Annotated in this window: 106 protein-coding genes, 7 tRNA genes, 5 pseudogenes and 1 riboswitch (2 of these 119 running past the window's edge); of the genes and pseudogenes, 38 read left to right on the top strand and 80 right to left on the bottom strand. The window is 42.9% G+C overall.

Annotated elements, in window-relative coordinates:
* The 4 genes from allD (JNUCC1_RS09770) to allC all read right to left on the bottom strand — a co-directional run.
* Positions 1-520, bottom strand: the beginning of a protein-coding gene (gene allD, locus JNUCC1_RS09770; protein ID WP_331713737.1) for an ureidoglycolate dehydrogenase. It extends 530 nt beyond the left edge of the window; 520 of the gene's 1,050 nt are visible here — the first part of the coding sequence; the start codon lies at positions 518-520; its stop codon lies off the left edge, out of view.
* A gap of 24 nt (positions 521-544) precedes the next feature.
* Positions 545-1,594 carry an ureidoglycolate dehydrogenase gene (allD, locus tag JNUCC1_RS09765; RefSeq protein ID WP_156645228.1) on the bottom strand — a complete coding sequence of 350 codons (1,050 nt, stop codon included), beginning with the start codon at positions 1,592-1,594 and terminating at the stop codon, positions 545-547.
* Between the two features lie 78 nt (positions 1,595-1,672).
* A complete protein-coding gene (gene allE / locus JNUCC1_RS09760; RefSeq protein WP_156645227.1) occupies positions 1,673-2,437 on the bottom strand; it encodes a (S)-ureidoglycine aminohydrolase in 765 nt (254 codons plus the stop codon).
* Positions 2,438-2,465: 28 nt separating this feature from the next.
* Positions 2,466-3,713 carry an allantoate deiminase gene (allC, locus tag JNUCC1_RS09755; protein ID WP_156645226.1) on the bottom strand — a complete coding sequence of 416 codons (1,248 nt, stop codon included), beginning with the start codon at positions 3,711-3,713 and terminating at the stop codon, positions 2,466-2,468.
* Positions 3,714-4,191: 478 nt separating this feature from the next.
* Here allC and JNUCC1_RS09750 point away from each other — a divergent pair, with 478 nt between their 5' ends.
* A complete protein-coding gene (locus JNUCC1_RS09750; protein WP_331713695.1) occupies positions 4,192-4,944 on the top strand; it encodes an alpha/beta hydrolase in 753 nt (250 codons plus the stop codon).
* 53 nt (positions 4,945-4,997) lie between these two features.
* On the opposite strand, the gene JNUCC1_RS09745 is transcribed toward JNUCC1_RS09750, so the two are convergent.
* A tRNA-Ser gene (locus JNUCC1_RS09745) sits at positions 4,998-5,090 on the bottom strand.
* 148 nt (positions 5,091-5,238) lie between these two features.
* On the opposite strand from JNUCC1_RS09745, the pseudogene JNUCC1_RS09740 reads away from it, so the two are divergent.
* A pseudogene (locus JNUCC1_RS09740) lies at positions 5,239-7,298 on the top strand (catalase).
* A gap of 61 nt (positions 7,299-7,359) precedes the next feature.
* Here the strand turns inward: JNUCC1_RS09740 and JNUCC1_RS09735 are convergent.
* Positions 7,360-7,432, bottom strand: a tRNA-Thr gene (locus JNUCC1_RS09735).
* Between the two features lie 147 nt (positions 7,433-7,579).
* On the opposite strand from JNUCC1_RS09735, the gene JNUCC1_RS09730 reads away from it, so the two are divergent.
* Positions 7,580-7,783, top strand: coding sequence for a CDGSH iron-sulfur domain-containing protein (locus tag JNUCC1_RS09730; RefSeq protein WP_156645225.1), 204 nt, complete (start codon positions 7,580-7,582; stop codon positions 7,781-7,783).
* 402 nt (positions 7,784-8,185) lie between these two features.
* Here the strand turns inward: JNUCC1_RS09730 and JNUCC1_RS09725 are convergent, their stop codons facing one another.
* From JNUCC1_RS09725 to JNUCC1_RS09695, 7 genes are all read right to left on the bottom strand, one after another.
* On the bottom strand, positions 8,186-9,088 hold the full coding sequence (locus JNUCC1_RS09725; RefSeq protein WP_197431688.1) for a nuclease-related domain-containing protein: 903 nt from the start codon (positions 9,086-9,088) through the stop codon (positions 8,186-8,188).
* A gap of 179 nt (positions 9,089-9,267) precedes the next feature.
* Positions 9,268-10,650, bottom strand: a complete 1,383-nt coding sequence (locus JNUCC1_RS09720) for a leucyl aminopeptidase family protein (RefSeq protein WP_156645223.1) — start codon at positions 10,648-10,650, stop codon at positions 9,268-9,270.
* 72 nt (positions 10,651-10,722) lie between these two features.
* Positions 10,723-11,394 (bottom strand): RluA family pseudouridine synthase, encoded by a 672-nt coding sequence (locus tag JNUCC1_RS09715; RefSeq protein ID WP_156645222.1) that lies wholly within the window; start codon positions 11,392-11,394, stop codon positions 10,723-10,725.
* Positions 11,395-11,415: 21 nt separating this feature from the next.
* Positions 11,416-11,931 (bottom strand): hypothetical protein, encoded by a 516-nt coding sequence (locus JNUCC1_RS09710; RefSeq protein WP_156645221.1) that lies wholly within the window; start codon positions 11,929-11,931, stop codon positions 11,416-11,418.
* 90 nt (positions 11,932-12,021) lie between these two features.
* Positions 12,022-13,086: an NAD(P)H-dependent flavin oxidoreductase gene (locus JNUCC1_RS09705; protein WP_331713694.1), complete on the bottom strand. Its 1,065-nt coding sequence runs from the start codon at positions 13,084-13,086 to the stop codon at positions 12,022-12,024.
* A gap of 722 nt (positions 13,087-13,808) precedes the next feature.
* The gene (locus tag JNUCC1_RS09700) at positions 13,809-14,216 is read right to left on the bottom strand and encodes a secondary thiamine-phosphate synthase enzyme YjbQ (protein ID WP_156645219.1); all 408 of its coding nucleotides are present in this window, start codon (positions 14,214-14,216) and stop codon (positions 13,809-13,811) included.
* 15 nt (positions 14,217-14,231) lie between these two features.
* On the bottom strand, positions 14,232-14,762 hold the full coding sequence (locus JNUCC1_RS09695) for a GrpB family protein (RefSeq protein WP_156645218.1): 531 nt from the start codon (positions 14,760-14,762) through the stop codon (positions 14,232-14,234).
* 216 nt (positions 14,763-14,978) lie between these two features.
* On the opposite strand from JNUCC1_RS09695, the gene pdxK reads away from it, so the two are divergent.
* Positions 14,979-15,788: a pyridoxine/pyridoxal/pyridoxamine kinase gene (gene pdxK / locus JNUCC1_RS09690; protein ID WP_156645217.1), complete on the top strand. Its 810-nt coding sequence runs from the start codon at positions 14,979-14,981 to the stop codon at positions 15,786-15,788.
* A 621-nt stretch (positions 15,789-16,409) separates the two neighbouring features.
* Here pdxK and JNUCC1_RS09685 read toward each other — a convergent pair.
* Together JNUCC1_RS09685 and JNUCC1_RS09680 are read right to left on the bottom strand one after the other, a co-directional pair.
* On the bottom strand, positions 16,410-17,180 hold the full coding sequence (locus JNUCC1_RS09685) for an alpha/beta fold hydrolase (protein WP_156645216.1): 771 nt from the start codon (positions 17,178-17,180) through the stop codon (positions 16,410-16,412).
* A 123-nt stretch (positions 17,181-17,303) separates the two neighbouring features.
* Positions 17,304-20,072, bottom strand: a complete 2,769-nt coding sequence (locus JNUCC1_RS09680) for a UPF0182 family membrane protein (RefSeq protein ID WP_331713693.1) — start codon at positions 20,070-20,072, stop codon at positions 17,304-17,306.
* Positions 20,073-20,249: 177 nt separating this feature from the next.
* Here JNUCC1_RS09680 and JNUCC1_RS09675 point away from each other — a divergent pair, with 177 nt between their 5' ends.
* Both JNUCC1_RS09675 and JNUCC1_RS09670 read left to right on the top strand, forming a co-directional pair.
* Positions 20,250-20,678, top strand: coding sequence for a YugN family protein (locus tag JNUCC1_RS09675; RefSeq protein WP_156645215.1), 429 nt, complete (start codon positions 20,250-20,252; stop codon positions 20,676-20,678).
* A 69-nt stretch (positions 20,679-20,747) separates the two neighbouring features.
* Positions 20,748-21,173 (top strand): hypothetical protein, encoded by a 426-nt coding sequence (locus JNUCC1_RS09670; RefSeq protein WP_156645214.1) that lies wholly within the window; start codon positions 20,748-20,750, stop codon positions 21,171-21,173.
* Here JNUCC1_RS09670 and JNUCC1_RS09665 read toward each other — a convergent pair.
* Positions 21,170-21,979 carry a helix-turn-helix domain-containing protein gene (locus JNUCC1_RS09665; RefSeq protein WP_156645213.1) on the bottom strand — a complete coding sequence of 270 codons (810 nt, stop codon included), beginning with the start codon at positions 21,977-21,979 and terminating at the stop codon, positions 21,170-21,172. The genes JNUCC1_RS09670 and JNUCC1_RS09665 overlap by 4 nt on opposite strands.
* A gap of 145 nt (positions 21,980-22,124) precedes the next feature.
* Positions 22,125-22,721, bottom strand: a complete 597-nt coding sequence (locus JNUCC1_RS09660) for a TetR/AcrR family transcriptional regulator (protein WP_156645212.1) — start codon at positions 22,719-22,721, stop codon at positions 22,125-22,127.
* Between the two features lie 137 nt (positions 22,722-22,858).
* On the opposite strand from JNUCC1_RS09660, the gene JNUCC1_RS09655 reads away from it, so the two are divergent.
* Both JNUCC1_RS09655 and JNUCC1_RS09650 read left to right on the top strand, forming a co-directional pair.
* Positions 22,859-23,746, top strand: coding sequence for an ABC transporter ATP-binding protein (locus JNUCC1_RS09655; protein WP_156645471.1), 888 nt, complete (start codon positions 22,859-22,861; stop codon positions 23,744-23,746).
* Entirely contained in the window at positions 23,743-24,552 is an 810-nt protein-coding gene (locus JNUCC1_RS09650; RefSeq protein WP_156645211.1) for an ABC transporter permease subunit, read from the top strand. The genes JNUCC1_RS09655 and JNUCC1_RS09650 overlap by 4 nt, the downstream gene beginning before the upstream one ends.
* A gap of 58 nt (positions 24,553-24,610) precedes the next feature.
* Here the strand turns inward: JNUCC1_RS09650 and JNUCC1_RS09645 are convergent, their stop codons facing one another.
* From JNUCC1_RS09645 to JNUCC1_RS09605, 9 genes are all read right to left on the bottom strand, one after another.
* Entirely contained in the window at positions 24,611-25,495 is an 885-nt protein-coding gene (locus tag JNUCC1_RS09645; protein WP_197431687.1) for a hypothetical protein, read from the bottom strand.
* Positions 25,465-25,791: a hypothetical protein gene (locus JNUCC1_RS09640; RefSeq protein WP_156645209.1), complete on the bottom strand. Its 327-nt coding sequence runs from the start codon at positions 25,789-25,791 to the stop codon at positions 25,465-25,467. Before JNUCC1_RS09640 ends, JNUCC1_RS09645 begins: the two co-directional genes overlap by 31 nt.
* Positions 25,781-26,329: an RNA polymerase sigma factor gene (locus tag JNUCC1_RS09635; protein WP_231784107.1), complete on the bottom strand. Its 549-nt coding sequence runs from the start codon at positions 26,327-26,329 to the stop codon at positions 25,781-25,783. The genes JNUCC1_RS09640 and JNUCC1_RS09635 overlap by 11 nt, the downstream gene beginning before the upstream one ends.
* 353 nt (positions 26,330-26,682) lie before the next feature.
* Positions 26,683-27,696: an NADP-dependent oxidoreductase gene (locus JNUCC1_RS09630; RefSeq protein WP_156645207.1), complete on the bottom strand. Its 1,014-nt coding sequence runs from the start codon at positions 27,694-27,696 to the stop codon at positions 26,683-26,685.
* 37 nt (positions 27,697-27,733) lie between these two features.
* Positions 27,734-28,384, bottom strand: coding sequence for an SDR family oxidoreductase (locus JNUCC1_RS09625; RefSeq protein WP_156645206.1), 651 nt, complete (start codon positions 28,382-28,384; stop codon positions 27,734-27,736).
* A gap of 365 nt (positions 28,385-28,749) precedes the next feature.
* Positions 28,750-29,982: an ISL3 family transposase gene (locus JNUCC1_RS09620; protein ID WP_156645205.1), complete on the bottom strand. Its 1,233-nt coding sequence runs from the start codon at positions 29,980-29,982 to the stop codon at positions 28,750-28,752.
* Positions 29,983-30,620: 638 nt separating this feature from the next.
* Positions 30,621-32,084 (bottom strand): IS1182 family transposase, encoded by a 1,464-nt coding sequence (locus tag JNUCC1_RS09615; RefSeq protein ID WP_156643992.1) that lies wholly within the window; start codon positions 32,082-32,084, stop codon positions 30,621-30,623.
* Positions 32,085-32,379: 295 nt separating this feature from the next.
* The gene (locus JNUCC1_RS09610; protein WP_156645204.1) at positions 32,380-33,645 is read right to left on the bottom strand and encodes a hypothetical protein; all 1,266 of its coding nucleotides are present in this window, start codon (positions 33,643-33,645) and stop codon (positions 32,380-32,382) included.
* A gap of 169 nt (positions 33,646-33,814) precedes the next feature.
* Positions 33,815-34,570, bottom strand: a complete 756-nt coding sequence (locus tag JNUCC1_RS09605; RefSeq protein ID WP_231784106.1) for a sulfite exporter TauE/SafE family protein — start codon at positions 34,568-34,570, stop codon at positions 33,815-33,817.
* 164 nt (positions 34,571-34,734) lie between these two features.
* On the opposite strand from JNUCC1_RS09605, the gene JNUCC1_RS09600 reads away from it, so the two are divergent.
* Positions 34,735-35,508 carry an SDR family NAD(P)-dependent oxidoreductase gene (locus tag JNUCC1_RS09600; RefSeq protein WP_331713692.1) on the top strand — a complete coding sequence of 258 codons (774 nt, stop codon included), beginning with the start codon at positions 34,735-34,737 and terminating at the stop codon, positions 35,506-35,508.
* Positions 35,509-35,585: 77 nt separating this feature from the next.
* Here JNUCC1_RS09600 and JNUCC1_RS09595 read toward each other — a convergent pair whose 3' ends face one another.
* The 7 genes and pseudogenes from JNUCC1_RS09595 to JNUCC1_RS09565 all read right to left on the bottom strand — a co-directional run bounded on the left by JNUCC1_RS09595 (position 35,586) and on the right by JNUCC1_RS09565 (position 42,685).
* Positions 35,586-36,089, bottom strand: coding sequence for a cupin domain-containing protein (locus JNUCC1_RS09595; protein WP_156645203.1), 504 nt, complete (start codon positions 36,087-36,089; stop codon positions 35,586-35,588).
* 65 nt (positions 36,090-36,154) lie between these two features.
* Positions 36,155-37,018: pseudogene (locus tag JNUCC1_RS19500) on the bottom strand (phosphotransferase family protein).
* 83 nt (positions 37,019-37,101) lie between these two features.
* Positions 37,102-37,509: a type VII toxin-antitoxin system HepT family RNase toxin gene (gene hepT / locus JNUCC1_RS09585; protein WP_156645202.1), complete on the bottom strand. Its 408-nt coding sequence runs from the start codon at positions 37,507-37,509 to the stop codon at positions 37,102-37,104.
* Entirely contained in the window at positions 37,502-37,906 is a 405-nt protein-coding gene (gene mntA / locus JNUCC1_RS09580) for a type VII toxin-antitoxin system MntA family adenylyltransferase antitoxin (protein WP_156645201.1), read from the bottom strand. The genes hepT and mntA overlap by 8 nt, the downstream gene beginning before the upstream one ends.
* 172 nt (positions 37,907-38,078) lie before the next feature.
* The gene (locus JNUCC1_RS09575) at positions 38,079-40,334 is read right to left on the bottom strand and encodes an ATP-binding cassette domain-containing protein (protein ID WP_331713691.1); all 2,256 of its coding nucleotides are present in this window, start codon (positions 40,332-40,334) and stop codon (positions 38,079-38,081) included.
* Positions 40,335-40,689: 355 nt separating this feature from the next.
* Positions 40,690-41,178 carry a large conductance mechanosensitive channel protein MscL gene (gene mscL / locus JNUCC1_RS09570; RefSeq protein WP_156645200.1) on the bottom strand — a complete coding sequence of 163 codons (489 nt, stop codon included), beginning with the start codon at positions 41,176-41,178 and terminating at the stop codon, positions 40,690-40,692.
* A 67-nt stretch (positions 41,179-41,245) separates the two neighbouring features.
* Complete coding sequence (locus JNUCC1_RS09565; RefSeq protein ID WP_156645199.1) at positions 41,246-42,685, bottom strand: DHA2 family efflux MFS transporter permease subunit; 1,440 nt, start codon at positions 42,683-42,685, stop codon at positions 41,246-41,248.
* A gap of 205 nt (positions 42,686-42,890) precedes the next feature.
* On the opposite strand from JNUCC1_RS09565, the gene exaC reads away from it, so the two are divergent.
* Both exaC and JNUCC1_RS09555 read left to right on the top strand, forming a co-directional pair.
* Complete coding sequence (exaC, locus tag JNUCC1_RS09560; protein ID WP_156645198.1) at positions 42,891-44,411, top strand: acetaldehyde dehydrogenase ExaC; 1,521 nt, start codon at positions 42,891-42,893, stop codon at positions 44,409-44,411.
* A 30-nt stretch (positions 44,412-44,441) separates the two neighbouring features.
* Entirely contained in the window at positions 44,442-44,798 is a 357-nt protein-coding gene (locus JNUCC1_RS09555; protein WP_156645197.1) for a DUF779 domain-containing protein, read from the top strand.
* 108 nt (positions 44,799-44,906) lie between these two features.
* Here the strand turns inward: JNUCC1_RS09555 and JNUCC1_RS09550 are convergent, their stop codons facing one another.
* The 3 genes from JNUCC1_RS09550 to JNUCC1_RS09540 form a co-directional block, all read right to left on the bottom strand.
* Positions 44,907-45,596, bottom strand: coding sequence for a Crp/Fnr family transcriptional regulator (locus JNUCC1_RS09550; RefSeq protein WP_231784103.1), 690 nt, complete (start codon positions 45,594-45,596; stop codon positions 44,907-44,909).
* Between the two features lie 592 nt (positions 45,597-46,188).
* The gene (locus JNUCC1_RS09545; RefSeq protein ID WP_156645195.1) at positions 46,189-46,704 is read right to left on the bottom strand and encodes a GrpB family protein; all 516 of its coding nucleotides are present in this window, start codon (positions 46,702-46,704) and stop codon (positions 46,189-46,191) included.
* A 23-nt stretch (positions 46,705-46,727) separates the two neighbouring features.
* Complete coding sequence (locus JNUCC1_RS09540; RefSeq protein ID WP_156645194.1) at positions 46,728-47,183, bottom strand: GNAT family N-acetyltransferase; 456 nt, start codon at positions 47,181-47,183, stop codon at positions 46,728-46,730.
* 160 nt (positions 47,184-47,343) lie between these two features.
* Between JNUCC1_RS09540 and JNUCC1_RS09535 the strand changes: the two genes are divergently transcribed.
* Positions 47,344-47,787: a hypothetical protein gene (locus tag JNUCC1_RS09535; RefSeq protein WP_197431686.1), complete on the top strand. Its 444-nt coding sequence runs from the start codon at positions 47,344-47,346 to the stop codon at positions 47,785-47,787.
* Here the strand turns inward: JNUCC1_RS09535 and JNUCC1_RS09530 are convergent.
* Together JNUCC1_RS09530 and JNUCC1_RS09525 are read right to left on the bottom strand one after the other, a co-directional pair.
* On the bottom strand, positions 47,780-48,346 hold the full coding sequence (locus tag JNUCC1_RS09530; protein WP_156645192.1) for an STM3941 family protein: 567 nt from the start codon (positions 48,344-48,346) through the stop codon (positions 47,780-47,782). The two genes, JNUCC1_RS09535 and JNUCC1_RS09530, sit on opposite strands and share 8 nt — an antisense overlap.
* A 156-nt stretch (positions 48,347-48,502) precedes the next feature.
* The gene (locus JNUCC1_RS09525; RefSeq protein WP_331713690.1) at positions 48,503-49,060 is read right to left on the bottom strand and encodes a DUF488 domain-containing protein; all 558 of its coding nucleotides are present in this window, start codon (positions 49,058-49,060) and stop codon (positions 48,503-48,505) included.
* 105 nt (positions 49,061-49,165) lie between these two features.
* Between JNUCC1_RS09525 and JNUCC1_RS19035 the strand changes: the two genes are divergently transcribed.
* From JNUCC1_RS19035 to JNUCC1_RS09515, 3 genes are read left to right on the top strand one after another with little or no spacing between them, the layout of a single operon-like run.
* Positions 49,166-49,294, top strand: a complete 129-nt coding sequence (locus JNUCC1_RS19035) for a hypothetical protein (RefSeq protein ID WP_269448148.1) — start codon at positions 49,166-49,168, stop codon at positions 49,292-49,294.
* Positions 49,288-50,016, top strand: a complete 729-nt coding sequence (locus JNUCC1_RS09520; RefSeq protein ID WP_231784102.1) for a gluconate 2-dehydrogenase subunit 3 family protein — start codon at positions 49,288-49,290, stop codon at positions 50,014-50,016. The genes JNUCC1_RS19035 and JNUCC1_RS09520 overlap by 7 nt, the downstream gene beginning before the upstream one ends.
* A gap of 21 nt (positions 50,017-50,037) precedes the next feature.
* Positions 50,038-51,780 (top strand): GMC family oxidoreductase, encoded by a 1,743-nt coding sequence (locus tag JNUCC1_RS09515; RefSeq protein WP_156645191.1) that lies wholly within the window; start codon positions 50,038-50,040, stop codon positions 51,778-51,780.
* 41 nt (positions 51,781-51,821) lie between these two features.
* Here JNUCC1_RS09515 and JNUCC1_RS09510 read toward each other — a convergent pair whose 3' ends face one another.
* Complete coding sequence (locus JNUCC1_RS09510) at positions 51,822-52,343, bottom strand: DUF3231 family protein (protein ID WP_156645190.1); 522 nt, start codon at positions 52,341-52,343, stop codon at positions 51,822-51,824.
* A gap of 154 nt (positions 52,344-52,497) precedes the next feature.
* Here JNUCC1_RS09510 and JNUCC1_RS09505 point away from each other — a divergent pair, with 154 nt between their 5' ends.
* From JNUCC1_RS09505 to JNUCC1_RS09495, 3 genes are read left to right on the top strand one after another with little or no spacing between them, the layout of a single operon-like run.
* On the top strand, positions 52,498-53,022 hold the full coding sequence (locus JNUCC1_RS09505; protein WP_156645189.1) for an RNA polymerase sigma factor: 525 nt from the start codon (positions 52,498-52,500) through the stop codon (positions 53,020-53,022).
* Complete coding sequence (locus JNUCC1_RS09500; RefSeq protein ID WP_156645188.1) at positions 53,009-54,091, top strand: hypothetical protein; 1,083 nt, start codon at positions 53,009-53,011, stop codon at positions 54,089-54,091. Before JNUCC1_RS09505 ends, JNUCC1_RS09500 begins: the two co-directional genes overlap by 14 nt.
* A 24-nt stretch (positions 54,092-54,115) precedes the next feature.
* Positions 54,116-54,733, top strand: a complete 618-nt coding sequence (locus JNUCC1_RS09495) for a lysozyme inhibitor LprI family protein (RefSeq protein ID WP_156645187.1) — start codon at positions 54,116-54,118, stop codon at positions 54,731-54,733.
* Positions 54,734-54,792: 59 nt separating this feature from the next.
* Here JNUCC1_RS09495 and JNUCC1_RS09490 read toward each other — a convergent pair whose 3' ends face one another.
* A complete protein-coding gene (locus JNUCC1_RS09490; RefSeq protein WP_156645186.1) occupies positions 54,793-55,170 on the bottom strand; it encodes a hypothetical protein in 378 nt (125 codons plus the stop codon).
* A 183-nt stretch (positions 55,171-55,353) separates the two neighbouring features.
* Positions 55,354-57,156: a glutamine--fructose-6-phosphate transaminase (isomerizing) gene (glmS, locus tag JNUCC1_RS09485; protein ID WP_156645185.1), complete on the bottom strand. Its 1,803-nt coding sequence runs from the start codon at positions 57,154-57,156 to the stop codon at positions 55,354-55,356.
* A gap of 583 nt (positions 57,157-57,739) precedes the next feature.
* On the opposite strand from glmS, the gene JNUCC1_RS09480 reads away from it, so the two are divergent.
* Entirely contained in the window at positions 57,740-57,988 is a 249-nt protein-coding gene (locus JNUCC1_RS09480) for a hexameric tyrosine-coordinated heme protein (protein ID WP_156645184.1), read from the top strand.
* A 128-nt stretch (positions 57,989-58,116) separates the two neighbouring features.
* Here JNUCC1_RS09480 and JNUCC1_RS09475 read toward each other — a convergent pair whose 3' ends face one another.
* The 18 genes from JNUCC1_RS09475 to sigW form a co-directional block, all read right to left on the bottom strand.
* Positions 58,117-59,907 carry a S9 family peptidase gene (locus JNUCC1_RS09475; protein WP_156645183.1) on the bottom strand — a complete coding sequence of 597 codons (1,791 nt, stop codon included), beginning with the start codon at positions 59,905-59,907 and terminating at the stop codon, positions 58,117-58,119.
* 805 nt (positions 59,908-60,712) lie between these two features.
* Complete coding sequence (locus JNUCC1_RS09470) at positions 60,713-62,095, bottom strand: sensor histidine kinase (protein WP_156645182.1); 1,383 nt, start codon at positions 62,093-62,095, stop codon at positions 60,713-60,715.
* Positions 62,095-62,775, bottom strand: coding sequence for a response regulator transcription factor (locus JNUCC1_RS09465; RefSeq protein WP_331713689.1), 681 nt, complete (start codon positions 62,773-62,775; stop codon positions 62,095-62,097). Before JNUCC1_RS09465 ends, JNUCC1_RS09470 begins: the two co-directional genes overlap by 1 nt.
* A gap of 27 nt (positions 62,776-62,802) precedes the next feature.
* On the bottom strand, positions 62,803-63,546 hold the full coding sequence (locus JNUCC1_RS09460; RefSeq protein ID WP_156645180.1) for a LytR/AlgR family response regulator transcription factor: 744 nt from the start codon (positions 63,544-63,546) through the stop codon (positions 62,803-62,805).
* A 21-nt stretch (positions 63,547-63,567) separates the two neighbouring features.
* Positions 63,568-64,884, bottom strand: coding sequence for a sensor histidine kinase (locus JNUCC1_RS09455; protein WP_156645179.1), 1,317 nt, complete (start codon positions 64,882-64,884; stop codon positions 63,568-63,570).
* Positions 64,885-64,914: 30 nt separating this feature from the next.
* Positions 64,915-65,043 carry a hypothetical protein gene (locus tag JNUCC1_RS19030; protein WP_269448147.1) on the bottom strand — a complete coding sequence of 43 codons (129 nt, stop codon included), beginning with the start codon at positions 65,041-65,043 and terminating at the stop codon, positions 64,915-64,917.
* A 77-nt stretch (positions 65,044-65,120) separates the two neighbouring features.
* Positions 65,121-66,410 carry an EF-P 5-aminopentanol modification-associated protein YfmH gene (yfmH, locus tag JNUCC1_RS09450; RefSeq protein ID WP_156645178.1) on the bottom strand — a complete coding sequence of 430 codons (1,290 nt, stop codon included), beginning with the start codon at positions 66,408-66,410 and terminating at the stop codon, positions 65,121-65,123.
* The gene (yfmF, locus tag JNUCC1_RS09445; protein WP_197431685.1) at positions 66,403-67,698 is read right to left on the bottom strand and encodes an EF-P 5-aminopentanol modification-associated protein YfmF; all 1,296 of its coding nucleotides are present in this window, start codon (positions 67,696-67,698) and stop codon (positions 66,403-66,405) included. The genes yfmH and yfmF overlap by 8 nt, the downstream gene beginning before the upstream one ends.
* Positions 67,699-67,803: 105 nt before the next feature.
* Positions 67,804-68,349 (bottom strand): LptM family lipoprotein, encoded by a 546-nt coding sequence (locus JNUCC1_RS09440; protein WP_156645176.1) that lies wholly within the window; start codon positions 68,347-68,349, stop codon positions 67,804-67,806.
* A gap of 57 nt (positions 68,350-68,406) precedes the next feature.
* On the bottom strand, positions 68,407-70,173 hold the full coding sequence (locus tag JNUCC1_RS09435; protein WP_156645175.1) for an ABC transporter ATP-binding protein: 1,767 nt from the start codon (positions 70,171-70,173) through the stop codon (positions 68,407-68,409).
* 30 nt (positions 70,174-70,203) lie between these two features.
* On the bottom strand, positions 70,204-71,679 hold the full coding sequence (locus tag JNUCC1_RS09430; protein ID WP_156645174.1) for an ABC transporter ATP-binding protein: 1,476 nt from the start codon (positions 71,677-71,679) through the stop codon (positions 70,204-70,206).
* 20 nt (positions 71,680-71,699) lie between these two features.
* Positions 71,700-71,969, bottom strand: a complete 270-nt coding sequence (locus tag JNUCC1_RS09425) for a hypothetical protein (RefSeq protein WP_156645173.1) — start codon at positions 71,967-71,969, stop codon at positions 71,700-71,702.
* A gap of 107 nt (positions 71,970-72,076) precedes the next feature.
* Positions 72,077-72,418 (bottom strand): thioredoxin family protein, encoded by a 342-nt coding sequence (locus tag JNUCC1_RS09420; RefSeq protein WP_156645172.1) that lies wholly within the window; start codon positions 72,416-72,418, stop codon positions 72,077-72,079.
* 226 nt (positions 72,419-72,644) lie between these two features.
* The gene (glmM, locus tag JNUCC1_RS09415) at positions 72,645-73,994 is read right to left on the bottom strand and encodes a phosphoglucosamine mutase (RefSeq protein WP_156645171.1); all 1,350 of its coding nucleotides are present in this window, start codon (positions 73,992-73,994) and stop codon (positions 72,645-72,647) included.
* A gap of 66 nt (positions 73,995-74,060) precedes the next feature.
* Positions 74,061-75,296 carry a CdaR family protein gene (locus JNUCC1_RS09410; protein WP_156645170.1) on the bottom strand — a complete coding sequence of 412 codons (1,236 nt, stop codon included), beginning with the start codon at positions 75,294-75,296 and terminating at the stop codon, positions 74,061-74,063.
* Positions 75,289-76,104 carry a diadenylate cyclase CdaA gene (gene cdaA, locus JNUCC1_RS09405; protein ID WP_156645169.1) on the bottom strand — a complete coding sequence of 272 codons (816 nt, stop codon included), beginning with the start codon at positions 76,102-76,104 and terminating at the stop codon, positions 75,289-75,291. The genes JNUCC1_RS09410 and cdaA overlap by 8 nt, the downstream gene beginning before the upstream one ends.
* Positions 76,105-76,230: 126 nt before the next feature.
* Positions 76,231-76,926 (bottom strand): zf-HC2 domain-containing protein, encoded by a 696-nt coding sequence (locus JNUCC1_RS09400; protein WP_156645168.1) that lies wholly within the window; start codon positions 76,924-76,926, stop codon positions 76,231-76,233.
* 15 nt (positions 76,927-76,941) lie between these two features.
* Positions 76,942-77,505, bottom strand: a complete 564-nt coding sequence (gene sigW, locus JNUCC1_RS09395) for an RNA polymerase sigma factor SigW (RefSeq protein WP_156645167.1) — start codon at positions 77,503-77,505, stop codon at positions 76,942-76,944.
* A 162-nt stretch (positions 77,506-77,667) separates the two neighbouring features.
* On the opposite strand from sigW, the gene JNUCC1_RS09390 reads away from it, so the two are divergent.
* Complete coding sequence (locus tag JNUCC1_RS09390; protein WP_156645166.1) at positions 77,668-77,856, top strand: aspartyl-phosphate phosphatase Spo0E family protein; 189 nt, start codon at positions 77,668-77,670, stop codon at positions 77,854-77,856.
* Positions 77,857-77,931: 75 nt separating this feature from the next.
* Here JNUCC1_RS09390 and rocF read toward each other — a convergent pair whose 3' ends face one another.
* The 10 genes from rocF to JNUCC1_RS09340 form a co-directional block, all read right to left on the bottom strand.
* Positions 77,932-78,834 (bottom strand): arginase, encoded by a 903-nt coding sequence (gene rocF / locus JNUCC1_RS09385; RefSeq protein WP_156645165.1) that lies wholly within the window; start codon positions 78,832-78,834, stop codon positions 77,932-77,934.
* A 40-nt stretch (positions 78,835-78,874) separates the two neighbouring features.
* Complete coding sequence (locus JNUCC1_RS09380) at positions 78,875-79,984, bottom strand: phosphomevalonate kinase (protein ID WP_331713736.1); 1,110 nt, start codon at positions 79,982-79,984, stop codon at positions 78,875-78,877.
* A gap of 12 nt (positions 79,985-79,996) precedes the next feature.
* A complete protein-coding gene (mvaD, locus tag JNUCC1_RS09375; RefSeq protein WP_156645164.1) occupies positions 79,997-80,977 on the bottom strand; it encodes a diphosphomevalonate decarboxylase in 981 nt (326 codons plus the stop codon).
* Between the two features lie 19 nt (positions 80,978-80,996).
* Positions 80,997-81,986 carry a mevalonate kinase gene (mvk, locus tag JNUCC1_RS09370; protein WP_156645163.1) on the bottom strand — a complete coding sequence of 330 codons (990 nt, stop codon included), beginning with the start codon at positions 81,984-81,986 and terminating at the stop codon, positions 80,997-80,999.
* Positions 81,983-83,272: a hydroxymethylglutaryl-CoA reductase, degradative gene (locus JNUCC1_RS09365; RefSeq protein ID WP_156645162.1), complete on the bottom strand. Its 1,290-nt coding sequence runs from the start codon at positions 83,270-83,272 to the stop codon at positions 81,983-81,985. The genes mvk and JNUCC1_RS09365 overlap by 4 nt, the downstream gene beginning before the upstream one ends.
* 249 nt (positions 83,273-83,521) lie before the next feature.
* Positions 83,522-83,594 (bottom strand) — tRNA-Lys (locus JNUCC1_RS09360).
* 186 nt (positions 83,595-83,780) lie between these two features.
* Positions 83,781-83,855: transfer RNA gene (locus tag JNUCC1_RS09355), tRNA-Gln, on the bottom strand.
* Positions 83,856-83,915: 60 nt separating this feature from the next.
* Positions 83,916-84,000, bottom strand: a tRNA-Tyr gene (locus JNUCC1_RS09350).
* Between the two features lie 20 nt (positions 84,001-84,020).
* A tRNA-Thr gene (locus tag JNUCC1_RS09345) sits at positions 84,021-84,095 on the bottom strand.
* Between the two features lie 4 nt (positions 84,096-84,099).
* Positions 84,100-84,174, bottom strand: a tRNA-Glu gene (locus JNUCC1_RS09340).
* 164 nt (positions 84,175-84,338) lie between these two features.
* Between JNUCC1_RS09340 and fabI the strand changes: the two genes are divergently transcribed.
* Both fabI and JNUCC1_RS09330 read left to right on the top strand, forming a co-directional pair.
* The gene (gene fabI / locus JNUCC1_RS09335) at positions 84,339-85,115 is read left to right on the top strand and encodes an enoyl-ACP reductase FabI (RefSeq protein ID WP_156645161.1); all 777 of its coding nucleotides are present in this window, start codon (positions 84,339-84,341) and stop codon (positions 85,113-85,115) included.
* 67 nt (positions 85,116-85,182) lie between these two features.
* A complete protein-coding gene (locus tag JNUCC1_RS09330) occupies positions 85,183-85,896 on the top strand; it encodes a YwaF family protein (RefSeq protein ID WP_156645160.1) in 714 nt (237 codons plus the stop codon).
* A gap of 44 nt (positions 85,897-85,940) precedes the next feature.
* Here JNUCC1_RS09330 and JNUCC1_RS09325 read toward each other — a convergent pair whose 3' ends face one another.
* Together JNUCC1_RS09325 and JNUCC1_RS09320 are read right to left on the bottom strand one after the other, a co-directional pair.
* Positions 85,941-86,360, bottom strand: coding sequence for a universal stress protein (locus JNUCC1_RS09325; RefSeq protein ID WP_156645159.1), 420 nt, complete (start codon positions 86,358-86,360; stop codon positions 85,941-85,943).
* A gap of 17 nt (positions 86,361-86,377) precedes the next feature.
* Positions 86,378-87,393, bottom strand: a pseudogene (locus JNUCC1_RS09320) (YeiH family protein).
* A 126-nt stretch (positions 87,394-87,519) separates the two neighbouring features.
* Here JNUCC1_RS09320 and JNUCC1_RS09315 point away from each other — a divergent pair.
* Positions 87,520-88,413 (top strand): LysR family transcriptional regulator, encoded by an 894-nt coding sequence (locus JNUCC1_RS09315; protein WP_156645158.1) that lies wholly within the window; start codon positions 87,520-87,522, stop codon positions 88,411-88,413.
* A 144-nt stretch (positions 88,414-88,557) separates the two neighbouring features.
* Here JNUCC1_RS09315 and JNUCC1_RS09310 read toward each other — a convergent pair whose 3' ends face one another.
* Positions 88,558-89,481, bottom strand: coding sequence for an NADP-dependent oxidoreductase (locus JNUCC1_RS09310; protein ID WP_197431707.1), 924 nt, complete (start codon positions 89,479-89,481; stop codon positions 88,558-88,560).
* Positions 89,482-90,161: 680 nt separating this feature from the next.
* On the opposite strand from JNUCC1_RS09310, the gene JNUCC1_RS09305 reads away from it, so the two are divergent.
* The 4 genes from JNUCC1_RS09305 to JNUCC1_RS09295 all read left to right on the top strand — a co-directional run bounded on the left by JNUCC1_RS09305 (position 90,162) and on the right by JNUCC1_RS09295 (position 92,582).
* Positions 90,162-91,298: a YibE/F family protein gene (locus tag JNUCC1_RS09305; RefSeq protein ID WP_156645157.1), complete on the top strand. Its 1,137-nt coding sequence runs from the start codon at positions 90,162-90,164 to the stop codon at positions 91,296-91,298.
* Positions 91,295-92,083, top strand: a complete 789-nt coding sequence (locus JNUCC1_RS09300; protein WP_331713688.1) for a YibE/F family protein — start codon at positions 91,295-91,297, stop codon at positions 92,081-92,083. The genes JNUCC1_RS09305 and JNUCC1_RS09300 overlap by 4 nt, the downstream gene beginning before the upstream one ends.
* Positions 92,084-92,157: 74 nt before the next feature.
* On the top strand, positions 92,158-92,283 hold the full coding sequence (locus JNUCC1_RS19025) for a hypothetical protein (protein WP_269448146.1): 126 nt from the start codon (positions 92,158-92,160) through the stop codon (positions 92,281-92,283).
* A 44-nt stretch (positions 92,284-92,327) separates the two neighbouring features.
* The gene (locus JNUCC1_RS09295; protein WP_156645156.1) at positions 92,328-92,582 is read left to right on the top strand and encodes a hypothetical protein; all 255 of its coding nucleotides are present in this window, start codon (positions 92,328-92,330) and stop codon (positions 92,580-92,582) included.
* 100 nt (positions 92,583-92,682) lie between these two features.
* On the opposite strand, the gene JNUCC1_RS09290 is transcribed toward JNUCC1_RS09295, so the two are convergent.
* Positions 92,683-93,315, bottom strand: coding sequence for a superoxide dismutase family protein (locus JNUCC1_RS09290; RefSeq protein ID WP_156645155.1), 633 nt, complete (start codon positions 93,313-93,315; stop codon positions 92,683-92,685).
* A 274-nt stretch (positions 93,316-93,589) separates the two neighbouring features.
* Between JNUCC1_RS09290 and JNUCC1_RS09285 the strand changes: the two are divergent.
* The 6 genes and pseudogenes from JNUCC1_RS09285 to JNUCC1_RS09260 all read left to right on the top strand — a co-directional run.
* A pseudogene (locus JNUCC1_RS09285) lies at positions 93,590-94,071 on the top strand (7TMR-DISMED2 domain-containing protein); the annotation flags it as partial.
* A 9-nt stretch (positions 94,072-94,080) separates the two neighbouring features.
* Positions 94,081-94,917, top strand: coding sequence for a 7TM diverse intracellular signaling domain-containing protein (locus JNUCC1_RS09280; protein WP_442915451.1), 837 nt, complete (start codon positions 94,081-94,083; stop codon positions 94,915-94,917).
* Positions 94,914-96,833, top strand: coding sequence for an ATP-binding protein (locus JNUCC1_RS09275; protein ID WP_156645152.1), 1,920 nt, complete (start codon positions 94,914-94,916; stop codon positions 96,831-96,833). The genes JNUCC1_RS09280 and JNUCC1_RS09275 overlap by 4 nt, the downstream gene beginning before the upstream one ends.
* A gap of 25 nt (positions 96,834-96,858) precedes the next feature.
* Positions 96,859-97,554, top strand: coding sequence for a response regulator transcription factor (locus JNUCC1_RS19495; protein WP_442915439.1), 696 nt, complete (start codon positions 96,859-96,861; stop codon positions 97,552-97,554).
* Between the two features lie 119 nt (positions 97,555-97,673).
* Positions 97,674-98,102 (top strand): DUF4870 domain-containing protein, encoded by a 429-nt coding sequence (locus JNUCC1_RS09265; RefSeq protein ID WP_156645151.1) that lies wholly within the window; start codon positions 97,674-97,676, stop codon positions 98,100-98,102.
* Between the two features lie 67 nt (positions 98,103-98,169).
* Positions 98,170-98,261, top strand: a riboswitch (cyclic di-GMP riboswitch).
* A 25-nt stretch (positions 98,262-98,286) separates the two neighbouring features.
* Complete coding sequence (locus tag JNUCC1_RS09260) at positions 98,287-98,409, top strand: anti-repressor SinI family protein (RefSeq protein WP_156645465.1); 123 nt, start codon at positions 98,287-98,289, stop codon at positions 98,407-98,409.
* Positions 98,410-99,104: 695 nt separating this feature from the next.
* Here JNUCC1_RS09260 and JNUCC1_RS09255 read toward each other — a convergent pair.
* Together JNUCC1_RS09255 and JNUCC1_RS09250 are read right to left on the bottom strand one after the other, a co-directional pair.
* Positions 99,105-100,076 carry a DUF6612 family protein gene (locus tag JNUCC1_RS09255; protein WP_156645150.1) on the bottom strand — a complete coding sequence of 324 codons (972 nt, stop codon included), beginning with the start codon at positions 100,074-100,076 and terminating at the stop codon, positions 99,105-99,107.
* Between the two features lie 47 nt (positions 100,077-100,123).
* A complete protein-coding gene (locus JNUCC1_RS09250) occupies positions 100,124-100,708 on the bottom strand; it encodes a hypothetical protein (protein ID WP_156645149.1) in 585 nt (194 codons plus the stop codon).
* 390 nt (positions 100,709-101,098) lie between these two features.
* On the opposite strand from JNUCC1_RS09250, the gene JNUCC1_RS09245 reads away from it, so the two are divergent.
* Positions 101,099-102,657 (top strand): IS3 family transposase gene (locus JNUCC1_RS09245; RefSeq protein WP_156645148.1). Its coding sequence is split into 2 segments (ribosomal slippage): positions 101,099-101,567 and positions 101,567-102,657, totalling 1,560 coding nucleotides; the frame shifts between segments, so codons are not numbered across the junction.
* Positions 102,658-103,044: 387 nt separating this feature from the next.
* On the opposite strand, the gene JNUCC1_RS09240 is transcribed toward JNUCC1_RS09245, so the two are convergent.
* The 5 genes and pseudogenes from JNUCC1_RS09240 to JNUCC1_RS09220 form a co-directional block, all read right to left on the bottom strand.
* Positions 103,045-104,817: a UvrD-helicase domain-containing protein gene (locus JNUCC1_RS09240; RefSeq protein WP_156645147.1), complete on the bottom strand. Its 1,773-nt coding sequence runs from the start codon at positions 104,815-104,817 to the stop codon at positions 103,045-103,047.
* Complete coding sequence (locus JNUCC1_RS09235; protein WP_331713734.1) at positions 104,810-106,525, bottom strand: ATP-dependent nuclease; 1,716 nt, start codon at positions 106,523-106,525, stop codon at positions 104,810-104,812. The genes JNUCC1_RS09240 and JNUCC1_RS09235 overlap by 8 nt, the downstream gene beginning before the upstream one ends.
* A gap of 186 nt (positions 106,526-106,711) precedes the next feature.
* Positions 106,712-109,871: pseudogene (locus JNUCC1_RS09230) on the bottom strand (type I restriction endonuclease subunit R).
* 22 nt (positions 109,872-109,893) lie between these two features.
* A complete protein-coding gene (locus tag JNUCC1_RS09225; RefSeq protein WP_156645145.1) occupies positions 109,894-110,808 on the bottom strand; it encodes a restriction endonuclease subunit S in 915 nt (304 codons plus the stop codon).
* 108 nt (positions 110,809-110,916) lie between these two features.
* Positions 110,917-112,477, bottom strand: a protein-coding gene (locus tag JNUCC1_RS09220) for an IS3 family transposase (RefSeq protein ID WP_442915437.1) whose coding sequence is annotated in 2 segments (ribosomal slippage) — positions 110,917-111,999 and positions 112,001-112,477 — 1,560 coding nt in all. Because the reading frame shifts where the segments join, the coding sequence is not laid out codon by codon here.
* A gap of 39 nt (positions 112,478-112,516) precedes the next feature.
* On the opposite strand from JNUCC1_RS09220, the gene JNUCC1_RS09215 reads away from it, so the two are divergent.
* The 4 genes from JNUCC1_RS09215 to JNUCC1_RS09200 form a co-directional block, all read left to right on the top strand.
* Positions 112,517-112,771: a hypothetical protein gene (locus JNUCC1_RS09215; RefSeq protein WP_156645144.1), complete on the top strand. Its 255-nt coding sequence runs from the start codon at positions 112,517-112,519 to the stop codon at positions 112,769-112,771.
* 260 nt (positions 112,772-113,031) lie between these two features.
* Entirely contained in the window at positions 113,032-114,150 is a 1,119-nt protein-coding gene (gene pdhA / locus JNUCC1_RS09210) for a pyruvate dehydrogenase (acetyl-transferring) E1 component subunit alpha (RefSeq protein WP_156645143.1), read from the top strand.
* Entirely contained in the window at positions 114,143-115,117 is a 975-nt protein-coding gene (locus JNUCC1_RS09205; RefSeq protein WP_156645142.1) for an alpha-ketoacid dehydrogenase subunit beta, read from the top strand. The genes pdhA and JNUCC1_RS09205 overlap by 8 nt, the downstream gene beginning before the upstream one ends.
* 27 nt (positions 115,118-115,144) lie before the next feature.
* A protein-coding gene (locus tag JNUCC1_RS09200) for a dihydrolipoamide acetyltransferase family protein (protein ID WP_156645141.1) crosses the window boundary here: on the top strand, positions 115,145-115,343 show its start. The gene runs 1,154 nt beyond the window's last position; only the first 199 of its 1,353 coding nucleotides appear in the window; its start codon is at positions 115,145-115,147; the stop codon falls past the right edge of the window.

Below are 115,343 nucleotides of genomic sequence, written 5' to 3'. Positions count from 1 at the left end.
CAAAAGTGATCAGGTCATCGTTTTCACCTGGAGCAGAGAATGCGATCGGATTGGTGCCATAATACGGCTCCGCTCCCCCAAATGGTACAACCATGGGGTCGGATTGACAAACAGAAATACCAATCATATCAGCTTGAGAGGCTTGTTTAACAAAATAAGAGAGAGATCCACTATGACTCATGTGTTTGATCCCAACAACCCCAACACCGCTGTCTTTAGCCATTTGAATAGCTTTATCCATGGCTTCTTTAGCTGCTACATGACCTGCACCATTATCTGCGTTGAACGTTGCACTTGCTGGCCCTGTCTGGTTAAAGTGAAATTGCGGGTCAGTGTTTATGCCGCCTTTTGCAATACGTTCAGCGTAGTATTCTACCCGCATAGCACCATGTGAATGAATTCCACGTGCATCTGCATGTACAAGCACTTCTGCAACACCGTCTGCATGTTCCAAGGTTAATCCTGCCTTATGCAATTTGCTTTGTATTAATTCATGTAGCTTCTCTTTCGAAACATGCACCAAGATTAAACCCTCCAAAATGTTTTAATCAGCAAATGGATCCTGATGATCATATGCATCATTATGAACGACGTCGCTTACCAAATAATCATAAATATCATCAACGATCTCAATACCGTTTTCTTCATAATCCTTTTCCGTGGCCTCGTAATTCTGACCAGGATAATAGACCTGATCAAAGCCCTTCGCAGGTTTAACAGCATTCAAATCCTGCATGGTTTGAGTGATATTGTCTTTAAAGGTTTGGACACTCGTAAAGGCGTTCGGATTAATCACAATATGAAGCTGTCCCAAATCACGGCCTTCACTCAGATCATGATACATGGAAGAAACCTTTTTCCCAAATGGCAGGCCGAGCAAGACGCCTGACAGAACATCAATCATCATTCCAAGACCGTACCCTTTAGGACCTGAGATAGGGAGCAGCGCCTTAACCTTATGTGGGTCTGTTGTCGCCTCACCATGTTCATCTACCGCCCATGTATCAGGAATTTCTTCGTTCTTTGAGCGGGCATGAAGGATCTTACCCCACGCCTGCACGGTGGTCGCCATATCAAAACTAATCATCTTTCCATCGTTACCTGGCGCTGCAAATGCCAGCGGATTCGTCCCATAATAAGGCTCAGCCCCACCAAATGGAACGACCATCGGATCTGACTGGCAAACCGCAAAACCAACCAGGTCTTCTCGAGCAGCCATTTCTGTAAAGTATGATAAAGCGCCACTATGGCTCATTTTCTTGACTCCAACAACCGCTACCCCGTTTTCTTTTGCCATTTGAATCGCTTCTTCCATGGCAAATTTACATGCCACATGGCCGCTTCCATTGTCGGCATGATAGATGGCTGAACTTGGGCCGGTTTTTTCAAGACGAAATTCCGGATTATGTGTGATGCCATTTTTAGCAATCCGCTCTGCGTAATACTCAACACGCATGGCACCGTGAGAATGAATGCCTTTCGCATCCGCAAAAACCAAAACATCAGCGACAACTCCAGCATGTTCCTCCGTCAAGCCTGCCTGTTCCAATTTAGTTTGGATAAGATTCTTCAGCTTATCTTTTGTTACTCTCATCGTACTATCCCCTTTTGACCAATTTTTAAATACTGTTCTTTATTCAGTATGGGCTCTTGAGCAAGGGGAATGTGCCGCTTATAGCGGCACATCCCGGTTACAGTCTTTAGAGTAAACGTAGGAGAGCTTTTCCCGTCCAACAGCATAGGCAGCCTGAAGGCAATAAGGTCCCATGAAGATGTAGTCGTCTTTTTTGACCGGAATCCACTCATTGTCGAGGTTGTACATGCCTTCACCAGAAAGAAGATAAGCACCGTGCTGCTGATAATGTGTTTCAACAAATGGATGGCTTGCAGCCGGGTCAAATGTCAAAATGTGAAAGTTCATGTCAAATGCAATATCTGTCGGAAGCAAGTCCTGGATATGAACATTTTCCATATCGTCATAGATCACCTGGTCAATATCGTTGGAGTTTCCTGCATATACCCATGGTTTATGACCTTCAAGCGGTGTATGCTTTTGCTTATAAAGAAACACTTTGGAATCGCCGTCAGCTAGATTTTTAAGGTACATCGTCACAGATGGCGGGCAATACAAGTAGCCCCCTTCTTCAAGAACATGCTCTTCATCATCCGCAGCGGCTTCCATCTTACCTTCGAGCACGTAAACAAATGTCTCGATATCATCTTGACCGCCGAAACCTTTTTCGTTTTTGCCGCCTTCATGGAAGGTAGCAATGTAATCCACAAATTTAGCGCCGATGCTTGGGGAAGATAAAATACTCATAGATACATTTTCAAAGCCCGGAATAACGTTGTTGACGAGACCTTCCGGTGGAATAATCGCATATAGTCCGTGCTTAACCACTGCTCTTGATTGTAAAATATCGTTTGGATAACCCATATTTAAACATCCTCCTAAAATTTATAAATTATTCTTTATAACCCAGATTGTATAAAGCACTGATCAACGCATCTACCCCTGCCGCCAGATCATGCGGAGTTGTATATTCATGGGGTGAATGACTGATGCCATCTTTGCTCGGTACAAAGATCATAGCTGTCGGAATAACAGGTGCCATAATTTGCGAATCATGTCCTGCCCCACTATGCATCAGTTTATAGTCCAGCCCATCTTCATCACATTGTGCTTTAATCGCATTCACAACGCCCTCGTCCATTGGCACAGGCGGTGCGTCCATCCAGCGATCAATGTCGATTTCCACGTCAATTTCTTTTGCAACTCTACGAAGCATATCCTCTACAGATTCTGTAAAGCTGTGAAGTTTTGCCTTTTCCGTATGACGAATGTCAATGGTGAAAGTTGCTTTACCAGGCACCACGTTCACTGTATTTGGTTCAAGCATGATCTTGCCCACGGTGGCCACAAGTGGGTCGCCTTCTTCCAGCGCCATGTCGTTAAGGGTTGTAATCATACGGGCTGCAGCGTTCATCGTGTCTTTCCGGTAGCCCATGGGTGTGGTCCCAGCATGGTTAGCTTGTCCATCCAATGTAATGGTATAGCGGCGTTGACCGGCAATATGACTGACAATACCAACAGACTTTTGCTCTTTTTCAAGCACATTGCCTTGCTCAACGTGGATTTCCACAAACGCTTTCAAGTCTTTCCGTACATTTTCAGGGTCTTGCTTGAAATCAAAACCTGCCTTATGCATGGCTTCTTCGAAAGGAATTCCGTCGAAATCTTTCATATTAACGACTTCTTTGGTGCTTGGATCACCAACTATGTTTTTAGAACCCCAGAAAGAAAACGGAAAGCGACTGCCTTCTTCTTCTGCCATTGAAACAACTTCAATATTTCGAAGAGGTTCCCCATACGTTTCCTTCAAGTATTTTAGCGCCAGAAATCCCGCGATGATGCCATATTGACCATCATATAAACCGCCATTTTTCACTGTATCAACGTGTGAGCCGGTCAGTATGGTTTCATCCGGATAAGTGGAGCCCTTTAATTGACCGAACAAGTTGCCGATATCATCAAAGTGCGTCGTTAGTCCGGCGTCTTCAAACAATGCTTTTAGTGCATTCTGAGCTTCGACCCATTCTTCAGAGTACAGCACTCTGGAAACGCCTCCATTTGGATCTTTACCAAAAGCTCCCAGCCAGTCCAGTTTCTCTTGGACATGTTCACCTGAATAGGCATTCGTTCCTTTTTTCATATAAACCCGCCTTTCTTTAAGACCAGATTTCCCAATGCTGCTTGCTTCAAAGGGATATACATATGACACCGGATGTCTAATATGCATAAAGGTCATCCACGTGTCACATATTCCTCTGCTTCAATTATAGCGCATTAGATTCAGAAAGTAATTGTTCCATTTAGACAAATAAATAATTCATGTATAGCCACTTTAAATAATTTTATGATGGTGTTAATGGAACATCGGCTCCTTAATATGTTTTCCCCGGAAAATAGGATGATAATCATGCATTCTTTAGAAAGCAACACATGTTATTTGTCTTTTTCCCTTTTCATGCGTTATTATGCTTACATTGTAATCATCAAGCAAATTGGAGGATGACATTCATGACAACCTTTGTTTATAAAGAAGTTGACTCATGTGCCATAAAAGCAGAATTATTTCCAGCAGGCACTTCGGAAGCACCGTTGATCGTTTATATTCATGGGGAGGTCTTGTGTGGGGAACACGCAATGACATTAACAAGGACCAGGTCGCCCTTTATCAGGAAGCTGGGTACAATGTGTTATCCCTTGCATACCGGCTGGCTCCAGAAACAAAGCTCCCGGGCATTGTTGCGGATATTCAAGATGCGCTCGAATGGGTTTATACAGAAGGACTTAAACAAATGAATTTTGATCAGCAAAAGGTTGCAGTCGTCGGCAGCTCAGCGGGGGCTTATCTGGCATTGATGACAGGTACTTTCCCCGTTAAGCCTGCTGCGATCGTTTCTTTCTATGGGTATGGCGATATTCTCGGAGATTGGTACAAGGAGCCAAGCGCACACTTTAATACAATGACTTCAGTACCAGAAGTTCTCGCAAAACAGCTCATTCAACCGGAAACCATAGCTGAGTCTCCAATTGAGCGGCGTTATGCAATCTACTTATACTGCCGTCAGCAAGGTAAGTGGCTGGATTATGTCGCTGAACTGAACGAGGGAATGAGCGAAGACGATCTGAAAGCCTATTGTCCTGTCCACCTTGCAGAAACAGATTTTCCGCCCACCTTGCTTCTGCACGGTGATGCGGATCAAGATGTTCCATATTCTGAATCGCTCAAGATGAAAGAAAAACTGACACAGCTTGGTGTGGACAATCAACTCATTACCATCCCCGGCGGTGAACACTCTTTTGACCAGAAGATGGAAGATCCGAATGTTCAGGACGTTTTTAAACAAGTGTTGGCTTTTCTGAACAAACAGCTTTAGAATCTAAAAAAACCTGCCACGCGCTATGACGTTGGCAGGTTTTTTATTATGTATGGCGGAGAAGGTGGGATTCGAACCCACGCGGCGCTTGCACGCCCTAACGCATTTCGAGTGCATCCCCTTCAGCCGGGCTTGGGTACTTCTCCACTTGATTTTCCGACACAGGAAATTATATAACAGTTTTTTTTCTATGTAAATGGGATTGATTGGTTTTTTACTAATCAGTTGATGAATATTGCTAGACGCCCTGCATATACATAAAAAGGTTTAAAAAATTATGGAATGGGTGATTGCATGGATGAGAAGTCATCAAGACACCACAAGCCTGTTGATAAAAACCTGAAAAATGAGCAGCTCGATCAATTCCGAGTAGAAAATACCAGAAACCCAATGACGACCAATCAATCGAGAAAAATTTCAAACGATCAGCAGACTTTGAAAGCAGGCGAGCACGGCCCTTCGCTACATGAGGATTGGCATTTTTTCGAGAAGATGACACATTTTGTACGGGAGCGCATACCGTCGAGGGTGGTTCACGCAAGAGGGTATGGGGCCCACGGAGAATTTGAGTGTTATCAATCTATGAAACAGTTTACTAAAGCTGGTTTTTTGCAGGAAGCGGGCAAAAAAACATCTGTATTTGTCCGGTTCTCCACGGTTCAGGGTGACAGAGGATCTAAAGACACAGCCAGAGATCTACGCTGTAAAGGGGTTAAATTTTATACAGACGAAGGAAATTACGACCTCACCACAATCGGTATGCCAGTATTAATTAATCAGGATCCGATGAAATTCCCCGATGCCATGCATGCCTACCAGCCCGAGCCGCGAACTGGAATGCCAACCGCTGCCGGCGCCCATGACACATTCTGGGATTATGTGGCCAATAATCAGGAAGCTCTGCATATGGTGTTGTGGATCATGTCAGATCGTGGGCTGGTGAAAAATTACCGTATGATGGAGTCATGGTCGATTAACACGTATCTGTTTGTCAATGACGAGGGGTAGCTACCTTCGTGCGTTTTGTCTGGAAGCCTGTGCTTGGTGTGCATTCACTGCTTCAGGACGAAGCTCAGAAAATCGGAGGAATTGACCCCGATTATCACCGTCGTGACCTGCGTGAAGCCATTGACCGCGGCGCTTATCCAGAGTATGAGCTGGGCGTCCAGATGATCCCATTGGAAGATGAATTTAAATTTGATTTTGACGTTCTTGATCCTGCCAAGTTTTGGCCAGAAGAGTTGGTTCCTGTTCATCTTATTGGAAAAATGACCTTGAACAGGAACGTTGACAATGAATTTGCAGAGTTAGAACAGGTCGCTTTTAACCCAGCCAATGTCGTTCCGGGAATTGATTTTTCCAACGACCCTGTTCTGCAGGGAAGGTTAATCGCTTATCAAAGTGCACAATACCATCGACTCGGAAGTGGCAACTTCCAAGACTTGCCGATTAACCGCCCGATCTGCCCATTTCACAACAATCAAAGGCAGGGTGTGATGAGGTATCGCATTGATGTTGATGAAGTGAGCTATCACAAGAATTCGTTGGCAAATAACACCCCTTACACGACACCCCCGGAAAAAGGCGGTTATGAGCATTATCCGAAAAAAGTAGACGGCCGCGTCGTCCGGGGCAGAAGTGAATCCTTCAACGATTTCTTCACGCAACCGAGGATCTTTTGGAACAGTTTAACGACAGTAGAAAAGCAACATACGCTGGAGGCACTTAACTATCAGCTTGGAAGTGTGAACAACAGGTCGGTCCGTCAGCAAAACGTGGATATGCTGGTCAATGTAGATCGAGAGCTGGCCTGTATCGTAGCAGATCATATTGGTGTTGACCGCCCAAGCGGTTCTCAGGTTCCCGTTTCTACAAAGTATCCATCCTTAAGCCAGGCTTTTACGCCGAGTTATGCTTATACACAAAAAGTTGGGGTCTTAATCGGGGATGGTTTTGACAGTAGTGAAGTCAGCCAGGTCCTTAGCACATTAAAGCAGTATGGCGTTTTTGTTGTCATCGTAAGCGACACACTTGGGAGCGTAACCGGGGCTGATGGGACCAGGATCGAAGTTGATGAGACATTTCTCACTACAAGTCCTTACTTGCTCGACTCTTTTTATGTGGTGGGAGGGCGTTGCAGCAGACAGGGCCATTTCGATTCTAGTATCAAAGAATACGTGCAGGTGGGCTACAAACACTACAAGCCGATTGGTGTCGCCTCAACAGGACAGCAATATATACACACATCAGAGCAAAACAATTTAGCTGGCGTCGTATTCGCAGCAAATAATCCAGATTTCGCAAAAGATTTTGTGGCTGCTGTAGCGCAACAGCGTTTTTGGAACAGGAAATGATTAGAGCAATGTGCGAAAAAAGCGTCTCCCCCTCTAGTGAGGGTGAGACGCTTTTTTATAGTGCTGGTGAGAGGAATTGAACCCCCGACCTATTCATTACGAGTGAATCGCTCTACCGACTGAGCTACACCAGCATATTTTAAGCACAAGAAAAATAATAATACCATCGGGAGAATTTTTCAACCCACCTGCTTCAGATCTGGTGAAATTTTGCTTCCAAAAGTTCCTCATTTTGTCGAAACTGGAAAAGCATGATATAACATATATACAGGGGTGAAAGCATGTCAGAAGCAAAGATAAAAGTGAACGACAACGGATCCCTATTGCTGACAGGGTCCTTTGAAGTGGTTGATGCAAAAGGCAACGTGTTCGAAACAAAAAAAGCCGTGTCCCTATGCCGCTGCGGCGAATCATCCAACAAACCATTTTGTGACGGTACACATAAAAAAATCGGATTTGAAAGTTCTCCACGAGCTCCAAAGTAAGTGTAGATTAACCACAGCCCCGCCTTGAAGGGTGGGTGGCTGTGGTTTTTGGATTTTTGGGGAGGGAGGGGGTTCTAGTGATATATGCATTTCCCCCTTCCTACTGTGTTCAAGCGAGTTTTTGGAGTTCTAACTGATATATCAAGCGCTCAGCTTCGTTTATAGAGCGCTCATACTCTTATTTGACGCGCTTGCCATGGTTTTCGTTGCGCTCGTGCTCTTATTCGACGCGCTCACCTTCGTTTTCGTTGCGCTCATGCTCTTATTCGACGCGTTCGCCTTCGTTTTCGATGCGCTCAGGCTCTTATTCGACACGCTCGCCTTCGTTTTCGATGCGCTCATGCTCTTATTCGACACGCTCGCCTTCGTTTTCGACGCGCTCAGACCCTTATTCGAGGAAATCTACTTCCTTCCAGATTCATACATATACTTCGCCCCTTTACTTTTTCCAATTTTAGTGAAGGGACCTCCTACTAACAATCGCCTCATTACATCTTTTGAATTAATCCTCAAAAACTCGCGCATTTCCAGATTAGTAAACTCCGGTCCGAAAATAGTGCAGTATTCGTGTATTGCTGTCATATGTGCGTTTGGATCTTTTAAACCACATGTTCCGCAAAGCCAATTCCTTTCTATACGGTCCATCATATTCCGTTTGCAGCGTGGGCACCACACACCTTTTCTAACCTGGGAAGCATGAATGTCAAACTTATCCACGAGGCGTTTCTCATTTGGTTCATGCGCAGCTACAAGCATTCGGGCAATTTGCTCCAGCTCACCATATGAAAAATGCTCATTCTGGTACTGTTTTCGCAGTTCAGGAACGCGTTTTAATAGATTTTGAGCCAATAAAAGGTCGGGAATTACCTCGTGGCCAGGATGTTTTAAAATGACATTCGGGTTTGAGAAGACAGTTAGTGTATGAATGGGTATGGGGGCAATGTTGTGTACTTGCAGAAAGTTGTGGAGATGGTGTCGCTGCACACTTGCTTGCATCATAGGATCTTGGAAGCGTTCGAGACGTCCGTCTAATTTTTCTCGATACATGAGGCCTGTTTCCAGTTGATAATGAACAACGCCGGTCAAGTTTTTCGTTTCGATGATCAGGATGAATTGTGGGAATAGAACGAGGGTATCGATTTGAAAGTATTTCCGTCCTGTTTTTATGCGCAGCCCATGTAACACAGGGAAGGCGGCCAAATCCAGTAATTGATAATAATAGTCCATTGATTTTTCACCTATGTAGCCCGACAGTTCGCGTTGGAATTGATCATTTAATATGGTGTAAAGCTCATCCGTCTGCATACGAGGAAGCAAGCTTTCTGATTGGAGCAATGATGAGGGTTTGACGAGGGGAAGAAAAATCAAGTTCAAAAACTCCTTTATTTAATTATTTTCAGATATTATACCCCATCCCTATTCTAAACACAACAAAGCCCCGCCCGCATTTTTAAAAAGCGAACGAGGCCTTCCAGACAACCCTTCTATTCTCCTGATACATAAACAGCGTAATCTGCAAGTAACCGCGCACCGAATCCCGTTGCTGTCTTCGGATAATACCCCTTGCCGTCCCCTTGCATACGGCCGGCCATATCAACGTGAAGCCATTTGCATGATTCAGGCACGAATCGTCTTAAAAATAACGCTGCCGTTATCGCACCAGCTTCACCTTTGGAACTGATATTACAGAAATCTGCGTAATCACTTCTCAAATAATCGTCATACGCGTCAACCAGCGGCATCGGCCATACAGCATCCCCGTTATCAGCACCTAATCTTTTCATCGCAACTGAAAGCTCATCATCGCCAAAAACGCCGGCCATTTTTGAGCCGAGGGCATTGCCGATCGCGCCTGTGAGCGTCGCAATATCAACCACATACTCAGCACCGTGTTCGCCCGCGTGAATCAGTGCGTCAGCGAGGATCAATCTACCTTCAGCATCCGTGTTGCCAATCTGCACGGTTTGCCCATCTTTATAACGAATAATATCACCCGGCAGAACCGCTCTCCGGTCAATCGCATTTTCAACAATCGGAATGAGCGCAATTACATTCACTTGAGCACCGGAATCAGCTAGCTGCTTCATCGCACCTGAAACCGCTGCAGCACCGCCCATATCCATCCGCATGTCACTCAGATCCCGGCCGCGCTTCAGGCTGACGCCGCCCGTATCGAAAGTAACACCTTTTCCGACAAGTGCCACGAGTGGTTTCGAAGCATCACCCACATACCTGAGCTCAACAAAAGCCGGCTCATATTGACTCCCTTGATTAACTGTCAGGACGCCGTTCATCTCGCGCCTCTCAATTTCAGCTTTATCAAACACAGACACATCGACTGGGCTGCTAGCAAAAGCGTCTTTTAACTTTTCTGGAAAAGTTTCCGGGTTTAATGCGCTTGGTATGTCATTCATCAAATCACGGGAAAAGCTCATCGCTGCGGCACGGATCTCGCCAGCAGTGACCGCTGCTTCACTAAAATCGCCTTCGATTACAAGATTTGTTTTGTGTTCAGACGCATCAGACCGATAATTGATAAAGGCATAAGTACCCAAATGCCAGCCTTCCACGAATGCTGTTAACACCTCATCTTCACTCAGGGAACCATACATCTGAGATAAAACATCTGTATGCAACGTGGCTTGTGAAACCTTTTGCTGTGAAAGCTCACGAGCGATCGCTCCTGCTGTCATGCGGACTTGTTCAGCCGTGTACACACCTTCTTTTTCTTTTAAAACAACGAGCGAATCTTCTCCTGAAAAAGCAATACAAAACGATCCTGCTTGTTGGCTAACAAACATTTTTAAACCGATATTTCCAGTAACCACATGATCCTGTTCAAATACAATATGTACATGATGACCCATTAGCAAAATTCCCCCTTTTTATTTATCATACCACATACTTCGGCACACGAATTGTTTAATCCTGCTTTTCTGTCAAAAAAATTGTTGCCACGGCCCAGTGTCTGGCGGTGTCGACTCCACTGTGATCATATCTTTTTTTGTCGGATGTTCAAACGACAGTTTATGCGCCCACAAAGCAATCTGCTGACCAGGCTTGTTGACGTTGAAACCATATTTCTGATCACCATAAAGCGGCATACCTGCATGTGAGAGTTGAACCCTGATCTGATGCGGTCTCCCTGTTTCCAATTGTACAGACAAAAGACTTAACGCTTCCCGCGCAGCAAGCATTTCATATGTAAGACGGGCACGTTTTCCTTTTCCATGTCCGCTTGAGACAACATGAACCTTGTTTTCAGCATGATCTTTTAACAAAGTGTTCTCCAGTTGTGCTTGTTTATGGACTGGCTTTCCACGAACAACAGCCAGATATGTCCGCTCAAATGCACCGCGTCTGATGGCATCTGACAACCGTGAAGCCGCTTTGGACGTTTTGGCAAAAACCATGACGCCGCCTACAGGACGATCAAGGCGATGCACAAGTCCGAGAAACACATTGCCAGGCTTTTGATAGCGTTCTTTCAGATCCGCCTTTAAAAGGGTAAGCATATCCGCGTCTCCTGACTGGTCCTCTTGAACAGGTATATTTACAGGCTTTTCCACAACAAGCACATGGTTATCTTCAAATAAAACAGGTATGTTCAAAATACGTCCTCCTCACTGGAACTATGAGTCTGCATTCTTTTTCTGTTTGCTTTTTAAATAAAGGACTTCAAGCATTACAACAATTGCCGCAACACCCACAGCAATCACGAGGCTTGGGTATAAGGCAATCCCCACAAGTTCACCAATTCCATAGAAAATCACAGCACGGCTCAAAAACATAAAAATACCCGGCCACACAATCCGTTCTTTGCCGAAAAGGTGTTCAGCCAGAACTTCAACGATACTATCAATGGTAAATAAATAAATCAAAAAGGCGACAGAAAGAATCATCAACCTGCCAGCACTGATTTCAAAATCAAACACGGTCGTCACCAAATTGGTTGATCCGAGTATGGCAAATAGAAACAAACCAATCACAATGGTTGGAATTAGAGCTAAAAGGGCGGCAGTGAGTATCACCCGTCCTAAACTGAACGATCCATCTGTCGGATCTTTTTTCTCCCCTCGATACACGAATAATAAAAATGCAATAAATGTCATGATATACATGATTCCTAAAATGACCAATAACGTCATATGTTGTACCCCCTGAATAAGAACATCTACTATCATACTTGAGGAGGTCCTAATTTTAAAGTGAAGAGGTGACTTTTATACCATATGTTTTTACAAATCCCGGGTCTGTTTAATTAACTTTTCAAAGAGAGAAGCAACTGTCTGGGACCGGGCTAGTCTAGGCGTTTGTCCTGACCAGAGAGACATGAAATCAGACTTTCCTTGCTGAGCCGATGCTTTTCTGAGAGGTTTTGTCAACGCATTTTGCACTGGAAATTCCGGCAGACAGGCTTGCTGGTCAGCCATTTTCTCAATAAATACATTGTGAATGCCTCGTGCCCATTTTCCTGAAAAAGCACGCGTTAAAACGGTCTGATCTTCCTGTGCTTGGAGAATCGCTTCTTTATGCAATGGTTTAGCACCGCTTTCCGCACATGTCAAAAAGGCCGTCCCCATTTGCACAGCTTGCGCACCGAGGCACATGGATGCCGTTAATCCTCTTCCGTCCATAACACCACCCGCTGCAATGACTGGAATGGTTACATGATCCACAACTTGCGGAATGAGCGACATTAGACCAATCTGACTCTTTTCATGTCCTTCTAAAAAATGGCCGCGATGGCCGCCAGCCTCACTGCCCTGAACGACGACTGCATCCATTCCGCTGTTTTCAATGGCAATCGCTTCATTGACAGTAGTGGCCGTGCCCATCGTTATGATTCCGTGTTCTTTCAGTTCAGCAATTATCTTTTCTGCCGGTATTCCGAATGTAAAGGAACACACAGGCACCTTTTCCTCAATCGTGACCTTCAGTTGCTCGAGAAACGTGTGTGTTGCTGATTCATAATCTGGTATAGTCACTTGGTTGTCAGCAGGCATATTTAGCTCATCATAAAATGGCTGTAGCGTATCTCGCGCGATGTCGATTACTTCACCGGAAATAGTGAATTCGTTTGGGACAAAAAGGTTAATTCCAAACCCGCCTGATACAACTGACTTAATGTCTTTAATCTGATTGCGTATCTGTTCCGGTGCCATGTAACCCGCTCCGATCATCCCAAGCCCGCCAGATCTTACAACCTCAGTGATTAATTCTGTCGTAGTGACCCCGCCAGCCATAGGAGCCTGGATCACAGGATATTGAATGTGCAAACGTTCAGTCAAACCATTACTCAACAAAATCCCCACCTCATTTCCAAAACTATTATAAACAGCTCATCATCCAATTTATTAAGACACATTTTAAGTAGAGTGCGAACTAACTAGGCGATTTTATGACTGCCACTAAGCACTCCATATGTTTAAACGAGCACCGTGATTTCCGCTGCGGGAAGTCGCTTTCCGCGGGCACGGTCTCAGCCTCCTCGCTCGCAAGGACCGCTCGCTGTGGGGTCTTCGGACTCGTGCTGTTCCCGCAGGAGTCGACTTCCCTCCGCTCCAATCACTTCATGTTAATTAGGTGCTTGGATGTTTTGCTCAAGAAATTAAGAGTGAACGTAAACTTTTCTTGAGCAGCTAATGCTAACTCAACTTTGAGGTGATTTCAGATTGATGCTCAGTCCATTTAACTTTCAATCCCTCTGCTTATAAAATCAAGAAAGAAGGTAAACACACCTCTCCAAGCTCGGGGAAAACACGGAGACTCCTGTGGGAGGAAAAGCCTCGGTGAGACCCCGGAGGTCGATATAGGGGAAGGAAGGCTAAAACCGCGACGTCCTGTCGCAACGCCTTCATGACCCACATCCTGTGGGCCCGAGGCTCAGCAGCGCCCACTGGACGCGGAGTGTTTTCCCCGAGCGGTTGCCAGAAGCAGTCATTCAAGTTTTCATTAGTTCGCAGTTTGTGTCGACTGTTCATAAGGAAGTTATCTGCATAAACGTGTAGTGAATAGGCGATATTTAGCCTTCTATTACTTTCACGTGTACTTTTCGTGTTCTTGGGCCGTCAAATTCACAAAAATAGACACTTTGCCATGTGCCGAAGATGAGTTGTCCATCGGATATGATTAGGGTTTCACTCGCGCCTATTACGGATGATTTCATGTGCCCGTCGGAATTGCCTTCCATATGGATGTACTCAGGTTTGTTTGGGAACGTTTCATCTAGCCCAAGTTTCAGGTCCGTTTTGACGTCGGGGTCAGCATTTTCATTGATCGTAATGCCACCCGTTGTATGCGGGCAAAATACGACCATAATGCCCTCCGTTACGCCGCTTTTAGAGAGCGCATCCTCAACATATCCGTCAATATTAACAAGAGCTTGTTTCTTATCTGTAGAAACAGTGTACTGAAATAAGGTTTGTGTCATATGATCAAGCTCCTTTCACTTTTCCCTTTTAGCAAAAATGTTCTTCACAAATGCTTCTTTATGGTCGGTATAATCTTTAATTCCGGTGTTAGAAGTGTGCGTATAATCTGCTTTGAGTTGAGCATATTCTGTTCTAACTTTTTCATAATGATTAAGGTAGTCCTTAAAGAAAATCAAATTTTTCCAAAGCTCTCCCTGATAATCCACAAGGTGAATGAAATGGGTTTTGGATTCATACGTACTGTCGGTGAACTTGGCGCAAACGATTTCTTGCGGTCTTTCCACACGCAATCTTAAAAATCCCGCTTTCTTCAAACCTTGAAAGAGCGATTGATTTACGTCTTCTATATCATTTACCCCAATGAGGATATCAATAATCGGCTTAGCTTTCATACCTTTGATCGCCGTGCTGCCTATATGAGCAATGCGCTCACCAGCAATTTGTGTATAATGCTCAATTTCTTGTTTGACACGCTCAAATTCGCCCTGCCATTCCGGATGAAAATCCTCGAGCCGCACTTCATTTCTTTTCAATCCTAATTTCATTCACAAAGACCTCCCACATATACAGCGTAACCCCATTCTATATGAACTTGGCACACCATAGTAGTCTGCAAATTGGAATTACACTATGGTATAATAGAATAGAAAAAATCAAGCCTGTTACTAAAAACTTCGTAAAACATCTCACTTTTATTTTCCCGCCACCTGTTATATTCTAAAAAAGTTACTTACATTCCGAATCAATCTAGGGGGATTACCATGAGCATGAAGAAAGCATTAACGCTCGCAGGCTCCGATTCAAGTGGCGGTGCGGGAATACAGGCAGATTTAAAAACATTTCAAGAACACGGGGTTTACGGCATGAATGCGCTGACGTCAATTGTCGCGATGAACCCGAAACAAAATTGGAAGCATGAGGTCTTCCCAATTGATGTTGAGGTCGTCGAAAAACAGCTCGATACGATACTTTCAGTCGGAGTGGACGCTATGAAAACCGGCATGCTTGGTTCAGTCGACATTATTGAGCTTGGTGCAAAAAAGATAGATGACTATAAGCTCGGGCAATTTGTGCTTGATCCAGTCATGGTATGTAAAGGTGAGGATGAGGCCCTGCAGCCGGAAAACACCGACGCCATGCGTGAGCTGCTTCTGCCGCACGCAACCATTGCTACACCCAATTTATTCGAAGCAGGCCAGCTTGCCCAAATTGGCACAGTTAAAACTGTTGAAGGTATGAAAGAAGCGGCTCGCCTCATCCATGAAATCGGCGCAAAAAATGTTGTCATAAAAGGCGGAAAAGGTCTGAATCATGATAAAGCGATGGATCTATTTTACGATGGTGAAGCATTTGAACTGCTTGAACAGGAGAAAATAGATACCGGCTATAACCATGGAGCAGGGTGCACATTTGCTGCTGCCATTACCGCAAACCTCGCGAAAGGCTCAACTGTTAAAGACGCTGTGATTTCCGCAAAAGCCTTCGTGACGGCTGCCATCAAGCACGGTTGGAAACTTAATGACTATGTTGGACCTGTTATGCACGGCGCTTATAACACATTAGAAAAGTAAATTGAATAAAAGCACGAAGGAAGTCATCATCACAGTAGACTTTCATCGTGCTTTTTCTTTCCGTTTATTTCTATTATAAAAGATAGTTTACTTTATAGATAAATCACAAACGAATAGTAAACACAAACTGCGAACCAGTGAAAATTTAATAAGCCTTCTTAGCACGATCTTAGGAAGTTTTAAATTACGGTTTACTTGGCAATTTCATGTTATTTTCCGATATATGAGTTGAAAACACCGATATACACTTCAAAATTTCCGATATAACTCTCAGAATTTCCGATAGCGCATGCGAAATTTCCGATATATCTAAGAGAACGTCGTGATTTCCGCCGGGGGCTTCGGACTGGTGCTTTTTCCAGCTGGAGTCGACTTCCCCTCACCTAAGAGTTAGAGATGTATTCTTTGGAACCCAGCTCGGGGACAACATGGAGACTCCAGTGGGAGGACAAGCCTCGATGAGACACCGCAAGTGCGAGAAACCGAGGCTCAGCAGCGCCCACTGGACGCGGAGTGTTTCCCCCGTGCGGCCGCATGAGGCAGTTATAATTTCTGCCCAGTTAGTTCCCAGTTTACGAATAAAGTGTCCTTATCAATATCAGCAACTTGTGCGAAAACACTTCATCCATTTTTCAAAAAGTCATCCACCAGTTGAAAATAGGCTTCTGGCTCCTCGACGTTCGGGGCATGGCCTGAGTTTTCGAATACGACGAATTTCGCATTTGGTATGTGATCGGCAATTTCTTTTCCTTGTCCAGGCGGATTCAGTCCATCGTGTCTTCCGCTGATCACCAATACAGGGACTGTGACTGTAGCCAAGTCGGGCCTAAAATCATATTTCGATAGGGCTGCAGCAGCCGCTTCCTGCTGTTTTGCCGTCAAGCCGCTTGGCATATCGGCAAGCCATGCCCCAACAGCATCCAAATCATGAAAGATATGTGGGGCCATTTCCCCCATCTGCTCTTCAAACGTTAGTCCTTCAAGTTCATCGGCATGGCGGGCCATGAGACCTTCTGTAGAAGATGTATCCCCGTGTGCCGCTCCTGAGACAAGGATGATTTTATCGACTTTTTCAGGTGCTTGAATCGCCACACCTTGTGCGACATACGTCCCCATCGACATGCCAAGCAGGACGACATTGTCCAATTTGAGATAATTGATTAAGGCCAGCACATCTTCAATATGATCGTTTAGTGTATAGGATTCGGGCTTGTCCGATTTCCCGTGACCCCTTGCATCCAGTGCAACCACTCGATATTCTGATTGAAAGCGGGCTTGTTCTGCACGCAGCATGAGATGGCTTCCAGTCAGACCGTGCAGCAGAACAATTGGTTGTCCCTGACCTTCATCTTCATAGTATAAATCTATCCCGTTAAGTTTTGCTTTAGGCATAGGATTGTTCTCCTTTCAATAGGTATTAACACCAGTATACCAGCTTCACCGCACATTTTAAAAAACTGCAAGTGTCCAGGCTGAGCCCGAACACTTGCAGGAGTGTTTTATATAGTACCTATTTTATTCAATCTCTTTTAGCTTCTCTTGCAGCTCTGTCATAATCTTGGCAGCCTCTTCCCAGTTGCCTTCAGACAGTGCTTTCTGATAAGCATCGAACTGCTCAGCGAATTCACGCAGCTGTTCTTCCGCTCCAGTAATAGGCGGTGCTGCATCACCTTCGTCTTCTCCAGCTTCTTCACCAGTATCTTCATCTTCAGGCGGCGCTTCTTCACTTTCACCTTCATCCTCAGTACCTTCAGGATCGGCTTTTGCCAGAATCGCATCGAGCGCCTGGTCGAACGACGGTTCCATCACAATGTAATCATCATACGCCATAATCACCTGTTTCACTTCAGGCAGAGATGTCTCATTTGAGGATTCAATGTAAACCGGCTCGACATAGAAGACGGTATCCTCGATTGGAATCGCAAGCAGGTTACCGCGAATTACTTTAGATCCGCCCTGGGACCACAGATTCAACTCTTTAGAGATCGTGCTGTCCTGGTTGATCCTATTTTCAATCTGTTGCGGCCCATAAATATTCTTCTGCTTTGGAAAACGGTAGACAAATTTTTCACCATAATGCTCACCATCGTTCCGGACACCCATCCAAGCAATCATATTCTGACGCTTTTTAGGCGTGTATGGCATCATGAGTATAAATTCTTCCTCGTCCGCTTCCGGCATTTGCATTGTTATATAGTATGGTTCCATTTCGATGTCTTCGTTGAAGTACTTCTCAGTCGGGAACTGCCAGAAGTCTTCACGGTTATAGAATACCTCAAGATTGGACATATGGTACGTGCCATACATCGCGGATTGAATTTTGAACAAACGTTCCGGATAACGGAAATGCGCCCGAACATCTTCAGGAATATCTTTTGTGAAAAGCTCTGGGAACATGTTGTCATAAGCCTTCATTAGCGGCTCATCCGTATCCACGGCGTAAAAATCCACTTCTCCTGTGTATGCATCAATCGTCACTTTAACCGAGTTGCGGATATAATTCTCACCGCGTTTATAAGGTTCAGCGTATGGATAACGTTCACCTGTCAAATAGGCATCCATCATCCATGCCAAAGTCCCGTCATCTCTGACAAATATATACGGATCTTCGTCATACTCGAAGAACGGCGCAATTCGATTGACCCGATCGACGATGTTACGTGTATCAAGAAGCTCACTTTCATCCGTAATCTGATCGGAAACCATCATTCGGAATGAGCCTTCGTTTAAAGCAAACAAATAACGGTTGAGCCCTTTCAGCGGGATACCTGAATCAGCTTCGAAACGATTGGACTTGTTGTCTCCACCGGATGGATAGTCAAATTCATCGACCTTACTTTTTACAATCACGTTTGGATACTCTTCTTCACCAAAATAAATCTGCGGGCGCTCAATATCGATCACCCCAGTAGGTGGAATGTCGTCTACCATATACTTCGGCTGACCCTGTGGTGTCACTTCATTCACATGACTCATCGCCACACCGTAACCATGTGTATAACGCAAGTAGCGGTTCACCCACGTTTGGGCCTGATCGGGTAAGTCTTTCATGCTTAGTTCTCTAGCGCCAATAAATACCTGTTCATAATGGCCATCAATTTCATACCGATCAATGTCAACATCATGGAAATTGTAGTATGTTCTAATGGTCTGGAGTTGATTATACACTTCGAGAAGTGGCCGCACGTCATTTACTCGGATGTTCTCAATCGTGTCATCATTTCGCTCCACCATCTCGTGATTCAGAGTTGATTCACTAGGATGTTCGACTTCATTAATGTCCGCCAGTTGGTACGCCTCACGTGTATATTCGAGGTTTTCTTCCAGATAAGGCGTTTCCTTGGAAAATTCGTTCGGCGATACAACGAAATTCTGAACGACTACTGAAGCACCCTGTCCAACGATAACGAGGGCGATATAAATACCGATAGGAACAATTGCTGATTGAATTTTGCCCCTGATGAGCAGCACAATCAGCCAGATCGTTCCGAGAAGAGCCGCTCCTGCCAGCACATAGGCTTTCGGGATGTTAACAATGTCATCTGTGTAACTGAGCCCGTAGACTGCACTTTCTTGAAACAAACTGACCTGATTTGTCAGGAGCGTTTCATAAGGTGCGAGTGCGTGTGTCGCTGCTAACAGCACACCAATGACACCTAGAGTTACACCTAAGTGGAGTTGTGCTGAACGGTTCAAACGCCACATGTTGAATACGGAGTACGCCCCAATTTCCACTATTAAGAAGAACACAGCCAAACCCATCAAAAGATAGACTGCAAAGTTTAAAAGCGGCAGTACAAACATATAAAATGATATGTCTAGATTGAAATGAGGATCGGTCACACCGAACTGCTCATAGTTCATGAACTTCAGAACACGTTCCCAGCCGATGCCTTGTGCAATGCTGCTTCCGACAAGACCAACAACGACTGACGCCAGAAGAAGCACAGCCGTTACCAACTTACGTTTTAAGAGCAAAGGATGGAGTTGTACACGGTCAAAATGACTCATATATGTACGATAGATCCAAAATAAGGTCAAATAAGTTGTCAAACCGTAAATCACAAATCCGGACAAACCAAGAATCACTTTGCTGCTAAGCACTGTTTTAAACACGCCCGCAAACCCAATCGTGTCCATCCAAATATAATCGACAAATAGATTCATCGACATCATGCCTACGATTACAATAAACAACAGGATGGCAACAGCTATACCAATGCGCTTCAGGCGCTTGGTCCACTTTTCCATTTCCTGTTTACTAAAAGATTGATTAAAATCCACAACGTCTCCCCCAATTTATCTTTCTTGTTAACATACTTTCCTAATGTGAAAACACCTTACTCCAGTCTAACATACGATTGACCCCATGCCTAAGTTTCAGGTTTCTCTAAAAAATGTATGTTAACACTTTCTAACGACCATACTAAGTACAGCACCTTTTGAGAAGGAGGTTTAAATATGCTGGAACTCAACACAGACCTGGAAGGCAAGCAAGCCTTTTTTGGTCCCGCTTTTTCCATGTTTAAAGCCAATGGTTATTCTCTTTGCGGCAACTGGGAATACGATCGCGCTTATTTTGACGGGATGCTTTGGCGTGAGGGCGGCGAAACCATTTACATAAGACTGCCGTTTCACGTTGTCTCAGGGCTCTTGGATGATGGTGGAGCGCTTATTCAGTTTAATAAGCCCTACGTTATTAAGCATGTGGTCAATACAGGGCTTGACCGTGATGGCAATGCGCTTTTGACCGCCGCTGGAGGCCTCAGCCAATTCCAGGAACCGCTCGATCGCGACGGTCAAATCAGAGACAAGAGCCGATGGGAAACAGAAGGCGAGCAAGCGATTGACTATATTGTTGACCGTATTAACGATCTGTTCGTTTCATAGGAAGACCTGATCCGCCTGAATGTTTACAGCAAGCAGGCGGATTCTGTTTGTGAAAGGAGAGGACCTACCTTGTTTACTTTTCGCGGGGATGCCCATAAAGTCTATTTACAATTAAAAAAGGAAACTGATCCTGCTAAACATCATGATCTTAAAGAAACGGCATCGATAAAGGCCTTTTATGAATCAATCGACTCAGAAACCCTTCGTCTCATCCATTATCGTATGATTAAAGAGCAAAACGGGCTCGGTATCATCCCGATCTACGTGACTTCAATCCCATGGCTGCTGTTTTTATTTTCCAATAAGATAGAGGAAGTTTTATTTACAAACGGCAACATTTTATGGCTTATCTTTGTCATCATTTATCTCGTTCTTTTGACAGCGTTCGCCTTTTTCCATTTTAAAGAAAAAGCATGGGCCGCCTTTCATATTGAAATGATAAAAGACGTGCTGGCATCAAGAGAAGACAGGGCTCAAACTAAACCAGAGCGCTAAAATTTGTCTACTCTTTTCTTGACGCCTCTCATAAACTTAAAGCTTAATTTGTTGGTATGGTCAGCATTATGAACCAGCAATTTATAGGCTTCAAGAACTGTGGATGCCCGCGTCAAAATATAACCGCCAATGGCTATTAAGGCAACAAAGACAGGATAATAATCTTGAAATATCTTCGGATTAATATCTTTCCGTTGCAGGAAAAAAGCGATCATGCCAATTAAAACAAGGCCAATCCCCACTGCCATAATCGGGTGATATTTTTTCTTCAGATCGCTATATCTTGCCTGTAATTCTTTATGATAATTCTCATCCAGCAGCAAAACTTCTTGCTTCAGTACCTTGTATTGATCTTCACGGAAGAATTCACTGGTCGCAAGGAGGCCAATCCCCAAGGCGCCAAAGATAATAATTAAAAATGAGTATATTTCCATACTCTGGGCATCTTCCGTTATAGCTTTGTAAGGTACTCTTGCAAAAAAGGCAAATAGGATGAACAAGCTGACCCCAAAAGGCATGAATCTGGCCAACTTTTTCTGGTTCATTAAATATCCCTCCGCCATCTCTTTACTCACATAATAGCCTTTGTCATGCGCCTGCGTTTTCTCGGTCGTGTCCTTCAGTAAATAATCAGTCGACACTTCAAAGATATAACTCATTTTTAGCAGCTTTTCTGTCTCTGGGAATCCTTGTCCATTTTCCCACTTACTAATCGCTTGTCTTGTTGTATTAAGGTCTTCTGCCAACGCTTCCTGGGACAAGCCTTTTTCCTTTCTAAGCTTAAACAATTTCTCTCCAAATCTCATGGAACTCAACCCCTTGCTTTTTGATAACTCTATCCTACGAAAACATAAGGGCATTTTCTATATCTGCAGCGTTACAATGTGTCAACCTGAAGTTGCATCCTTGTTATAACAAGGGGTTTGAAGCTTTTTGACACTCATCATGCCTCTACCGCTTCCCTGCAATACCATAAAAGAACAGTTGCATCATATCTTCTATAAAGGCTTCCTCGTTATCGTATGTTTGTGCATATGCTGTGAGATCTTCCGCTTTTTCCATAAAGATATTCAAATAAAATATAATAAGAGATGAAGGAAATGAATAGTGGATGGCACCTTCTTTCCTTCCCTGTTCAATCAGGTCCATCATAAGCGGCAGTGAATGATCTTGATAGATTTTTTCCACAAACGTCTTCATCTCAGAATCCTGCCAGATTAGCTTCTCCAATTTGCTGATGCTGAGCTTCTGCAAATAAGCTTTTTTATTAAAAATAGTGAAAGCCACTTTATCTTGAAAACTTTTCGTATCATCCTGCAAATACTGACGCGTTTCTTGGACAATCTCCATATACCAATCTTGAAGGGCTTCACGGATCAGATTGTCTTTGCTGCCGAAATGATTATAGATTGTAACCTGTGAAACGTTCGCTTGCTCGACAATATCGGCTATTCTAATGGCACGTGGTTCCATGGTTGTTAGCAACTCTAGCGTTGCATCTTTAATGCGTTGTTTTATTTTTTCAGTTCTTTTTTTAAAGCCGTTCATATCATCCGCACCTCAAGTATAAATTATGAAATTTTTACATATATTTATTTCATTATACCATTGACTTCCATTTTCTTAAAGCATAGAATTAATGTAATGAAACATGTAACAGATTTCAAAAATAAGGGGGAGAGATGATGATCGAAATCGATAAATTGACCCAGCAGTTTCCAAATGGTCGGGGTATTTTCGACGTTTCTTTTCAGGTGGAAAAAGGGGAAGTGTTCGGATTCCTCGGGCCAAATGGCAGTGGAAAATCAACGACAATCCGTCATTTAATGGGCTATATGAAACCACAGAAAGGCGGCGCTACTATTAAAGGGCTTGATGCATGGACCGAGCAGGCACGTGCACGAAGTCATATTGGATATCTGCCTGGTGAGATTGCTTTTCTCGATGGGTTAACTGGGAGCGACTTTCTGAATATGCTTGCTGGCATGCAAGGCATTAACAGCAAAAACAGACGTAACGAGTTGATCGAGAAGCTGCAATTCAACCCAAAAACACCGATCCGCAAGATGTCCAAAGGCATGAAGCAAAAGGTGGGCATTGTGGCAACCTTCATGCATGATCCAGACATCTATATACTCGATGAACCAACGTCAGGACTTGACCCACTCATGCAAAAAGTCTTTATCGATCTTGTGCTTGAGGAGAAAGAAAAAGGCAAGACCTTTCTCATGTCTTCCCACAGCTTTTCTGAAATTGAACGGACGTGTGATAGGGCAGCGATCATTCGCGAAGGTGAGATCGTGACAGTCAGAAACATTCATGAACTTCAGACCATGCAGCGGAAAGCATTCGATGTGACGCTTACGGAAAAAGCTGCCGTCGACGCGCTGATGGCTTCCGACCTTAACCTCGAAAAAATTGACGACTACGTGCTGCGTATTGAAGTTCAAGGGAATTATGATGCCTTCATCAATACCTTATCCGATTATCACGTCAAAAACATCAGTGCAGCTGATCAAAGTCTAGAACAGATTTTCATGGATTACTACCATGTGAAGGAGGCGACATCATGAATGGGTCTCTTTATAGCCAAATGATGAAAACACATCTGAAGTTGTTTCTCGGCTTTGGTGTTGTTTCTGCTGCATATGTGACACTTATGACGTCTCTTTATCCCATGATGGATGAAAACATGGAACAAATTGAAAACCTGATTGATTTATTTCCCGACGCCTTGCTTCGTGCCATCGGATTGGAATCATTCAGCAGCTACGGACAATTTATCTCAGCGGAATATTACGGTTTGTTTTACTTACTGATTCTAGGCGTATTTTCGGTCATTATCGCTGTGCAGCTCATCGCTCGGTTAGTCGACCGCGGTTCCATGGCTTATTTGCTTTCCACCCATGTCTCACGCGTTCAAGTTGCCACCACTCAAGTCATGGTCTTGCTCAGCGGTTTGATCATTATTCATGCGTTGACATTCGGCGGCGGATTCCTTGCAGCTGAATTTTTAATTGAAACGGATAGCACCATCGCTTTTAATGAATTTTTCCAAATTAACTTTGTCGGATTGCTGCTTTTCTTTGCTGTTGGAGGATATTCCTTGCTCTTTTCTTCTCTAATGAATGATGAGAAGAACGCTTTTGCCCTAGCTGGTGGGTTAACATTTGTGTTCTACGGAATGGACATGATGGGGAAAATCGTCACCGAAATCGACTGGATCCGTCATTTTACCCCTTTTTCTTTGTACGAACCGGGGAAAATTGCCAGCAACGATGCAGACGTATGGACCTCATCAGTGATTTTGGCTGCTATTGGGGTGGTCACGTGTATTGCTGCGGTGTTGATTTTTAGGAAGCGGAACTTACCTTTGTAGGGAAAAGCAGAAAACACCCTCACCTGTCTGTGACTGTGAGGGTGTTGTTTTATTTATATTAGTCTTGGGGCGGGTCATCAAACCCCAATGCCTTCAGCATCATATCTTGCGTAACGGCGATATCCACTCGTTTCCAGTTATTCGCTTCATACTGACTAATTGCGTCTTCAATCACGCTTACAAAACCTGATTCAGGATAGTTATCAACAAAAGCGGTCAGTTCATTTTGAGCTTTTTTCGGAAGCTTTTCCTCCACTTCAACACCTCCAGAGACATAATCTCTAAGATAGATCGCTGCGTATTGAGCCAGTTCATATGCAACATATTCTAGTCGAGGATCATCCTCATACTCCTGGAAATATCCTTCTGTCATCGTCAAAACAATGTCAAAATCATACCAAGGAATTCCATAATCATTACCAATCCCAGGGCGATCTGGATCAATCGCGGACCCCAAAAGTGTTAAATAATCTGAATGGATCCCGAACAGTTCGACATCCATATCGTTAAAGAGCGACATATAATCCGTTACAATCACAAGTTTATCACTCTGATCACGGCCAATGTCTAATCCCTGTTTGTTTAACCCCCGCAATACATCCTTGATTGTTTCAGGTCCATCATAAACTTCTATATGATCTTGATAATCAATGATGTCTTGCTGTCCATCAGGGTATAGCTCCTGTTCTTTCATACGTTTAATTAGCACACTTTGAAAGTCCGCCTGAAAGCCTCTCAACACGCCCCTTAATTCACGCATCACAAAAAAACGCGGGAACTCCTCCGAGAAATTCCGAGACTCATATTCTTCTTTAGCCATATCCGGCGTCTTCAGAAGTTCATTGATGGCTTCTTTTCCTGTCGCAATGTCACCTTCAGACTCATAGTACTCAATCACATCCTCAGCTTCTTTCACTCTTGGAAAGTCATCCACATTCTCCATACCCAAAGATTGTTTGAATGCTGCTTTTCTATCCAGAAAATACGTTTGTAATTCACTGGGGCCTTTTCTTGTTCATCATCCGCCGGCTGCTCAGAATCCGTAACAGAAAAAACCATGATCATAAATATGGCCAGACCAGCGAGTGCCGCTGCAGTTGGAGCAAATTTCTTCCATCTATTATGCTTTTTTCCTAGAAAGACTTTCGCCATAATAGATTGCTGATCGATGGATTCAGGCATGTTTTTGTAATCCTGCTTCACGTCCTCGAGCAGTTCGTCAAAATCTTTATTGGCCATGGGATTCCACCTCCCCGTTTAAATCGGTATATAAATGTCTAAGCTGCCCCTTCCCGCGATGCAGTCTTGTCTTAACAACGCTCAACTTAATTTTTAATATGAATGCAATATCCTCATACGATTGATCGTGAAAATAATAAAGAATAAGCGGCGTTTTATATTTCTCATCCAGTTGTTGCAGACACTCATGAAGCCGAACATGTTCCGCTTTTTCAAAAAAGGTTGTGCTTGTCTTCTGCGGGTAATTCTTTTTGACTCTTTCCCATAATCGCTGCTGTCTTTTATTCTTGCGGTGATGATCACGCGCCACGTTCAATGTTATTTTGTAAACCCAAGTTGAGAACTTTCCTTTTTTAAACCGATGGATATGCCGGTGGATTTTGATAAAAGTTTCCTGAACGACATCAGCAACAGATCCAAAATCAATACCGAATTGAAATGCAAACCGCTCGATCACAGGTTTATATTCATCGACCAACTGAGCAAAAGCGTGTTCATCGTCACCCTTAACCCTGGAAATGATTTCTTCCTCATCCAAGTACCTTCCCCCTAAAGCATCCTTCATTTATGTAACGATAGGTTCCTTATCATTTGTTTCATATTTTACAAATTTATAGCAATGATTTCAGATAAGAAAGCACATTACGGAAAATTTTACTATGACGCATAGTTGTTTATCCAGATTTCCAACACATTTATCCAGAAAAAAGGTGCGTTATCCAGGTTTTTTATAGGCTTATCCAAAAAAATATTACCATATATCCAGGTTTTCTAAGTACTTATCCATAAAATGCTTCCTTTTATCCAGATTTTTGTCAAAAGCGTGCTCCACGCAAAAAACTCAGCTGCTTATGGCGCTCCATAAACAGCTGAGTGTTTAACATTTTTCGCTTAGGAAGGATCGGCGACTTTAACGAGCTGTTTACCGATGTTTTCCCCGGTAAATAATCCCAGAAAAGCATTCGGTATATTGTCGAATCCTTCTTTAATGGTTTCTTCATACTTCAGCTCACCATTAGCAACGGCTTTGGCGAGGTGGGTGTATGCTTCACTGAATCGGTCACTGAAATCGCCGACTAGCAGACCTTGCATCTTTACCCGAGATTTGATTAGGAACGGCTGAACACGCAGACCGATGTCTTTTTCATCGTCTTTCAGATTGTAAGACGAGATGGCACCGCAGACCGGGACCCTGGCAAATGTGTTCAGCAGAGGTAGAACAGCATCCCCGATGTCACCGCCGACATTTTCGTAATAGACGTCTATGCCATCTGGGCAAGCGTCTTTCAGTTGTTGCTGCACATTGCCTTTTTTATATTCCACAGCAGAATCATAGCCGAGTTCGTTCGTGATATAAGCAGCTTTTTCCTCTGAACCAACGATGCCGACAACGCGGGCACCGGCTTGTTTTGCGAGCTGCCCTGCAACCTGACCGACAGCACCAGCCGCACCGGACACAACCACTGTTTCGCCTGCTTTTGGTTCACCGATATGCATCATGCCAAAGTAAGCCGTTAAGCCCGGCATACCAAGAACACTCAACGCGGCACTCGGGCTAAGTCCGTTTGTCTCGACTTTACTCACCTCGTCCGCTTTGCATACATTGTATTCCTGAAAAGGCAAATTTCCTCTCACAATATCTCCTGTTGCAAGCTGGTCACTTTTTGACTCGACGACTTCTGCAACTACTCCGCCAGCCAGAGGTTCACCGACTTGAAAGGGTGCGACATATGAGTCTCTGTCAGACATCCGTCCACGCATATAGGGATCGACTGACACGTAAAGTGTTTTCAACAAAACCTCATTGGCTGCCGGATTCCCAACATCTACTTGTTTGAATTGAAAGGTATTGTCATCCGGCATTCCGTTTGGCCGCTCATTCAAAATTAATTGTTGTTGTGTCATGATTAGCCTCCTTACAACTTTCCTCTAAAAATAGCGTTTAAAGATTTCCCAAAGCTTCTTGGATCGGTGTCTGACCGTTAATCACTTTGAATTCCTTGCCAATTGTTGCATCATTTTTTAGCGACTCAAAAATGACATTGGCGATATCTTCACGGGCCACGTTATCTGCTTTAACAGATGGTCCCACATCTACTTTTCCAGTGCCGGCATCGTTTGTTAGCAAACCAGGGTGGATCATCGTGTAGTCAAGACCTGCACCCCTTAACCATTCATCAGCATAATGCTTAGCCACTACATACGGTGCCATGGATTCGCCTGCATTCTGAATGGCCTCACGGGTGGTGTCGTATGAGCTAATAATGACAAACCGTTTCACACCAGCTTTTTTCGTCGCTTCAATCGTTTTAACTGCACCGTCTAGGTCAACCATGATTGTCTTATCTTTTCCAGTTTTCGGTCCGGATCCAGCTGTAAATACAACCGCATCCACACCATCCGCTGCTTTTGCAATCTCTTCTATTTCGCCTTCTAAATCGACAACTGCTGTCTCAGCACCCAATTCTTTAAAATGAGACACTTGCTCTTCTTTACGCACCATTGCCCTGGCAACGTGCTCTCCACTATTTTGAATGGACTGAACCAAATGCCTTCCAATCTGTCCGTTCGCTCCAACAACTAGGATCTTCATGCTCTCATCCTTTCTATTAATAAAGCATTTCTTGTTTAAAAACCCACCTTTACACTCTACCCTGAAAACGAGTTATTCAATCTGGACGACCAATGAACCCGTAGAAACATCACATAGAATCATAACTCTATGCGAACAGTAGACACAAACTGCGAACCAGTGAAAACTTTATAAACCTACATAAAAATTCGGCTCTTCGCTATTTAGTATTGAAAAAACAAAATAGTAGTAATACTGCTAACCTATCATTCCTTGTTTGCGGCTTGCATTGTCTTGTATGCATTAGAGCTAGTCAAGGAACCCACTTGACAAGCTCTAATGCATACAAGGTAGTGGTCGTCAAGCAAACAAAGGAATAACTGCAGTCATGATTGTTTGATCAAATCCAGCTTATTGACTGTCGCATATGCCATGGCAATAAAATTCTCGGCTGTACGATAACCTCGGGCTTTTCTTTTGACCGCTTGAATCAGACTGTTAGTCCCTTCAATCAGACCGTTGGTCATCTTACTTTCGAACCACCTTAAGATACCATCCTGGTGCCTCTTTAAAGATTTGGCGGCATCAATCATTGGTTTAAGTTGGGAACGTGTTGCCCAATTGTACCATTCGTTAAAGTAGAGTTTGGAAATAATGTAAGACCGTGTCCACATGTTTTGAAGCGATAACTTCATGCGGTATGCGCGTCCTGTTTTTAAGTCCATGTCCTTGAGTTTTTGAAATTGAGCTTCCTGCTTTTTAGTTAGATTTCCCTGGTTTTTCAACCATACGTAGCGTGAATTTTTGAGTTCCGGTTGTGTTGCTTGTTCTTCTCTACGTACTTGATCCAACGCTTCATTGACCAATTTCATTACATGAAATTTATCGAAAGTAATTGAAGCATTTGAGAAGTTCTTTTCAATACCTGATATAAATGATGGAGACATATCACAACAGATATCCTCAATTTGGGAGCGTGAGACCCCTTTATGATCAAGATGGAGGCAGAAATCCTGTAGAACGTCCGCGCCTTTTCCTTTGGTGGCAAATATCAAGCGTTTTGTATCCATATCAATAAAAAGCGTGATATATTTATGCCCTTTGGCGCGAGACGTTTCATCCATGGCAACGCGTTTTAATTCCGATATATCCATGTCTTCCATTGCTTTATTGACATAATAATTAAACACACGCCAAAGGCGAGTATCATGTTCACCAACTTTACGAGCGACTGCGGCAACAGGCATCTCAATCATTAACGATAAAAGATGTTGTTCAAAAAGAAAGGAAAATCCCGCACCAGAGCGTGCCCATTCAATGTGCACTGTCCGTATTTTACCACAAGCATCGCACTTTACTCGTGGCATTCTTGCCCGAAGCAGGGTTTGATACTGCCAGAAATCAAGGTGTCTCCATGTCCGATCTTGATCCAGGGTATCATGAACTTTACATCCAGATTTACCGCAGTTGGGGCAGGAAAATTCGGCCCCTGACCTATATTCAATATAAATGTGCAACGTGTTTTCTTCTTTGGCCAGTTCATGATGAAATACGTACCATGGTTCAGGTATTTCCAGTGCTGACTGAAACACATCATACCGCTCTTGAAAATCTTGCATAACGAATCATCTCCTGGGTAATTTTATAGTTTTTACCCAGTATAGACAGTGTTATGAAACTTTAGACTCAACATTAAATAGCGAGGAAGCAAAAATTCTCGGGGAAGTTTTAAGTTACGACTTATATGGCAATTTCATGTGATTTTCCGATATATGAGTTGAAAACGCCGATATACACTTCAAAAATTCCGATATAACCCTCAGAATTTCCGATATCGCATGCAAAATTTCCGATATATCCAAATTGAACCATATATGTTTGTTAGAGTATCGTGATTTCCGCTGCGGGAAGTCGCTTTAACTTTATCACAGCTCAAGTGCGACATCTGTTCAAGAAGAACACTTTCACAGTGTCTTCTAGCCGCGGGCACGGCCTTAGCCTCCTTGCCCCGGCAAGGGGTATGTCGACGTTGCCCGCAAAGGACGGTTTTACTCACATAAGAGTTAGAGAATAACCTCTCATATCTAGCTCGGGGGAAACGCGGAGACTCCTGCGGGATGCAAAGCCTCGGTGAGACCCCGGAGGTCGTTAGGAGGCCACTGAAAATCACCCTCTTTTTTTAGGAAGAGCGAAACAAGAAAAATAAAACAAAAAAACGGAGCTTTTTTTCGCAGTAAAAAGAAAAAAAGCTCCTCTATTACTCAGAAGCTTGCTCTTTTTTGTCTATCAGCTTCATTATTCTTTTTAAATTAACTACAAATATCGTCGCCGCACTTTGCAATTCCATGCCAAATAAACCCGAATATGCGGCTCTGTCGTATCCGTGCCTATTTTTCAATTCACTATTCTTAGCCTCAATCATGTATCGATCTTTTGCTATTTCTTTAAAAGCTTCACTTTGCTGGAAAGCCTCCTGATCTTTATGTTCCGTTGACTTCACTGAAACAGAATACGTTTTGGTTTTGGCTCCATCTTTATAGCATCCGTCCCGTAAAGGACAAGTTTTACACTTATCCACATCAAAGTAAAACTTTAATTGGGCATTTCGATTTTTTCTATTCTTGTATAACTTTTTTGTTGCTAAATGTCCTGCCGGACATACAAACATATCTGCATCCTTATTAAATTCAAACCCAGTATCGTGTCTTTTTCCATTTGTAATAACCGGATGCAGTTTGGACACTAATTGAAACGATTCTTCTTTTGCTAACTTTAAGTTATTCGTTCCAGAGTATGCAGTATCTCCAATAACTGTATCTACTTTCATGCCAGCATCTTTGCTTTTTTGTACGAGTTCTTTTAAATACTTACCATCACTTTTCTCTCCTGTAGTAACTGATGCAGCTGTAATAATTCTCTCCCTTGAAATAGCCAAATGTGTTTTGTAACCAAAAAATGAACTATCTGATGTCTTGTGCCCTGTGCGGGCATCCTGGTCATCCGAAAGAACTGTTTGATGTTCGCAGTCATCCAAGACTTCTTTTAATAGATTTATTCTTTCCTTCACAGTCGGCATGTTGCTGATTTCCGGTTCTTGTTCAATCGTCTTGATTAGAGACTCACAATACTCAGTTGTTTCATTAATATCATCGTAAGAAGGTTTGACTGGAAATTTTTCTTTCATAGATTCATCAAACCCATATACAGCTTTACGCACCAGCTTCGCTTTCTCTTTTAAAAAGTCATTGGCTGATTTAGAATTGTGTCGAGAAGCGGTATGTGTGGCATCCACAATTAATATATTACTCTCGAGTACACCTTGTTCTATCCCGATTTCAACGGTTTTATTAATAAGTAAATCTAACATATTTTTATCCTCGAGACGCAATTTGCGAAACTTTGTTAAGGAACTCGAATCAATGACTGGGTCCTCAGGAGCCATTTCCAAAAAATATTTAAAGGACATATCATATCTTGAGCGTTCTACAACGTCACTATCTGATAGATCATAAATACGTTTCAACAGTAGGTATTTGAACATTCGAATAGGGGAGACCGCATTTCGTCCATTATTATGAGAATACTTATTTTTTAATTCCTCTATAATAAAACTAAAATCAACTAGCTCATTGATGCGACGGAGAAAATTATCATTAGGAATAATGATCTCGTAGAGATCCGTATAGGAGCTAATGTTTAAGGATTGTTGACTTGCTAACATTTACGATCTCCCACTTTCTTTTTTATTATTTTCATTATAAGCAATCGCAGATTATAAATCACCTCCTACCTAGATATTTAGAGGACTTTTTCAGTGGCCTCGGTCGTTAGACCGAGGAGGCTCATCAGCGCCCGCTGGACGCGGAGTGTTTTCCCCGAGCGGTTGCCAGCGGCAGTCCTAAGTTAGTTCGCAGTTTACTTAAATTGCGTCACTAAAATAAATACATTCTTTTACAATCTAAATAAAAAACACCCTCGAAAACATTTGCTTGTTTTCGAGGGTGTTTGATTTATTCTTATTTTACGACGCCGTTAAAGACAAGACCGCCGCGAAGGTTGATGATTTTAAGTCTGTTTGTGTCTTTTACAAAGATGCTTTTGTAAAGTGGCTGACCATAGTCACCTTTAAGAACAATCACACGTTTATGCACATTGTTTTCGACAACTTGTGCATTAAAGTCATCTACATCAACATAAGAATTAAGTGTTTCATATTCTGTTAGGCCTTCTAATTCAGTACCTTGTTCTGAGGAATCACTGTTCTGATCTTCCTCTACTGCTTCATTGTCACTGTCTTCAGAAGCGTTATCGTCTGCGTCTGCATCTTCTTCGCTTTCACCTAGGATCTGGTTGAATACGAGGCCACCTTGGAAATCAATCACTTTTAGTCTATTGGTATCTTTTACATAGATGCTTTTGAATTGTGGCTGACCATTGTCATCTTTCAACAAGATCACACGCTTGTGGGCATTGTTTTCGACAACTTGTGCATTGAAGTCATCTGCGTCAACAACATCGTCAAGTGTGTCGTATTCTGGCAGTTCATCAATCTCTGCACCTTCTTCTACTGCTTCATTGTCACTGTCTTCAGAAGTGTTATCGTCTGCGTCTGTATCTTCTTCGCTTTCACCAAGGATCTGGTTGAATACAAGGCCACCTTGGAAATCAATCACTTTTAGTCTATTGGTGTCTTTTACATAGATGCTTTTGAATTGTGGCTGACCATTTTCGTCTTTTAGCAAGATCACACGCTTGTGGGCATTGTTTTCAACAACTTGTGCATTGAAGTCATCTGCGTCAACAACATCGTCAAGTGTGTCGTATTCTGGCAGTTCATCAATCTCTGCACCTTCTTCTACTGCTTCATTGTCACTGTCTTCAGAAGTGTTATCATCTGCGTCTCCATCTTCTTCTGTTTCACCTAGGATCTGGTTGAACACGAGACCACCTTGAAAATCAATCACTTTTAATCTGTTTGTATCTTTTACAAGGATGCTCTTGAATTGTGGCTGACCATTGTCATCAGACAGGAGAATCACACGTTTGTGTGCGTTGTTCTCAACGACTTCTGCATTGAAGTCATCTGCATCGACGGCATCGTCAAGTGTGTCATATTCAAGGAGATCCTCAATGTCTTCTGCTTCAACTTGAACTTTTTGATGGTGAGAAGCTGAGCTGTGGTTAACAACTGGTGTTGTATCTGCATTTGCGTGTACCGCGTAGCCCAAACCTCCGCTGGTTAATAGTAGTGTACCTGCTGTTGTGAGTACGAGTGTTTTCATGTGTAATCTCTCCTTTGTTTTAAGTTACTCTTATCATAGCCCCCTCAAATTAAATACCAATGTGAACAAGATTAGAATTCGATTAGAAAAAAGTGGCATGTCTATGAGTATACAAAAAACCCCTGAAAACAAACTGTCACAGAAGTCTTCAGGGGTATTAGTGTGAATTTTAAAACCATAGGCCCATGATTAACAGATTTAATCCACCCAGACCTGCTAGAAGCAAGATCACCATGCGAAATATTTTCCGCGGTATAATCGGAAGCAATTTGACACCGAGGACCGCACCAACAAAAACAGCCGGTACCAGCATCAGGTCTGTCAGAAGGTTTTCCGAAGTAACCATGTCCAAATGAATGAACAGAGGCATTTTAATGATATTGACCGTAAAGAAGAACCAGGCTACAGTCCCAATAAAGTTCCTCTTGGCCAAACCTTTCACGAGCATATAGATACTAATCACTTCTCCAGCTGCATTCCCGACCATGGTGGTAAACCCTCCCAGAACGCCCATTGAAGATGAAAACAGCATCGAATCAGGAAGAACACGATTAAATTGATCGCCCATTCTGCCGCGCAGCACATCTAAAGCAATTAACCCAAGTACAATAACCCCGATCATCACTCGAAGAAAATCATTATCAATGAATCTGAGTATCACATATCCTCCACCCAATCCAAGAAGCACCCATGGCATAAGCGAGAGCAAGATGCGTTTATTCGCATCTCGCCGATAATAAATAACGGCAAATATATCAGCTGTCAAAAGTAACGGCAGCATAATCCCCACGGCTTCTTTGGCTGGAAAAATCATCGTCATGATCGCGATAATCAGGATGCCTGTGGTCGGCACGCCTGTCTTATTAAATCCAGTCAGTACTGCGGCGACAACTAACAGGACCCACTGTAGAATGGATAGATCCAATATAATCCCTTCTTATAAGTATATTCTCAAGCATCGTCTACTAAGTTTACCCCATAAAAAGTGACTATTAACAGAAAAACGGTTCTCACAAGTATTTTCGGTTGATAATGGCACACTAAGGCGTACAATTAAATTAAGGCTAAATTTATAAAGGAGTGTTTTTCGTGACACAATTATTAGAAGGCAAGGCTGGTTTGGTAACAGCATCAGGTTCTGGTATTGGCAGAGCAAGTGCTGTAGCGCTGGCAAAAGCCGGTGCTAAAGTGATGATTTCCGATGTGAATGAAGAGGCTGGTCATGAGACCGTGAAAATTATAACGGATAATGGCGGAGAGGCAAGATTTTTCAAATGTGATGTGAGTGATGAAGAACAGGTGAAAGCTCTTGTAGATGAAACTGTTTCTGCTTTTGGCAAATTGGATTTTGCCCATAATAATGCTGGGATCAATGTCGGTCAGAAGAAGATTGGTGAACTGGATTCCAGCGATTGGGACAAAACAGTGAAAGTAACACTGTATGGCACGTTCTATAGCATTAAACACGAGGTCAATGCGATGATTAAAACGGGCGGAGGTGCCATTGTGAACACAGCATCTGGTGCTGGTGTGGAAGGTTCACCGAATATGACACCTTATACGGCCTCAAAGCATGGTATTGTCGGCCTGACAAAATCTGTAGCATTGGAATACGGGAAGCAAGGCATTCGGATTAATTCAATTGCACCCGGTGCAACCATCACCCCAGCGATTGAAGGCTGGGCCAAAAAAGCTCCTGAACAATATCAAGGTGTTTTGGATTCTCTTCCTGCCGGAGAAATGTCCACACCCGAAGATCAAGGTAATGCAGTCATGTTCCTATGCTCTGATCTTGCTAGACAGATCAGCGGTGTCACCATTCCTGTTGATGGCGGGTATGTGGCAGGAAAACTGCAGCAATAATATTGCTCGCTGACTCAGTTATAAAAGAATGAAGAAAAAGAGAGCCATGACGCTCTCTTTTTTTGTATATAGCTTTATTAATTAGGTTTTTTCGCGTAAGCCAGCTTCCGGATAATTGCTTCGTGCTGGGGATATAGGTCCAAGAGCTCTGCTTGATCAAATAACTCAAAATCCTTGAAGTCGAATCCTGGTGAGACCATGCATCCAACCAAAGAAAATGGGGCATTCTCCTCAGCCACTGAGCCAAAAATGGTATGCTTTGGCACCATCAGCTGCGGCACCTCTCCGTTATCCAGATTCACCCCTAATTTCACACATTGATAGGAACCATCCTGATGAATCATATGTATCTCCAAAGGACTTCCCGCATGGTAATACCACAATTCGTCAGACTTTAGGCGGTGGAAGTGTGAAAGATCCCCTTCTCGCAACAGAAAATAAATACTTGTATACAAATGGCGTTTTTCATTTGTCTCTGTCGTTATTAATGTATCAGATTGGAATGTGCTCCGGTAATAACCGCCTTCCGGGTGGGGTTCAAGTTTAAGTTTTTCAATCCAATATGCTGCATCGTTGTCCATGCGAGTTCCTCCTTGATTTTTTCTAGAATGATAATAATGAGTTTATAACATTTTCTGAGAAACCCCTAATGCAAAAGCTTTCTTAGAATCGCTAAACTCTCTTCAAAGAACCCAGCGTTCTTCTCAATTCCACGACGTTGGCACCATCCGATACTATTAAAGGCATCTGTGAATTGATAAAAAGGCAATACAGCCTCTAAATTAACCAATGGTCTTATACTATTATAGCCGTCTTGAAAAGCCTGATACAGATTGTTATCGAACCTTAGAAAATCCCGATACAGTTTGGTGAAATCAACATCTGTTGAGCCGAACCGTACACTTTCAAAGTCGATCACACCTGAAACTTTATGATCATCGACTATAATATTAGCTGGCCGAAAATCCATATGTACAAAGCTCGGCCCGTCTGGTCGAGGTAGTTGTTGCTTCATATGCTCAAATTTTTCAATGGCTTAGGTGTACAATCGTTCATCCAAAACCTCTATGACATCTTCAGCAAAACTATAGAATTGGCGTTCAACAAAATGAGACCAGCTCGGAAATTCATTTTTTATGCCCGTTAAATCATGGGTGTAAGGAAGGTGGATGTCGTGCATTGTGGCTTGTAGGACTCCAACTTCATACGCCACTTTGGGTGAAACATTAGTTGTTAATGGGATTCCTTTTAATTCTGACAACAAAAAAGCCCCCGAACTTGCTTCATCGTCAGACCAATAATCCAACATTTCAGGAGTGGAAACATGTCCTTTTAAAATTTGGTAGGCTTCGAGCTCTCGCTGCCACTTTAATCTTGTATATGGGATTTTCAGGAAAACACTTTCACCTTTATGCAAATGGCATTTATAGACTGTGGAACTGTGGGAGTCTTCAACCTCATCGATTGATAATACATGCAGATTAAAGTATTGAATGAGATGTTCTAGCATAACCTACCTCCCCAGTTTATTTGATTACTTTTCCGTCTTTCGAGAGCTTTTGTAAGACCATTCTACACTTTCTTACAAAAATTTTACAATCGCTTTAAAACAGCCTCTGTAAATTGTTCAAAATCTTGTAGGTGCTCTGCTATAATCTTTTGAAGAATGTCGATATCAATTTCTTGATAATCGTGGATGGCAATATTTCGAAAACCGACCATTGCTTTCATTCTTGATGCCAGCGTATTATCAATAATCGCCTCTTTGAACAAAATTTCAAAAGCTTCCCTGCTTGTCTGAGGCACCCCCGCTCCCCTTGTTCCAACCAAATGCATGGTCAAATCTATGGAGGCTTCACACGCTCGTTGAAAATTAAGGATTATGCTATCCTGTTTTGTCATGTCTTCCAAATTTGCATCCTCCCCGCCGTGCACCTCCCGAATACGATCTAAGCAACGTTCAATCACTTCAATTTTATTAACTATTACGTCCTTATTCATAGATTCTCCCCCGCTCGCGAATCGCATCAAAGACAACTTGACGTTCTTCGTTTAATTTGACATACATGCTCAAGGCAGTCATGTGCTGTCGATCCCTTTCTATATCATTTCTAGAATAAATGGTCTGGCCATAGCCAAATATCTGCGCGCGGAATACCGTGCTGGCCTCTTTCAAGTCAATCAAATCAACATCTCTGTTAATCAACTCAGCCAGTTTTTGCGATATCATGAACCGTTCATATTTAGACAAAGATTCTCCCTCTCGGTAAAATGCTATATCTAGATCGCTTTTTAATGTTTCACTGCCACTTGCAAAAGAACCGAACACAATCATAAACTCAGGATTTAGCAAGGGTACTAAACATTCATTAATCGTGTCTATTAATTTAGAATCCATTGCCATTCCTCCTACTTTTACTTCTATTATAGCAGTTGTTATAGGGTTTTAATACAATACGGAAACACAATAATAAGAGGCTGTATCCCTCAAAAAACATTCGACAAAAACCAACAAAAACCGGGAAGTGACAGGCACCTTTTGGGGATAAAGGTGCCTGTCACTTGAATTGTTACTTGAGCCATTTGGCGGTTGGGGTGTTGGTGTTGTGCATTTGGTTTGGTGTGCCTTGGAATAGGATGTGCCCGCCTTTTTTGCCGCCTTCTGGTCCGAGTTCGATAACCCAGTCACTTGCTGCGATGAAGTCGAGATTATGTTCGATGATCACAACTGAATTGCCTTTGTTGACAAGATTTTGGAACACATCCAGTAGCTTTGCGTTATCATCCATGTGCAAACCACGAGATGGCTCGTCCAATAGATAGATTTGACCTTCTTTTTTCAAATGGCTTGCTAATTTGAGACGCTGGACTTCCCCTCCACTCAATGAGCTTGTCGTCTGACCTAACGTTAAGTAGCCTAAACCGACATCTTTCAGGGTGTTTACTTTCTTAATGATCTTTGGCATTGTAAAATATTGCACAGCTTCATCGATGGTCAAATCGAGAATCTCAACGATATTTTTACCCTCATAGCGATAGGACAACGCCTCATCTGAATACTTGGTGCCGCCACAAGCTTCACAACGAATGGTCACCGGATCAGCAAATGCCACGTCTGGCGTGGTAACGCCCTTCCCCTTACACACAGGGCAAGCACCTATAGAGTTAAAGCTGAATAATCCAGGTGGCTGACCTGTCGCCTTGGAAAATATCGCCCGAACATCATCCATAATTCCCATGTAGGTCGCCAGCGTTGATCGGCTGGAAACCCCTATACTGCTTTGCCCGACTGCAATTGTCTCAGGATACTTTTCCGTAAATGCGTCCAGCATTAACGAGCTTTTTCCAGATCCTGACACACCACATACAGAGACTAGAACATTTTTAGGAATATCGAGGCTGACATTTTTAAGATTGTTCGTATTGGCGTTTTCTATCGTCAACCAATGCTTAATGTCCCTTGGATGTTGATTGATTTCCAGTTGATGGTTGAGGTTTGTAGCGGCGGAAGAGCTTTCTAACCCGGTTGAGTATCCTTGATAGATGATTTCTCCTCCACCAGCACCGGCTCCAGGTCCCATCTCGACGATCTCATCAGCTGCTTTTATGACAGACAGATCGTGTTCGATCACAATGACCGTATTATGCTGGTTTTTTATACTGTTGAGCATCTGTATGAGCAGATGGACCTCTTCTGGGTGCAGCCCTGCGCTTGGCTCATCAAAAATATAGGTCATATTGTTGAGACTGCTGCCCAAATGACGCGCGATCTTAACCCTTTGAGCTTCACCACCGGACAAGGTTCCCATTTTTCTGGACAGGCTCAGATATCCCAATCCCATGTCGATCAGTTGCTTAATATGCGGAATGGCCTGGCGTGCGATGGACGCGCCAAGGGAATCTTTTATTTTAATCAGTTCCTCTAGTATGTCTGTCATCTCCAGTTGTTCGTACTCCAGGATATTGAAGCCATTGATCCGGCATTCCAGAACTTTTGGATTAAGTCCTGAACCCTCACAGGTTGGACATTGAGAATGTGTGGAAACTGCTAAGACATCATCTTGAGATATTTGTTTGAGCTTAGAGACATCTCTATTAATATACAAGCGGATAAATCTAGGCAAAAGCCCGTCCCACTGTGCATTTTGCGGACCATACTTGGTATGAAATGGCGCATAGACAGTTCCGCCGCCTGGAGGGCCATACAGCAAAAGCTCGCGGTCCTTTTTTGAGTAATCTTTGATCGGTTTATCCGGATCAAACAGTCCGCAAGTCATCATCCATTGTCCTTGCCAGCCTGCAGGGGATAAAGGCTTAAATTGTACTGCATATTCTCGGAGCGATTTGTCGAAATCGACCATTTTATTGACATCCGGTGCGACGACTTCTCCAAACCCGTCGCACTGGGGGCATCTGCCAAAGGTACTCTGAGTGGTAAAGTCAGTGGCAGTGCCTATAGGTGGAGTTCCTATTCTTGAAAATAACAGCCTGATCAATGGATCGATATCCATATATGTCCCAACTGTTGAACGCGAGTTTCCCCCCGCAGTACGTTGCTCTACCACTACTACTGGGCTCAGGTTTTGCATGAGATCAGCTTGAGGCCTTTCGTATCTTGGCATTTGATTTCTGACATAAAGCGGATAGTTCAATGTCATCTGTCTCCTGCTCTCTGTCGCCAACGTATCGAAAATAACAGAGCTCTTCCCTGATCCAGAAAGCCCTGTAAATACAGTGATTTCCCCCTTACCTATATTTAAATCTATATTTTTTAGGTTATTTTCTTTGAGTCCTCTTAATATGATTTCGTCCCTTGTTTCTGGCACGGTCTCATCCTTTCTAAGCCGGCTATATCAATTGAAGCTTATTTTCCTTTTATTAAATCATTATAAACATATCACTTTCATTTTAAATTTGCTGTAAATAGGGTATCCCAAATATGTAAAGCCATATAAATAAAAGGACCATCCATCAGTGAACATGAACGGTCTAACGTGATAGCCCTTAAAGAGCGGGAAGCTCGCATTTCAGCTGAAAATAATCACCCTATTTGCTTACCAGGCTCAGGGGTGGTTATTTTCGTTCTGAGGGAATGTTATGACCAACGCTTCAAAAACTGTCATAAGACATCACCATTTCCTTTAACTAGAAAGAAAAAAATGAGCCATCTCTATTATTATTCTATTTAATCCGCCACTTTGGCGCTGAATTATATCGAGGCTCTTCTTTTTGCAGTTCAGATGAACAGTTTGGGCATATGACAGCTTTTGAAGGGATCGGTGTACAACAATAGGGACATTGTTTTTTTGTCATAGAATCTATCGGTGTTTGATGTGGATTTTTCCAACGGTTGATCTGCCGGACGACGACGAAAACCGCGAAAAGGATGATGATAAACCGGACCGCCGCCATCATGAATAACCCATAATTAATGGTGACCGCACCTGCTTCCTTGGCTTTTTCGAGTGAAGGAAACACGCCACCGCTCAGGCTGATGTACATATCCTGCACATTTATTTTTGAATATAAGAGACCAAGCGGCGGCAACAGGAGATCTCTGACCAGAGAATCAATTAATCCGCTGAATGCCGCTCCTAAGACGATCCCGACCCCCATATCCACCGCGCTGCCTCTTATGGCAAATTGGCGAAATTCCTTAAACAGGCCCATATAATCATCCTCCCCATCATTAGGTTATGAGAAGAATGGACGAGCTAGAACTAGAGACCAGTACACCTTAAACCCTGATCCTTTTAATGAATAGTGACGTGATTAATCCGAGAATGGATATGATCATAGCGAACGTGAAGGCATTCTGCACACCAGAGATCAGCGCCTCAGCTTTGACTTGAGTGTCGGCAGGATTAGCAGCTTCAGCTAAAAGAGAACGCTGGGTCATGTTAAGGATACTCACAGCAAGTGCCGTACCGATTGCGCCGGATGTTTGGATCATTGAGTTTACAACGGCGGTTCCATCAGGGTAAAGTTCCGGCTCCAGCTGATTGATCCCGTTTGTTTGGGAGGGTGTGGTCACCATCGACATACTGACCATAAGCAACATGAAGAAGATGATAATCAGATAAGGGCTTGTTGAAGACGTGACCTTTGAGAAGAACCAGACGGTCACTGTACTAAGCGCAAAACCCCCAATCACCAATGCTTTAGGGCCATGTTTGTCGAAAATCCGCCCGTTTACCATCGACATAATGCCATTGACAATCCCTCCAGGAAGCAAGAGCAGTCCGGCAGCTGAAGCAGTTAGCCCAAGCCCGGCGCGCATAAATAAAGGCAGTAGAATGTTCCCTGAAAAAATAATGATATTGGCGAAAAGCGTCGCCACAATCCCCAGTATAAACATGGGATGTCTGAACACCTTTAAATAAAGAACAGGCTCATCAATAGAAAGCTGTCTGAACACGTAGAGAACCAGTGCTACAGTGCCTGTGATCAGCGCAGAGATGACGATCGGACTGCTCCACCCCTCACTCTCTCCTGCGAAACTAAATCCGAATACGATTCCACCAAAGCCAACTGTCGAAAGGATAATGGACAAGAGGTCGATTTTGTGTTTTTGCACTTTGGTTAAATTGGGTAAAAAAATGATACCAAACACAAGAGCGAAAATAAGAAACGGGGTAATGATCCAAAAAATCATATGCCAGTTAAAGTATTCGATGATAAGACCGGCTGAGATAGGCCCAGTTGCCGGTGCAAACATCATAACGAGGCCTACAATCCCCATTGCCGTTCCTCTTTTCCATGGAGGAAAGATAATCAGCACTGTATGAAATAACAGTGGCAACAATAAGCCCGTTCCGATAGCCTGGATGATCCGTCCGCTTAATAGAATCCAGAAATTCGGGGAAATACCTGCAACAAGCACACCAAGAATTGAAAAGCTCAAACTGGTCACGAATAACTTCCTTGTGGGAAATCGCTTAATCAACAATCCAGAAACAGGAATCACAATCCCAAGCACAAGAAGATAGCCCGTTGTTAACCATTGAGCTGTCGAAGGTGAGATGGAAAATGCCTTGATTAAATCATTAATCGCCATATTTAAAGCTGTTTCGCTGAACATCCCCATGAAACCGCTGATGAGGAGCGCAGCCATAATGGGAGCAGCTTTTACTTGAGGATTATGTGTTTGAGCCTGAGATGTTTTCTCCATAAACAAAACGCTACCTTCTATTGTCATTACCTCACATTATATCAAAAAGAAACAACTAACAGCCAAGAAATAAAATTCGACACAAACCGGGAAGTGACAGGCACCATTAGGGTTGGAATTTTACAAATTTATTGATATACTGATGTTTAAGGTTTTTGGATGATTTTAAAACCTTTTTGGAAGCGATTACAAAATAGGGGAGGAATATTGTATGAGATATGCTGATCCGAACACAGCTGATGCACTGGTGAATTTTAAGGAGAAATATGACAATTACATTGGTGGGGAATACCGTGCCCCTGCAAAAGGCAAGTATTTTGAAAACATAAGTCCCGTGACTGGCAAAGTTTTTTGCGAGGTGGCCAGATCTACGAAAGAAGATGTGGAGGCTGCGCTTGATGCGGCTGAATCTGCTAAAGAATCGTGGGGAAAAACATCCGTTGCTGAACGGGCCAATATTTTAAACAAGATTGCTGATCGTATTGAAGACAATCTAGAGATGCTCGCGGTGGCAGAAACATGGGATAATGGCAAGTCTGTTCGTGAAACATTGGCTGCGGATCTTCCTCTCGCAGTTGATCACTACCGTTATTTCGCAGGCGCCATTCGTGCTCAGGAAGGTGGCATCAGCCAAATTGATGATGACACTGTCGCCTATCATTTTCATGAACCACTGGGCGTTGTTGGGCAGATTATACCGTGGAACTTCCCGATCTTGATGGCAACATGGAAATTGGCTCCGGCCCTTGCAACCGGAAACTGTGTCATTTTGAAGCCAGCTGAGCAAACACCAGCATCCATCCATGTGCTACTGGAACTCATTTCTGATTTGCTTCCAGCTGGTGTACTGAATATTGTAAACGGTTTCGGGGTTGAAGCTGGGAAACCACTCGCTTCAAGCAGCCGGATTTCCAAAATTGCCTTTACCGGTGAAACCACAACCGGCCGTTTAATTATGCAATACGCTTCAGAGAATATCATACCCAGCACGGTCGAACTCGGCGGCAAGTCACCAAATATCTTCTTTAAAGATGTCATGGATGAGGATGACAGTTTCCTCGACAAGGCTGTAGAAGGCTTGGTCATGTTCGCCCTTAACCAGGGTGAAGTGTGTACATGCCCATCACGTGCGTTGGTTCACGAAGACATTTATGACAAGTTCATGGAACGCGCAATCAAGCGTGTCAAAGAAATTAAAATGGGACATCCACTGGATACGGAAACTATGATGGGGGCTCAGGCGTCCAAGGAACAAATGGAAAAGATTGAATCTTACCTAGATATCGGTAAACAGGAAGATGCAGAAGTCCTTGTAGGCGGTAACGTGAAGAAGCTTGATGGAGAACTGGAAAGTGGCTACTATGTGGAGCCGACTATTTTTAAAGGGCAAAACGATATGCGGATTTTCCAGGAAGAAATATTCGGTCCTGTTCTCTCTGTCACGACATTTAAAGATGATGAAGAAGCCATGAAAGTCGCCAATGATACCTTATACGGACTTGGCGCAGGTATCTGGACAAGAAATATTAACAAGGCCTATCGCTTTGGACGCGGCATTCAGGCAGGACGTGTCTGGACAAACTGCTACCACCAGTATCCGGCACACGCTGCTTTTGGCGGATATAAGAAATCCGGTATCGGCCGTGAAAACCATCTCATGATGCTTGGCCACTATCAGCAAACGAAGAACCTGCTCGTTAGTTATAGCGATGATCCAGCTGGCTTGTTCTAAATCAGAATTCTGGCAGAAAGGATGAGTACTATGGTCGAACGTGTCGTTGCTACAGAAGAAGCGCTGTCGTTAATCAACACGTTAAAAGACACGCATGGCCCACTTATGTTTCATCAATCTGGAGGCTGCTGTGACGGAAGCTCACCTATGTGTTATGAGAGGGATGAGTTCCGGACAGGCGACTCGGATGTGCTGCTCGGTGAAATAGGAGATACGCCTTTCTATATGTCTAGGGATCAGTATGAGTACTGGAAGCACACGCAACTCATTATTGACGTGGTGGATGGACGGGGAGGTATGTTTTCTCTGGAAGGGCCTGAAGGAAAACGTTTCTTAACCCGATCACGCGTTTTTACAGAACAAGAACGCGCGGCGTTAAACGTTTAGGGAGATAGGAACGCAAAGCCGCTGCTGCTTATAAAAAATTAAAAATCACCATCCTTTGCGCTGCTGGCACAAGGGGTGGTGATTTTCGTTTGTAACAGGTTATATGCTTCAGTCCACTAATCGCTCAAGCGCATCAAGTTGCAGAATCTTAATCTTTCGCTGTCCCGTCTGCTCAATTAATTGTCGGGCTTCAAATGAGGCAAGGCGCCTGCTGATGGTTTCGCTGGTGCTGCCGAGGTAGGATGCCAGATCTTTTTTGCTCATTGGAAGCGTAATAATGCTACTTTTTGAAACGGCGGGTTGTTCATCTGCAAGCTCAATAAGATAAGAAGCCAGACGTTTCTCAACATCCTGGGAGCCAAACTGCTCGATCGTTCGTTCAGCTTGCATCAGCCGTTTGCTGTTTTCTGCAAGAAGTTTGAATGAAATAGCAGGATTTGCTTCCAACAACTTTTTCAAGTCAGCTTTGTGAATCGAGCAAATCTCTGTTTTTTCCATTGTTTCGGCATAGCTTGTTAGCCATTCATCTGTAAAAATAGCCAACTCTCCCATGAAGTCACCCGGCTCTAAAATACGAATCAGATGCTCTTTTCCATCTTCTGATAGGTTATAAATTTTCACCTTGCCACGGTGGACAATATACAAATGTTCAGAAGGATCTCCTGCTCTAAAAACCAGTTCTTTTGAGTTGAACGTCCTGCTTTTGCTGGCGCCAGCAATTTTCTCCTGTTCTCCATAATCTAGATGATTAAAAATCGGCACCAATGACACACAAAGCTTTTTCTCCGTCTTTTCCATACATATCACTCCGCTCATGTTTTTCTTCAAAACGGCAACTGACTATTCTGGCTTTCGAGGTAGCAATTGACATTACACAAAGTGGGTTCATATAGTTATTGCTATTTCGTAGTATCTGTAAACTGCGAACTAATTAGTTAGATTTAATTTGGGATTTTATGACTGCCACTGGCAACCGCTCGGGGAAAACACTCCGCGTCCAGTGGGCGCTGATGAGCCTCCTCGCGCTGCGCGCTCCGGGGTCTCATCTAGGCTTTTGCTCCCACAGGAGTCTCCGTGTTTTCCCCGAGCTAGATATGAGAGGTTATTCTCTAATTCTTATGTGAGTAAAACCGTTCATGCCACTTAATAACATAGAGTGATTGGAGCGGAGGGAAGTCGACTCCTGCGGGAACAGCACGAGTCCGAAGACCCCGCAGAGGTGGTCTTCCTCGAGGAGGCTGAGGCCGTGCCCGCGGAAAGCAACTTCCCGCAGCGCAAATCACGATACTCTCATTATGGTCAGTTGCCAGAAGCAGTCATTCCAAGTTTTCACTGGTTCGCAGTTTGTGTCGACTATTCATTAACGTTTTAACTTTATGTGCGTCATTTTTTAAAATAGGGCTTGCCCAAAAGCCTTATATTCTGGTGAAGAGAAGATGTTTTCGATAAATGCACTTTTGGCTTCTCGGTATTTTTCCATGGATTGCCTGTTATGTTTCTCTTTTATGGCGTTATATGCCTTTATGTAGTCGGGGTGCTCTTTGAAAAAATATGTGAGTTTCCAAAAATGGTCCAGGTCTGATCCAATCGCGGTCAGTTGGATCCCGAGTGGCAGGACTTCATCTGGCTGTTCAAACGCACAAAAATAGTGAGATTGATAACTGCCTTTGTTAACAGAATACCACTGCTTCAAAACTTCTTTCGCCCCTTCGAATTTGTTTTGAGGAACACGCACTTGCAGATCAACGTCACCTTTCGTCAATGCCCCTGCAACAGCTGTGCTCCCGACGTGCAGGACTTCTGCATATGGCATATTGTCCTTAATATTACTCCGATGCTTTAGAACCACCATCGCTGCATCCTCTCTGAAGCATGACTCATGTCTAAAATACACCTTGTCATTCACATCATCACCCCCGCCACCGGAAATTAAAAATGATCTCTGGAAAGTCGGATCATATCCCTGCACCAGATTCCGTTTTCAAAAATTTTACCATCGTAATGTCTTGTGAAGAAGTCTGGGTCGATGCCGGTTATCCTGAAACCATATTTTTGATACAATGCTAGCTGTCCTATACTCGAGTTACCCGTACCGACTTCAATCGTTTGGTAGCCTTTTGTCTTTGATCTTTGTATAGCATCTAAAAGCAGTTGTTTCCCGATTCCTTTACCCTGTTCACTTTCGGCAACGGCTATATTGACGAGCTCCACTGTCGCTGGCCTCGTGGGAAGCAGGACATAGACCCCGATTAGCTTATGATTATTTTCGGCGACAAAACATTTGCCACGATTTAAGTACTCATCTATCAGTTTACGAGAAGGATCGGCCAACAGCAATAAATCTAATGGCGCCTCCTCATTCATATATAGTTCTCTGATATCCATTATATCCCCCTATGTTCAACCCATTTAAAATACGACAAAAAATGACAAAAACCGGGAAGTGACAGGCACCCTTCTAGGTGAATATTTTCACTTTGGGGATGCATAATACTTTTATAGCCTTACAGTTTGGAGTGTTGTTTTTATGTGGACTAAGGTGCTTATGTTTTCTCTACTTATTTTGCCGTGGTTTACTTTATTGCTCTCTGATTCCAAAACCCGAAAAACGTATATGCCAGTCACGGTGTTTACGACGCTGCTTATGACCATCATTTTTCAAATTGCATATACCTACAAATGGTGGGTGATTCATAAGCAGATTGTGCCTTGGGGCTACATGATTGATGCAAGTTTTGTATATGGACTTTTTTTAATTGGAACTTTTTGGATATTCGCCTTAACCTCTCATAGGTTTCTTTTATATACAATCGTTAACCTTGCTATGGATGCTGTAATGGCTTTTGGGGTACTCCCTTTGTTAGGTGTTTTAGGGATTGCTGAATATAGAAACATATCAGCATGGCAATATTTCTTAGTCATATACGCCCTCTCATTTGTGATCTATGCCTATCATAGATGGCAGCAATCAGAGCCTGCTTCTAAATAACATCATATGTCCACCCAGTATTCTCAGTGATGTTCTCTCTATTAAATCTCCCTTTGCTGTACTTTTCAAATTGGCTGATGAGGTCTTCTTCGCTTATTGCAAGGCGTGAAACATCAATTTGTATTTGCTCTGAAGAAAGCGTCTCCGTAAGAGAAAAGTACAAGCGTTTGGTTGGATTGGCTTTTTCCCTGAATACATCTGAATGATATAATTCCACTGTTAGAAAAGTTACTTCATGACGACAACCGATTGTCATTCTTTCAATTTCGTTCCACTTAACAAGGCCCGAGCTATACAGTTGAGTTTTATCCGTAATACCTTCTTCTGAAATGATGAAAGCAGCTCTTCTCAAAACCCAAGCGAAGAACAAGAAAATCAGCAATGGGATGAAGAATAGCAGCCCCAGCGCTCCGATCAACTGAAATATAATTACACCCCCGCCGTCTTCAACAAAACCTATGGAAAAAAGAATCGTACAGACGACAGTGAGCATGCTCCCATACCAAAATATTTTTAACATCTGTGTAAATTTAAATCGCACCTTAAAAGGCTCCATCATGCACCCTCCCCCTATCTATTCATCCTATACAATCCAAAGAAAGAACTCAAGAGCATTCGACATAATTCGGGAAGTGACAGGCACTTGTCGACTGGCACTTGTCAATTTACTTGTTGGAAGGGGGGGTTTTGGGGTAGACGACGGTTTGGTCGTTTTCTATGATGGGCAGGGCGCCCCATTTGCCGAGTTTGTGGGGACCAGTTCGCCGGTACCTTTCTCGTGAGGGATAATATGTTTGACGACCCAGTCGTGGGCCACAAGCCAGTTGCTGATAATTAAGCGATGACAGCGGGCCGGATGGCGTTCAGCACAACACATCACTGTTGGATGCTCTCCGGCGATCTTCATTAATTGTGCAACTCCCCGCTGGAAGTCAGCAGAGAGCGTATAGTCAGCGTAATTATGAAAGGACTGATTATTCCAGCCGGCATTTAAAACAGGCGAAACGGGCTCAGTGGTCTTTCTCCTACCGCCAAGCTCTGGTATATGCATGTACCCAACTCCAGACTCAGCAAGCCAATCACCCATCACGTCCTTTGAAAATTGGGGGAACTTCCTACTTCCCGGGAAAGCTCTTATGTCCACTACCATCTTAATCTGCGCTAATTCCAATAGATTCATAAATTGTGCTTCCGAGTGCGAATAATGACCAATCGTGTAGATCTCCATGTTTATCAACTCACTTTCTCTTAACTCTTTACCTTCATTATTCACTAACAAAACGCCAAACCTGATGTATTTGTGAACCTTCTGTAATACCCTTCACCCTTTTTGGAAAGGATAGTGACAAGGCATGAGATCATCAAGGAGGTCATAAATGTGGCAGACGATAAAAATAAACCAACAAATGAAAAAGATGGTGTTGATAAAGGGCGCCGGCAATTTATCAAAAATACTGGGATGGTAGCTGGTGGAGTTGTCGGGGTTCTCTGCTTGGCAGTTTGCTGACAAACCAATTCACAACAGATAATGCAGATGAGAAGCAGACAGATACTGAAAAAGCAGCTGATTTCCAAGAAGCACGGCAATTTTTCACACGTAATGAGGACTTTAATGCATTAAGCGCAGCAACTGAGTGCATTTACCCGAAAGATGACAATGGACCCGGAGCCGTTGAGCTCGGAGTTCCCTATTTTATTGATAAACAGATGGCAGGCTCATGGGGCACGAACGCACGAGATTACCGTCATGCGCCCTTTATAAAATTTCAACAGGTTGAAAGTATGAAAGGAAAATCAGAAGAACAAAGCCCGACCAACCCGCCTTATGTTGTTAAACATTCTGAAACAGAGCTGCAACGGCATCAGGCAAGGCTGACCAGAGGAGAAATATTTATTGAAGGGCTTAGAAAGCTCAATCAAGAGAGCCAAAAAAGGTTTAGCGCGCCTTTTTATGAAGCCGAAGAAGAACAGCAGATTGAGATATTAAAAGACATGGAGAGCGGAAACATCAAATTAAAGGGTGTCGCTGCAGAGAATTTCTTTATTCTGCTCAGGCGCATGACTTTGGAAGGCGCTTTTTCTGACCCATTATATGGCGGTAATCGAAATCTGGCGGGTTGGAAAATGAAAGAGTTTCCGGGGGCACAGGCATCCTACGCCAATATTATCGAAAAAGATGAATTTGTAAAGATGAAACCGGTCAGTCTGACGAATTACCAGGGACACTAATAAAAAGGAGGCACACTCAAAATGGCAACAAAACTCGACAAGGTCGATGCGGTTATTGTAGGTTCAGGGTGGGCCGGCGGCATTGTGGCAGCCGAGCTTTCTAAAAAAGGATATAAGGTGGTTGGGTTGGAACGCGGGGCAGATAAGAAAAGCGAAGATTACATAGGCACCAAGGATGAGCTTCGTTTTTCAATGCGGTACGAAATGATGCAGGACCTAACAAAAGAAACGATCACCTCAAGAAACGGGGCTGATCAAACAGCACTGCCTGTCAGAACGAACGAGAATGCCTTTCTCGGAACAGACACTGGCGGGGCCGGCGTTCACTGGAATGGTCACAATTTCCGTTACCTGCCGTATGACTTTGAGATTTACAGTAAAACGGTTGAGCGTTACGGGAAAAATAAGATCCCAAAAGGTATGACGCTGCAGGACTGGGGTGTCACCTATGATGATATGGAGAAATACTATGATAAATATGAAAAAATGGCAGGCATATCAGGAGAGGAAAATCCGATTGGGCCATACCGTTCTGACAAGTTCCCTAATCCGCCAATGAAAGACACACCATCGATAAAACTATTCAAACAAGCAGCAAAAGAGCTGGGTTATCACCCCTACCAGATTCCATCCGCCAACGTCACACAGCAATATGAGAACCCAGACGGCGAAACCATAAATGCCTGTGTTTACTGTGCATTTTGTGAAACGTACGGCTGTGACTTCGGTGCCAAAGCAGACCCTATTATCACGGTGCTTGCCACCGCTAAAAAAACCGGAAACTATGAACTGCGTAACGACGCATATGCCACAAAAGTGATTCATGATGGTGAAAAAGCGACTGGGGTTTTATATATGGACATTCGAACCGGTGAGGAATTTGAACAACCGGCAGACATCGTCGTTCTGGCAGGGTTTGTGTTTACAAATACCAAGTTATTGCTGACATCAAAAATCGGCAAGCCTTATGATCCCAAAACAGGAACAGGTGTGATTGGAAAAAACTTCACCGGGCACTTCAGTAATGTGACTTACCTGGGTGCAAGAGGATATTTTAAGGACAAGAAGTTCAATAGTTTCGCCGGTGCTGGGGCCCTTGCCTCGACCTTAGACGACTTCAGCGGCGATAACATCGATCATTCGGACCTCGATTTCCTGCATGGCTTTGAGCCGCACATTCGGGTTATGGGAGACAGGCCCATTGGAAATAATCATGTTCCTAAAGGGACCCCGTCATGGGGCAGAGAGTTTAAAGAGAAATCTCTTTATTATACAAACCGTAATTTATACGTCGACGCCCAGGCAGCAGCTTTACCTTGGGCTCATAACTATCTGGACCTAGACCCGACCTATAAAGATTTCGCCGGTAACCCTCTTCTGCGTGTCACGTATAAATACTCCAAGCAGGACATTAAACTGGGGCAGTATGCGATTAAAAGGGCGGCCGAAATAATGGAGAAAATGGGTGCTGATATTGTAGACGAGGATGAATTACCTGATGATACACAGTTCAATAACTCCTATCCCAATTCCCATAACGGTGGTGGTGCCATTATGGGGACAGATCCCAAAACGTCAGCTGTAAACACCTATTCACAAATGTGGGATATGGACAATCTCTTTGTAGTAGGATCGTCCTCCTTCCCTCACTTCAGCAATTATAACCCTACTGAAACCATTGGGGCATTTGCTTACCGGGCTTCAGAAGGAATGGACCAATATCTCAAAAACGGCAGCGGTCTGATCGAAAAACCGAGCGTTTAAACCAAAAATCAAGCTCCCCTAAAACAGGAGAGCTTGATTTTTTATTCATACTGATTTGTTTTGCTTTGCTTATGAAGTGGTGGCGGAATCAACCAACCTTTTTCCTTGTTCATTTTCAACAGCTTTGCACCCATCTGAGCTTTCTTCATGTGAAACTCACCGTACATCATGGCAATATCCTCTCTGATGCACTGTCCCATAAGCATACTATCTGCCACTAACCCTTGGGAAATATCTTTTGAAATGGTGGCTGAAATCTCGGGATCCATTACCCTTGCACCAACCGGAATATCCTCTCGGTTGGCTTCAGAACGTTCGGGCGGGGCTGCAGGCAAACCCACACTATTTCGTTTAAGTAAGTCTTCGTTCTCCTTTATACCAGGCTTGATGACATTATCCACCATGTCTTGGATGAACTTTTTCAAATCTTCATCACCCGCATGGTTGTAATATACTTGATAAGCGGCCAGTTGACCTTTTGCAACTGACAATGCTGACCAGACACCGAATACCTCACCATAATGCATCGGCTCTTCTTTTGGATTACTGCTAAACATACCCATTTGAACATCCTCCTGAAATTGTGTCTTATTCATTGCATAGGATAACCAACCTGCATCATTTTATTTATTCCGCAACCAAATTTTTATTTGACCGTCTATACAACAGCGCTAAAATAAAGAGAGAGTATGTTCATTTTTACAGGGGCTTAAGCAATTGGGGGAGAATGCCAAACACCAAATTACTGAGTGGTATGACGATTACAGCTTATCACTGTTCAAATACATATTGAAAATGATTCATGATGCCCAACAGGCTGAGGATTTGACGCACGATACATTCATTAAAGCCTATACATATGTGATGAAAGGTAAAGAAGTCACGTATCCAAAGACGTTTTTATATCGGACTGCCCATAACTTGACCATTGATCACATCCGCAAACACAAGCCCATCCAGATGATTAAGGACTTCTTCAGCAACAGAGAAGATCCTGGACCATCTGTGGAAAAACTGGTGGAAATACGGGAATCATCTCAAGAACTTTTCTCAGCCTTATCGAGACTGAAGCCAAACTACCGCCAAGTTATTATTTTACGCCGTATTGAGGTGTTTTCAGTTAAGGAAACTGCGGAGATTCTGGACTGGTCAGAAAGCAAAGTGAAATCAACACTATTTCGCGGCCTGCAAAAATTAGAAGAAGAACTCCAAAAAGGGGGTGTCATGAATGAAACGCAATAACAACCTCGATGAGAAACTGCAGCAACTGAATGAAGATATTCAGTGGAGTCCCAGAAGGCAGCAACGCATCAGGCGCAAAGTTATTAACAAGATGAATAGGGACAACAAAATATTTCCGCTGGTTTTAAAACGATGGATGCTCCCGGCTTTTTCACTGTTTCTGCTCGTTGGTATTGTAACGACACTGGCGTTGAGCGAGTTTAGCAGTCAGGAAGTCGCTGATGAAGGGCGTGTGATCAACAGCCATGGAAATCACTCTGCACCTTCCACAGCAGAAGATGAAGATACCGTCGAAAGCGACACTGAACAAACAGATCGCCCAAAACAGGCTCAACAAGACCAGGATCAAGCCGAAAACAGCACCGAAAACAGCTCCCCAACAAACGAACCGAATGACACCGGGCCGATTGAGGCAGAAGCTAATGAAAAACAAGAAGTCACCTTAACACAAGAAGAAATCATGCAAGTCATCAAAGGGCAGATGAATACGAATTTGAATATTCTTCTTCCTACAGAAATGCCTTTGCAAGATGGCTATCATTTAACAGCAACGACGAGCACTGACGCCACAAGCTATACGGTTACTTTTTTCGAACATACAGAGCCCATCCCCATTAATAATAAGTTATTGTACAGTGATGATAATCCTGCCAAGGTAATTGCCCGCTTAAATGTGCAGCAATATGCTACACAAGCAGAGTCCGATGAGGAAATTGGCTATGAAGATTTCACCGAATCCGGCGGCAAGGCAATTGAACTTGGTTCGGAAACAACAGGATATCAGGATGGCGCTGCCGGCAGTGTCTTCACAAGCTGGAACGTCGGACGCTGGTCACTGGCCGTGAAGGCTCGCAGTCAGGAGGCCGATACCGGCTTGAGATATGCTAAAGATACCGTAGATTATCTTACTAAAAAAGCACTGCCCATACCAAAACAACATGGCTATGCGCACCTTGACCTGGGTAATAATAACACGCAAATCAAATGGCAAAAGGAAGATACAGTATATACAATCGATCAAACAACCGAACCAAACATTGCTTTAATGATTGCCGTTCAATTTAACTAGATTAATTTAAAGGAGTTCAGGAAAATGATCAACAAACGCCTCATATTGATAATTATAATAACCGCTGCATGTGCTATTTCGGCAGCTTGCCAGAACAAGGCTGAAGACTCAGGAGCACAAGATAAGCAGACAAATACAGCGGAAGCTTCTTCTGTTGAAAACACAGTCGAAAGTGCCCCTGCACACGAAGATAATGAAACGGCTGAAGAAGATGCAAATTCTAATAAAGCGTCCACTGACAACAACGTCACTCATGAAAGTTCCGTCAATGACAGCTCTCAAGCAAGTCAAAAAGATGTGTATCTCAAAAAATTAGATAACCTCAAAAGAGACATGACAACTATGCAGGAGAATGAAGACAGTTCCACGACATATGCCTTGAAAAAAGTGCAAGGCGATCGATACGATGAGTGGGACGCCATGCTTAATGAGATTTATAGCGTACTGAAAGAACAGCTGTCGGAAAAAGATATGGAGCAGCTTAAAATTGAACAGCGTAAATGGATCACACATAGAGATGATGCCGCTAAAGAGGCCTCTCTAAAATACAAAGGTGGCACACAAGAACACTTGGAATACGTTATCGTTCTGGCAAATGTCACAGAAGAGCGATGCTATGAATTGGTTAAGACGTATATGTAGTAAGAACCGCGGCTTAAGGGCTTAGCAGATTGCTAAGTCCTTTTTCATACGGCATTACACTACACTTTTATTTCTCTTCTGCAAGTTGTTTTCAAAGTGATCACAACACTCACGATACTGAGCAAAGTCCCTATGACCGCAACAGCTGTCATCCCTATAGAGCTAACTAAAAGAAAACTGATAGGGATCGTTCCCATAAATGAAATCACTATGAAAAACTGATATACCGCTGAAATAATCCGTACGACACGATGACCGAACAAAGACAAGATCAGCGGCGGTAAAAAAAGCACCACGATCATACCGATAGACAGCGATAAACCAATAGGCTCATCATACGATACTGAGTTAGGCCCTGTTGGGTGCTTTGCTGCCAGCAATACCGATCCAACTGCCGCAATCAAGGTTAACACAACCATCAAAAAACGCTTAAACATTGTTATCCCCTCTTCACTATCTGTACTTTACTCCATCGTACTGTAGAAGGGTAATTCTGGCAATGTACCTAAGTTGTATTCCAGTCTAAGCCCCGAGACTTACCATAAATTCACAAAAAACCCTTGGGGAGATAAGATCCCAAGGGTTTAAGTTACGTACTGCTAAACGACGTAATCATTTAGCTATTCCACAGTAACCGACTTAGCCAAATTTCGTGGTTTATCAACGTCACATCCACGATAAAGGGCTGCATAGTAGGCGATAAGCTGCATCGTCACAACAGAAACGAGCGGTGTCAACAGTTCATGAACTTCAGGGAGGACAAATGCATCTGTTTCTTCATCAAGGCCTTTCGTGGAAATCACCATCGTATTGGCTCCGCGAGCCGCAACTTCCTGGACGTTCCCACGTATGGCGTAATTCACATGCTTCTGGGTTGAGAGCGCGATGACAGGCGTGCCTTCCTCTATTAACGCAATCGTGCCATGTTTTAATTCTCCTCCAGCAAAGCCTCCTGCCTGAATATAGGAGATCTCCTTCAGCTTTAATGCTGCCTCAAGTGCGACATAGTAGTCTGTACCCCGGCCGATGAAGAATGCATTGCGGCTGACGTCTAGATACGCTTCAGCCAGATCTTCAAATACCGCTTTTTGATCTGTCAGCATTTCCATGGCATTGGCGGCAATAGCCAGTTCTTGAAGCGGATTAAAACCGAGTGTGATATCTTTTTTGGTCGCTGTATCAACTGCCAAGATGGCCAAAACAGCTATCTGTGCCGTGTATGCTTTCGTCGAAGCCACGGCAATCTCCGGTCCTGCATGCAGGTGGAGGGTATAATCTGCCTCACGAGAAAGGGTAGAACCCGAGACGTTGGTTATCGTCAAGGCCTGATGTCCCATTTCTTTCACCTTGACCAGAACTGCTCTGCTGTCGGCTGTTTCGCCGCTCTGAGAGATGAATATGAATAATGGCTTCTCGGATAGCAAAGGCATATTGTAGGAAAATTCACTGGCCACATGAACTTCTATCGGGATTCGGGCCAGTTTTTCCAAAAATGTCTTTCCAACCAAGCCGGCATGGTAGCTTGTGCCGCACGCAATGATATAAATGCGGTCACATTGCGTCATGGCCTCACGAATTTCTGGCTCAAGACGCAGTTCATCATGCTCATTTTGATAGGCATTGATAATATTACGCATCACAATCGGCTGCTCGTCGATCTCCTTCAGCATAAAGTGAGGATAAGTCCCTTTTTCAATGTCAGTCATATCAATTTCAGCTGTATAGGGGATGCGATTAACCAGCGTTCCATCAAGCTTTTCGATCGTAACATGATGCCGCTGCACAAACACAATCTCTTGGTCCTCGATCTCAACATATTGATCCGTTTCCTTAAGCGTCGCCATGGCATCACTCGCGACCACGTTAAATCCATCACCGATTCCGATCAAGAGTGGACTTTTGTTTTTGGCCACGTATAGCGTACCCGAGTCTTCCTGATCAATCATCGCGATTGCATAGGATCCTTCTAAAATGCTGATAGCTTCCCGAAAAGCCGCTGCCGTTTGCTCATGCTTTTTGCTTATTTGCTCTACAAGCTGCACAATAATTTCCGTATCTGTACTACTCACTAAATCCACATCTTGCAAATAATCTTCCTTGAGTGCCTGATAATTTTCAATAACACCATTGTGAACGAGCGTAAACCGGCCTGACTCACTCTGATGCGGGTGCGCATTTGTCTCATTGGGCGCCCCGTGCGTTGCCCATCGCGTATGTCCAATACCCATTGTGGATTGAGATTGGCCATCGACGCGCTGCCGTAGCGCATCAATCCGCCCTTTCACTTTGAACTGTTCGGTGCCCCGCCCAGTAACAAGGGCAATCCCAGCCGAATCATATCCTCTGTACTCCAACTTTTCCAGCCCGTTCAGTAACACATCTGTCGCTTGATGCTCTCCAATATAGCCTACAATTCCGCACATAACTTTTGCCTCCTCGGAAAAAGGACAGCCAAACGCCCTGCTGATTGTTGTTAGCGGGGCGCTCGCAGCTGCCCCTTCTCGTGTGAATTAGTCTGCATCCTGACCTGCTCCTTTGGCCAATGAGTCGCCTCACTGTTTTAAGAACAAGCCCTTCAATTGGGATGCGGCAATTGGGAGGTACCCGCCGATCACTCGATCAACCTCCACCTCGTCGACTATTTTCCGTATCGTCTCTGAAAATAGTTCTGGCGCTTTAGGGTGTTGCTCGTCGTCAATGCTCCTTTCTGTATTTGAGTATGCCGTTTTTGGGAATGCGGCAGGGTTTTATTTTAAAGCACGAATAATGCTGCGGTCAATTGTTTTTTTGAGAGTGTTTGATCATAGTGAGGGAAATGGCTGATAAAGGATTATATTCTTTTGGAAGGTAAGAGGTGAATGAACCAGGCGATACATCGCTCGCCTGCCTGGCATCCCTCTACAATTAACCACCGTTAAAAAGAATACGGAGACAGATTGGTTTTAATGAACGTCCTTTTTATCTAGGCATATATTATATGAGATTAGTATAAAGGAGATGAAGCCGATGGAAAAATGGCTCAAGAGCTTAAAAACCAAAACGCCACAAGAGGGGTTTGAGCTGGCTATAACACTTTCGCAACAAGGCATAAAATATACACAGCCATCTGAAGCAATCAGAAAAAAACTGCGTCCGAAATACGCAAAGGATCCAGATAGTCTTATAGCAGCTTCCCATGTTATCGCTGTTAATTACCAAACAGTCGCAGCTGCTAATAACTATTGGAGAGAAAACCTAAGTTATTCTCTTAAATAACACTAAAGAGAGAGACCCTCTCCGTCACTTTCTCAAATCGACATCATACGACAAAATTCGGGAAGTGACAGGCACTTCTCTTACAAAAATCCCCTGCACGGTGTTTCATGCAGGGGGTTTTGTGGTTTCTATCCTTGATGCTCTCCTAAAAACTCGAGCATTCTTTTGTATACTTTTATCTCATTTTCTTTCTTGGAAAACCCGTGGCCTTCATCGTCAAGGACAAGGTATTCAACGTCACGGCCTTCATCTTTTAGCTTTGCAACAATCTGATCAGATTCTTCTTTGACAACACGGGGATCTTTAGCGCCCTGAATGACGAGCATTGGTTTTGTCATGCCTTCAAGATAAGTTACCGGTGAGTCTTTCTCGAACCGCTCTTTATCCCGTTCTGGATCACCGAGCCAACGTTCCATGATTGGCTTCCAATGTGGAGGAACTGAGTTCACAAATGTGAATAAATCAGACGGGCCGAAGATGTCGACAACGGCTTTGAAGTATTCGGAATGACGTCCATGCAGAAGCAGTGCCATATAGCCACCATAACTGCCCCCAACGAGGAACAGTTTCTCACGATCGGTAATACCTTGTTCAAACAGCCATTCAATGCCTGCAATACAGTCAAGGCGTGGTCCATGCCCCCAATCCTGTTCGACCAATTTCACGAAAGTCGAGCCGTACCCGGTACTGCCGCGGAAATTCGGTGCGAATATCGTATATCCTCTATTCAGGAAGCATTGGAACATGGAACGGAACATTTTCCGTTCAGCTGCCTGTGGTCCACCATGTGGCCAGAAAATCGTGTGACCATTGTCATTCTCCGGCTTGGCGCGGAATAGAAGTGCTTCCATTTCCATACCGTCAAAAGACGCATATGACACAACTTCCGGTTCAACCATATGTGACGAATCCAGTCCGAGTACGCGGTTATTCGTCAACGCCACCCAGTCTTTCCCATCTTTCAACTGATAAATATTAGGTGGTTGTGTAGCGCCGCGCCCCAAGACATACACTGTGCCGGATTTGGCGACATGAAACTGGTCGACAACATCTACGGGCATTTCCACCACGTCAACATCTCCACTGTCCAGGTTATAACGGTAGAGACCATCTGTTACGCCGTGTTCTGTGACAAGATGTAAGGTGTTGTGATCTTTATTCCATTTCATCTCTTGGATGCTTTCGTCCTCTATTTCAAGTTCAATTGTGTATGTTTTCGTGTTCAGATCAAACTTAGCAAGGTAACTGTGTTCAGAGTCATAGTCGGTCAAAAAGTAGATTGTTTGGTCGTCGGTGAAAATCGGGTTACCGGCTACATGGACAACCTCCTGGTCAGGTGTCAGGTTGAAAGTGCCTTCTTCTGTCTTCACAAAAGCCGTTACATATGTATTGGCAAATTGCTGATTGAAAACAAATGCTTTTTCATCACTGGAGACGGCAGCCAGTATTGTCGGAGCTGTTTCACCTTCATGCAGCAACTCATCCGCGCCGTCCTGCAATTTCCGGACACGTGTATTCAGAAATGACGAATTGCCTTCTGATGTGCAGTAATAAACGCGTTCGCCATCTTCTGACAATTCCGCGAAAAAATATTTCTCTTCCGAAGACCCTGTTACAAGCGCCTCAGGCAGTCCACCATCATATGGCAAGGCATAAATTTGATAATTTTCGTCCCCGTCATTGTCAAAGCCCGCTAAAACATAACGATCTTTCGGATCAAATTTAATGAAGTTACAGGATTCGTCTTTTTGGGCAAATTGATATGGAAACGTATCCGGCAAATCCATCGCCCACAAATTCATCTTCCCATTTAAATTCGTATTAAAAACCAGTCGCTCTTCATCACGACTCAACGCAAAATTTGTAATCGCATACGTCCGGAAAAACTGCTCCACCCTCGGCTTCGGAAATTCAATCATACATCATCCTCCTCAAATTAGATCTAATTTTAATGATAATATAACATTAGAGTTTTTTCTAATATTTCTCTAAAAAATTATATTTTTCATTTATAAACCATAATGAACAATCGACACAAACTACGATCCGAGAAAACTTGAAAGACTGGTTCTAACCATAATGAGAGTATCGTGATTTGCGCTCCGGGAAGTCGCTTTAACTTTATCACAGCTCAAGTGCGACATCTGTTCAAGAAAACCACTTTCACAGTGCCTTCTAGCCAAGGGGCCTGCAGGACGCAGGTCGTTCGATGTTGACGCAGGACGCGCCGGTTTTAATCGAACATCCCCTAACGCCTCCTTGCCCCGGCAAGGGGTATGTCGACGTTGTCCGCAAAGGACGGTCTTAGTCGACCATCCTTAATGTACTCGCTGTGGGGTCTTCGGACTCGTGCTGTTCCCACAGGAGTCGACTTCCCTCCGCTCCAATCACTCTATGTAATTCAAGGGCTTGGACGGCCCTGCACAAGAAATTAAGTGTGAACGTGAACACTTCTTGGGCTACCCACGAAAGCAAGAAGGAAGGTGAACACTTCTCACCAAGCTCGGGGAAAACACGGAGACTCCAGTGGGAGGATAAGCCTCGGTGAGACCCCGGAGGTCGATAGACCGAGGAGGCTCAGCAGCGCCCACTGGACGCGGAGTGTTTTCCCCGAGCGGTTGCCAGTGGCAGTCATAAAATCCCAAATTAAATCTAACTAGTTAGTTCGCAGTCTACTTATAAAGGGTAAATGGATCACACCAAAAGTCATGTCCCTGCGCTATCTTAAGGCTGTGATTTTGGCAAGGTTACATGGAAGGTGGAGCCTTTTCCAAGCTCACTTGTGACTGTAATAGTGCCATCGTGCACTTCAATAATCTTTTTCACAATCGACAGACCGAGCCCGGTTGAGTTCTCTGTCCGCGTCCGAGCCTTATCCACTTTATAAAACCGCTCAAACACATGTGTCAGTTCTTCATCACGAATCCCGATGCCTGTATCTTCAACAGTCACATACACCAGCGTCCGGTCCTCACTTGTCCTGACCTTGATGCTGCCCCCTTTATCGGTGTACCGAATGGCATTGGTCAACAAGTTCGTCCACACTTGCTGCAGCATCTCCGGATCGCCCGTCATCATCGCAGGAGCCAGATCCACCTCAACTGATAATTCCTTTTCACGCCACTGCCACTCAGTTACTGAAACAACGTCACGCAGCTGCTTTGCCAAATCAAACTGCTTCATGTTCCCTGTCGTATTATCCCGATCTAGAAATGACAATGTCAGAAGTTGCCGGCTCAAATTCGACAACCGTTTGCTTTCTTTTTCAATAATACCCAGATAATGCGCCCGCTCTTCATCTGTCATATCCTCTTCACGGATTGCTCTTGAAAAGCCTTGGATGGATGTCAAGGGGGACTGGATTTCATGTGATACGTTTGAGACAAATGTCTGGCGCTGTGCCTCTGTCTGCTGCAGACTGTCACTCATCCGTGAAAAGTCACGGGCCAGCCTCCCGATCTCATCACGCCGCTTTTCATCAAGCTTAATATGATAATTTCCGGCCGCGATTTTCTTTGTTGCAGCCGTCAGTTTCTTTATCGGATGAACGATGAACGTGGTACTCGTCAAGATAAACAAGAAACTGAGCAATAAAGTCGCAACCAGGATAACAGCTAGGAAAAAGCGCATTTCTCCAAACTGACGGGCAGCATTGGGCCTGACAAATAATGCCCGCTTTTCGCCCTCAAGTTCTACAAGGACCCCAATCGTATTTCTTAACTCATTATCAAAAAACCCCGTAACAAATAGTTGCCATGGGTAGTTTGCTACGCCGTGATATGTTTTCCCTGCAAGGACCTCTTCAATAATCCCGTCTTCCAACTCATATGACCTAAAGCGATCCCCAAACATTTTGCTGTCGCCATCGGGCTTCACAAGATAAAATTGATATCCCAGATGTGACAAGTCACGCAGATAATTGTTTTCATCAACGGCATCGCTTTCAATCATTCCTGCAACCCGTTCAGCAATACCGGTGATTTTTTCATCGTTCTGAGGTTTGAGTTCATAGTGGTAATACACGTTGGTCACCACAAAAGCAATAATCGCACTTGTGATCATAATGACCATAGTCGTGACAATAATTCGGATATAGAGTGTTTTCATTATGACCTCCCGTGCATGGTCAGTTTATAGCCGAGCCCTCTCACCGTCTCAATTTCAAAACCGCTGCCTTCATTTGCAAACCTCTCACGAAGCCTTTTAATGTGTACATCAATTGTTCGGTCACTGCCTTCATAATCCCTGCCCCACACAAGCTCGAGCAGTTGCTCTCGGGAGAAGATTTGCTCCGGATAACTGGCAAGCTGCGCCAAAAGTTCAAATTCCTTTAGTGGCAAAATCAGTGTCTTGCCATTTGATTCCACTTCATAGCTTTTTCGATTAATCGTCGTCTGGCCAACGTGAATGGCCTGTTCGTTCACCATTTGATACCGCCTGAGCAGAGCCTGGACTCGAAACAGGACTTCTTTTGGTTCAAAAGGCTTCACGACATAATCATCCGTTCCAGCTATAAAGCCTTTTTCTTTATCGGCCATTTCCCCTTTAGCCGTCAGCATGAGCACAGGGATATCATAATCTGTCCTGATTTCTTTGCAAAGCTCATATCCGTCAACATGGGGCATCATGACGTCAACGATAGCCAAGTGGCACTGTGTCTCCTCGAGCACGTCGAGCGCCTCTTGACCATCACCCGCTTCTACCGTCCTATAACCTTCTTTATGCAGATAAAATCTTAACAGCTCTCTAATATGAGGATCATCGTCCACGATTAATATGCTCAGCACGTTGCATCTCCTCTCCATTATCAAAGGCTAATATATGGTGATCCCTCTTTCGCTCAGCAAGCTTGTGAGCTCATGGTACTTATTCCGACTCAAAGGCAACTCAGTATTGTCTTTCAGCTGAATTGCATGTGAGCGGGTGTAGGCATCCGGCATAATGGCCTTAATTTGATGTATGGGCACAATAAATGACTGATGACATCTATAAAATCCATACGGCGCAAAGATATTCTCAAGATTCTTCATGGAGTCACTGGATTGAAAAGAGTCCTCTTTTTTACAGTTAATGTGAATCTTTCGGCCTTTTTTTTCAATAAAAACAATGTCTTTCACATTCACGATCCGGATTCCACCGGCGACTTTCATGCCAATTTTCTGATTTGGTTCTGATGGATTTTCGTGTTTGGTTTTCTGTTTTTCGACAAGCTGCATCGATTTTTCCAGACGAAAAAAGTCGACTGGCTTCGTTAGAAAATCCAAAGGGTGATGCTCATATCCCTCAAGAGCAAATCCGGCATGCCCTGTCACAAAAATAATCATAATGGCCGGGTTCAGTGATTGAATATGCCCAGCGAGTTGCAGACCATCGATGTCATCCATTTCAATATCCAGGAATATCAAATCAATCTGTTCAGTTCTCAGAAAACGCATCGCGGATTTCCCGTCGTTTACATCCCCTTCCACATGAATGAACGGAAAAGATGTAAGATGCATTATTAACGTGTTAATTGCATTTTGATCATCGTCGACAATTAGTGTTCTGATTTCCAACATCCATCACCTTCTCCATTCGAGTTATGTTTGTGTCAGTGGAATTCTTACAATCATTGTGAGTACACGATCGGTCAATTCAGGGAAAATGATACCGTTATATCGTGTTACAATTTTCTCAATGCCAACAAGACCAATGCCCTCATGTGTATTTTTTGTCGAAAAACCAGACGTGAACATTTGGCCCAGTTGATGTTCCTCTAATGTCGTAGGATTGGCTATTTTAAGGGAGATCTGACCATACTCCTGAGTAATCTCAACGTCGACCCAGCGCCCCTCTTTAATATGTTCGTCCACTTCTTCAATTGCTTTTTGAATCAGATTGCCCAGCACTTTATTCATGTCATAAACCGTGCAGGGCATGTCTTTTAAGTCATCCATAATTCGGAAATGCATCTTAATCCCTTTACCTTCTGCATTTCCACTTTGCGTATTCAACATGGCACTGATGGCGGGGTGCTTCAGCGGCAGAAGTTCATTCACCTGTTGGGCTGTCGAAACAACCTCATCAATATAGTCTAAACATGCGCCATATTCCTGACGGGTAATTAACCCATAAATCGAATTCAAATGAAAATTGAAGTCGTGGCGCTGTGAGCGGATTATAGCAAAAAAGGACAGCATATCCTGCTGATACTGTTTGTCCATATACAGCTGCACCTGTTCCATCTTGTGTTGAATCATCGCACGCAAGAAGAATAAAATCAGCCCGCACATGAACAAGCTCCAGAATGTGACGAATACACGATAAATCGGCGGAAACATGTCCCGTTCAACATTTGAAAAATATAAAAAGACATTAATTGACACCAGAATCACAATACTGAATACAAAGTGAAGCCGATAGGCGGTTATTTGACTTTCTTCATCTTTTTCCAGATAAAACAAATCACCCTGAATTAAGCGGGGCTCATTCTGATAAACGATATAAGAAACAAATATATTGTTCAGCATGACGAACAATGTCAAAACAAGCTGAATCATTCCGTCTTCTTCAATCCCGCTTACAGACAAGATCAGATCAAACAGGTTGTATTGCAGCAGCTCCACAAAACCCAGGTCATATACCACCCCGAGAAGTGCAGCTATGGTACTTTGAAGCCATGACAACTTCAAATAAACCGCCAAGATTGGAATCAAGGCAATATACACAACCGGCAGCAAAAACGATATGTCATGCATGAAATTAAGAACTTCCCAGACAATAGATGTTCCCAAACTGACCAAGATAACTTTTATAATATAAAAACGCGGGCGGACGCCCACGAGTGATAAACCGATCATCAAACTTGCAGCAATAAGCACCGCTACATTTAATACCGGAAGACTGCTCCAGTCCATAGAACCACCTGTATTATCATTTATATGAAATTATATCATACCATTCCAACCCTGACCTGCTTCAAGCACATGAACAAAAGTGGAAACGCCTTGGTCACCTCCGAAAATCATAAGCAAGAACGTGTAGTAGCGGTCTTTGCCACGAAGGTTATTGCTCATGACTCGAGGGGGTAGGCGTTGAAGCAGGACGCAAAAAAGACGACACCTGAAATTCAAGTGTCATCTTTTTGTTTTGCTTAGTCTTGCTCTGGAAGCATGGTCACAATGCTGATCCGGTCCTCTTCAATCCAGCTGTCCAGGAAGTTATTAGCCTCTTCCAATGTCAAAGCTTCGATGGCCGGGATGAGTTTGAAATAATCAAGACCGCGGTTATTGTGCCAGATAATGTTCTCGGCGACATTTTCAATAGAGTTCATGCCGCGGAGTAAACTGCCGATCTTACGTTTTTTCATCCGTTCAAAAGAAACTTCATCAAGTTGATATGTTTTCGTCGATAACAGCAAAGACTTAACTCTCTGGGCAAACATCTCAGGATCTTGTGCATTGCTCGAGAGCAAAGAATACCCATAGTCTTGTTCAGAAAGCGTTTCGGCTCCAAATGAAAAGTCAATAATCCCTTCATCGTACAATTCTTTATAAAATGGACCGCTGCTTCCGAAGAAATAACTGAGCATCATGCTGGTTAAAAGCGTTCTGTTCCGAAGTTCGTCTTCACTGATGGTCTCACTGTACTCTTTTATACCGACCATGCATTTCGGCGTGGATACTGGCATGGAGATTGTCTTTTTACTTTCATAAACTGCCTTTGGCTCTTCAGGTGTAAAACGCTGAATATCATCGGCTGGAGCGAATTCTTTTTCGTTTTGGTTAGCTCGAATGAAATCCATCATCTCTTCAACATCCATTTGACCTGCTATGCATAAGGTCATATTCGACGGATGATAGAATGTATGATAGCACGTGTATAGATCATCTTTCGTTATGTTGTTGATCGATTCAAGCGTACCAAGCACCTCATATCTGACAGGATGATGCTCAAACAAAGCTTCCAGCGTACTCATATATAATCTCTGATCTGGATTGTCAGCATACATCTGTGCTTCCTGTGTAATGATGCCTTTCTCTTTTTCTACTGTTTCCTCTGTAAAATAAGGATCTTGCACAAAATCAAGCAATAACTCGACGTTTTCTTTTACTTTCTCTGTTGCCGAGAATAAATATGCTGTCTCAGTCGAATTCGTATAAGCATTGGCGGCCGAACCGAGCTTTGAGAAGTCTGCAAAGGCATCATGGTCACCTTTATCAAACATCTTATGCTCAAGAAAATGCGCAACACCAAGAGGAACGGTTGTTTTCTTCGATTGACCGATCGGAACAAACGTCATATCCGTTGCCCCAAACGCAGTCGTGAATATGCCATACGTTTTAGACAATCCTTGGCGCGGCAATAAACAAACCGTCAATCCATTATCAAGGACCTCGGTATAAATCGTTTCATCGACATTTTCATATGTTGTACTAAGCATTTGAGTTCCCCTCCTTGCTCGTCAGTAAATAAATCGTATCCTTCTGTACCTTGGCAGCGTTTCTGACGATATCTTCCTTTGTAATCTGTTCAATTTCAGCAATCAGCTGTTCAGCTGAACGGTCACTGTCACCAACTGCAGCTTGATATTCCAAGTCAATCATGCCGCCAGCCTGGTCAAGAGCTGATCTGAGCTGACTGGCAATCATGGATTTTGCTTCATCTAGTTCAGCCTGTGTAAAATCCCCGTTCTGCATAGCGGCCACTTGAACATCGATAATGTCATGTGCCTTCTCGTAATCTGTCGGCGCAATACCACTGAAAACAAACAGTTTATCAGTGAAAAAGTCTAATTGTGCTGCAACGTAATAAGCCAAACTGTTCTCTTCTCTGACATTCAGGAACAACTTGGACCCAGGGTGGCCACCGAGCATCACGCTATAGACAAGCATGCCGGGAAAGTCTTTGTCTTTAAACACTGTCTGAGTCCTGTAACCGATATGCAGCTTAGCTTGCTGAAGATCATCTTCTTCAATCACTTCTTTTGGAGAATCATTAACTTGAAGCTTCTTGCTCTCGTGATGAGGTGAGGCCGGCTGGGTTAAGCGAAAACCATCGACATGTTCAGAAATGGCAGCTTCCATTTCCTCCACATTAAAATCTCCTATAACATATAAATCCACCACATCACGTTCAATCATATCTTTGAAGTAGGCATATAAATTGCTGCCATCAATTCCTTCCAGATCTTCTTCATAACCATGGGAATGAATCTGATAGGTTTCTCCTTCAGCCATTTCGTCAACCAGGCGGATATTTGCATATGTCATTTTCTCGTCTTTAATAGACTGATAGTGTTTTCTCAGCGTATCTTTAACTTGCTGGACAATCGTTTTATCAAAAGACCCTTCGTTCACATTTGGATTGAAAGCTACCTCTTTCAAGAAGCTCAAGGCCTCTGATACAAGGGAAGATTCTTCACCAATAAATTTATCATTGGCAATTTCCATATGAACGGTCATGACATGATGGTCTCCCATCTTTTGACCGCCGATATTAAGTGAAGCACCATACAGATCATCGAGTTTTTCTTGGATTTTAGAGTCCTCTGGATAGTTTTTTGAGCCTTTTTTTAGAACAAACGGCAGCAGGGCTCGTTTTGTTATGGTATTTCTGTCCAGCGTCTCTCTGAATTTCAATTCCAAGGTAATGGTTTTAAATTTCTTGCTTGGAATCAGGTGTGTATTTAAACTGTCATGTTTAACAGTCTGTTCAAGTGTGCGTGTCATCACTATATCCTCCTTCTTCATTCGAAAACATACGGACCACCCTAAAAAATCGGCTGAGTTACGCCGATTTTTTTTGGGGTTATTTCGATTCTATCATTTATTCTATTATTGTGGTGAGAAGTTGTCTTTGATTAGTGTTTCAACTTCTTCACTATCGGGGTGGCCTTCGCCAAGGAAAAATGCGTAATTGCCAATGGCGTAAAAGCCCGCTACATCACCCTGCTGCCCATCAAACTCGAGTGTTGCTTCACCTGTTTCATTGATTTTATTAAGATTTTCGTGACCATCCTCAACTTTGAATACCTGCAACGTTAGCATGTCTTCCCCATTGACTACCATTGTAACACTGTCCTCTGAACCTACAACATCATCAAATCCGGACTGTACATCTGTTACTTCATAGTCGTTTTCTTTCAGAATATCGACGACTTGAGCAAAGTTTTCATTTTCCAAAGGGTCGTCAGCGTCTTCAGAAGCGCTATTGTCATTTGCTTCTTCGGCGGCATTGTCATTTGTTGCTTCGTCTGCTACTTCATCTTGCGCATTATTCTCATTATCATTTGCTTTACCGTCTGCCTCTGCATCTCCACATGCGGCAAGACCTGCGATCAGCACCATCATCAACATTGCATAAAGTAGTTTTTTCATCATATACCCTCCTGGAAGTTTTTTTATGTTTTTATTCCTGAATGAACCAGGTTTATTCCCTTACATTGTTGCAGCCAATTTCTCAGCTTTTTCATTTTGAATATCGATTAAATGTCTATATAGATCACTTTTCTCCATCATTTCTTCATGTGTGCCAGACCCCGCCAGTTCACCTTGGTCTACAAGAATAACCTGGTCAACCTGGGCAATATCTTTCAAGTCGTGACTGATCATGACTGTTGTCCGTCCTCTCATTAACACTTTCAGAGCCTTATTGATTAAATGTTCGCTACGAGCATCAAGATTTGATGTGGCTTCATCCAGAAGCAAATAATCCGGATTCATTATGAATGCTCTTGCAATAGCCAGCCGCTGCCTTTGACCGCCGGAAAGCCTGCTGCCGAATTCTCCTACTTCTGTATCAAAGCCATCCTGAAACGCTTCTATAAACTCGAGAGCCGCCGCCAGTTCCGCTGCCTTTCTGATTTCCTCATCACTGATTTCTTCACGGACACCATACGTAATGTTATCCCTGATCGTCCCTGATAAGAGTGGCGCACTCTGAGAGACGTATGCAATTGATTGCCGCCAATCGTCAAGGTGAATCTCCTCTGCTGGTGTATCACCCATCAGAACACGTCCAACGTTCGGTTCGTACAGGCGCTCAATCAATGAGAAAATCGTTGTTTTACCACTGCCGCTCGGCCCAACAATTGCCGTTGTTTTGCCTTCAGGTATTTTAAAATTAATATGGGAGAGGACATTTTTATTCGAATAGCCGAATGACACATTTTCAAAGGTGATGTCCGCTCCAGTTTTATTGTAAACTGTATCAAAAGTGTGTTTACGCTCAAGTTGTTCTTCCTTAGAATCCCTGATTCCTGAAATCTTCTCTGCTGCACCGCGCGCCTGCTTAACACTTTGCCAAAAAATGCCGTATTTCAGTACATCATTGTGGATGAACTGCACATACAGATAAAAAGCAATAACTTCACTGACCTTCAGTTCACCCCTGCTGACAAGAATTGAGCCATAGATCAGGACAATCCCTACCACAATAGCACGCACGCTATGCATAAGAGGTTCGGCAAACAAGTCAACCAACGCTCGTTTCTTTTCGGCGCCATATTGATCATAGATCACTTCATGACCTTGTTTGATTTCTTCTTGTTCTTTGCCAAACGTTTTAATCAGTCTGATTTTAGGAAGGCGTTCAGCAAAGAAGGCGGTTAGACCTGATAACTTTTCCTGAACCCCGTATTGTGTCTTCTGGGTAAAATGACCAACAATGGCAGATACGATTAGAATATACGGGATAATTGGCAGTAGCGCCAAAGTTAATTTAACGTTCATGCCATACATAATGACGAACGATCCAATCAAACTGTAGGTAGCGGTCAGCATCATCCGCAAATCGGAAATCGCGTTGTCGACGAACGATGGGTCAATGGTTACACGGCTGATCTGCTGTAAAGAATTACTGCCGGCATATTTTCGCATGGGCATACGAATCATTTTTGGCCAGATGGTCTGCTGAATATTCCGGCGGGTAATCGGACCAGTAATATAAGCGAAAAAAGCTGCAATACTAGACATAACGGCCGACGCTATACTCAGCCACACATACTGCATGACTAATTCGTTATCAAAAATCTTCCCTTCCATGATCTTCTGAGTTACGACTGGCAGACCCAGCGTGATGGTTGTGGTCATAAATGCCGTAATAATGCTTATGATGTAAAAGGTCCACGGCAATTTGGATTTGAACATAAGCTGGAAAAATTTCTTCCACCCATATTGCCGATATGCTTCGGTGACTTCTTTCACGGTAATTTCCCTCCTAACAAACTGCCTGTTCTAGCCGACAGATGATTGACTCAGATACTCTACAAACCCTTTATACAGCGGACTGCGCTGATACAACTCCTTATGTGTTCCGATCGCTTCAACTGTACCTTCATTAATTAAAATAATCTGATCTGAATTTAAAATGGTAGACAAATCATGGGCAACCACGATCGACGTCTTGCCTTCCATCAATTTCTCCATTGCCTTTTGAACAGCTTTCTTAGACTGACCGTCCAGGCTGGCCATCGCTTCATCCAGTAACAAGAATTTCGCATTCCGCAGCAGCGCTCTGGCAATGGCGATACGCTGACGCTGTCCCCCCGAAAGATTTGCTCCTGTTTCACCAACATAGGTCTCGAAGCCTTGAGGCGATTCTTTAATAAATTGCAGGGCATTTGCAGCACGGGCAGCTTCATTAATTTCCGTTTCACTTACGTCACGATCGACCCCATAAACAATATTATCGCGAATCGTCCCATTAAGAAGCGGACTGTCCTGAGCCACAAAACTGAATAACTTGCGCCAATCTGTCAGATGGTATTCTTCAATCGGAATACCACCATATGTGATTGAGCCTTTATCAGGGTCATACAATTGCTGAACAAGCGCGAGGATTGTCGATTTGCCGCCTCCGCTTGGTCCGACAATAGCTGTTTTCGACCCATTTTTCACAGTAAAGGTCACATCTTCAAGCACTTTTTTATCCCCATAACCAAAACTCACCTGATTGAATTCAAGGTCTCTGTTTGCATCTTCCACAGAACGATTTCTTTCATATTCTTCAAGATCATTCTCCAGCAACAATGCGATACGGGACGAAGCGCCCTGGCTTTCTTTCATTTGAATAAACATATGACCGAATGTTTCCAGTATCCCGAAGTACATCCCCACATACATAAAAAAGGCAATCCAAATATCTATTGTGATCGTTCCTTGAGATACGAGATAAATACCAAATACGATCACAAATAAATCCATCACCAAGGTCAAGAGACTAATCATTGGAGTGTTAATCCAGTTAACAATCGTCTGTTTCATAGATGCTTTATAATACTTTTGAAGACTTTCTTTACCTCTTTTTTCTTCTTTATGCTCTGTTGCAAAAGATTTGATCAACGGAATGCTGACAAGCAGCTCAGACAAAAACTGTGTGAGTGATGCCAGTCTGTTATGCGTATGTTTCAATGTCCGGTAATTCCATTTTCCGTACCAGATAAGAGCTGCAACATAGACGGGGGTATATGCAAGTAAACCCAAGCCCAGTTCCCAATCATAACCGATCAATTGATCGATGATATAATATGCTGAATAAACCATTCCCACTAGGGTGGGGAGCAATCCTGCTACGACTGAACTGATTGTGGAAGTGTCATTTGCCGTCCGGCTCACCATCTCATTTGGTTTCACTTTATCAAACAAACTGAGAGGAGAATGCATCAGGCGTTGCCAAATTAAGCTGCGGTAACTGATATCCACTTTATACATCACCAGTTTTGAGAAGTACCTTACAATCCCCGAAGATAAAACGCCCCCATAATGACCGCAATAGCTCCGAAAATGACTGTGTTTGTCAGGACACCAGATGAAATTTTTTGAGCGTATTGGGGAAACATCAGTGACAACTGCATGGATCCGATGTTAATTACAACGAGAAAGGCCAGCCATTTCCATGGAAGTTTTGCTTTGAAGACCAGTCTGGTGTATTTCTTCCAAATCCCTTTTTCACTTTCCTTTCTCAATCTCCTGAACTCTTTTTTTTCTGCACTGTCAGCCATGGGTCACACTCCTTGCTGTGTAAATTTTCAGAACATACTTTTATAAATCGAGGCGTACGTCAAACACTTAACGTACGCCTGTATGATATTGTTAATTGTGTCCTGAATTAAATAACTCCATCTAACTTCTCGAGAACCGTTCCTCTGTCGACCATTCCGATCAAGGTCTCAACCGGTTCGCCGTCTTTAAACACAAGCAATGTTGGAAACGCCATGACATCATATTGTTTTAGAACCTCGTTTGAGTCCTGTTCTAATTCTTCGTAAGCAACATTCAGGTTTTTAATCTGTAGTTTACCATCAAGTTCATCCTGAAGCTCTTCCAGCATAGGAACAATACCTTCGCACGGGCCACATCCATCTGTTGAGAAATCCACGAGCACCGGTACCTTTTGATTTAACACTTCTTCTTGAAATTGGTCTTTTGTAATTGATGCGATCTTAGTCATTCATGACCCTCCTATTTCCAACCATGTCCACCATGATTTAAAGTTTTCTAAATAATTAATAATTTAATACTCATTTTAATGACTTTAGTATATCAAAGCAATATGGTTTGCTGATTATGGTCATTATAGCGACGATTATGTACATTTCCGTGTCTATTCACTAATCAAATAAAAGTTTAAGGGAAAAAAACCGCTCCCTCAAAGGAAGCGGTTTTTGTAAGTTATATTATTCATCTCGCATTCCGAGGAGTTCGTCAATGACCTTGACAACCCGCTCTGCGTAGGTTTCACATTGTTCTGCTGTAGGGGCTTCTACCATCACTCTGACAAGTGCCTCTGTTCCTGATGGTCGTACAAGGACTCTGCCTTGATCGCCCAGTTCTTCTTCAACCTGCTCAATTTCTTCAAGAATACGTCTGTTACTCATTGCCTGCTGTTTATCGATCACTTTAATGTTTTTAAGGACTTGGGGATAAATCGTCATTTCTCCTGCCAACTCAGACAGCGTTTTATCTGTTTCTCTCAAAACGTTAACCAATTGCAGCGCTGTCAGCATCCCATCGCCTGTTGTGTTGTAATCCAGGAAAATTACATGTCCTGATTGCTCACCGCCCAGGTTATAGCCACCCCGGCGCATTTCTTCCATGACATACCGGTCGCCGACAGAGGTTTTGTCGCTGCGCATGCCGTTCTCCTCGAGCGCTTTATAAAAGCCGAGATTGCTCATCACTGTTGAAACAACGGTGTTGTGACGGAGGAACCCTTTTTCGTTCATATATTTAGCACAAATATACATAATCTGGTCACCATCAACAATCTGACCTTTCTCGTCAACAGCAATCAAACGATCGCCATCCCCATCGAAAGCCAGACCAATATCCGCTTTCTTTTCGTGAACAAACGCCCGCAATGTTTCAGGGTGCGTTGAGCCAAACCCATCATTGATATTCAATCCATCTGGAGATGAACCGATTGTGAAGATATCTGCTTCAAGGTCAGCAAACAGGTGTGTGGCCAGACTTGAAGTCGCACCGTGTGCACAATCCAAAGCGATTCTCATGCCACCGAAATCATTATCGATTGAATCCTTCAAGAAAGACAAGTATTTTTGTCCGCCTTCGAAATAATCATTCACTGTCCCGACATCAGCTCCGATCGGGCGTGGCAATTCATCTTCTGAATCAATCAAACGTTCTATTTCCTTTTCCTGTTCATCATTTAACTTAAATCCATCTGCCCCAAAAAACTTAATCCCATTATCTTCTACTGGGTTATGTGAGGCCGAAATCATAATGCCTGCGTTTGAACTTGTGGCTCTCGTTAAATATGCCACACCCGGGGTGGAAATTACGCCGAGTCTCATAACTTCGGCACCAATTGAAAGTAAACCGGCAATTAAGGCACTTTCAAGCATACGCCCAGAGATACGCGTATCTCTGCCAATCAGGATTTTAGGCTTCTGTGTTCCATTGGTCAGAACGTATCCGCCGCATCTCCCCAGTTTGAACGCCAATTCGGGCGTCAAGCCTTTATTTGCTATTCCTCTTACACCATCGGTTCCAAAATACTTTCCCATTATTGGATCTCTCCTTTTCACCCCATGAAATTTTTAACTTTGGGTGTTCATGTCCCTATGGACAATTTACGCTTCTGATTCTGATATTTCTACCGTCACTTCTGTCAACTCACTCGTGTATGTAACGTTTTCCGGGCCTCTAATCGAAACCGGCAAAACGTGTTCACCTTCTTCCAAGCCATCTGCATCAACAACAATTTCAAAGTCACTTTTTGTCAAGTCTGCAAGTGACTGCTGAGTACCGCTTACTTGAACAGCTGCAGTACCCGTCTCAGGCTCTATAATGGTAAGGCTCTGATCCGAGGGCAAGTTCTCTGTATCAATTGAAATATCTTCAATCAATTTGGTCTCATTGAGGTCCACTTTAACATTTACTTTGGAACCCCCTGAGACTTTGACCCCGTCAGGAAGGTCCATTTTGACCTCCATTGTCCCTGACTCCTCGACTTTACTGAGATCGATGGGTTCAGTTTTAATCGTATCTATATCAGCAAGTATTGCTTTTTTGGCGTAAATGGTTACTTCATTCGTATCTGTAGACAGGTTGTCCATTTCAAGACCTTCCGGCAGATCACCGGTTGTTTCAACTGACAGTGGGACTGTTTTACTTGGGTTATCTACATCAACTGAAACTTTAACATTCTCGGGTTCTACGTTCACCCTTAATTCATTGCCTTGACTATCGTATACGTTAACCGGCACTTCACGGTTAGTAATCGCCTGGTCAATACCGCCAACATCTATAAACACCTTTACAATCGCAATTTGTTCAATAACTGTTTTGGAACTTGTCACCGTTACTGTTCCAGGGTCTACAGACACATCACCTAACTCATACCCGTCAGGAAGCTTGTCCTCATTCAGATAGTCCACACTGACTGAGAACTCCTGTGAGGCCCGTTCTTCAACCGTGACGTCAATTGTCTTCGGCTCAATGTAGATGGTTAAATCACTCGGTACATTCTCATATTCTATATCTACCGTATGTTCTCCTTCTCCTAATCCACGCAGATCAACAAAAACAGTAAAGTTACGCTGCCGGACAGCTTTGGTCAGGGCACTCTTTGAGCCTTCCAAAGTCGCATTGATGGTCTCCGGAACCCCGCTGACAACATAATTGTCATCGTCAACTTTTATATCAACAGGCACATCTGTCAATGTCTCTGTCTCAGTGGAACTTCCGAAAAAACGCAGGTCTTCCTGTGCTGGATTTTCTTCAACACTCACGAATATATACAGGGAAATTGCAAATGCCAGTGACAAGGCACGAACGAACCATTTGCTTTTAAACCACTTATCCATTCTTCTTTCCCCTCCAGTTCCATGTCCGTGTATCGGTGACTTTTAAGGACAGGTTCTCTTGCAAAAATTGTCTGAAGGCTTCAAGGTCCATGTCTCTATGCAGTTCGCCATTTTTAGTACAGGAAATGCTCCCGGTTTCTTCTGATACAACAACTGTCAAAGCATCCGTGACTTCACTAATGCCCATTGCAGCTCTGTGCCGAGTACCGAGCTCTTTAGAAATAAAGGGGCTTTCGGACAGTGGCAGATAACAGGCTGCAGCTATAATCTCATCACGTTTGATGATGACTGCACCGTCATGAAGTGGGGTGTTCGGTGTGAATATGTTGGTTAATAATTGATGGGTCAGCTTTCCGTCGATTGCTATACCTGTCTCGGCATAGTCCCCAACTCCAGTTTCCCGTTCAATGGTGATCAACGCACCTATACGGCGTTTGGCCATGTAATTGCATGACTCAACAATAGCTGCAATGACTTCTTCAAGCATTTCTTCTTCTGATTTGGAGCTCCTCGCGAAAATATTCCCTCGTCCCAGTTGTTCCAGCGCTCTTCTTAACTCCGGCTGGAAGAGAATAACAATGACGATAAACCCCCACGATATCGCTTCAGCAGTAAAATATTTAATCGTCGGTAAGTCAAACAGCAAGCTAAGCAGCCTGACTGCGAACACAACCACAATACCCTTGAGCAGCTGGATCGCTTTAGTCCCTCTGATCAGCATGATAAGTTTATATAAAACATACCAGACGAGAGTAATATCTACAGCGATACGTATAACAGTGAGCAGGTCAATTCCCCCATCAAGCATGTTCCCACGTCCTTTTAACTCCTGATTTCCTTTAATAAATTGGATGTCATTCGTTTAGTATAACATATTTGCTCGTGAAAAATGAACGATTTATGGCCCACAAAAATGTAACATCAACTGAATCAGCTATAGCCGATTCAGTTGATGCCAGCCGGGTGTGCGCTTAATTAGAGGGTCCCCAATGGAGGTCACGCCTACTGCAATGTTCTTGATGTGATACCACATCCATTCAAAAACCTGGTCAATCTCTTTAAACTCCCCATTGATTTCACCAACTGAAGCCATTAGCCCATCACCGTTTAATGGCTCGTTTTGTTTAATCAGAGACCCGTTAATCAGGGTGACATCACCGTCAATTTTGCCTTTTATTTCTAAATTGCCGTTTTTGATCACAAGATCCCCTTCTACAGTCACGCCTTCCGGAACAATCACTGTATCCCCTTCAATTAAGAGATTCTCCTGCTTGGAAACGACAAGCTCTTGGTCTTTATTCCATTCTGAAAACATGCCGCCAAACATCAACACGAGAAAGATCGCAGCCGCTGTAAGCACGGGGTGCATCCTGAACCAGCGCATATATTTGTACCGTTTTTTCTCTGCGGGCAATTGGTCCATAACACCCGCAGCAAACCCGGACGGGGCTTTGATTTGTTCCGACTTCTGCCCTTGAATTAAGGTAATGGTACGCTTTAATTCATGAAAGTGTGCTTGACAGGCTTCACAAGTTTCCAGATGCGTACGTAATTCATTTTGTTCATTATGGGACAGGTCTCCATCCAAATATTTATGCATCAGCTTTTTTGCTTCATTATTGCAACTCATCTGGACCACACTCCTTTACACATGACGAAGTTTCTCCCGCAATATTTCTCTGCCCCGATGTATTCTGGTTTTAACTGTACCAAGTGGCACATCAAGTATTTCACTGATCTCATTCAATGAAAATTCCTCCAGATACCTTAAAGTAATGGTACTGCGGTAATGCGGGGGCAGTTCTCTTATGGCGAACTGGATTTCATCCTGAAGCTCTATATTCTCAACTTCTTTCTGAGGCAGCGGATCATCGCTTGCCAGCTGTGAATACATATCGAGGCCTTCTGCACCTTTAATTTCTGCATCCAAATAGAAATCGGGTTTTCGTTTCCGAAGTCTGTCGATGGTCAAATTTGTTGCGATTCGGTACAGCCAGGTAGAGAATTTGCGGTGCTCATCAAATGAATGAATGTTAACATAGGCACGTATAAACGTTTCCTGTGCAATATCCTCCGCTTCATGTGCATTTCCCAGCATCCGGTAACAATGATAATAAATCCTGTGCTGGAAATACGATACCACATCCTCAAAAGCAGTTTGATCCCCTTTTTTCACTTGAATAATTTTATCTTTTATCATTGAATCCATGTCTATCCTCCGCTCAGTATGCGGTACCTATAATACGGCTCTACCGGTCATAAGGTTCCATATTCGTTATATTTATTTAGTTGGCTTCAGGCAATCTTCTTGGTTGTTTTTTTAAAGTATATAATTTATTATGAGGAGTATCAAGAGATGGGGAGGGGTCTAATGGATATATCCACTCTTGCAGAGAAAATTGCCAGCGCAAGGCAAGAAATGATTGCGTTAGGCCTTCAATATGGTCTGAATTCAGCGCCAGTCCTTGAAGCAAGTGAATATCTGGATGGTCTATTGAATGAATACCGCAGCTTAATAACTGAGAAGGAAAAGGCCTCTGACACGATCAAACATCAATAGAACAAACACAAACATTAGATAAAATAGGGTAAAAAAAGACATCAAATGGGATATTTAATGTCTTTTTTTATGGTCCTATTTAAGCTTTTCTCCAAATAAAGAACCGACCAAGCCAACTGCAACTTTTGCAGTTTTGTTTTTCTCATCGAGAATTGGATTAACCTCCACGAATTCAGCTGAAGTCAGAATATCAGCTTCTGCAAGCATTTCCATGGCGAGATGGCTTTCCCTGTAAGACAAGCCGCCGATCACCGGCGTGCCGACGCCAGGTGCTTCTGAAGGGTCCAGTCCGTCAAGATCAAGACTTAAATGTACCCCGTCCGTCCGTTCCTTTAAATAAGCGATCGTTTCGCTCATGACTTGAGACATACCCATTCGATCGATTTCGTGCATCGTATACACTTTAATACCTTTTTCTCTGATGAGGGATTTTTCCCCTGGATCTAAATCCCTTGCTCCGACAATAACAAGATTTTCTGGTTTCACTTTTGGGGCATAGTCAAGGACATGTGTCAGCTGTTCAGCTCCAAGTCCAAGACTTGCTGCGAGCGGCATGCCATGGATATTGCCAGAAGGGGAGGTTTTATCTGTATTCAGATCACCGTGAGCATCATACCAGATGACTCCGAGGTTCTCATAGTGCTTTGAAACACCGGCCAGCGTTCCAATCGCAATGCTGTGGTCACCACCCAAAACAAGCGGGAATCGCCCTTCCTCTACTTCCTTGTCAACAAGACGTGCCAATTTTTCGTTGGCAGCTGTAATCTGTTCCAGGTGCTTCAGCTTCTCGTCAACGGCGGTTTCATATGTATCAGGACGTTCCACAGGGATATCGCCCTGATCGTATATGGTATAATTTAACGCTTTCAATTGTTCTGTAATACCGGCATATCTCATGGCACTTGGTCCCATGTCAACACCGCGTCTGAGCTGACCCAGATCCATAGGCATGCCAATTAATGAAATCTGCTTGTTCATTTAAACAACTCCTCAGTTAAAACTGACGGCTCGTGACCAGTCAGTTTGGTTTGTTTGTTATTGCAGCTCCTCGTGGCGCCATCTTCAGCGGCAAACTTTCAATCCCTGCTTCATGCCACGATGCACTGAGACGATCGACTTGTGCTTTTGTTGTCATGAATGCAATGCCACAGTCACCGCCTCCAGCTCCCGATGACTTCCCTGCCCCGCCTTCTGCTTCAGCAAGATCGCTGAGGACAGCCAGCATATGTGTTTCAATTTCCACACCAGCATCACTGCCTACACGCGCCAAAGCTATGCGATTATTCAGGACGCCTTGCTGCAGAAGTGCTATATCATTACTTTGAGCACCATGGATGAATGCATTGACCGCTTCTTGGCTGGCTTTCAAAAAGCGAGTGTAAGCTACAGGGTTTCTCTTTTTCAGTGAAAGAATCTGGTTCACCAACTGGCCTGTTGAAGCAGGTGAACCCGTCCAGCCGATAGCCATGTGAATGTGCTCCGGCAGCTTAAATGGTTGAATAGACAGGTATTCCCAAGGTGTTTCAATAAGCTGAGTCAACGTGGTTGTTTTTTCAAATTGATCAATCAGCCAGTCAGCTTGAAATGATACATATTCGATAAAGCCGCCATAAGCTGATGCGGCTACATCGGCGCCTGATCCATTGCCTTGAACAACCACATGAGTAACTGCCGCCAGTTTAAACACCAGCTTTGGATCCGGTGTTTCATTGAGATGGGCGTGAAGCATAGCTGAAATGACAGACGTCACAACCGCCGCACTCGAACCGAGTCCATATTTCTTCCCGCTTGGATCATCCAATTCACTTTTGATTGTTAAATGAATCGAACGTATGGCAATGCGCTGTTCTTGCAAATAATTACAAACCATTTCTAAAGCAGAGGCCGTGTAACGGAACCGGTTGTCTTCAGAAGCCATTGTGACGGCTCCATCCGTATAGAACCATTGGATATTTTCCAATCCAAAGTTTTCGAGGGTGATGGTGTTGGTATCGCTTTCTTCGACGGTTGTACTGACATAGCGGTCAGCAGCCATTACAATTAACTTGTAATGAGGCTCCAGAACCGCGAACTCTCCCGCGATCATCAATTTTCCAGGTGCTTTTACTGTAAGCGGCAAGTTCGACACATCGTTCAACCCCTAATTCTGATAAGTAACAGGTCCGCCTGCCCGACTTAAGATAACATCATTAACCCCGGAAAGCTCTCGAAGTGCATGCTCTACTCTCGCTTCATTTTCAGGTAAATAAAGCACTTTAACATTCGGACCGGCGTCGATTGTAAAATATGCAGGAATCCCTTGTTCACGTAGCTCACGCACTGTTTCCATAACTTGCATGGTCAGGTAGTTCCAATATGTAAAAGGCGGATTTGCGCCAAGTGTGGTGGCATGCATCCGCAAACAGTTGGCTTCTGCAATTGATCCGACCTTCTCAAAATCACGATCAGCAATACCTGCTTTTATGTCAGCTAAGTCTTGCGGGATTCCATCGAGCCATCCTTGGTAAAACAGCGATGTATCCACAGTCCGTTTCATACCGGCACGGCTTGAAACCTTTTTCTCTGTAGGATTCAAAACAGCCGCTGCAACGCGGACATCCCAGTGATCAGCCGGAGCAATAGGAACGGCAAACGAATCAGAGCCGTCTTCCTTTGTGCCTTTCTCCCACTCAACAAAACCACCGTAAATAGAACGGCATGCTGAACCTGAGCCGCGGCGGGTTAACCGTGACAACTCATCATTTTCAACGTCAGCACCAAGTGCTTTAACAGAGGCTGAAGCAAGCGCCGCAAATCCTGAAGCGGACGAAGCAAACCCCGCTGCTGTCGGAACTGCATTGACAGAACGCACATCTGCATACAGCTTTTTATGACCGAACTGTTCTCGTACCAAGTTAAGAAAATGAGTTACACGGTTGTACGCTTCTCCAGTCACAACCGTGTCATTCAAGTAAAAAATATCCTGTGCCAGATCTGAACGGAAATGGACAGTCGTTTCCGTATAAAATCCATCAAGTGTCAGGGAAAGGCTGTTATTGGTCGGCAATATCAGCTGTTCATTGCGCTTCCCCCAATATTTTATCAAGGCAATATTTGTATGCGCCTTAGCTGTTGCTTTCATACGTATCCCCTTTTCTCATCTACAATGACCGTGTATGGCCATCATGCGAATCATCTCTTTTTAATGAAAAAGACCAGACTGCCGTTGCTCCCAGTTTTTTAAGCTTTTCTGATATTTGGGCGGAGTGAAGTTCGTTTTTAGCCAACGCTATAATACAACCGCCATTACCGCCGCCTGTCAGTTTGGCGCCGAGTGCGCCTTCTTGACGGGCAAAATAGATGAGCCTGTTCAGCCCGGCGTCACTGACACCAAGTGCTTCCAGTTCTTTCTGCGCTTCGTTTAAAAGATGTCCCAGAAGTTGCTTACCTGCTTTTTCCAGTGCATGTTTTGCCTGATGGGTTAATTCACCGATTCTGTCGATTTTCGATTGAATCTTCTGCGGCGTTTTCTTAAGGAGGCGGGCAACCGATTCAACGGATTGCCGGGTATCACCCACACGCCCCGAATCTGCCACAATGAAATGAAAGTCATCACTTAACTTAATATGGTCAAACGGACTTTCTTTCTCATACCAAACCGGCGTCTCAGAAGTTATTGTCAATGTGTCAATTCCGCTGGGCGAACCATGGGCATACGTCTCGGCGACATTTGCCATTTTCAGAAGCTCTGCTTCTGTATAAGGCTTGTCAGCGTATGCGAACAACGATTTCACAACAGCAATTGCTACAGACGCGCTAGACCCAAGCCCTTTCCCCGGCGGGATGGAAGAGTGAATGCGGATCAGCAGATCTTCTTCCGGTATACCAAGATACTTCATCGTTTCCGTCATGCAGTTCACAATGCCTTGCAGGTTTTCCGGTGCATGATACATTGGACCATAGTAAAACGTGCTGTCGATTTTGACAGTTCCAGGGACATATTCAACAACAGCTTCAACACCAACAAGTGGAAATGGGATTGCGATAGCTGGTTGTCCGTGTACAACCGCATGCTCACCGATTAAGATCAGTTTGCTGTGGGCAACCCCTGTTGCTGTCTTTTCCGTTGTTGCAGCTTTTTCTGCGCTCATCGTTTGTACACTTCCAGTAATTGTTGTGCTTTACCTACACGGATATCTTCTGCTTCAATCATTTGTTTACTAATCATATCTACCATCTCCCCTGTAGCTCCGGCCGCAACGGCAACAGAACGAGAGTGAAGAGCCATATGCCCTTTTTGAATTCCTTCTGTCACAAGTGCTTTCAAGGCTCCGAGGTTCTGAGCCAACCCGACAGCCACCATGACTTGACCAAGTTCGCTTGCAGACTCTACATCAAGAAGTTCAAGCGACAACTTCGACATCGGGTGGACATTTATTGAACCGCCCACTGTTCCAACTGACATCGGCAGTTCAAGTTCACCTACCAAATTCCCGTCTTGATCCACAGACCATTTTGTCATGGACCCATAATGACCATGTCTGGCAGCATAGGCATGTGCGCCAGCCTCTACCGCCCGCCAGTCGTTTCCTGTTGCTATGACGACGGGGTCAATACCATTCATAGTGCCTTTATTATGGGTAACGGCACGATACGGATCTGAATCAGCGAATTCATACGCCAATACGACCCCATCCCGAACCTCTTCTCCCGAGAATCCTTCGCTTGCAAGAAGCGATGGCGGGATGACACATTTAGCACGTGCCAGGCAGCGGTCAGGCAAATTTGATAAGATCCGTAAGTATACTTTCCCCTTTGTGATACTTTCTACACTAGGCGCAAGTGATTCTACCATCGTATTGACGATATTCGCCCCCATTGCATCGCAGGTATTTACATATATATGCGCAATAAGCATTTGTGTATAAGGTGAATCAGACGACGCGTTCAGCAGACGCACATCAAAGTCTTCAGCCCCTCCTCCGCGTTTGACAAGACTCGGATATGCTTCATTCGCAGCGGCAATGAGCTCATCGCGTGCACTCAGCAGGGCATCTTTTGCGGCTGTCATGTCTTCACAGCCGACTACTTGTATTTGTCCAATCATAACCCTGTCCGTAGCTTCTGTTTTAAAGCCGCCCGCTGTCCGAACAATTTTTGCAATATGGCTGGCTGAGGCAACAACAGAAGGCTCCTCAATGGCCATGGGAACAATATATTCTTTATTATTGATCAAAAAGTTCAGACCAAGACCGAGCGGAAGCGGAAAAGTCCCTATAACGTTTTCGACCATGTGATCTGCTGTATCCAAAGACAAAGGCTCTTTAGAAAATAAATAATCTGCATGTTCGTCTGAAACGACATTCATTTTCTGCAGCAGCTGTCTCCGTTCCTCTACATCCATATTGTAAAAACCAGGAATCCTAGACGTCTTCATTTAATTCATCCTTTGGCATATTTGTTTATAACCGTTATATTTATGCACATTCATTTATAATCGCTAAATTTCATTATAAAACAAACCGTCCATGAAGTGAACGATTTTTTCTTATCTTTATTATATAGGAAATTTGCTTTTAGCTGTATCCATTATGGTGAAATATCTCCATAAATGCAAATGAACAAGGTTGTCAATGGATTTAACGACCTTGTTCATATCTTTTTAAGCTTATTCTATCAAATTTGATGAGCCATGGAGGATTCGAACCTCCGACCCTCTGATTAAAAGTCAGATGCTCTACCGGCTGAGCTAATGGCTCCTGTATTAAATGTTGCGCCGCTTCCTATTGGTTAGCTTATCGCTACGATGCTCGTCGTGTTGCAAGTAAGTTCAGTGATGCCGCACTCCTCGCAAGCCTACAACCGGATGCAAGTTCAAAGAAGTTTACGGCTTGCTCTACCGACTGAGCTAATGGCTCCTGTAAAAAGGATTTTGGGCATAAAAATGGCTGGGCTACCAGGATTCGAACCTGGGAATGACGGGACCAAAACCCGTTGCCTTACCGCTTGGCTATAGCCCAACATAATTCATATAAACATATTAGTTGTATCGTACCCAGATATTGAATAAATTATACAAATGGTGGAGGGGGGCAGATTCGAACTGCCGAACCCTGAGGGAGCGGATTTACAGTCCGCCGCGTTTAGCCACTTCGCTACCCCTCCAAAGCAAGATCATAATAAAATGGTGCCGGCCAGAGGACTTGAACCCCAACCTACTGATTACAAGTCAGTTGCTCTACCAGTTGAGCTAGGCCGGCATAATGGTGACCCGTACGGGATTCGAACCCGTGTTACCGCCGTGAAAGGGCGGTGTCTTAACCGCTTGACCAACGGGCCACGAACAGAACGAATTTCATTATATCCAGTTTGTCCACTTTTGTAAAGGGGTAAATGGGTTTTTTCGAAAATATTTTTTCCAACCACAGAAAAGTCCTTTCTTTCCTAACAGATATCGGTTAAGTTATAATGAAGAAAGACTATTAGCAGGAGGTACTAATACTATGTCAAATCTTTTAAAGGATAAAAACATTGTTGTTATGGGCGTTGCGAATCAGCGCAGCATCGCCTGGGGCATCACGAGATCTTTACATAATGCCGGGGCTAATTTAATTTTTACCAACCGGCAGGAGCGGTCATATAAAAAACTGACCAAACTCCTTGATGATAATGACATTACGCCTAAAGCCATTGTAACGTGTGATGTTGCAAGTGATGAAAGCATCGAGTCAGCTTTTAATGAAATCAAAGAAAAAGTCGGAGTGATCCATGGAGTGGTTCACTCAGTTGCATTTGCCAATCGTGATGAGCTTCAAGGTGAGTATGCCGATACATCACGGAATGGCTTTCTGCTTGCACAAGAAATCAGTGCGTATTCCCTTGTGGCTGTGACGAAAGCTGCTAAGCCTCTGATGACAGAAGGTGGCGGTATTGTGACGCAAACCTATCTTGGTTCAGAGCGCGTGATTAAAGATTATAATGTGATGGGGGTTGCCAAAGCATCTCTTGAGGCGAGTGTCCGCTACTTGGCCGAGGATATGGGTAAGTACGGCGTCCGTGTCAATGCAGTATCAGCCGGACCAATTCGCACCCTATCTGCCAAAGGTGTTGCTGGTTTTAACGAAAAGTTCTCTGTTATTGAAGAAAAAGCACCGTTGCGCCGAAATGTCGACCAAGACCAGGTGGGAGATGCTACGCTGTTCTTCTTAAGCGACTTGTCTCGTGGAGTGACAGGAGAAGTGATGCACGTGGATTCCGGCTACCATATTATTGGAGGCTAAGTGTAAATAGGCGCAGAGTACTGGTGACTCTGCGCTCTTTTTAATCTCTCGGGGGAGTGAGCGGTTCGTGTCATCTGTGTTTGGCAATCCGGTCGGAACACCTTTTAGTCTTTTTGGGCAGAATCATTTGATCGTCCTGGCAGTGTACATTGCTGGCCTCATACTGCTGATTGTTTATCCAAAAAAGCTGATAGCGCATCCTAGTATGGTGCAAGGTATTAGATGGGCGTTATTTGCCATATTGACCTTGGCTGAGGTGTCCTACCAAATATGGGCCGTTGTCCATGGGGTATGGAACGCCAGGGGGTATTTGCCACTGCACCTATGCGGCATTGCAGGACTTGTTGCTGCAACCGCACTTCTGACCTATCACAAAAAGCTCATTCAAATCACTTACTTCATCGCTTTCATACCTGCATTACTTGCTGTGTTAACCCCTGAACTGATCTATGATTTCCCTCATTATCGGTTTTGGAAATTCTTCATCCACCATATGGCCATCTCCTGGTCAGGACTCTTCCTTATCCTGACGTCACAAGTTGCGATTACATGGCGATCTATGTGGACCTCATATGCCTATTTACTCGTTTATGCAGCTTTAGTAGGCTTTTTCATTAACCCTTGGCTCAATGCAAATTTCTTATTCCTCGCCCGAGCCACCTCCGCCTTCACACTCTTGAACTTTCTCGGCAGCGGAGTCTGGTATTATGTGAACCTTTGCCTCATTACGTTGGGTGCCTTTTCCCTACTCGTCCCTTTTTCCAGATTGATTAAGAAGTAAAAAAGCATGAGCTTCAGAACAGATCCAAAGCTCATGCTATTAATTTATCTGGCAACGAGTACCGGCAAGTGGGTGCGGTTTAGGACAGCGCGTGCGACACTGCCGACAATGGCCCGGTCGATGAATCCCCGGCCATGACTGCCAACAATAATCAAATCGGCATCCTTTTCGCGTCCTACACGGCAAATGGTGGAGCTCGGGTGCCCGACTTCATGAACAAATTCAACCCGGTCTTTCCACGCTTCGAAAAGATGATCCACCATATTTGCTTTGATCTGTTCAGCCACTTTTGCTTCATGCTGATCAACGGCCTCTGAGACCAGATCATAGGTATAATTCTCTCGAGCTGTCACATAGAGAACCGTAAGCTTGGCTTCGGGCCACGCTTGCAAATAATCCCGCGCCATTTCCCCTGCACGATCAGACGACTCTGAGCCATCTGTCGCAAATACAATGTGTTTCATGATACATGACCTCCCCCTTAAATAATGAAGTAAACAATAACGGATAATGCGAATGATACAACGGTCATCGCAGCTAGCGGCCGTAATGCCTTTGTGCGCAAGTCTTTCAAGCTGACGTTCAGGCCAAGACCAACCATAGCAGCAGTCAGAAGCCATGTGGTTAAGGTAGCAACGCCTTCCATGACATTATCTGAAACTGGAATTGAACGCCCGAAAACATAACTTCCAAGGATACTTAAAATAATGAATCCAACAAGGAACCATGGAAATTCAATTTTAGCATCTGTTTCGCCGGAATTTTTGTTCTTACGTTTCATAATATAAATGAAAATAAACGATAACGGCACAAGCAAGAATACCCGGCCCAACTTTGCCAGAAGCCCGATTGCAAGCGCATCTTCCCCGCCCGGAGCCGCTGCTAATGCGACGTGAGCAACTTCATGCAAACTTGTTCCGGACCAAATGCCATACTGAATCGCATCAATTGGTAAAATCGGACGCAGGATGGTATACGCAATCGCAAACACGGTCCCATTAAAGCGATAATCCCGACACCAATGGCTGTATCCTCATCTTTTGACTTCACAATCGGTGCAATCGCTGCAATCGCTGCAGCCCCGCACACACCTGTTCCAACACCAAGCAGGAGCGAGATTTTTTTATCTGCTTTAAACACTTTCGCCAATCCGACGATCGCAAAAATAGCAAATGCGATTACCGCGGCATCACGCGCCAATAACCCCAGACCGTCATTTAAAACCACATCAATATTTAATTTGAGTCCATATAATATAATGGCGGCTCGCAAAAGGCGCTTGGATGAGAATGCAATACCTGGTCTGATCACCTCAGGATAGCCGAATATTTGCCGGTAAATTACCGCAATAATAATCGCGCATGCCAACTGGCCAACCCGGTCAAACCCCGGTACCATTGCCAGTAAATAACCCAGTAAAGCAATTAAAAATGTAAAACCAACACCGCCAATCCAAGCTGCTGCAGGTGAAGGTTTCTTGTTTGTTTGTTGTTTCATATTTTCCACCACGTGCAAAAACACCTCCTGAAATAAGGATATAGCAATTTTTACGATAAGAAAAATAATTATTTATAATGATGATGATAAGTAAAATGATATAATAGGGCTAAAAGGGGGAGTTAGATGGATCAGCATTTGCTCGTCTTTATTACAGTCGCAGAAAAGGAAAACTTCTCCCGAGCTGCAGAAGAATTGCATATGACTCAGCCAGCCGTCAGCCAGTATATTCGAACATTTGAAGAAAATATCGGTACAAGACTGCTTGAGCGCACCAATAAATACGTCCGTCTCAACAAAGCAGGTGAGATTGTTTACCACCACGGAAAAGAAATTATCGGCTTATATGAAAAAATGCAAAGACTAGTGGACGATATGGCCAACAAAGCAAGCGGTCCCTTGTCAGTAGGTGCCAGCTATACATTTGGCGAGTATGTGCTCCCCCATATTATTGCTGATTTACAACATCACTATCCCGGAATCAAACCTTCAATCACAATCGGCAATACAGCAGATGTAGCTGAAGCTGTTAAAAGGCATGAACTGGACATTGGGATTGTGGAAGGGCATTTCAAACAGGAACAGCATATGGAGAAGGAGGTTTTTGCGGAGGATCGCATGGTAATCATCGCATCCCCTGACCATCCGCTTGCTCAAAAAAATAAACCAATCGCTTTAACGGAATTAGAAAATGAAACATGGGTGCTTCGAGAAGTGGGATCAGGGACACGAGAGGCCGCAGAAAGCTTGTTTAAACAGTTTGGCGTCACACCCCGTCACATGATTAACTTCTCCAGCACGCAGCCCATTAAAGAGGCAGTTGGAGCGGGGCTTGGCATCAGTTTGTTATCAGAGTGGGCTATTCAAAGAGAAGTGATTAGTGGAGATCTTCTGCCTATTGACGCAGAAGGGTTGCCCGTTAAAAGACAGTTTTCTGTAGTAACAGCTTCACCTTTTCGGACAAAAGCGCTTCAGGCATTTATGGAGCTGCTTCACGGGAACAAATTGCTCAAAGAATAAAAGCGGAAATGCAACTCTAGGGGGTAGACGATGATGCAGGACATGGAACTTGGCAATAATTTTAACAGCGCGTATATTTCATAATAAAAAAATAGAACATCATCCAGCAGTCAGTCTGGATGATGTTCTATTAACGGGACGATATTAATCCACTTTTATCACTGCTTTACCTTGTGCATGACGTGTTACCGTTTTTTGCAAAGCCTTGATTCCGTCTTCGAACGGATAAACGTGTTCAATCGTAAGCTGCATCTCTTTATTGGCAATGTCATGCACCATATTGTTTAGAGATTGCTTAATGTCGACCTGATGTGACACTTGCTCAACCTCAATGCCTCTTTCCCCTGCAACACGCTCGCCTGAGACTGTGACGACTTTACCACCGTTTTTCACCGTCTGCATGCTGTCATAAGCGGTATTGGGCTGGATGGCCAGGGCGGCGTCCACGCCCTCTCCTAGTGCCCATGCCCGAACCTGTTCAATCCAGTCTTCGTCACGGTAATCAACGGTTTTATCCGCACCCAGGGAACGCATGTATTCATGATTTTTGCTGGAAGCGGAAGCTGCGACTTGATAGCCTCTGCTTTTAGCCAGCTGTATAGCAAATGTGCCGATCGCGCCTGAAGCGCCGGCAATGAATAACGTCCCGCCACGTTCCATATTAAAACTGCTCAACGCCTTGATCACCGTATTTCCGGCTACAGGAATAGCCGCTGCTTCAGTGAAATCCATTTGCTCGGGGATTGCGAAAATTAGTGAATTCTTATCTAGAACTGCATATTCTGCCCAAGTACCACCTTTAGGCTGCATCATACTGACAAAAGCAATACGATCACCTAATCCATACTCCGCCACATTGTCACCGGTTTTTTCAATGATACCAGCTCCTTCAATGCCAATGGTGTACGGATAGGTCACATCAGATGCATGAAAATACCCATCATGAATCCCTACCCCAATTGCTTTCATCTTCACCAGCATCTCATTTTCATTTATGTCAGGAATCGGCATATCAACAACTGCCAGATCTTCTGGATTTCTGCTTTGCTTAACAATCGCCTTCATCATCGCCACCACCGTATCTCCTTTCGTATATCTAATATACAAACAGTGTATGGCTAAAGTTCCACTAACACAACGGATGTGTTTCAAACCTCCCCTTAAAAATTTCTATTTTATAAACTACCCTTACAACACAGTCGACACAAACTGCGAACCAGTGAAAACTTGGAATGACTGCTTCTGGCAACTGACCATAATGAGAGTATCGTGATTTGCGCTGCGGGAAGTTGCTTTCCGCGGGCACGGCCTCAGCCTCCTCGAGGAAGACCACCTCTGCGGGGTCTTCGGACTCGTGCTGTTCCCGCAGGAGTCGACTTCCCTCCGCTCCAATCACTCTATGTTATTAAGTGGCATGAACGGTTTTACTCACATAAGAATTAGAGAATAACCTCTCATATCTAGCTCGGGGAAAACACGGAGACTCCTGTGGGAGCAAAAGCCTAGATGAGACCCCGGAGCGCGCAGCGCGAGGAGGCTCATCAGCGCCCACTGGACGCGGAGTGTTTTCCCCGAGCGGTTGCCAGTGGCAGTCATAAAATCCCAAATTAAATCTAACTAATTAGTTCGCAGTTTACAGAAAATGCGCATATATGATCACAGTTCAATTTCACCGCGTTTCTTGACCGGTTTGAGGATTATTGCTATGTTTGTTTCATTATTGCAAGTAGAAATTTGGAGGACAGTTTATGAATGCTGTGGCCCAGTATATTAAAAATATAACACCAAAACAGATGATCATGGCCGTTTTGGCAATGTTAACGGTGGCAGGTTCAATTATTTTTGTCCACCATAATTACAGCTTATACAACCGTCCGATCGCGCATGTGCTGGAAACGTCCATTACAGAAACGACGTCCGTCACAGATCGCCGCGGAAATGAAGATCACATTTACACACAAGAAATCATAGCGGAATTAAAAAACAGCGATTATAAAGGAAAACGAATCCGCCTCGTAAATGACTATTCTGACTCAGGTGCCTACGATCATGAATTTAAGGCTGGAAATGATGTGTTCGTTTCAATTGATAAAGAATCGCTCGAAAAAAACACACTGACTGGCGGGATCACTGATGTAAAGCGTGATCATTATTTATTAATCATTGTATGGATCTTTTTCTTAACCTTACTCCTAGTTGGACGGAAACAAGGCCTATTTGCCGGCATCAGTCTAGCAGTGAATATCATACTTCTTTCGTACGCGTTGGATATATACGTGAGCACCGGTGTTAACTTGCTTATTATTTGCGGCCTCACAGCCATCATTTTCACCGTGTTATCGCTCTTGGTGATTAACGGCTTTAACGAAAAAACGTATGCTGCCATCGTGGCAACCTTATTAGGCACCTCTATGTCGTTACTTATTACCTTTCTGGCTTTATGGATTACCAATGAAAACGGTTTGCGCTATGAAGAGATGCAATTTCTTACTCGGCCGTATACGCTTGTGTTCTTGGCAGGGCTGTTTATCGGTTCGCTCGGAGCAGTCATGGATGTAGCTATCTCCATCGCCGCTGCACTCTTTGAACTCTATGAAAAAGACCACAATATATCAGCGGAAGCTCTGAAAAAGTCAGGGTTCGACATTGGAAAAGACATTATGGGAACGATGACCAACATTTTATTTTTCGCTTATATCAGTGGTTCAATTCCGATGCTGATTGTGTATATTAAAAACTTCTCTCCACTAGACTTTACGTTATCTGTGAATCTGTCACTGGAGCTGGCACGAGCACTCGCTGGAGGGATCGGTATTGTCCTAACGATTCCAATTGGTTTATATACGACACTGTTTTTCATTGAACGAAGGAGGGCTAAGCAGTGAATGTACTGATATTGCTTTCCGTTGTTTTACTCATCTTGATGATCGCGATCGGGGGTAAAAAAGGTCTCCGTTCATTTTTCTCGTTATTTATCAACTTTGCGATTATCATGCTGACGGTTCTGTTTATGCTTGACCCGGCTGTGGATCCTATTATCCTGACCGTTATCGCATGTACGGCCATCAGCTGTATTAACCTATTTTTCATTAACCAGATCAACAATAAGACTGTAACGGCTTTTATTGCCACCGTCATTACGATCAGCATTATGGTAGCGTTCATCTATCTATTTGCCAAAAAAGCCAAGATCCAGGGCTTTGGCGAAGAAGAAATAGATGAACTTAAAGTGTTTTCCCTTTACCTTGGCGTCGATTTCGTGAAAATTGGTGCTGCCGTGATCATTATGAGCACGATCGGGGCCATAACAGACGTGGCCATCTCCATCACATCCCCGATGCGTGAAATATTTCAGCACCACCCCAGCATCAGCCGAAAAGAACTTTTCAAATCCGGTTTGCTCATTGGCAGGGACATACTCGGCTCTAACGCGAATACTTTGTTTTTCGCTTTCATCGGTGGTTATTTGGGTCTGCTGATATGGTTTAAAGATCTGGAGTACACGTTTGGCGAGATCGTCAACTCCAAAGTGTTCAATGCCGAGATGATGACCATTTGCTTTGCGGGCATCGGCATTGCCCTAATCATCCCGATTGCCTCGTGGGTCAATGCGTATTATTTGGTGAACAGGCGCGAAAAGCATTTGGAAGCAGATAAAGAGAAACATTAATACGGAACCAACTGAAATCTCTGAAACCAATCACATCTCCTAAACGTAATTGTAGCTAGGAGGGGAAACGTGATATGCTCACTCAAGATACTGAACATAAGGTTTCTCATTTTGCGAACACTTATAACCAACTAAAACAAGAGCTTACATGGACTGCTAAAGACGTGATCATCACAACAGCGGCCTTGTATGCAATTTAAGCAACTAAATCACCTTACCCACTATTCTATATGGAGGGATAGATATGGGCGCATTGTCCGTGATATTCGGAATTGTGATCGTTATGTTGTTATTGTACAGCATTTTACCAGCACCGTTTGGTTGGATTGTAATGGGTTTAATTGCCTTAGTCGCACTTAGCTGGTGGCTGTACGAGGGCCGAAAGAAAACAGCCCAGCAGACAAAAAGTCAGCATCCGGAAGAAGGCAGTTTTGATGAACAAAAGCTGACAATTGAGACGAAACGACAAGAAGAACGATTTGATAACAGAAGAAAGTAGTCAAAGCTCTAGCAGGCTGGCATGCCCAACTTCATACTTTATTCCCTAAAACAACGGCACTGTCTTTGATGACAGTGCCGCACTTGTATTGAGCAATGATTTATTCGCTGATCGATCCACATGCCAGCCGATCACCGGCATCACCAGAAGGCTGTGATTTCCCATCGTCAGCACCTTCGTGAATCACTAAGGAAGTTCCTTCTTCTTTCATGAGTGAGAGGTCGTCACCTTCCTCTAATGTGACATCTTTAGCGAGAAATGACTGTGTTACTGTGCCATCTTCCCCGACTACAATATTAGGCATATCTCCGGCATGCGGTCCCTCTGGATCATCATAGCCATGATTGGTGTCTTCGGGATTAAAGTGACCGCCTGCTGACTTGAAATCCGGTGCCTCACACTGCCCTTTTTCATGAATGTGAAAAGCATGTGTGCCTTTCGGAAGGTTTTCCCCTTCAAGGGTGACTAGAACCCCGTCAGACTTTTCTTCCAACATGGCCGTACCTACTGAATCGCCATCGCCATTGTTCAAGTCTACTTCAACTGTGTCACCATCCGATTCCTGCTTGCTTTCATCGCTATCTCCATTATTCTGATCAGTTTGTTCTGAATTTGCATCAGCTTGATCCGTGTTTCCTTGTGTATCCGAGCTATTATCCTCTGTGTTTCCGCCACAAGCCGCTAAAGCGACCGTAGTGATGAAAATAATCGATAAAAACAGCAAACGTTTCATTATAAAACTCCTCTCTAAAGTCATTTTTGCTAGACTATTTACTGCAAGGACAAGTTCTAAACATATTATGAGAATAATCATTCGAAAGTACCAGATCTATATAACGGTTTGTTTGCTTTCACTTGCATGGAAACCAATTTATTCCAAATAGTGTGTTCATAATACTGAAGTTGTGATACAATGTTCACACTATACGAAATTTTGTTTTTATGATATGTGGTTCTTAATTAAGAACATACGTTTCAACTTACGTGGTTAAATAAGGGGGGCCTACATGGCATTAACTCGCACCATTTATACACTGGTTTTTGTGTTTTTCCTCCTTCTGCCTTTTAGTGATATCACTCACGCAGAAACAACTACTAAAGACACCCTTTTAACGAACCACACCGAAAGTATGCCTCTGGATGATGACATTGAAATCTTTGTTGATAAAAACCATGAGTATGACATCGCTGACATTTTAACCGGTAAAGCAAGAGACCGATTTGAACCCTACACCGGGATAGGGCGGCCAAATTTCGGTTATACGCAGTCCACCTACTGGGTTCGGTTTGTTATCAATAATCAATCGTCACATAAAAAATGGATGCTGGAGTTAGATACACCGAAAATTAACCGTGTTCATTTATATAAACCTCTATCGAACGGGGCTATCAAAGGACAACCACCGGAAACCATGATCCGTTTTCCGATAAACCTATTTTCCATAGGACTTTTGTGTTTGATTTGTCGTTGAAGCCTCAAGAAAATCAAATCTATTATATGAGGCTTGATACCAAGGGGTCCATGCAGATCCCACTGACGGTATGGGAACCCGCAGCTTTTGACAAAAAGTCACAGACAGCTTATATGTTATTTGGCATTTTAGTGGGAATCTCTGTCGTTATGGCTTTTTACAATCTATTCCTTTATTTCTCCATTCGAGATCGCAGTTATCTATACTATGTTTTATTTGTTATCTTCAATGGCCTACTTTATTTGTCAGACACAGGGCTGGCTTTTCAATTCCTGTGGCCAGAAATGGTCAGATGGAATCTGCTGGCAGTTGTCACATTTATGTGCCTGGCCAGTATCGCCACACTATTATTTGCCAGGAGCTTTTTACAGACACATCAGCACATCCCAAAGCTCGATCGTTGGTTTAAAATGGCTCTTGTTGTCACAGCCTTCACAACCTTGTGGAGTTTCTTCTCGTTCACCTATGCCATGTATGCCGCTATTCTCTGTGTGGCGTTCACCATTTCACTGGTGATCACGGCCTCCATCATTAGTCTAAAAAATAAATATCGCCCGGCGCGGTTCTTTATGCTTGCTTGGGGCATCTTTCTATTTGGCGTATCTGTATCAATCCTGGTTGATGTCGGCCTTATGCCCCTCACCCCATTTACCAAGTATGCCTGGCAGGTCACCACAACACTCGAGATCGTGCTGCTTTCATTTGCACTTGGAGACCGGTTTAGAACTATGCGGAATGAGAAGCAGCAGGCAGAAAAAGAAGCACTCAGAAATCACCAGCTCGCCCTAAAAAACTTAAGACGTGCTGACAAACTGAAAGATGAATTTCTGGCTGTGACATCCCATGAATTAAGAACCCTTTGAATGGGATCATTGGAATTGCTGATACATTGAGAAGTGGCGCTGCTGGTAAGATCTCCCCTGAATTAGACCGCCATTTGTGGATGATTGTAGTGAGCGGCAGACGTTTGGCGAACCTGGTCGATGATATTATGGATTTTTCCAAGCTGAAACATAATGACCTTGATATTCGGCCGGTTCCAGTCGATCTGTTTACACTGACTGAGGTCGTTTTAACCATCTGTGAACCACTGACAAACAATAAATCCGTTCAGCTGCAAAATGAAATTGATCCATCAACCCCCATTGTGATGGCTGATGAAAACCGTCTGCAGCAAATTCTTTATAACCTGGTCGGCAATGCCATTAAACACACTGACAAGGGGCATGTCACTGTCACTGCTAAAAAAAACAACAACCTCATAGAGATTGCTGTAATTGATACGGGTAAAGGGATCTCGTCACACGAACTGGAAAATATATTTGAGCCCTTTTACCAAGCGGATTCCAGTCTATCCAGGGAAGCTGACGGGTCCGGAATTGGACTCAGTCTGACAAAGCGCTTAGTTGAATTGCACCAAGGTCAACTCACTGTCTCATCTACATTGGGACACGGTTCTACGTTCACCTTTACATTGCCGATCAGTGAAGAGCAAACCAGTAACGCGGAATTGGATACGGATTCTTCATTAATCACCCGTCTCTCAATTGAAGACAATGTTGATGTTGCCCCCGTTGCTGCCACTTCCACCCATCAGGGAGCAGCCACAATCCTGATTGCTGATGATGAGGCTGTTAACCTGCAAGTGTTAAAAAATCAACTCTTACTAAATGGATATAATGTGATTGCTGTATCAAACGGAGAAGCGGTGTTGGAAGTTGTGCAGGAGCAAACTGTTGACCTGCTTATACTTGATATTATGATGCCAAAACTATCAGGTTATGACGTGTGCCAACATTTGCGGAAACATTACTCTCTAGTTGAACTGCCCATTTTGATGCTCACTGCCAAAAACATGATGAACGACCAATTAACCGCATTTGAAGTTGGCGCGAATGATTATTTGGCAAAACCTTGTGATCGACAGGAGCTTTTATCCAGGGTGGAAACACTGCTGAAGCTCAGCCATTTAAATCAGGATCTGAAAACACTAAATTCCCAGCTTGAAGCAAAGGTTGATGCGCGTACACAGGAACTAAGAAATGCCAACCAGGGTCTGTTGGATATGGCAAAGACCCGACGCATGTTACTGGCAAACATCGCCCACGAATTGGGAACACCTGTTACTGTGATCAAAGGCTATATGCAAGCTGTGCAGGAAGGGCTGATGGAAGAAGGGGACCCCCGTTACCTTAACATGGTAGATCATAAATTGAAGATGCTCAGCAGACTCATCGGAGACTTATCAGAGCTGTCCGAGCTTGAAGCAGGTACACTGCCCCTACACCGTGAAGCAATTAATTTAAACGATTGGCTTGAAGACATCCATATCAAGCATGAATCCTATGTGACACAAGAAAATCGTATCTTTTCTTTTAAAAAAGTCGGCAACACAGCTCTTTACAAAACATACACTTGTCATATCGATATTGGGCGCATGGATCAAATGACTTCCAACCTTGTCTGGAATGCAGTAAAACATACTGAACCGACTGAAGGTACAATTACGATGACAGTCTCTTTAAAAGAAAAGACAAGCGAAGTGATTTTGCAACTTGAAGACAATGGTCATGGCATTCATGAAGAGGAACTGCCGTTTATTTTTGAACGTTTTTATAAAGCCGCGCATAAATCAGAGGAGGACATCCCAGACGGGTCAGGTTTGGGGTTGGCTATTGCAAAGGAAATCGTTCAAGCACACGACGGCACCATCTGGGCTGAGAGTCAGCTTGGCCGAGGCACCACCTTTTTCATTGCTTTACCAATTTATACTGCATAATTGTCAAAGGAGGGTAAAGACAACCATGTTGAAAGAAACAATTCTGATCGTTGACAATGAAGAGAGTATACGAGATATGATTCAATTTTATTTAGAGAAAAAAGATTACACCGTCCTGACCGCAGCCAGCGGACAGGATGGTCTCAATCTGATAGATCTTGAACTTCCCGATCTCATATTGCTGGATATTGAGATGCCAGGTATGGACGGATTTGAAGTCTGCCGCGAAATCAGGAAAAAAAGAACCCTTCCGATAATCTTCTTAAGTGTACGCAGAAGCGTCATGGATAAAGTAAAGTGCTTTGAATTAGGCGGAGATGACTACCTCATTAAACCATTTGATTATGCCGAGCTTGAAGCTAGAATAAGGGCGAATCTTCGGCGTTATCACCAGAGGGGGACTCAGAATCCAAATGGCTTATTTTTGATGAACTTAAGATTCACCTTTCCCGCTATCAATGTTACATTAACGAGCAGCTTATCCCCCTCTCTGCCAAAGAAATGCAAGTACTCATTCTGCTCGCCAAACGTCCGCAGCAAATCTGGAGTGCCGAAAAGATATACGATCATGTCTGGGGATTCGAATCCGCTGGGGACATTCAAACTGTTAAGGTTCATATCAGCCATTTACGTAGAAAGCTCGAAGCAGACCCTGCAAACCCAAAATATATCCAAACAGTTCGTGGATTGGGTTATGTATTTGCATCTGATTGATCAATGAATTTTTTCTTTTTATGCAAATAGTTAACCAAGACTTAACCTTTGGCTGGTATATTCATTTACACAACCTGGAAAAGTCAAAGTGTTATTGACATCCAAATATATAGGGGAGGGTATTAAATGAGCGAAAATCAACCTGATAACAAAGAGCAAACGGTCTTTAAAGAAGAAGGTGCCTCTATAGAAGGCGCTCAAGCACAAGAATCAGAGAAAAAAACATCGACAGGACTCGATAGAAATGTAGCTGCACTATTATGCTACTTAGCTGGCTTTGTAACTGGTATTGTTTTTCTTGTTATTGAAAAAGAAGACCGTTTTGTCCGATTCCATGCCCTGCAATCGATTGTTACATTTGTCATCATATTTGTAGCAAGCCTCGTACTGACAGCCATTCCGCTGATCGGCTGGATCATCGGGCTTCTGCTTTCACCGCTTTCCGTTGTGTTGTGGATTGTGTTAATGTTAAAAGCTTATCAAGGAAAGGAATTCAAGCTTCCTATCGCCGGGAATATAGCTGAAAAACAACTGGATCAAATGGGCAATAAATAGAGTGAAAACAACCTTTTAACGACTGCCAATTTTCTTAGTGACTCGCATAGGAATTTCAATAAACGTATTCTGAAAAAGGCAAACTCATTGAAAGGTGAGGACGCAAAATCACAGGTCTAATGTTGGTGGTACATCAACAATGACGGCTGGGTTACCGGGACATTCTGGGGGCGGGAATGTGGTTATGTCTGATCAAATACTCGATGAAGAGTGGTTGGAGTTGATTAAAACAGCAAAACTTTTAGGACTTACTGCAGAAGAAGTCAGAACGTTTCTATTAAAAAATACTAAAAAAGCTAATGCCTGAAACTCCTTACAAAAGCCAGGCCCAGACAAAAACAACTCGTGTCCTGGCCTGGCTTTTTATATGAGGAAATTTCATATTTTCCGTAAACTGCAAACTAACTTATGACTGCCACTGGCAACCGCTCGGGGAAAACACTCCGCGTCCAGTGGGCGCTGATGAGCCTCGGGCCCACAGGAGGTGGGTCATGAAGGCGTTGTGACAGGACGTCACGGTTTTAGCCTTCCTTCCCCTACTGCGCGCTCCGGGGCCTCACCGAGGCTTTTCATCCCACAGGAGTCTCCGCGTTTTCCCCGAGCTAGGTGTGAGAGGTTATTCTCTAACTCATATGCGAGTAGAACCGTCCAAGCCACTAAATTAAATAGAGTGATTGGAGCGGAGGGAAGTCGACTCCTGCGGGAACAGCACGAGTCCGAAGACCCCGCAGCGAGCTACACTAAGGATGGTCGACTAAGACCGTCCTTTGCGGACAACGTCGACATACCCCTTGCCGGGGCAAGGAGGCTGAGGCCGTGCCCGCGGCTAGAAGACACTGTGAAAGTGGGTTTCTTGAACAGATGTCGCACTTGAGCTGTGATAAAGTTAAAGCGACTTCCCGGAGCGCAAATCACGGTTCTCTCATCTTGAGTATGAGTCAAATATTCATTAGTTCGCAGTTTGTGTCAATTATTTATTAAAAGTGCAGATTCAGGGAGGGTTTAGTTTCCCATTAGTGCGTTTCCGTCGTTATCAACCATTGTGACGGCTTCGTCTATGATGGTTTGTGGGACGCTAATTTCGTTAAGTTCATTAAACCCATCCAATGTTATCGCAGTATCGATTGAAATGTTATATTCCCCTTGTTCTTCAGGCACTTGGGCTTCGTAATGAATTTGATATTCTTTTACAAACGCTGTATCTTGATCAATGACCATTTCATAGGAACTGTTCATTTCCTCAAGATCCATCGGTAATTCTTTCTCCAGCATTTGCAACATGTCTTTTACCCCACCGTAAAGAGAGGATCTGATTTGGTCATACTCGCCTGAAAATGTGAGCACATATTCACCCTCAGTCTCAATAACCTCAAATTGATCACTATACATAAGATGCGCCTCAATCTGTGCATCTTGTATAAATGGCGACAATTGTTGACCGCCATTGGGATTGGGAACAACACCCCACTCTACCTCATGAACAGAAGAATGGATGTAATGAACATCACTCATTTCATAGACTTCTGATACGATTGGTTTAGCAGCATTACTCTGGATTTCAAGTGCAAAATGCTTGGAATAAGGTTCTTTTAAAAGCATAGTCATATCCAGCTTCTTTTCTTCAACAACGGTCTGACCATCCATAATTTCTTTTATATCGGTCCTTCCGTTCATATGAACACTGTTCAAATCAGCCATGGCTTCAAATGACTGTCGCAGAATGGTTTCAGCGTCTATTACCATATCCTCTCCATCATTGTCATCAGTTGATTCTGCTTCTTCCGTTGTCTCTGCTTCCCCCTCCAAATCCGTGGTATCAGATTCTTCTTTATCGTCATTTTGTGCACTTCTTGTTACTTCTTTTATCGGTACATCTCCACTAGTGCTATTCACGGGAGCATTTGAGTCGTTTTGATTGCATGCCACAAGAAGCACAACGCAAAACAACATAATCAAAAGAATAAACCTTTTCAATATGCGCTCCTCCCACACATTTAAACACCACCTTATTTAACTTCTGTCTATTTTTTGGAAACACCATAAGTCACTGTTCCAGTTTGCGCTTCAAATTGGCCTATATTCACAGTGAAGTACTCAGAATCTTCATCATCCGAATTATTTGCCGAGAGCATATAGCTCTTATTTCCATCTCTTTCTGTTTTATTATCTAACTGTATCTCCAGGCCTCTGATGTCTGCATAATCTTTTACCGCGTCATATAAACTTTCACTGTCATCAGTAAATGAGAAATGAACTGAATAAACAGTTGCGTCGTCCTCTGTGATTGTATTTACCATGGTGATCTCAGCACTTTCTGGTATTGGAAACTCTTCAGGAAAACCATCAGGAAGTTCTGTGTCTTCGCCTGACTCTGATGAAAACTCCCCTTCATTTGTTTTCATCTTCATTTTTGTGTTTCCTTTCTCATCCGAATCAATATCAATACTGCCACCTTCTTTATCATTGATGCTGACTTTCCCATCTTTTGCATTACTTACATCGACAGTCGTTTCTTCACCATTCTCGTCTTTAAGAGTGAAAGTGCCACAACCAAAAAGGAGCATACCCATAGTACCGACGATCAAAATCAGCAAATATTGTTTCATTATATTTCTTCCTCCTTCTATCCTTTAATAACACATTTACATTATATGGACTGAAGGTTAACTCAAAGTTAAGAAACAAAAAATGACACTGTTCTTATGTAAAAGAACAGTGTCATTGGAGTGTTGATTCAGTAAGCTTCCAGCCAGATTCGAACTGGCGACCTCTTCCTTACCATAGTTATGGGCTTTACTGTCAATATGTAGCTTTTTCTCTCAAACCATTGATGTACCGCGCTTTGTTTTTCGCTGTGTTCGCAATTAATATCGTTAAACCCCGAATAATTGAGGGGTATTTCAGACGTACGTCACTTGGATGTCCCCCTCTGTTAGGATAGTTGTCGTACGAGGCAAACGTGGTATGATTAACTAAATCACACGGAGGTCATCGTAATGACAAATAAGCGATATTCAGAGGAACAAAAAACGGCGGCATTGAAGCGGATGATGCCACCACAAAATGAATCAGTGAAAGCATTGAGTAAAGAGACTGGCATCTCAGACGTGACACTGTATAAGTGGCGAAAGGAGGCCAGAGCGTCTGGTAACGCAGCTCCTGGCAATGGGCAAACCAGCGATCGATGGAGCAGCGAAGATAAGTTTCTTGTCGTCATGGAGACATATGCCATGAACGAGAAAGAAATAGCGGAATATTGCCGGAAAAAAGGCTTATACCGCGAACAGATCAATGCCTGGCAAGAAGCTTGCCTTCAGGCGAATGGAAAAGCTCTTGGCTTGTCTAAAGAGCTGAATGGACAGTTGAAAGAGGAAAAACAACGATCACAGTCTTTAGAAAAAGATCTAAAAAAGAAGGAGAAAGCATTGGCGGAAGCGGCTGCGTTGTTACTTCTTAGAAAAAAGGCCCGAGCGATTTGGGGGGACCAAGAGGACGAATGATCGATCCGTCAGATCGCTTACGTGCCGTAGAATTAATTCAGGAAGCCAATCGAAATGGCGCGCGTCTTTCAAAAGCATGTGAAGAATTGCATATTCACGTACGGACTTATCAAAGGTGGGTGGCTGAAGGCGATGTCAAGATCGATCAACGTCCTCACGCAGAGCGGCCAATACCCAAGAACAAAATATCAGAAGAAGAAAGAACCGAAATTCTGGAGGTTGTAAACCAGGAATCATATGCCGATTTACCTCCCACACAAATTATCCCCCTTCTGGCTGATCAGGGGAAATATATTGCATCCGAATCAACGTTTTATCGCGTACTACGCGAAGAAAAAATGCAGAATCATCGTGGCCGCAGTCAAAAGCCCAAAAAGCGAATTCCCGAAAGTCACTTGGCAACGGCACCGAATCAGGTTTGGACTTGGGATATCACATGGCTCGGCGGCCCTGTGAAAGGATTATTCTACCGATTGTACTTGATCCTTGATCTGTTTAGTCGCAAAGTTGTTGGTTGGGAAGTGTGGGAAACAGAGGAAGCTCAGTACGCTGAAAAGCTCGTCAAAAAAGCTGTACTGAAAGAGGAAATCAAAGGCAGGCCTTTAGTACTGCACTCTGATAATGGCAGCCCTATGAAAGCCGCAACGTTCCTTGGATTGCTTGAGACCTTGGGTATTCAAAGCTCATTTTCCAGGCCCCGAGTAAGCAATGACAATCCATATTCGGAAGCGATGTTCCGGACACTTAAGTACCGACCGGAGTTTCCTCATGAAGGTTTTGTCTCCTTGGAGGAGGCGAGAAAATGGGCAAGTCAGTTTGTCGAATGGTATAACGACGTTCATTTACACAGTGCTTTAAATTTCGTGACACCTGTACAGTGCCATAATGGGGCATATAAAGATATTTTGGCACAACGTCAAGTCATCTATGAACAGGCAAAACAAAAACATCCAGAACGTTGGGGATCCAGGGGCACAAGGGATTGGTCTCCTCATGAAGAGGTTGCACTGAATCCAATGCGTGAGGATACTGCCGTGGCCTCAGGTGATTCATAGAGTGCCTATCACCTGATGATTTGAAATGAAAAATGGTTCACCTTTCATTTTAAATCATCAGGGCAGCAAGCGAAGCGCGGTAGCTATGATCACTGGGTATGAAATTTTAAAAAATAATTAGCTGAATGCGACAACTATGTTGACAAACACCGATGTCACTTTAGTTAAGGATAATGATTCCTTTGTAAAACTGTTGTAAAGTTTTTTTATTGAATGCATGAAGAACCAGCCTTTGCATAAATTTACTATGATGGCGTACTGCCTTATTACATCATGCCCGGCGTGTTGTGCTTTTTTTGTGCTTTGTTGAATTGTGAAATACTGTGGAATCAATGGTTTTGAGCGCCTCAAAAACAAAGATAATTGTGTGTGATTTTGTATTGTTGTTTATTCTTGTATTTGGTTTTTTGGTTTTATATTTAGCACATCAAATAAACATGATATATTTTTATTAAAGTTGCGCGCACATTTTTTACTAGCAGATATATTTACTCTTTCACGCGCTCTTGTAACACCAACATAAAATACACTAAGTTGTTCTATAAAAACCATCTCATTATCTTCATTCAATTCAATTTTACAATTCTCTTTGTAGTCACAATCAATACACATTCCTCTCCAACTAGGAAGTTTTCCTTCTTCCATATCCATCAAAAATACTTCATCCCATTCCAATCCTTTTGAGGAATGGATAGTTAAGATCTGAATATCATCTTTTATTGCAGAGAGATAGCGACTCAATTCATGTTCTAAAAGAACTTCCAATATATATTCCGTTTTTTCCTTTTGCGTTAACTTTCTATATGTGCTGTTGACCACAATAGAGTTTACAAAGGCTTTAAATAATTTTAAAAAGCTACTCTTTGTATCTATATCTATTTCAGTAGACGCTAATCTATACTCAACCTTTTGAAACCATTTATTTATTTCGGATTTAATAATTTTTACACTGCTCATAAAATGTTTTTGAAATTCACTAGCACATATTTCATGAAATAGTCTGTAATCTTTATGGTTAACATCAATATTTAGTGCATTATAAAAGGTAATGTCCTGATATTTTAATTCGTTAATCAAAACATCAACATCTTGTCCACGCTGCGGAACTAATACAGCAAAATTTCGCTGCGAGTTTTCTTCAATACCCTTCTTTAACCTAGATACAATGTCATGTACTTCTTCTTGATGTGTCTCATGGTATTTAATGTATTCACTATGTGTTTTATCTAGCTTATTATAAGCATTAGATGCTACACTTCTGACTTTATTGTCTATCATTAACATTTCTCTATTATCTTTAAAGCGATAGTTCGTCTGAAGTTTATAATACTTACAATCATACTTTTCACTAAATATATCAAATAAATTGGGAACAGTACCAATAAATCCGTAAATTCTTTGAAGATGATCGCCATATATTTGAAGTTTTACTTTTTCATTAGTCAATAATAACTCTAATAACATTAAATTCAGATGGTTACTATCCTGAAATTCATCAACCACTATATTGGTGAATAATTGTTGATAAAAAACCAACAATTCATTATTTTCTTTTAGCAACTGTATCGTTAATGTAATAATTCCGTTGTGTGTAATATAGTTATTAGGTAATAATTGATTAATAATAACATTATTATATTCTTCTATGTTATTATGTATAAAAACTGCTTTGGCAGTTTTTACAGCTTCATTGTATTTGCCTACAACCATCTTGTCCTCTTTAGACACCAGATAATTCCCAATTGCTACTTCATCATCAATAACATCTAACTCCTCCATTCTAAGAAGTTTTTCACTAAATTCCACACCATATTTCCGTAGAATTAACCTTGCCAATCCATGATAGTTTGTAATTTTCACTTTCCTTTTTATTCTTTTTTTCAAATTATCAGGTAAACAAGAAATTTCTTTTTCAATATCTTGTTTCATTTTACTAGTAGAATTAATACTAAATGTTATCATCAGAACTTTTTCGTGGTTTTTAGGCTTATTACACAATAAATCATAAACTACTTTATTTATTAATACTTTTGTTTTACCATAACCGGCAGGAGCCTCGACAATAAACCTTGGAGCAACAGATTGAATTACTGATAATTGCTGAATATCAGAATTAAAGTAATCAATAATCTCATTTTGATATTCCAATAGTTTATTCATCTGACTTCACCAAGTCTTGAAATGCTGCTTTAAAACAATCCGGGGTCACTAAAGCATGTTCCGCAACTAGCATTCCATTGACCACCCCTTTATTACCATCACTTTTTAAATCCCGAATAAAATTCTCTTTAACTTCCGCAAAAATTAAATTCTTTTTTTCATCTTCGAGTCTTCTTAATTGTTCAATAAAATCACTAGAAGTGGTTGGATTTAAATCTATATTAAACTTCTTCGCTACTCCCATGACACGACTGATAAGACAAACATCTTTTGCTTCATAAAAATCAATATATTTATCGAAGTTATAGCATTCAACAATGTCATCTTCAAATTCTGTTAAAGTTGTTTGAAATAGTCCCTTAATTCCTTGGTATCTTGGTTCATTATCTATATTACCATTATCTTTATCTATAATTCCGACAACTTTAACCCCGAAGTTTTCAAATAATTTCATTAATTGGGGGACTCTTTCTACGCCATGTGAGTTTAAAACGCTGATTCCTTCTTTATTTGGATTAATACCCTCTCGTTCAAACAATGGATTAACCGCACCAATTTCTGTTTCTCCCTCTACAACTAACACCTTTTTTGCGTAAAATGCTTCCTTTAACTCATTAAAAAATCTGTATAAATGCTTTTCTAATGATTTTCCTATATCTATATCCAATCCATTTTTCACTAAAACTTCTTCGCTTAAATTCCTGTAAACTCTAATTATCTGTTTATAGTCATTATCTAGTATAAAAGGAGAATGTGTAATAATAAATAATTGTCCCTGTATAGCGTCAATACCGAATAAAAAATTCAGCAATTCATTAAAATTCTTATCCTCATTGTTTAGTATACTCTTAATATAATGAATGAAGTACCTCTGTGAGTGAGGATGTAGATGTAATTCGGGCTCATCGATAGAAATGATAACATTTAATGTTTTTCTACCTTCTACCTCAATGATTGCGTTCTGTTTCTTATTATTAAATATATTTGATATTTGATTTAATAAAACAAGAGGAATAGAATTTAAAAATTGGGTACCCTCACCTAGTTCATTAAGTTCATATTTTTCTTCTGCTAAAAGTTGAATTAACCGACCTAACATATTATTAATACTCTCGCCTGTACCAGCTGTAATATTAAACAGATTAAAAGTATCCAGTTTATGGATATAATAGTTAATAGAATACAACAATTGATCAACAGCATCTTCGTTTAATACTTCAAAATTTTCTTGTTGAACCAAGACCTTTTTCATCAATTCATTCAAAAAATTGTTTTTCCCATTAAAGTTTAGCTCTTTATTGGGGTTTCTTACAGAACCGTAAGAAATAAAGTGTGAAGACTTTATTGCTGTTCTATATATTTCATCCCCTGTTCTTTCCTCATAATACTTAATATTGTCTTCTATAGTCTCTTGCTTTATCAATATATTTATTATTGTTTTATCCTCACCAAATGCAAAGTAATCATCAAATATACCTATTTCTCCATCTTCTATTTTTAATTTTGCTTTAACTTCTAATGGTTCATCTTTATCGAAGAAATCCTCTTCTTCAAATTCTCTCCTATTAAATATAATATTTAGTAAGTCTAAGACATTAGTTTTCCCAATGTTGTTTTCACCAATAATAAAATTTATATCATGATTAAATTTGAACATCTTTCCAGATAGATTTCTGTAATTATATATTGTTAATTGTTTTAGCCTAATTTTAATCCACTCCTATAATTTGGAGGTAGTAACAGTGCACTAAAATTCAGTGACAAGATAGTTGATATTTCCATAGACTGTTTTAAGTATCTTAGTACCAACAATTTTTGCAATAACATTTCCAACCTGCAACTTTATCCAAATAAAATCCTTAATGTTTAATAAAGAAAAAGAAGGTGAGCAATTCTACCTTAACTCATCATCCAACGGCACAACAACTTCATCCAACACATTCCTCCACTCACGTTTCATTCCAGGGCCATATTTGAATGGTTTGGCATCAGGATTTACTGCTTTATACTTATCAAAATCCCTACTGTCAATGATTTCACCGATGTTTGGTATAGGATCCATTCCAATCATATATTGAACCTGGGATAAATGAAGTTCATCTTTGTCTACGAACCATGTATTTGCAAAATCTTCTATTGCTTTGTTTTTTCGCTCCGTAAAGAATGCTCTTTTAACAATAAAAATATCTTCATCTTTATCAACTTCTTCATTATCAATTGCATTTAAAATGTACCGATACACATTTTTAACAATTTCTGTTTTTTCTAGTTTTTGAAGTGCATTTTCTATATCGTCACGGATATTTTTATTATTGGCTGAGTATGTTTCAAGTAGCTTATCAATATAAGTTGCATCAACATCATAAATCTTGGCTGCATTCGCGCCGTAAAATTCAATATCAGAGAAATCAACATCTGGTTCATCGCCAGAATCCTCGTCATCGATTAATGATCCTTTAACTGTGTTATATACGCCAAAAGATTCTTCAATCGTCATGACTTGATCTCTAAGTGTATTTGAAGTTTCCATATCATCGTTGTATTCGTTATAGGTTACAAGCGCCTCGTAAGCATTATTTAATTCTTGAAACGCTTTTACAAATTCAACTCGAGTTTCAATGGGCGTATGCTCGTCTATATTCTCAATGTGAGGCGCAATTGTCTCCAATTCTTTGTGCGCCTTTTTAAAACGTTTCTTTGAATCATCGTACGTTGGATAGATTAAGGTGGATTCTTCTCTATCATCAGAGTATAGCTTTGTTGCTTCCTGCACATTATATTCCATTGTGTAAGGCTTCCTGAAGGTCACAATTAATCCCTTTGTCTTTTCTGGGTATGTCCGATTTGTTCGCGAAAAGGCCTGAATCAAATTGGCATAACTTAAATTCCGATCAACAAAAAGGGTTTGGACAGTAGGTGCATCAAATCCTGTTAATAAGCGTTCGACAACAATCACAAGGTCAATTTGTTTCCCAAACTCTTTAAATTCCGCCCTCTTGCGGGCTAAACGGTTATTAATATCGCCATTATAACGATCTACACTTTCAAGTGACCAAGCCGTATTATAGTAATCATTATAATCCTTCATGATTTCTTTCATTTCATCTTGACTCTCTGCTGCATGATCCTCATTTTCTTCTAAAGAATATGTAATCGCAATTCGTGGAAAGTCTGGGTCTTCCATGGTACGTCCTTTTCTTATAGGATGATCAGGGAATTCATTCTTCATCCAGTCTGGATCTTTCGTCACTTCCTTAATAGCATGATAATAACGTTTTGCCATATCGATAGAACTGGTTGTTAAAATGGCAGATTTCTGCGGGCGCCCATTTTGAAAGTCAAATTTCATATAAGCATTATCTGGACGAAAGATCTTGTGAATCACCTTTTGAATATGCTCATCACTTTCAAAAACAGATGGTTCGATATACTTTTCCTTCTCGATTCCATCCATTTGATCAATCACATCGTTTATTTTAATATCCGTGGCGTCAGCATACTTTCCACTCTGCCTGAGTTGGTCATAAATGTGATTATTTAAAGACGTGCGTTCAATGGTGTCTACATGTTCTACTTGAAACCCTAATACAGATTCATCCTCTAAGGCATTTTTAATAGTATAGGTATGTAAAACATCTCCATACTGATCACGTGTCGTCCTCGCTAACTGCCCTTTCGCCTGCTTCTTATTGACGTTAAAAATTGGCGTTCCTGTAAAGCCAAACCAAGTAGAATTTGGAAAGAAACCTTTCATTTTTTCCATACCTTCTGCACTTAATGCGCGGTGACATTCATCCACGATAAACACGATATGCTGGCCTAATAACTTTCTAAATCGTTGCGTACCTTTATTCTCTTCTACCTTCTCGGCATAACGCAAGGCAGACTCTAGCTTTTGGCGCGTAGTGATGATGACTGTATTTGTATTGGCATCAGAGAGTAACGTATGACTTAACTCTCTTGCACTGCCAGTACCTACTATTAAACTATTAGACCTCGCGTTACCAGAGGAGATACCAGTGTTATATTCTGAAGCAAATTTTGTGAACTCGGAAGTCGTTTGGTTATCCAAGTCTTTACGGTCAATCAACATAATCGTCCGGTCAATACCCGGTTTTTGTGCTAATAGCTTGGTAGATACAAAACTTGTTAATGTCTTCCCAGAGCCAGTTGCATGCCAAACAAACCCGGACTGATGCTGCATTGCAGATTTATACAAGGCCTGGATGGCATGGATTTGGTAGGGTTGTAAAACCATTAATGTCTTATTATCCTGGTCTTCACTCACAATCGTGTAATCAGCAATTAATCGGTGCGCATCTGGAATATTTAAAACTTGTTTCACAAATTCATAAAGATTTTCTATCTTTTTATTGTCCGTCGTTCGCCAACTAAATAGGAATTTTTTATGCATATCTTTTGGCATCGCATTCGCGAAATAGCGTGTCGTTTGTTCATTAGACACAACAAATAATTGCAATGTAGAGAAGATATTCCCCCTGTACATTCCTTCTTCAGCATATTTCTTAATTTGGTTAAACGCTTGAAACACACCATCTTTTGCGCTTGCTTGTTTTAATTCAATTTGAACGATTGGTAGACCATTAATTAAAAGAGTGACATCAAAACGACGATCACGGTCATCTGCATGCATTTTTGTTTGGAAATTTGGTGAACGACTTCATATGTAGAAATGCCACCACCTATATCACGATTGGAATACAACACTAATGACATCTGCCCTAAGTCAGTATTTTCTCTTTCAATCGTAATGCGTGCAATACCATTCTCCCCTTTAAGCCACTTTGCAGAATCAAAGGGGTTTTTGTCTTTAATAGTAATTCAGTTTTGATCGTGTCGAACTCTTTATCTGTAATCGGATGCTCACCAATTTCAGATAAGTTGTTTTGTGTTATTTTTTCACGCAAATTGTTCCAGAGGGCGTTTTCCGATTTTAAATCAGGACGGAAATCCCATTGATTATACCCTTCTCCCAGCACTTCAATGAGCCGATGTTCGACTTCAGCTTCATCATTATGGGATAAACTTGTCATGATTCTTCCTCCTCTCTGGTGCTTAGACAAACATTTTTTGTAGGAAAGCTTTTTTGGTTTGTTTTAAGGTTTCTAGTTCTTGTTGATGAAAGGCTATGGTGTCGTCTAGTTGTTTGAAAAAGTTTCCGATTTTGGTTTGCTCTTTAATATCTGGAATCATATACTTTATTGATTTTAAATCCCTGGAATAAATAGCTGCAACACTTGTTGTTCCTACTGCTCTTGCTTTTACCTGTCTAATTAAATCTTCTGTATTATATAGATAATTAAAGAAGTATGTATCTATATTCTTTAAAGTGCATCTTGCAATGTTGCTATTAAACGCATACTTTTCATCTTCTAGAAACCAAGTTGCACCCTTCCCAACTAATTCAAGTGTATTTCTTGTATTAAAGAAAAAATCTCCATTATAAATAAGATTTTCTTTAGTAATAACTTCATTAGTATCTAGGTATTCTAATTTATCGAAAGAAATATATCCCCTTTGAATATTACCCATTTTAATCAGTGGAACGCCGCTATTTATTTCATTACCTAGTAAATTTGTACCTGTTTGAATTGATATAATGTCATCTTGAAATTTATGTTGTTCCCAAGATTTGCTAAACCCTGGAAACCGAATCTCCGGCACAGACTCTCCTTCTTTTGGAAACATTTTTTGCAAGAATCCCTGTTTTGTTTGCTTGAGAGTATCTAGTTCTCGTTGTCGATACATAATAGCGTCATCCATTTGTTTAAGGAAGATACCTATTTTAACTTGTTCATTTTTGTTAGTTATATAAGGAAACTTGACGTTTTTAAAGCTATCATAAAACAGATATTCCCTTACACTTCCTTCGGTATTTCTTCTTACTTCGTTAATAAAAGTTGGCGATTTCATATCGGTGTTTGTCAACATAGTTGTCGCATGAAGCAGTTTAGCTTCTTTAAATTTCACGCCATATGACCATAGCTACCGCGCTTTGCTTGCTGCCCTGATGATTTGAAATGAAAGGGAAAACCATTCTTTCATTTCAAATCATCAGGTGATAAAAAACCCATTCTATTAATCTCCTATAGCCAATAAAGTCTCTTCACGCATAGGATTCAATGCAACCTCTTCATGAGGTGACCAATCCCTTGTGTTTCTTGCGCCCCAGCGTTCTGGATGATGTTGCTTTGCTTGTTCATATACGTCATGCCTTTTTGCCAATATATCTTTAAATTCTCCACTATGGCATTGTGCAGGGGTCACGAAATTTAAACCGCTGTGTAAATGAACCTCGTTGTACCACTTAATAAACTGTCCTGCCCACTTTCTCGCATCCTCCAAGGAAGCAAACCCTTTATGAGGGAACTCAGGACGGTACTTAAGTGTGCGGAACATTGCCTCCGAAAATGGATTGTCATTGCTTACGCGCGGCCTAGAGAACGAGCTTTGAATGCCCAAGGTCTCAAGTAACCCAAGGAATGTCGCGGCCTTCATAGGGCTGCCATTATCAGAGTGTAGTACCAAAGGGCTGCCTTTTATCCCCTCTTTAAGCACAGCTTTCTTTACGAGTTTCTCAGCGTATTGGGCCTCCTCTGATTCCCATACTTCCCAACCCACAGCTTTGCGACTGAACAGGTCAAGAATCAAATACAGTCGGTAGAACAGTCCTTTCACAGGCCCCCCAAGCCATGTGATATCCCATGTCCAAACTTGGTTCGGCGCAGTTGCTAGATGGCTTTCAGGAACCCGTCTTTTGGGCTTCTGACTGCGGCCACGATGATTCTGCATTTCTTCTTCACGCAGTACGCGATAGAAGGTCGATTCAGATGCGATATACTTCTCCTGATCGGCCAGTTGCGGCACAATCTGAGTAGGAGGTAAATCGGCATATTCTTCTCGGTTCACAACTTCTAAAATTTCTGCCCTTTCTTCTTCCGATAGTTTATTTTTAGGCGTGGGCCGTTTGGCATGCGGGCGTTGATCGACTTTGACATCGCCTTCAGACACCCACCGCTGATAGGTCCGCACATGAATATGCAATTCTTCACATGCCTTTGAAAGACGTGCGCCATTTCGATTAGCTTCTTGAATCAATTCCACGGCACGTGCGCGATCTGGTGGGCCTATCATTCGTCCTCTTGGTCCCCCAAATCGCTCGGGCCTTTTTTCTTAGGAGTAACAATGCGGCAGCTTCTGCCAGCGCCTTCTCCTTTTTTTGAAGATCCTTTTCCAATGTTTTGGATCGCTGTTTTTCCTCTTTTAGTTGTCCAGTTAACGCTTTGGCTTGGTTAAAAGCATTGCCGTTTGCCTGAAGGCAAACTTGTTGCCAAGCATTAATCTGTTCACGGTACAAGCCTTTCTTGCGGCAATACTCCGCTATCTCCTCCTCATTCATGGCATATGTTTCCATAACAATCAAAAACTTATCTTCACTGCACCAACGGTCGCTGTTTTGTCCGTTTCCAGGTGTTGCCGCACCTGACTCCCTGGCCTCTTTCCGCCATTTATACAACGTTGCGTCGGAAATACCTACTTCCTCACTTAATGCCTTTACGGATTCATTTTGTGGTGGCATCATCCGCTTCACTATCGCAGCCTTTCGTTCTTCTGAATAACGTATCCCATTATTTGTCATTACGATGACCTCCGTGTTATTTAGTTAATCATACCACGTTTGCCTCGTACGACAACTATCCTAACAGAGGGGGCTAATGATGATGTTGACGAGGCACTCGAAGAAGCCAGACGCGAAACCGATCCTGATACACGCAAAAAACTCTATAAAGAAGCCCAGGAAATACTCATTGATGTAGCACCAATGATCTATATCCACCACCAGGAGTATCTGCTGGGAGTAGATGACTCTGTGAAAGACTTCGATATTGACGCCCAAGGAATCTATCAAATCCATGAAACATATATCGATTAAAACAATTTGAAGCTATCAAAAATCTCCACTTATCGAAAATTGATAAGTGGAGATTTTTTTGTTATTGTCAAGAAATTTAATCAAAAACAAATCATTATCACCCTAAAAAAATCAAATAATACTCTCTTTGTAAGCGTTTGAAAAAACTAATACCCGTATAAAAAACATCAATTAGTCAAACGCTTAAATCGGTGGTACATTAAGAATGTAAGTTGTATATACAATTAACAACCATAACAAGTGGAAAGGAAGTTGACAATATGTCTAAGAAAAATGCAAAGACTATTGATTTAGACAGCCTTGTAAAAGGATATGAAGATGCTTTTCCTTTTTATCAAGTACTCGCCCCTACAGGCGAAGTTGTAAACTCCGATTTAGAACCAAATTTAAGTGACGAGGAATTAACTGAACTAATGAGAAGATTAGTTTGGGCTCGCACGTATGATAAACGCGTAACATTACTTAACCGTCAAGGCGCCCTAGGTAACTATGCTCCAGGCGGTGGACAAGAAGCCAGCCAAGTTGCAACTCAATTTGCATTAGAAGATGGCGACTTTTTCGCAGGTACTTATCGCGACTTAGTTCCACTTATTTTCCATGGTCTGCCTTTGGAAAAAGCATTCCTTTGGTATAAAGGTCATATGAAAGGTAACGAATTCCCTGAAGAACTTCAGGCTTATGCACCCCAAGTTATCGTCGGCGGTCACATCACACACGCCATGGGTGTTGCATTCGGAATGAAAAAACGTCAGAAAAATAATGTTGTTATGTCACTCAGCGGAGATGGCGCTACATCTCAAGGTGACTTCTATGAAGGCATCAACTTTGCCGGTGCATACAACGTACCATACATCCCAATTATTCAAAACAACGGATATGGTATCTCAGTTCCAGTTGATGAACAGACAAATGCTAAAACACTTGCTCAAAAAGCAGTAGCAGCTGGTATTCCTGGTATCCAAGTTGATGGAATGGATCCGCTCGCAATGTATTCAGCAGTGAAAGTTGCCCGTGATCATGCTCTAGCCGGCAAAGGCCCTGTTCTTATCGAAGCATTGACTTATCGTTTCGGTCCACACACTATGTCTGATGACCCTACTCGCTATCGTAAAGATGAAGAATTAGAAGAATGGGAACAAAAAGATCCACTTGTTCGCATGAATAAATATCTTGAAGCCAAGGGACTTTGGAGCGAAGAACAAGGTGAAGAAGTCGACGAAGCATGTAAACAGGAAATCAAACAAGCAGTTGCTGCAGTTGGGCAAGCTGACAAACAAAAAGTCTCAGACTTCTTGAAAAACATGTACGATGTTTCTCCTCAAAATATTCAAGAACAAATTGCTGAATACGAAGAAAAGGAGATGAATGAAGATGAGTGAAAAAACAATCGTTCAAGGGGTTAGTGAAGCTCTCGATTATAAATTGACTCAAGATGAAAATGTTTTACTTTATGGTGAAGATATTGGACCAAATGGCGGTGTTTTCCGTGTCACTTCTGGTCTACAGGACAAGCATGGTGTAGATCGCGTTTTTGATACACCATTGGCTGAATCCGGAATTTTAGGCATGTCAATCGGGCTTGCTACAGAGGGTTTTAGACCTGTACCTGAAATTCAATTCTCAGGCTTCATCCTTGAAGCAATGTCACCTCTTATCGCTCAGCTTTCTCGGATGCGCTACCGTATGGCCAATACAAGGAATATGCCTATCACAATCAGAGCACCTTATGGTGGCGGTGTCCACACACCAGAACTTCACTCTGACAGTTTAGAAGGCCTAATGGCTCAGGTGCCTGGTATACGTGTTGTTATTCCAAGTAACCCATACGATGCTAAAGGCTTACTGATTTCTTCCATTGAAAGTGAAGATCCGGTTATCTTCCTTGAACACTTGAAACTTTATCGTTCAATCAAACAAGAAGTTCCTGATGAAGACTACCGTGTACCACTTGATAAAGCAGCTATTGCCCGCGAAGGTTCTGACGTAACTGTCATTGGTTATGGTCTGATGATTCCTGAAGCACTTAAAGCTGCTAAGGAATTAGAAAATGACATTTCTGTAGAAGTTGTCGATTTGAGAACTGTTTCTCCAATTGATATGGAAACGATCCTTGAATCTGTTAAGAAAACAGGCCGTGTTGTTGTAACACAGGAAGCTCAGCGTCAAGCAGGTACAGCTGGACAGATCATGTCTGAAATAAGTGAACGAGCTTTCATGTACATGGAAGCACCTATTACAAGAGTAACAGGTCCAGACTCTGTATTTCCATTTGGTGCTGCAGAAGCAGATTGGATTCCAAACTCAACTAATATTATCGAGAAAGTCAAAGAAGTATACGACTTTTAAATTTCAATTGATCAAGGAGGACTAGAAATGATTTATTCATTTAAATTACCCGACAGTGGCGAGGGAATTCATGAAAGTGAAATCGTCACTTGGGATGTCAAACCAGGCGACAACATTGAAGAAGACGATACACTTGTAGAAATCCAAAGTGACAAAGCTGTCGTTGCACTTCCTTCACCAGTATCTGGTGTTGTTAAAAAACTTTTATTTGAAGAAGGCGACGTAC

Origin of the sequence: Lentibacillus sp. JNUCC-1 (assembly GCF_009741735.1) — a bacterium.
Classification (GTDB): domain Bacteria; phylum Bacillota; class Bacilli; order Bacillales; family Amphibacillaceae; genus Lentibacillus_B.
Note: the sequence above shows the minus strand (reverse complement) of the source record. Positions and strands in the feature narration are given on the sequence as shown.

Excerpts from the sequence above, each read along its gene's own strand:
- JNUCC1_RS09720 (WP_156645223.1), bottom strand. The coding sequence starts at position 10,650 with ATGGGTCATCATGTACATATTGTATTTGAACAGGATCATGTGGTTACT.
- sigW (WP_156645167.1), bottom strand. The coding sequence starts at position 77,505 with ATGGATTCAATGATAAAAGATAAAATTATTCAAGTGAAAAAAGGGGAT.
- allE (WP_156645227.1), bottom strand. The coding sequence starts at position 2,437 with ATGGGTTATCCAAACGATATTTTACAATCAAGAGCAGTGGTTAAGCAC.
- JNUCC1_RS09365 (WP_156645162.1), bottom strand. The coding sequence starts at position 83,272 with ATGAAGACGTCTAGGATTCCTGGTTTTTACAATATGGATGTAGAGGAA.
- JNUCC1_RS09610 (WP_156645204.1), bottom strand. The coding sequence starts at position 33,645 with ATGAAAACACTCGTACTCACAACAGCAGGTACACTACTATTAACCAGC.
- glmM (WP_156645171.1), bottom strand. The coding sequence starts at position 73,994 with ATGGGAAAGTATTTTGGAACCGATGGTGTAAGAGGAATAGCAAATAAA.
- yfmF (WP_197431685.1), bottom strand. The coding sequence starts at position 67,698 with ATGACACGCACACTTGAACAGACTGTTAAACATGACAGTTTAAATACA.
- JNUCC1_RS09515 (WP_156645191.1), top strand. The coding sequence starts at position 50,038 with ATGGCAACAAAACTCGACAAGGTCGATGCGGTTATTGTAGGTTCAGGG.
- JNUCC1_RS09620 (WP_156645205.1), bottom strand. The coding sequence starts at position 29,982 with ATGCAAGATTTTCAAGAGCGGTATGATGTGTTTCAGTCAGCACTGGAA.
- JNUCC1_RS09595 (WP_156645203.1), bottom strand. The coding sequence starts at position 36,089 with ATGGACAACGATGCAGCATATTGGATTGAAAAACTTAAACTTGAACCC.
- JNUCC1_RS09400 (WP_156645168.1), bottom strand. The coding sequence starts at position 76,926 with ATGAGTTGCAATAATGAAGCAAAAAAGCTGATGCATAAATATTTGGAT.
- JNUCC1_RS09420 (WP_156645172.1), bottom strand. The coding sequence starts at position 72,418 with ATGACTAAGATCGCATCAATTACAAAAGACCAATTTCAAGAAGAAGTG.
- JNUCC1_RS09550 (WP_231784103.1), bottom strand. The coding sequence starts at position 45,596 with ATGGAAAAGACGGAGAAAAAGCTTTGTGTGTCATTGGTGCCGATTTTT.
- JNUCC1_RS09290 (WP_156645155.1), bottom strand. The coding sequence starts at position 93,315 with ATGAAACGTTTGCTGTTTTTATCGATTATTTTCATCACTACGGTCGCT.
- JNUCC1_RS09495 (WP_156645187.1), top strand. The coding sequence starts at position 54,116 with ATGATCAACAAACGCCTCATATTGATAATTATAATAACCGCTGCATGT.
- JNUCC1_RS09660 (WP_156645212.1), bottom strand. The coding sequence starts at position 22,721 with ATGAACGGCTTTAAAAAAAGAACTGAAAAAATAAAACAACGCATTAAA.
- pdhA (WP_156645143.1), top strand. The coding sequence starts at position 113,032 with ATGTCTAAGAAAAATGCAAAGACTATTGATTTAGACAGCCTTGTAAAA.
- cdaA (WP_156645169.1), bottom strand. The coding sequence starts at position 76,104 with ATGCTTGATGGGGGAATTGACCTGCTCACTGTTATACGTATCGCTGTA.
- JNUCC1_RS09725 (WP_197431688.1), bottom strand. The coding sequence starts at position 9,088 with ATGCAGACGGATGAGCTTTACACCATATTAAATGATCAATTCCAACGC.
- JNUCC1_RS09295 (WP_156645156.1), top strand. The coding sequence starts at position 92,328 with ATGGGCGCATTGTCCGTGATATTCGGAATTGTGATCGTTATGTTGTTA.
- JNUCC1_RS09510 (WP_156645190.1), bottom strand. The coding sequence starts at position 52,343 with ATGGGTATGTTTAGCAGTAATCCAAAAGAAGAGCCGATGCATTATGGT.
- JNUCC1_RS09655 (WP_156645471.1), top strand. The coding sequence starts at position 22,859 with ATGATCGAAATCGATAAATTGACCCAGCAGTTTCCAAATGGTCGGGGT.
- yfmH (WP_156645178.1), bottom strand. The coding sequence starts at position 66,410 with ATGCTTAGTACAACATATGAAAATGTCGATGAAACGATTTATACCGAG.
- JNUCC1_RS09410 (WP_156645170.1), bottom strand. The coding sequence starts at position 75,296 with ATGGATAAGTGGTTTAAAAGCAAATGGTTCGTTCGTGCCTTGTCACTG.
- JNUCC1_RS09260 (WP_156645465.1), top strand. The coding sequence starts at position 98,287 with ATGTCTGATCAAATACTCGATGAAGAGTGGTTGGAGTTGATTAAAACA.
- JNUCC1_RS19025 (WP_269448146.1), top strand. The coding sequence starts at position 92,158 with ATGCTCACTCAAGATACTGAACATAAGGTTTCTCATTTTGCGAACACT.
- mntA (WP_156645201.1), bottom strand. The coding sequence starts at position 37,906 with ATGGATTCTAAATTAATAGACACGATTAATGAATGTTTAGTACCCTTG.
- JNUCC1_RS09730 (WP_156645225.1), top strand. The coding sequence starts at position 7,580 with ATGTCAGAAGCAAAGATAAAAGTGAACGACAACGGATCCCTATTGCTG.
- JNUCC1_RS09500 (WP_156645188.1), top strand. The coding sequence starts at position 53,009 with ATGAAACGCAATAACAACCTCGATGAGAAACTGCAGCAACTGAATGAA.
- allC (WP_156645226.1), bottom strand. The coding sequence starts at position 3,713 with ATGAAAAAAGGAACGAATGCCTATTCAGGTGAACATGTCCAAGAGAAA.
- JNUCC1_RS09700 (WP_156645219.1), bottom strand. The coding sequence starts at position 14,216 with ATGACACAAACCTTATTTCAGTACACTGTTTCTACAGATAAGAAACAA.
- JNUCC1_RS19495 (WP_442915439.1), top strand. The coding sequence starts at position 96,859 with ATGTTGAAAGAAACAATTCTGATCGTTGACAATGAAGAGAGTATACGA.
- JNUCC1_RS09470 (WP_156645182.1), bottom strand. The coding sequence starts at position 62,095 with ATGAAAACACTCTATATCCGAATTATTGTCACGACTATGGTCATTATG.
- rocF (WP_156645165.1), bottom strand. The coding sequence starts at position 78,834 with ATGAACAAGCAGATTTCATTAATTGGCATGCCTATGGATCTGGGTCAG.
- allD (WP_156645228.1), bottom strand. The coding sequence starts at position 1,594 with ATGAGAGTAACAAAAGATAAGCTGAAGAATCTTATCCAAACTAAATTG.
- JNUCC1_RS09455 (WP_156645179.1), bottom strand. The coding sequence starts at position 64,884 with ATGGACTGGAGCAGTCTTCCGGTATTAAATGTAGCGGTGCTTATTGCT.
- JNUCC1_RS09640 (WP_156645209.1), bottom strand. The coding sequence starts at position 25,791 with ATGGCCAATAAAGATTTTGACGAACTGCTCGAGGACGTGAAGCAGGAT.
- JNUCC1_RS09310 (WP_197431707.1), bottom strand. The coding sequence starts at position 89,481 with ATGATGAAGGCGATTGTTAAGCAAAGCAGAAATCCAGAAGATCTGGCA.
- JNUCC1_RS09265 (WP_156645151.1), top strand. The coding sequence starts at position 97,674 with ATGAGCGAAAATCAACCTGATAACAAAGAGCAAACGGTCTTTAAAGAA.
- pdxK (WP_156645217.1), top strand. The coding sequence starts at position 14,979 with ATGAGCATGAAGAAAGCATTAACGCTCGCAGGCTCCGATTCAAGTGGC.
- JNUCC1_RS09430 (WP_156645174.1), bottom strand. The coding sequence starts at position 71,679 with ATGTATAAAGTGGATATCAGTTACCGCAGCTTAATTTGGCAACGCCTG.
- mvk (WP_156645163.1), bottom strand. The coding sequence starts at position 81,986 with ATGAGCGCAGAAAAAGCTGCAACAACGGAAAAGACAGCAACAGGGGTT.
- mvaD (WP_156645164.1), bottom strand. The coding sequence starts at position 80,977 with ATGAAAGCAACAGCTAAGGCGCATACAAATATTGCCTTGATAAAATAT.
- JNUCC1_RS09460 (WP_156645180.1), bottom strand. The coding sequence starts at position 63,546 with ATGTTGGAAATCAGAACACTAATTGTCGACGATGATCAAAATGCAATT.
- JNUCC1_RS09480 (WP_156645184.1), top strand. The coding sequence starts at position 57,740 with ATGGAAAAATGGCTCAAGAGCTTAAAAACCAAAACGCCACAAGAGGGG.
- JNUCC1_RS09535 (WP_197431686.1), top strand. The coding sequence starts at position 47,344 with ATGTTTTCTCTACTTATTTTGCCGTGGTTTACTTTATTGCTCTCTGAT.
- JNUCC1_RS09205 (WP_156645142.1), top strand. The coding sequence starts at position 114,143 with ATGAGTGAAAAAACAATCGTTCAAGGGGTTAGTGAAGCTCTCGATTAT.
- mscL (WP_156645200.1), bottom strand. The coding sequence starts at position 41,178 with ATGGGCCTGTTTAAGGAATTTCGCCAATTTGCCATAAGAGGCAGCGCG.
- hepT (WP_156645202.1), bottom strand. The coding sequence starts at position 37,509 with ATGAATAAGGACGTAATAGTTAATAAAATTGAAGTGATTGAACGTTGC.
- JNUCC1_RS09555 (WP_156645197.1), top strand. The coding sequence starts at position 44,442 with ATGGTCGAACGTGTCGTTGCTACAGAAGAAGCGCTGTCGTTAATCAAC.
- JNUCC1_RS09475 (WP_156645183.1), bottom strand. The coding sequence starts at position 59,907 with ATGATTGAATTTCCGAAGCCGAGGGTGGAGCAGTTTTTCCGGACGTAT.
- JNUCC1_RS09665 (WP_156645213.1), bottom strand. The coding sequence starts at position 21,979 with ATGAGATTTGGAGAGAAATTGTTTAAGCTTAGAAAGGAAAAAGGCTTG.
- JNUCC1_RS09250 (WP_156645149.1), bottom strand. The coding sequence starts at position 100,708 with ATGAAACAATATTTGCTGATTTTGATCGTCGGTACTATGGGTATGCTC.
- JNUCC1_RS09390 (WP_156645166.1), top strand. The coding sequence starts at position 77,668 with ATGGATATATCCACTCTTGCAGAGAAAATTGCCAGCGCAAGGCAAGAA.
- JNUCC1_RS09315 (WP_156645158.1), top strand. The coding sequence starts at position 87,520 with ATGGATCAGCATTTGCTCGTCTTTATTACAGTCGCAGAAAAGGAAAAC.
- JNUCC1_RS09440 (WP_156645176.1), bottom strand. The coding sequence starts at position 68,349 with ATGATGAAAAAACTACTTTATGCAATGTTGATGATGGTGCTGATCGCA.
- JNUCC1_RS09240 (WP_156645147.1), bottom strand. The coding sequence starts at position 104,817 with ATGAATAAACTATTGGAATATCAAAATGAGATTATTGATTACTTTAAT.
- JNUCC1_RS09325 (WP_156645159.1), bottom strand. The coding sequence starts at position 86,360 with ATGAAACACATTGTATTTGCGACAGATGGCTCAGAGTCGTCTGATCGT.
- JNUCC1_RS19030 (WP_269448147.1), bottom strand. The coding sequence starts at position 65,043 with ATGAGCAATAACCTTCGTGGCAAAGACCGCTACTACACGTTCTTGCTT.
- JNUCC1_RS09710 (WP_156645221.1), bottom strand. The coding sequence starts at position 11,931 with ATGACGTTATTGGTCATTTTAGGAATCATGTATATCATGACATTTATT.
- JNUCC1_RS09425 (WP_156645173.1), bottom strand. The coding sequence starts at position 71,969 with ATGGCTGACAGTGCAGAAAAAAAAGAGTTCAGGAGATTGAGAAAGGAA.
- JNUCC1_RS09625 (WP_156645206.1), bottom strand. The coding sequence starts at position 28,384 with ATGAAGATCCTAGTTGTTGGAGCGAACGGACAGATTGGAAGGCATTTG.
- JNUCC1_RS09540 (WP_156645194.1), bottom strand. The coding sequence starts at position 47,183 with ATGGATATCAGAGAACTATATATGAATGAGGAGGCGCCATTAGATTTA.
- glmS (WP_156645185.1), bottom strand. The coding sequence starts at position 57,156 with ATGTGCGGAATTGTAGGCTATATTGGAGAGCATCAAGCGACAGATGTG.
- JNUCC1_RS09630 (WP_156645207.1), bottom strand. The coding sequence starts at position 27,696 with ATGACACAACAACAATTAATTTTGAATGAGCGGCCAAACGGAATGCCG.
- JNUCC1_RS09305 (WP_156645157.1), top strand. The coding sequence starts at position 90,162 with ATGAATGCTGTGGCCCAGTATATTAAAAATATAACACCAAAACAGATG.
- exaC (WP_156645198.1), top strand. The coding sequence starts at position 42,891 with ATGAGATATGCTGATCCGAACACAGCTGATGCACTGGTGAATTTTAAG.
- JNUCC1_RS09675 (WP_156645215.1), top strand. The coding sequence starts at position 20,250 with ATGCTGGAACTCAACACAGACCTGGAAGGCAAGCAAGCCTTTTTTGGT.
- JNUCC1_RS09280 (WP_442915451.1), top strand. The coding sequence starts at position 94,081 with ATGAGGCTTGATACCAAGGGGTCCATGCAGATCCCACTGACGGTATGG.
- JNUCC1_RS09530 (WP_156645192.1), bottom strand. The coding sequence starts at position 48,346 with ATGATGGAGCCTTTTAAGGTGCGATTTAAATTTACACAGATGTTAAAA.
- JNUCC1_RS09695 (WP_156645218.1), bottom strand. The coding sequence starts at position 14,762 with ATGAAATTAGGATTGAAAAGAAATGAAGTGCGGCTCGAGGATTTTCAT.
- fabI (WP_156645161.1), top strand. The coding sequence starts at position 84,339 with ATGTCAAATCTTTTAAAGGATAAAAACATTGTTGTTATGGGCGTTGCG.
- JNUCC1_RS09650 (WP_156645211.1), top strand. The coding sequence starts at position 23,743 with ATGAATGGGTCTCTTTATAGCCAAATGATGAAAACACATCTGAAGTTG.
- JNUCC1_RS09685 (WP_156645216.1), bottom strand. The coding sequence starts at position 17,180 with ATGCCTAAAGCAAAACTTAACGGGATAGATTTATACTATGAAGATGAA.
- JNUCC1_RS09615 (WP_156643992.1), bottom strand. The coding sequence starts at position 32,084 with ATGTTAGCAAGTCAACAATCCTTAAACATTAGCTCCTATACGGATCTC.
- JNUCC1_RS09645 (WP_197431687.1), bottom strand. The coding sequence starts at position 25,495 with ATGGAGAATGTGGATGACTTTCCAAGAGTGAAAGAAGCTGAGGATGTG.
- JNUCC1_RS09490 (WP_156645186.1), bottom strand. The coding sequence starts at position 55,170 with ATGTTTAAGCGTTTTTTGATGGTTGTGTTAACCTTGATTGCGGCAGTT.